General features: G+C 51.4%; 71 protein-coding genes and 3 pseudogenes. 58 read left to right on the top strand and 16 right to left on the bottom strand.

Going from position 1 to position 94,642, the window contains the following annotated elements; all coding sequences use genetic code 11:
* Nucleotides 1-32 precede the first annotated feature (32 nt).
* Nucleotides 33-521: an SMI1/KNR4 family protein gene (locus tag M6D81_RS21090; RefSeq protein WP_262679003.1), complete on the top strand. Its 489-nt coding sequence runs from the start codon at nucleotides 33-35 to the stop codon at nucleotides 519-521.
* 311 nt (nucleotides 522-832) lie between these two features.
* Here M6D81_RS21090 and M6D81_RS21085 read toward each other — a convergent pair.
* Nucleotides 833-1,444 (bottom strand): annotated as a pseudogene (locus M6D81_RS21085) (IS30 family transposase); the annotation flags it as partial.
* Between the two features lie 35 nt (nucleotides 1,445-1,479).
* Between M6D81_RS21085 and M6D81_RS21080 the strand changes: the two are divergent.
* Nucleotides 1,480-2,013, top strand: a complete 534-nt coding sequence (locus M6D81_RS21080; protein ID WP_262679002.1) for an ExeA family protein — start codon at nucleotides 1,480-1,482, stop codon at nucleotides 2,011-2,013.
* A gap of 176 nt (nucleotides 2,014-2,189) precedes the next feature.
* On the opposite strand, the pseudogene M6D81_RS21075 reads toward M6D81_RS21080, so the two are convergent.
* From M6D81_RS21075 to M6D81_RS21055, 5 genes and pseudogenes are all read right to left on the bottom strand, one after another.
* Nucleotides 2,190-2,486 (bottom strand): annotated as a pseudogene (locus M6D81_RS21075) (transposase); the annotation flags it as partial.
* Between the two features lie 156 nt (nucleotides 2,487-2,642).
* Complete coding sequence (locus M6D81_RS21070; RefSeq protein WP_262679000.1) at nucleotides 2,643-3,071, bottom strand: hypothetical protein; 429 nt, start codon at nucleotides 3,069-3,071, stop codon at nucleotides 2,643-2,645.
* A gap of 105 nt (nucleotides 3,072-3,176) precedes the next feature.
* Nucleotides 3,177-4,289 carry a C39 family peptidase gene (locus M6D81_RS21065; RefSeq protein WP_262678998.1) on the bottom strand — a complete coding sequence of 371 codons (1,113 nt, stop codon included), beginning with the start codon at nucleotides 4,287-4,289 and terminating at the stop codon, nucleotides 3,177-3,179.
* Nucleotides 4,290-4,825: 536 nt separating this feature from the next.
* The gene (locus M6D81_RS21060) at nucleotides 4,826-5,020 is read right to left on the bottom strand and encodes a hypothetical protein (protein WP_262678997.1); all 195 of its coding nucleotides are present in this window, start codon (nucleotides 5,018-5,020) and stop codon (nucleotides 4,826-4,828) included.
* Nucleotides 5,021-5,190: 170 nt separating this feature from the next.
* Nucleotides 5,191-5,403 (bottom strand): helix-turn-helix domain-containing protein, encoded by a 213-nt coding sequence (locus M6D81_RS21055; RefSeq protein WP_127588942.1) that lies wholly within the window; start codon nucleotides 5,401-5,403, stop codon nucleotides 5,191-5,193.
* Between the two features lie 164 nt (nucleotides 5,404-5,567).
* Between M6D81_RS21055 and M6D81_RS21050 the strand changes: the two genes are divergently transcribed.
* From M6D81_RS21050 to M6D81_RS21030, 5 genes are all read left to right on the top strand, one after another.
* Complete coding sequence (locus M6D81_RS21050; protein WP_262678996.1) at nucleotides 5,568-5,747, top strand: aspartyl-phosphate phosphatase Spo0E family protein; 180 nt, start codon at nucleotides 5,568-5,570, stop codon at nucleotides 5,745-5,747.
* Between the two features lie 132 nt (nucleotides 5,748-5,879).
* Nucleotides 5,880-6,287: a DUF6075 family protein gene (locus M6D81_RS21045; RefSeq protein ID WP_262678995.1), complete on the top strand. Its 408-nt coding sequence runs from the start codon at nucleotides 5,880-5,882 to the stop codon at nucleotides 6,285-6,287.
* Nucleotides 6,288-6,294: 7 nt separating this feature from the next.
* Entirely contained in the window at nucleotides 6,295-6,513 is a 219-nt protein-coding gene (locus tag M6D81_RS21040) for a hypothetical protein (RefSeq protein ID WP_262678994.1), read from the top strand.
* A 116-nt stretch (nucleotides 6,514-6,629) separates the two neighbouring features.
* Nucleotides 6,630-8,249 carry a recombinase family protein gene (locus M6D81_RS21035; RefSeq protein ID WP_262678993.1) on the top strand — a complete coding sequence of 540 codons (1,620 nt, stop codon included), beginning with the start codon at nucleotides 6,630-6,632 and terminating at the stop codon, nucleotides 8,247-8,249.
* 103 nt (nucleotides 8,250-8,352) lie between these two features.
* Entirely contained in the window at nucleotides 8,353-8,847 is a 495-nt protein-coding gene (locus M6D81_RS21030; protein WP_262678992.1) for a hypothetical protein, read from the top strand.
* 152 nt (nucleotides 8,848-8,999) lie between these two features.
* Here M6D81_RS21030 and M6D81_RS21025 read toward each other — a convergent pair whose 3' ends face one another.
* Complete coding sequence (locus M6D81_RS21025) at nucleotides 9,000-10,040, bottom strand: DUF6786 family protein (protein WP_262678991.1); 1,041 nt, start codon at nucleotides 10,038-10,040, stop codon at nucleotides 9,000-9,002.
* The gene (locus tag M6D81_RS21020; RefSeq protein WP_262678990.1) at nucleotides 10,040-10,726 is read right to left on the bottom strand and encodes a GntR family transcriptional regulator; all 687 of its coding nucleotides are present in this window, start codon (nucleotides 10,724-10,726) and stop codon (nucleotides 10,040-10,042) included. The genes M6D81_RS21025 and M6D81_RS21020 overlap by 1 nt, the downstream gene beginning before the upstream one ends.
* Before the next feature lie 175 nt (nucleotides 10,727-10,901).
* Between M6D81_RS21020 and M6D81_RS21015 the strand changes: the two genes are divergently transcribed.
* From M6D81_RS21015 to M6D81_RS20940, 16 genes are all read left to right on the top strand, one after another.
* On the top strand, nucleotides 10,902-11,609 hold the full coding sequence (locus M6D81_RS21015; protein WP_262678989.1) for a PIG-L deacetylase family protein: 708 nt from the start codon (nucleotides 10,902-10,904) through the stop codon (nucleotides 11,607-11,609).
* A gap of 27 nt (nucleotides 11,610-11,636) precedes the next feature.
* Complete coding sequence (locus M6D81_RS21010) at nucleotides 11,637-12,413, top strand: SDR family NAD(P)-dependent oxidoreductase (RefSeq protein WP_262678988.1); 777 nt, start codon at nucleotides 11,637-11,639, stop codon at nucleotides 12,411-12,413.
* A gap of 13 nt (nucleotides 12,414-12,426) precedes the next feature.
* A complete protein-coding gene (locus M6D81_RS21005; RefSeq protein WP_262678987.1) occupies nucleotides 12,427-12,777 on the top strand; it encodes a cupin domain-containing protein in 351 nt (116 codons plus the stop codon).
* Nucleotides 12,774-13,895, top strand: a complete 1,122-nt coding sequence (locus tag M6D81_RS21000; protein ID WP_262678986.1) for a mandelate racemase/muconate lactonizing enzyme family protein — start codon at nucleotides 12,774-12,776, stop codon at nucleotides 13,893-13,895. The genes M6D81_RS21005 and M6D81_RS21000 overlap by 4 nt, the downstream gene beginning before the upstream one ends.
* 13 nt (nucleotides 13,896-13,908) lie before the next feature.
* On the top strand, nucleotides 13,909-14,925 hold the full coding sequence (locus tag M6D81_RS20995) for a zinc-dependent alcohol dehydrogenase (protein WP_262678985.1): 1,017 nt from the start codon (nucleotides 13,909-13,911) through the stop codon (nucleotides 14,923-14,925).
* Nucleotides 14,926-15,097: 172 nt separating this feature from the next.
* Nucleotides 15,098-17,731, top strand: coding sequence for a glucosidase family protein (locus tag M6D81_RS20990; protein ID WP_262678984.1), 2,634 nt, complete (start codon nucleotides 15,098-15,100; stop codon nucleotides 17,729-17,731).
* A 141-nt stretch (nucleotides 17,732-17,872) separates the two neighbouring features.
* Nucleotides 17,873-19,579 carry a sensor histidine kinase gene (locus M6D81_RS20985; protein ID WP_262678983.1) on the top strand — a complete coding sequence of 569 codons (1,707 nt, stop codon included), beginning with the start codon at nucleotides 17,873-17,875 and terminating at the stop codon, nucleotides 19,577-19,579.
* An 11-nt stretch (nucleotides 19,580-19,590) separates the two neighbouring features.
* Nucleotides 19,591-21,213, top strand: a complete 1,623-nt coding sequence (locus tag M6D81_RS20980; RefSeq protein WP_262678982.1) for a response regulator — start codon at nucleotides 19,591-19,593, stop codon at nucleotides 21,211-21,213.
* Between the two features lie 199 nt (nucleotides 21,214-21,412).
* Nucleotides 21,413-22,318, top strand: coding sequence for an ABC transporter permease (locus M6D81_RS20975; protein WP_262678980.1), 906 nt, complete (start codon nucleotides 21,413-21,415; stop codon nucleotides 22,316-22,318).
* Nucleotides 22,319-22,333: 15 nt separating this feature from the next.
* The gene (locus M6D81_RS20970) at nucleotides 22,334-23,215 is read left to right on the top strand and encodes a carbohydrate ABC transporter permease (protein ID WP_262678979.1); all 882 of its coding nucleotides are present in this window, start codon (nucleotides 22,334-22,336) and stop codon (nucleotides 23,213-23,215) included.
* A 68-nt stretch (nucleotides 23,216-23,283) separates the two neighbouring features.
* Nucleotides 23,284-25,005 carry a type 2 periplasmic-binding domain-containing protein gene (locus M6D81_RS20965; protein WP_262678978.1) on the top strand — a complete coding sequence of 574 codons (1,722 nt, stop codon included), beginning with the start codon at nucleotides 23,284-23,286 and terminating at the stop codon, nucleotides 25,003-25,005.
* A 171-nt stretch (nucleotides 25,006-25,176) separates the two neighbouring features.
* Complete coding sequence (locus M6D81_RS20960) at nucleotides 25,177-27,300, top strand: beta-galactosidase (RefSeq protein WP_262678977.1); 2,124 nt, start codon at nucleotides 25,177-25,179, stop codon at nucleotides 27,298-27,300.
* Between the two features lie 380 nt (nucleotides 27,301-27,680).
* Nucleotides 27,681-29,999 carry a helix-turn-helix domain-containing protein gene (locus M6D81_RS20955; RefSeq protein ID WP_262678976.1) on the top strand — a complete coding sequence of 773 codons (2,319 nt, stop codon included), beginning with the start codon at nucleotides 27,681-27,683 and terminating at the stop codon, nucleotides 29,997-29,999.
* Between the two features lie 150 nt (nucleotides 30,000-30,149).
* Entirely contained in the window at nucleotides 30,150-31,823 is a 1,674-nt protein-coding gene (locus M6D81_RS20950) for a type 2 periplasmic-binding domain-containing protein (RefSeq protein WP_262678975.1), read from the top strand.
* A gap of 91 nt (nucleotides 31,824-31,914) precedes the next feature.
* Nucleotides 31,915-32,829 carry an ABC transporter permease gene (locus M6D81_RS20945; RefSeq protein WP_262678974.1) on the top strand — a complete coding sequence of 305 codons (915 nt, stop codon included), beginning with the start codon at nucleotides 31,915-31,917 and terminating at the stop codon, nucleotides 32,827-32,829.
* A gap of 17 nt (nucleotides 32,830-32,846) precedes the next feature.
* Complete coding sequence (locus tag M6D81_RS20940; RefSeq protein WP_262678973.1) at nucleotides 32,847-33,755, top strand: carbohydrate ABC transporter permease; 909 nt, start codon at nucleotides 32,847-32,849, stop codon at nucleotides 33,753-33,755.
* Nucleotides 33,756-34,174: 419 nt separating this feature from the next.
* Here M6D81_RS20940 and M6D81_RS20935 read toward each other — a convergent pair whose 3' ends face one another.
* Nucleotides 34,175-34,402, bottom strand: coding sequence for a hypothetical protein (locus tag M6D81_RS20935; protein WP_262678972.1), 228 nt, complete (start codon nucleotides 34,400-34,402; stop codon nucleotides 34,175-34,177).
* Between the two features lie 6 nt (nucleotides 34,403-34,408).
* Nucleotides 34,409-38,140, bottom strand: coding sequence for a glycosyl hydrolase family 18 protein (locus M6D81_RS20930; protein ID WP_262678971.1), 3,732 nt, complete (start codon nucleotides 38,138-38,140; stop codon nucleotides 34,409-34,411).
* Between the two features lie 438 nt (nucleotides 38,141-38,578).
* On the opposite strand from M6D81_RS20930, the gene M6D81_RS20925 reads away from it, so the two are divergent.
* The 8 genes from M6D81_RS20925 to M6D81_RS20890 all read left to right on the top strand — a co-directional run bounded on the left by M6D81_RS20925 (nucleotide 38,579) and on the right by M6D81_RS20890 (nucleotide 54,222).
* Nucleotides 38,579-38,803 (top strand): DUF1450 domain-containing protein, encoded by a 225-nt coding sequence (locus M6D81_RS20925; protein WP_262678970.1) that lies wholly within the window; start codon nucleotides 38,579-38,581, stop codon nucleotides 38,801-38,803.
* Nucleotides 38,804-38,899: 96 nt separating this feature from the next.
* On the top strand, nucleotides 38,900-39,403 hold the full coding sequence (locus M6D81_RS20920) for a ferritin (RefSeq protein ID WP_262678969.1): 504 nt from the start codon (nucleotides 38,900-38,902) through the stop codon (nucleotides 39,401-39,403).
* A 200-nt stretch (nucleotides 39,404-39,603) separates the two neighbouring features.
* Nucleotides 39,604-40,101, top strand: a complete 498-nt coding sequence (locus M6D81_RS20915; protein WP_262678968.1) for a TVP38/TMEM64 family protein — start codon at nucleotides 39,604-39,606, stop codon at nucleotides 40,099-40,101.
* 151 nt (nucleotides 40,102-40,252) lie between these two features.
* Complete coding sequence (locus M6D81_RS20910) at nucleotides 40,253-47,920, top strand: polysaccharide lyase family 8 super-sandwich domain-containing protein (protein ID WP_262678967.1); 7,668 nt, start codon at nucleotides 40,253-40,255, stop codon at nucleotides 47,918-47,920.
* 499 nt (nucleotides 47,921-48,419) lie between these two features.
* On the top strand, nucleotides 48,420-48,995 hold the full coding sequence (locus tag M6D81_RS20905) for a GNAT family N-acetyltransferase (protein ID WP_262678966.1): 576 nt from the start codon (nucleotides 48,420-48,422) through the stop codon (nucleotides 48,993-48,995).
* Nucleotides 48,996-49,099: 104 nt separating this feature from the next.
* On the top strand, nucleotides 49,100-50,671 hold the full coding sequence (locus M6D81_RS20900) for a glycosyltransferase family 39 protein (protein ID WP_262678964.1): 1,572 nt from the start codon (nucleotides 49,100-49,102) through the stop codon (nucleotides 50,669-50,671).
* Between the two features lie 92 nt (nucleotides 50,672-50,763).
* On the top strand, nucleotides 50,764-52,311 hold the full coding sequence (locus M6D81_RS20895; RefSeq protein WP_262678963.1) for a trypsin-like peptidase domain-containing protein: 1,548 nt from the start codon (nucleotides 50,764-50,766) through the stop codon (nucleotides 52,309-52,311).
* Between the two features lie 105 nt (nucleotides 52,312-52,416).
* The gene (locus M6D81_RS20890; RefSeq protein WP_262679008.1) at nucleotides 52,417-54,222 is read left to right on the top strand and encodes a B12-binding domain-containing radical SAM protein; all 1,806 of its coding nucleotides are present in this window, start codon (nucleotides 52,417-52,419) and stop codon (nucleotides 54,220-54,222) included.
* Between the two features lie 769 nt (nucleotides 54,223-54,991).
* Here the strand turns inward: M6D81_RS20890 and M6D81_RS20885 are convergent.
* From M6D81_RS20885 to mnmL, 4 genes and pseudogenes are all read right to left on the bottom strand, one after another.
* Complete coding sequence (locus M6D81_RS20885; RefSeq protein ID WP_410795772.1) at nucleotides 54,992-55,960, bottom strand: type I phosphomannose isomerase catalytic subunit; 969 nt, start codon at nucleotides 55,958-55,960, stop codon at nucleotides 54,992-54,994.
* Nucleotides 55,961-55,996: 36 nt separating this feature from the next.
* A pseudogene (locus M6D81_RS20880) lies at nucleotides 55,997-56,356 on the bottom strand (VOC family protein); the annotation flags it as partial.
* Nucleotides 56,357-56,496: 140 nt separating this feature from the next.
* Entirely contained in the window at nucleotides 56,497-57,090 is a 594-nt protein-coding gene (gene mnmM, locus M6D81_RS20875; protein WP_262678962.1) for a tRNA 5-(aminomethyl)-2-thiouridylate-methyltransferase MnmM, read from the bottom strand.
* A gap of 1 nt (nucleotide 57,091) precedes the next feature.
* The gene (gene mnmL, locus M6D81_RS20870; protein ID WP_262678961.1) at nucleotides 57,092-58,060 is read right to left on the bottom strand and encodes a tRNA modification radical SAM protein MnmL/YtqA; all 969 of its coding nucleotides are present in this window, start codon (nucleotides 58,058-58,060) and stop codon (nucleotides 57,092-57,094) included.
* 230 nt (nucleotides 58,061-58,290) lie between these two features.
* Here mnmL and M6D81_RS20865 point away from each other — a divergent pair, with 230 nt between their 5' ends.
* Together M6D81_RS20865 and trmB are read left to right on the top strand one after the other, a co-directional pair.
* The gene (locus M6D81_RS20865; RefSeq protein WP_262678960.1) at nucleotides 58,291-58,497 is read left to right on the top strand and encodes a hypothetical protein; all 207 of its coding nucleotides are present in this window, start codon (nucleotides 58,291-58,293) and stop codon (nucleotides 58,495-58,497) included.
* Nucleotides 58,498-58,875: 378 nt separating this feature from the next.
* Nucleotides 58,876-59,625 carry a tRNA (guanosine(46)-N7)-methyltransferase TrmB gene (trmB, locus tag M6D81_RS20860; RefSeq protein ID WP_262678959.1) on the top strand — a complete coding sequence of 250 codons (750 nt, stop codon included), beginning with the start codon at nucleotides 58,876-58,878 and terminating at the stop codon, nucleotides 59,623-59,625.
* Here the strand turns inward: trmB and M6D81_RS20855 are convergent.
* Nucleotides 59,595-60,155, bottom strand: a complete 561-nt coding sequence (locus M6D81_RS20855) for a phosphatase PAP2 family protein (protein WP_262679005.1) — start codon at nucleotides 60,153-60,155, stop codon at nucleotides 59,595-59,597. The genes trmB and M6D81_RS20855 overlap by 31 nt on opposite strands.
* Before the next feature lie 583 nt (nucleotides 60,156-60,738).
* Here M6D81_RS20855 and M6D81_RS20850 point away from each other — a divergent pair.
* From M6D81_RS20850 to M6D81_RS20740, 23 genes are all read left to right on the top strand, one after another.
* Complete coding sequence (locus M6D81_RS20850; RefSeq protein WP_262678958.1) at nucleotides 60,739-61,974, top strand: glycosyltransferase family 2 protein; 1,236 nt, start codon at nucleotides 60,739-60,741, stop codon at nucleotides 61,972-61,974.
* Between the two features lie 237 nt (nucleotides 61,975-62,211).
* Entirely contained in the window at nucleotides 62,212-62,760 is a 549-nt protein-coding gene (gene infC / locus M6D81_RS20845) for a translation initiation factor IF-3 (protein WP_262678957.1), read from the top strand.
* 35 nt (nucleotides 62,761-62,795) lie between these two features.
* A complete protein-coding gene (gene rpmI, locus M6D81_RS20840; protein ID WP_068682086.1) occupies nucleotides 62,796-62,996 on the top strand; it encodes a 50S ribosomal protein L35 in 201 nt (66 codons plus the stop codon).
* A gap of 47 nt (nucleotides 62,997-63,043) precedes the next feature.
* A complete protein-coding gene (gene rplT / locus M6D81_RS20835; RefSeq protein WP_262678956.1) occupies nucleotides 63,044-63,403 on the top strand; it encodes a 50S ribosomal protein L20 in 360 nt (119 codons plus the stop codon).
* Nucleotides 63,404-64,188: 785 nt separating this feature from the next.
* A complete protein-coding gene (ilvB, locus tag M6D81_RS20830; protein ID WP_262678955.1) occupies nucleotides 64,189-65,934 on the top strand; it encodes a biosynthetic-type acetolactate synthase large subunit in 1,746 nt (581 codons plus the stop codon).
* Nucleotides 65,931-66,419 carry an acetolactate synthase small subunit gene (gene ilvN, locus M6D81_RS20825; RefSeq protein ID WP_262678954.1) on the top strand — a complete coding sequence of 163 codons (489 nt, stop codon included), beginning with the start codon at nucleotides 65,931-65,933 and terminating at the stop codon, nucleotides 66,417-66,419. The genes ilvB and ilvN overlap by 4 nt, the downstream gene beginning before the upstream one ends.
* Before the next feature lie 143 nt (nucleotides 66,420-66,562).
* On the top strand, nucleotides 66,563-67,555 hold the full coding sequence (ilvC, locus tag M6D81_RS20820; protein WP_262678953.1) for a ketol-acid reductoisomerase: 993 nt from the start codon (nucleotides 66,563-66,565) through the stop codon (nucleotides 67,553-67,555).
* Nucleotides 67,556-67,905: 350 nt separating this feature from the next.
* Nucleotides 67,906-68,865 carry an MraY family glycosyltransferase gene (locus tag M6D81_RS20815; RefSeq protein WP_410795771.1) on the top strand — a complete coding sequence of 320 codons (960 nt, stop codon included), beginning with the start codon at nucleotides 67,906-67,908 and terminating at the stop codon, nucleotides 68,863-68,865.
* A 463-nt stretch (nucleotides 68,866-69,328) separates the two neighbouring features.
* Nucleotides 69,329-70,408 carry a 3-isopropylmalate dehydrogenase gene (gene leuB / locus M6D81_RS20810; RefSeq protein WP_262678952.1) on the top strand — a complete coding sequence of 360 codons (1,080 nt, stop codon included), beginning with the start codon at nucleotides 69,329-69,331 and terminating at the stop codon, nucleotides 70,406-70,408.
* Nucleotides 70,409-70,771: 363 nt separating this feature from the next.
* Nucleotides 70,772-70,909: a hypothetical protein gene (locus M6D81_RS20805; RefSeq protein ID WP_262678951.1), complete on the top strand. Its 138-nt coding sequence runs from the start codon at nucleotides 70,772-70,774 to the stop codon at nucleotides 70,907-70,909.
* A gap of 794 nt (nucleotides 70,910-71,703) precedes the next feature.
* On the top strand, nucleotides 71,704-73,143 hold the full coding sequence (locus tag M6D81_RS20800; protein ID WP_262678950.1) for a potassium/proton antiporter: 1,440 nt from the start codon (nucleotides 71,704-71,706) through the stop codon (nucleotides 73,141-73,143).
* Nucleotides 73,144-73,254: 111 nt separating this feature from the next.
* On the top strand, nucleotides 73,255-73,671 hold the full coding sequence (locus tag M6D81_RS20795) for a hypothetical protein (RefSeq protein ID WP_262678949.1): 417 nt from the start codon (nucleotides 73,255-73,257) through the stop codon (nucleotides 73,669-73,671).
* A 114-nt stretch (nucleotides 73,672-73,785) separates the two neighbouring features.
* Nucleotides 73,786-74,604, top strand: coding sequence for an RNA polymerase sigma factor SigI (gene sigI / locus M6D81_RS20790; RefSeq protein ID WP_410795770.1), 819 nt, complete (start codon nucleotides 73,786-73,788; stop codon nucleotides 74,602-74,604).
* Nucleotides 74,601-76,064 (top strand): anti-sigma-I factor RsgI family protein, encoded by a 1,464-nt coding sequence (locus tag M6D81_RS20785; RefSeq protein ID WP_262678947.1) that lies wholly within the window; start codon nucleotides 74,601-74,603, stop codon nucleotides 76,062-76,064. The genes sigI and M6D81_RS20785 overlap by 4 nt, the downstream gene beginning before the upstream one ends.
* 203 nt (nucleotides 76,065-76,267) lie before the next feature.
* The gene (locus M6D81_RS20780) at nucleotides 76,268-77,668 is read left to right on the top strand and encodes an ATP-binding protein (RefSeq protein ID WP_262678946.1); all 1,401 of its coding nucleotides are present in this window, start codon (nucleotides 76,268-76,270) and stop codon (nucleotides 77,666-77,668) included.
* A gap of 97 nt (nucleotides 77,669-77,765) precedes the next feature.
* Complete coding sequence (locus tag M6D81_RS20775) at nucleotides 77,766-79,277, top strand: leucyl aminopeptidase (protein ID WP_262678945.1); 1,512 nt, start codon at nucleotides 77,766-77,768, stop codon at nucleotides 79,275-79,277.
* Nucleotides 79,278-79,506: 229 nt separating this feature from the next.
* Nucleotides 79,507-82,416: a 2-oxoglutarate dehydrogenase E1 component gene (locus tag M6D81_RS20770; protein WP_262678944.1), complete on the top strand. Its 2,910-nt coding sequence runs from the start codon at nucleotides 79,507-79,509 to the stop codon at nucleotides 82,414-82,416.
* 6 nt (nucleotides 82,417-82,422) lie between these two features.
* The gene (gene odhB / locus M6D81_RS20765; RefSeq protein ID WP_262678943.1) at nucleotides 82,423-83,682 is read left to right on the top strand and encodes a 2-oxoglutarate dehydrogenase complex dihydrolipoyllysine-residue succinyltransferase; all 1,260 of its coding nucleotides are present in this window, start codon (nucleotides 82,423-82,425) and stop codon (nucleotides 83,680-83,682) included.
* A gap of 227 nt (nucleotides 83,683-83,909) precedes the next feature.
* Complete coding sequence (locus M6D81_RS20760) at nucleotides 83,910-84,836, top strand: carbohydrate ABC transporter permease (protein WP_262678942.1); 927 nt, start codon at nucleotides 83,910-83,912, stop codon at nucleotides 84,834-84,836.
* A 16-nt stretch (nucleotides 84,837-84,852) separates the two neighbouring features.
* Nucleotides 84,853-85,677, top strand: coding sequence for a carbohydrate ABC transporter permease (locus M6D81_RS20755; protein ID WP_262678941.1), 825 nt, complete (start codon nucleotides 84,853-84,855; stop codon nucleotides 85,675-85,677).
* 27 nt (nucleotides 85,678-85,704) lie between these two features.
* Nucleotides 85,705-87,081 carry an ABC transporter substrate-binding protein gene (locus M6D81_RS20750; RefSeq protein WP_262678940.1) on the top strand — a complete coding sequence of 459 codons (1,377 nt, stop codon included), beginning with the start codon at nucleotides 85,705-85,707 and terminating at the stop codon, nucleotides 87,079-87,081.
* 111 nt (nucleotides 87,082-87,192) lie between these two features.
* Nucleotides 87,193-88,962, top strand: coding sequence for a sensor histidine kinase (locus tag M6D81_RS20745; RefSeq protein WP_262678939.1), 1,770 nt, complete (start codon nucleotides 87,193-87,195; stop codon nucleotides 88,960-88,962).
* A complete protein-coding gene (locus M6D81_RS20740) occupies nucleotides 88,959-90,572 on the top strand; it encodes a helix-turn-helix domain-containing protein (protein ID WP_262678938.1) in 1,614 nt (537 codons plus the stop codon). Before M6D81_RS20745 ends, M6D81_RS20740 begins: the two co-directional genes overlap by 4 nt.
* Nucleotides 90,573-90,601: 29 nt before the next feature.
* On the opposite strand, the gene M6D81_RS20735 is transcribed toward M6D81_RS20740, so the two are convergent.
* Nucleotides 90,602-91,480 carry a helix-turn-helix transcriptional regulator gene (locus tag M6D81_RS20735; protein WP_262678937.1) on the bottom strand — a complete coding sequence of 293 codons (879 nt, stop codon included), beginning with the start codon at nucleotides 91,478-91,480 and terminating at the stop codon, nucleotides 90,602-90,604.
* 177 nt (nucleotides 91,481-91,657) lie between these two features.
* Here M6D81_RS20735 and M6D81_RS20730 point away from each other — a divergent pair, with 177 nt between their 5' ends.
* A complete protein-coding gene (locus M6D81_RS20730; protein WP_262678936.1) occupies nucleotides 91,658-92,803 on the top strand; it encodes a Gfo/Idh/MocA family protein in 1,146 nt (381 codons plus the stop codon).
* Nucleotides 92,800-93,876 carry a Gfo/Idh/MocA family protein gene (locus tag M6D81_RS20725; protein WP_262678935.1) on the top strand — a complete coding sequence of 359 codons (1,077 nt, stop codon included), beginning with the start codon at nucleotides 92,800-92,802 and terminating at the stop codon, nucleotides 93,874-93,876. Before M6D81_RS20730 ends, M6D81_RS20725 begins: the two co-directional genes overlap by 4 nt.
* Nucleotides 93,877-94,642: the final 766 nt, after the last annotated feature.

The following is a 94,642-nucleotide window of genomic DNA, read 5'->3' as shown; positions in this document are numbered from 1 at the left end:
ATTTGTGTCTACTATCTTGACAGAGGTCCAGTTTGATTGACGCGTTAGTTACAAAGGTGAAGAATACAAAGGATTGTATTGTGCTTCCTCCTGAAAAATTTCCAAACCTGTTGAATAAATATCATAAGCTTCCACCGGACCTTGAAAGGTTCTACAAGTTGTGTGGAGGATTGACATTATACACTAAATCAGACTACACCATTACAATCGTTCCTCCTAATGATTTCGCTTTAGCTAATCCAGTAATTGTCGGCGACCTCTGTGAAACAGATATTTCTTCGAATTGGTATATTGTTGGCACTGGGGGAAGCTCAGAGTTTATTACGATTGATTTATCTAGTGATAAGAACGGAAGGTGCTACGATAGCTTTGTTGATAGGCATGGAGTTGTTGGGGATAATCCGATCATTGCTAAATCGTTTAGTGACCTGCTTATAAGATTAATGGACAACAGAGGACAATATTGGTATTGGCTAGAGGATGACTTTGTTTCACTGGGCGATGCGTATGGTAGTAAGTGAAATTAATGCAAAAGTGAGGTCTGTAAAAATTCACTTATCGGGCGGTGATTGAACAAAATCAGTCACCGCTCATTTATCGAAGAATGTACGAGGATACGTATGAAGGGGATATTGCGAATCCGCTGAGTCATATTCGTATGTGCATAATAATCCGGTATTCTGTTTTTTACGAGGTAAATTTAAAACCATGGGAATCAACAATAAATCGGCATAAACTGTCAACATCCTTGTTACCGGGATGTGACAGTTTATTTGTTTTCTGAATGGTTGCATAACGCCTCAAAAAGGATGATTTTTCAAACGACGGATTGTCAAGCCAAGTGCGACAGTTCCTCCATGAAGGCTTCGTAAGCTGATTTCCAGTCCAGGCATTTACGGGGGCGGTGGTTGATGAGACGAACAGCCTCATCCAGTTCCTCATCAGTGACCCTAGCAAAATCGTGTCCTTTAGGGAAGAACTCCCGCAAGAGCCCATTTGCATTCTCATTGGAACCACGTTGCCAAGAAGAGTAGGGATCAGCAAAGAAGACGTTCACGTTGTGAAACTGCTCTAGTTCGGTATAGCAGGCAAACTCTTTGCCGCGATCTGTCGTAGCGGTTTTGAAGGCACCTTGCGGGTACTGACTTGCGGCTACATCAAAGGCGATTTCCATCGAGCGTGCAGTGCGGTCAGGCATCTTAACAGCGAAGTACAGCCTGGTCTTACGCTCGATAAAGGTGGCTGCACAGGCTTTGCTTTTCCCTCTGCTGGACACGACCGTATCCAGTTCACAATGACCAAAAGTCTTGCGCTTACGCACTTCTTTAGGGCGCTGACGGATCGGCGTGCCGACGAGAAAGCGTTCACGTGCCTCCATGGGTTTACGTCGCTTCCCTTTGTGGCGCAGCACCTGTGTCTCTGATACGGATAGCTTGCCATCATAGCGAGTTTTACGGCGGCCTGCTGGAAGCAGTCGGCATGGAGCCCGTGTACACGGGCTCCCGGGCGCGCAAGCTCTGGCAGGACATCGTCAAAAGCCGCTCCGCTCCCGGGGAGCGCACCATGGTCGTGGACATCGACGAGGCGCACGAGATGAGCGAGGCCATGCTGCTGGAGCTGCGATTCGCCCTGAATTACAACATTGATTCCGCCGCATTGTTTCCCTTGATTCTCGTCGGGCAGCCGGAGCTTCGCAAGCTGCTGCGGCTGCGAAAGTATGAAGCCACATTCCAGCGCATCGGGTTGCAGTACCACCTGAGCGGCATGAGCAAGGAGGAAACGAGCGCCTACATCCGCCACCACTTGACCGTAAGCCGGACCGAAAAACCGGTCTTCGCCGAAAGTGCGCTCAGCCGTATTTTTGCTGCCAGTCAAGGCCTCCCGCGCGTTGTGAACCAGATCTGTACACAGATTCTGCTGGATGCCGAAACTCGACATCTCGAAGTCATTGAAGAGACGGATGTCGTCCGCATGTTGGCCGACATGGACCGGCAGCGCGGCGTCACGACCTGAATGCGAACGATCCCCATCATCCCCAATGATTGGCGTGTGCTTCCGATCCTCGGAGAGCATACGCCTCTTCTTTTGATCGGCGGCACGTTCTCGGGGTTCTGGCGGATTGGCGCTACATTTCTACCGTCTTTGTCGCTATTTTCTACACCGTCATTTTACGTGAGCGGTAACACGTTTCGTCGTTTCTCTGCAATCTGTTCAGGTGACCAGGTCTGCTCAAGCTTTTCCTGCAGTTCTGTGGCGAGCCCTGCAGAGAACTTGCCTAATGGGGCACTTGAGGATCTCCGTCCTTGATAGGCGTCATGCGCGGCTCCGGCTTCGTACCGTTCTGCCCTCTGTCCTCTCTTGAGTTCACGGGCAATGGTGGAATGATGACGACCAAGCTTCTGGCCAATTTCTCTAGCTGTCCAGCCAAGCCCATGCAACGTCTCTAGTTGTCCGCGTTCGATTATGCTAAGATGGGAGTAGCTCATGTTGGGTTCTCCTGTATAAATGGTGTTGTGGTGACTTCCATTTTACACGAATCCATTCATGGGCTGCTTTGTTTTTAGCTGTCGCACTTCATATTACAATCCGTCAAACAAAAAAGCAGCCATACAAGGCTGCCGTAAAAGTGAACCGGTATTCTTTCACTCACTTTGTTCTTCCCACAATTCAGTCATACGGTCTGTCACGTCACGGTTCGAGACAATAACTGTGTGATTGATTGAGTGTGGAGTAATGCGAAACACTTCCTTATCTTTATCAAACAAGGTTATGATGTATAACACGCCACTTCGATCCTCAGGACTAGGATCAAGCGTCACATCTATTTCTCCAATTTTGTCGAGCCATTTGCTGATGATTTCTTTATCCGTTATACTTTTTCTGGTTCCCCCCGCCTTAAGTATCTCCATACGCTCAATAGTACCTTTATTCTCCGGATAAAAGGATTTGATCTTTTTTACGGTAGGTACAGTGGGCACTGTGTTGCTATCTTGATGATCCGGCTTACAACCCATTAATGTAATTACAGATAGAATCATCACCACCATAAACATTATCCATCGACATTTCATGCAATCCCCCCTTTTTTTATTTTCAGACGAAACCCAGGTGCTCTTGGTTGCAGTAGAAATGCAACTTAAAAAGACGTCGAATAGACCCGACGCCTTTTAATTATTCTAGTCACGCACTTTCCAAAGATCAGTCATGGTGCCGAACGATCCCATGAGAAGATAGACTGTTTTCCCGGTCGATTCCCAATTATCTTGTACAAGGGCATATTTGGGGTTCGACCAGTCACTTGTATCGGTATAACTTTCATATCCAACTAAAGTAACCATATGTCCACCATCTGCACCAGTAGGATCATTATAACTATATCCGATTAAACGGAGAAATGCAGGGCTATCAGCCCCCACTTCAGACTTAATATCGCTGAAACTTACACTTGTATCTCGGGTAACAGAGAAATTGCTGCTGTAGCCTTTTTCACTGATGTAGCTGTCAAAACCAGATTTAACGTCGCTGCTATACACGCCATAGGAATCATCGTGATCCATGAGTTCACCCAGGCGGTCAGCTACATTCAACCAATTATTTGACGAAGACATGTTCGGATAGCCGTTAGAATCCCAATACATAGCAATTGCAGCTCCAGTAGTTGGCACGCAATCGTTATCCATGCTTGAATTATCGTTTTGCTGATAATCAGGAACTCCAGAAATAAGATCATATTCATAGTTAATAATTGTGAAAGTACCTACGTCAATACTTTGTTCTGAGGGGATTGGTCTGACGATCAATTCATCTTGCTGCACAATTTTTTGTCGCTCGTCAATCAGGCTTTTAAATGTTTGATTGTCAAATGTAAGATTCGTTTTCACGTCGAGATATTTGTTATCGTCAATTTTATTTACATAAAAGAGAGCTCCCAAATAATAAAGATTTGCTGTGTCTTGCCCTTGGCCAGGGTAAGTATCGCCGGTTGCAAACTCAACAATCAGCCCTGTTGCATGATCAATAACAAAGTAACCGGCAACTCGATCAGAACGATTGAGAACGATGAGAGATTTCGTAACTTGGTCGTTTTCATCCTTCAAATCAATAATTTTTCCAGGTGCAACGTCTTCAAACTCTTTGAACCCAAGTTGAATACGTTCTTCGATTTTTTTATTTGCAATGGATACCATATTGGACTGGTTATTTTTCGAATCATCAGCAAAAGCGCCCGCAGGGAAAAGCATTGAAAACGCCAACACGCAAGTAGCAACTGTCTTCGTTATTTTTTTCATTGACTTACACCCTCCATTTTTAGTTTCTGTATCTACTTTTGTGATCCTTCTTTAATTTTTCCCAGCTCATTGTAGATGCATAAAACCAAGTGGTGGTCATATTGTCTACTATATTTAACGACAGAAACCACACACACATCTGACGCTGAGTGCAAATTTTTGATTTCCAATAGCGACCACAATAAGTGTGTGTTAATTCACTTCTTTAGGAAATTATCCTCTCCTTTACTGAATAGATTCTCATTGATTCTATTAGTATCGGAGTGAATATGAATGTAGTTTAAGTTGTGTCTCCATTAATCCTAATAGACAAATGAGTTGGTTCTAGCACATTCTCTACTTGAATGGACGATGGGCAGCCAAACGGTTATCCAGTCACATAAAGGATATCAACCATTTCATTTTAAGTCAATAACTTACTATTATGAAAATATAATATTTTTTTAAAAAAATATGGATGTGAAACGGGAAGCTGCGGCCTTCCGTTTTCTCATAATCGAAATCAAGATGCATTTTTGTGTGTCCCCGTTTTTGCATTACTCCGGTAAGGTCAGGGGCTGCACCCTCTTTTTCCCGGCAGATGCATTCAGGACAACGTGAAAAGTTGCAGCAAGCACTGAATTTGGATGGCCACCAAATTCGCTTGTTAGGGGCGAAGCCCTTAATACCCCTCTCGAGAGCAGAAATTCATTCATTCCCCGTCGCTTTTGAATCGGTTCGAAATCATTCATTCACACTCTCTCCAATACAGTGAAGTTCCAATAACGTCACATCGTACATCGCCAGGGCTTGGGGGCGCAGCCCTCAACAAGCGAATTTGGGAGACCAAATTCAGTGCTTGCTGCGCCGTTACACGGCGCCATAAAGCACCTTCCGGGAACAATAGGAAGGGCTGCCGGAGTCAAGAGCGTTTCTTCGCGCGGGGCGGGTAAGGCGTTTTTTGATCGGTGCGGCCAAGCAAATAATCGACACTGGTTTGATGGAAGTCGGCTAATGCGATTAAGAGCGCTGTCGGAATATCCAGCTTCCCTCGTTCGTAATCGCTGTACGTCCGCTGTTTGCAATTCAGATGCGCGCATAGCTGCTCCTGTGATAAATCCTTATCTTCACGCATGTTTCGTATTCGTTCGTAGACCACAAGCACTCACCTCAGGATGAGTATAGTTCAGTGGATAATCCGCTATTTACTTTCAGTGTGTTATACACTGGAATTTTCTATACACGCCTTTACTCATGCCGGGGCGAGCCAGAACGATGTGGTCCGCGAAGGGGGGCATCATGGCGAAAGGAGTCGAAGAACTGCTGGCGCGTATCGAAAGCGTTCGCCGGGACCTGAATGAGCAAGCTTTGTATGACAGTCTTCCAAGCCCGACGATGCTTGAAAAATCCAGGGAACTCGATCGTCTGTTGAATGTGTATCAAGCCGTCAAAACGGGAGCGCAGATCACGCAAGGCTGAGATCCCTGCTTTTTTTTATGATAATCGGCACAGAGGTGTCCGATTTAGGCGCGAAAATGAAACGGTTAGTAGAGGGCTGTATTTGAAGAAGCCCTCCGCTAACCGTTTTATTTTGGAGAGGAGAGCGAGAACATGAAGTCCCCCATCTTTCGTGACGACCGGCATGAAGCTTTTTACGACCGAATGTTAGCCGAAAGTCGTTGTACGGACAGCTACCATCGCGCCTTGTTTTACACGCTGGGACTGTCGAAGGATACACGCGCCCATATTCAGGAATTGTTCGACTTTTCCGATGGCGGCATCAAACCGGAAGGCCTGTCTGCTTCCTGGCAAACCGGAGGTTCTCTACGTATCTGTCGTTTGGCGTTTAATCTCTGGAACGGCTGGAGCCAGACGGGCGAGGAACGGTATTCAACTCTGTATGAGCTGTTTGATTGCGAAGCTGCTCCCTACTTTTTTGAAGCAATACGGCTGCGCTATCCGGAATATGCTCGCCAACTGACACCCGCCATCAAGCCTCATGCCGAACGCACGCGGTGAGCCGCGTTTGGGAGATTTACGGAAGGAAGAGATGCGGATGAACGAAGAGAAGCTTCCTTTGTCATCGACTCCGGCAGACCGCGACCGCGATCCGATGCACGAGATGCAGTTGGGGAAAAACTTGTATATCGTGAAATGTCACATTATCGGTAATGAAACGCTCGGTGATAAAATCGAACGGCTTGTTTTGAGAACGTGGGAGGAAGAAGCGTTCAGAAGCCGATGAAGCCGGAAGGGAATCCTCGCGATTCCCTTTTCTCATAGACGCGGGACACCCTACCTCAACCTTCCAAAATTCGGTATACTGAAATCAGCCGATTTGTTGCTGGGAAAGGACGGAGAATGAAGAAACAACAGCAAACCCGAACCGCAATTTACTGCCGTTTGAGCCGGGACGATGAACAGAGTGGCGAAAGCATGAGTATCGAAAATCAACGGATTCTGCTCCGGCGTTACGCGAAGGAGCAGGGCTTTGAAGTAGTTGAGGTGTACACGGACGATGGCTGGAGCGGCACCAATTTTGATCGCCCCGACTTCCAGCGAATGAAGCGGGAAATTGAAAACGGCGGCATTGATATTGTGCTGGTGAAGGATTTGAGCCGCTTGGGCTGCAACCAGATCGAAACGAGCCTGTGCATTCAGGTGTTTTTCCCGGAGCATCAGGTACGCTTTATTGCCGTCAGCGAGAACATTGACACCGCCAAGGGCGAGGACGATTTCATGGAGCTGCGGAATCTGTTCAATGAATGGTTCGTCCGCGACACAAGCCGGAAGGTCAAGAGCGGCTATCGCCAGCGGGCGTTAAATGGCGATTACACGGGAGCCTTTGCCCCCTACGGCTACTGCAAGGACGAGCAGAACAAGCATAAGCTGATTCCAGATGAAAAGACCGCCGCGATTGTGCGACGTATTTTCCGATTAGCGGTGGAAGGTCACAGTCCCTTTAAAATCGGTAGACTGCTGCGGGCAGATCGTGTTCTCACTCCTCGCGCTTACTTGGCGGAGCAGCATCAGCGTTACCTGAAAGTAGCCAATACCCGGCATCCGTACGATTGGGGCGCAACGACCGTCAAGGCTATTATCCAGAACAAGGCGCATCTGGGGCATATGGTGAGCCATAAGGCAACCAAGCCCTCCTTCAAGAAAAAGCGGGTCGTCGCCGTACCCGAGGACGAATGGATTGTGGTTCGGAATACGCATGAGCCGCTGATTGACGAGGAAACCTTTGCATTAGCACAAAAGGTCATTCGGGTGAGGAATCGCCCGACCAAAGAGGGAGAGCATCAAATCTTCGCGGGTTTGCTGAAATGCTCGACCTGCGGTCAAAGCCTGTCCTTTGCTCGCGGAGGCAGCAGCAAGACCAGCGGCGGTAAAGGCGGTCGCGGTAGCTTCGCCTGCAACCAGTCGCGGACGCGCGGCAAAGCGTATTGCAGCTTCCATTACATCAGCTATGTGGACATCTACGAGATTATGTTGGCGGACATCCGACGACATGCGCAGACCGCCAAGGAGAGGGAAAGCGCCTTTGCGGAGAAGCTTGCCGCGGTGAGTCAGAAACAGCAGAAAAAGCAATGGAGCGCCGCTGTGAAAGAACGCATCAGGTTAAACAGCCGGAAAAGCGAGTTGCAGACCATTCAGCGGAAGCTTTATGAAGACAATGCTTTAGGAAAAATCACGGATGAACAGTATGTGACGTTGTCACGAGATTTTACAGCAGAGCAAGCTCAACTGAAGAAGCGGCTCAAGCTGTTGGAGGAACAGCTTCACCAGGCAGAGAACAAGCAGGAAAACACGACTCGATTTTTGGAACGGGTACGCGAGTATACGGATATGAAGGAATTAACAAAAGCGGTATTGAATGAACTGATTGACAAGGTTGTTGTGTATGATGCCGAAAAGATAAACGGCAAGCGCGTGCAGCGCATTGATATTTATTACCGATTCGTCGGTCTAATTTCGTAAACAACAGAGGTTATTACCTCGTTAAAAATAGATTACTCCATTGTTATATACCGATCCCTCGAGGCACAGGGTTGAGTACAACATTGGCTAAGAAGTTTTATTTATGCGTGATAAAGCAATGGGCGGCAAGATGAAGATATACTGTGACGCAAGAAGTGATTTGGGGACAGTACAGAAAAACTATCATTTTAGTGTTCAAGGTAGACCTGTTGGGAATGTAATTAATGATCTGCAAAAGGCTGGACAAAAAGATATATTACAACAATATGATGGCAGATGGAGGCAACCATCAGAAAAGGAACCTGCAGAGTTTGCAGATACATTAAAAAAATCATGTAGGGTGGTAGTAATGGAACTTCTAAAGAAGGAAGAAATATCGAGTGTAATATTATTTGACTTGCAGTTGTCAGAAAGTGAACTAATGGCTTTTGAGGCATGTGTTCGTTTTGTATTCGAGCATCTTGATTCAGAAAAAATAGAGAAAATCAGTGACTGCACAAAAGAAGAATTGGGATGGATGCAAGAAGAGTTGGTTAGTTTGATTACTAGTAGCATGCTCCCGCAATACTTGCCATCCAGATATAAATCTCAAGAGTAACTATCGTTTTTGAAATAACAAAGTGAAACAAGGCGCAAAAGCCGCATGGCTTCCTGCACCTTGTTTTTTTGCTCCTATGGGCTGCGTAAGGCCTATGTCGCCGACGCAATACCGTGCGATGACCGGTCGCAACATCCGGAAGATGGCTTGCCCTACAGGACGGAACGCATGCCCAGCAAATCCTGCGAGATTTGCTCGATGTTATCATGAGGGCCGACAAAATAGTAAACCTTCGACACGTCCGATGATGCTCCGGGAACGTCGATGCTTAACGCAGGAGAGTGATATTCAAGCTCGGCAAAATGTCCCAACTGGCCGCCGTCGTAATAAAATTGCATGCACGATCCCTTGTAGTGGGAATCATCGGGAGGATAGTCCGGGTAGATGCCGGAAGGATGAACGGTAAATTGGCGAACGACGAGACTGCTCCTGTTGTCGTCCAATCGGCGCAAATAACCGAATCTCCCCGTTGAAGACAACGCATCGACCGACAGCTTAAAACTGTGAACGCCTTCGCACGGAATGCGGAAGCCATGGGGCGCAAGCTCCACATTTACCGTATCCGTCTGGGAAAACATCGTCCGAGGGCGAACAGGTCCGTAGCTCGGGACCAGGATACGGCCTCTGGGAGGAACCTGCATAATGCTCCACAGGTTGCAGAAGCCGGGAGCGGATTCGCATTCCGCAGCAGGCCGCGAATCGCCGGGGGATAAATGCATGCGAGTATGAACTTCGTATCCGATATAGGAGACGGATTCGCTCATCCCAGCCGCCGAACCCGAGTTCATGGCATAAGGATTAGGCGTTAAAGTGAACTGCTTCGTCAGTTGCAGGAGGACATTTCGACCGGAAGTCCGATGAAGCAGCTCGCAGTCCATGCTGGCGGCGACGAGGGAGTTGGAGGACAGATCGAGCTTCCAGTTACCCGGATCGAGCTGCGCAGGAACGTCATATTGTCCGGAAGCGTCCGTGTAGTAATCCAGTTCCGGACTGATCCAAGTACGGTCCCCGCCTACATTCCAAGGGAGATCCGGATGGGCGGCGCCGTCGGCGTGCCAGAAGGCGGAGTCCTCCTGTTCGTTAGCCCATAACGCCAGCGCCCGAGCGCCTTGCTCCCGAACCAGCAGTCGACCGCCTTGCCCGTCGGAGAGCGAGACGGGCGGATTGTTCCTTTGCGGCTCGTATTTCTTCATTATGATATATCCCCGTTCTCAGATTCGTCAGTAAAGCAAAGCAAGCAATCCTCATCCTGGATATGCTGCGTCCAGAGCGCCTCGATCTCCTCCTCGGAGCCGCTGCGAAGCGTGGATAGCAAAGCGGCATGATCGTCGACGACCCTCCGCATATCGTCGAAACGACTCGTGTTCTTGATAAAATGCAGGCGCAGCCGGTTGACGATCCCCGACCAGATTTGCAGCGTATAAGACGAATCGTCGAGAGAGAGGAGTTGCTCGTGAAATTGAATGTCCTCTTCGACCAGTGCGGGCAAGTCTCCGTCAGCCGCATATTTCTTCATCCGCTCGACGATCTGCTCAAGCTTGCCGTAGAACGCCTCGTCTCGTTTGGCGTGACTGTACTTCAAGGCGAACAGCTCCAGCTTCAGGCGGATCGGAATCAGCAATTCCGTGACTTCTTCCTTCCGAACGTCGGCTACCGTCGTTTCCCGATAGGGGGAACTGACGACGAGACCGAGCGCTTCCAAATCTCGCAACGCTTCGCGTATAGGCCCGCGGCTGATCGACATTTGCTTGGAAATGTCCAGCTCCTTCAGCTTTTCCCCCGGCTTCAAATGCCCGCCGATAATCGCGTTCCGAATATCGTTCAGAACCCGTTGGCGCAAGGAGAGGTTTTCTTGGCTCTTAAATTGAAATGTATCCATGGTTAATTAAACTCCTTAACGAATATTGGCTTCTTCATCCATATAAGCCGTCTATTACCGCTATTATAGTGGAATGTGAGTCGATCTTCAACAGACAATTGCTGAAGATTGATTGTTGACAATCGACTAATGCGGATTTATGATGGGTTCAAGCGAAAAAGGAGGAAGAGCCAATATGAATGTTCTAGCTATATGCGCCCACCCGGACGACGCTGAGATCTGGGCAGGCGGTACGTTGGCGAAATATGCCGCACGCGGCGACCGGGTCACGATCGCGGTCGTAACCAACGGGGAGGTGGGCTCGCCGACGCTTCCGAAGGAGGAGATCGCGGAAATCCGTCGCCAAGAAGCGATCGCAGCAGCCAAGCATATCGGAGCGGAGCTGATCTGGATGGGCTATCCGGACGAGTTTCTGTTCGATACGGAAGGGACGAGACTGGCATTCATTGAAGCGATGCGCTGCAGCGATGCGGAAGTCGTCCTGACGCATTGGCCGGACGATCTCTATAATCCCGACCATACAATTACCGGACGGATCGCCAACGATGTAGCGATCATGACGACCGTTCCCAATATCGTCACGGCCAGTCCAAAGCTGGATAAGATTCCGATTGTCTACTTCATGGACAGTGTGGCGGGATTAGGCTTCCAGCCGGAGGAGTATGTGGATATTACGGAGACGTTCGAGACGAAGAGGCGAATGCTGGCCGAGCATGTCAGCCAAGTTGGGGATTGGCTGCAGGATCAATACGGCTCCAATGCGATGGAGATGATCGAGGTGACCTCCCGTTTCCGTGGCATTCAAAGCGGAGTCCGCTATGCAGAGGGCTTCATTCGGGCGAAAGCGTACCCGCGCAACATTACCGGAAGCTTGCTTCCCTGAGCCAATACGAATAGGGGGGGACGGAACATGAGGAGATTCGAAGACCGGACGGTTATTGTCACGGGAGGAGCAACGGGAATCGGCCTTGCGACCGCCAAGCTGTTCGCGACCGAGGGGGCGAACGTTCTGATCGCTGGGCGCAGCGAGTCCAACGGATATCAGGCTGTCGAGCAATTGAAGACAATCGGTGGGCGGCCCTTATATGCGAAGACCGACGTTTCCGACGAAGAGGACGTTAAGCGTATGATCGAGGCGGCCATCGAACATACCGGCCGGATAGATGTTCTGATCAACAATGCGGCAATGTTCTACGAGAGCGATTTCCTGGAGGAAACGACGGAACGGTGGCGAGCGGTGTTCGACACGATCGTCAACGGCGCTTATTGGGGAACCAAGTACGCTGCGAAGGCGATGATCGAAGCGGGCATCCACGGAGCGATTGTGAACGTATCGTCGATTAACGGCTATCGCGCCTTGAATCAATCCAGTCATTACAACGCGGCCAAAGGGGCGCTCGATCAATTAACTCGCGGTACTGCGCTGGAACTGGCTCCGCATGGCATTCGCGTGAACGGGGTTGCGCCGGGGTTTATCGATACGGGGCTGTCGGTCGTCGGCGGCGTGAACGAGTTGGAGACGGACTGGTTCAAGGGTTATTACGTAGGAATGAGGAAAATTCCGCAGGCCAGAGCCGGAGAGGTCGACGAGGTGGCGAGCGTAATCGCCTTCCTGGCTTCCGAGGCGGCCTCTTATGTCCAAGGTGCGACGATTCCTGTCGACGGCGGACTGTCGGTCACTTTTTAAGGGGGAGAAAGCGGTGTCGAATCAAGGAGAATGGCAGCAGATTTCCCGGGAAATCCGTCGCAAAATACTGCCCCCGGGCCAATCGATGATGAGCATGCTGATCGAATTTAAGCAAGGCGGCTTCGGTCCAGAGCACGCTCATCCCCATGAGCAGTTGGGCTTTGTCGTGAAAGGCAAAATTCGCATGTACATCGACGGCGTGGAAGTCGAGGTGGAGGAGGGCGAGCAGGTCCGAGTTCCGAGCAACGTTTCCCATTCCGTATTGGCGCTTGAGGACTCTCTTGTTCTGGAGACGTTTACACCTCTGCGCGTCGACTTGCTCGCTACTTGGCAAGTATCAACCGAAACGGAGATGAATTTATGAAAATTACCGAAGTCGAAGCGATACATTTACGCTTGCCCGATCTGGATGCGGAGCAATGCGACGGCACGCAGGATACGTTAATTATCCGCATCAATACCGATGAAGGGATCGTAGGCGTGGGCGAGGTCGACTCTTCTCCGCTTGTTGCCAAAGCGGTCGTGGACGCGCGCGCTTCCCACTCGATCGCGACCGGCCTTAGGAGCTTGCTGATCGGGGAAAATCCGATCGAGATCGAACGGCTGTGGGACAAAATGTATCGGGGAACGCTTTATTTCGGCCGCACCGGCCCTGCTTTGCACGCGATCAGCGGCGTGGACATCGCGCTGTGGGATATATTCGGCAAGGTGATGAACCGTCCTGTGTGCGAGATGATGGGCGGCATTTTCCACCGCAAGCTGAAAGCCTATGCAAGCGCACTCATGCCGGAGACGATTGAGGAAGCGGCTCGCATGGCGGAGCAGTACGCTAAGCAGGGCTATAGGGCGATGAAGTTCGGCTGGGGACCGATCGGACGCGATCCGAAGTTCGACGAGGCGCAGGTCAAGGCAATCCGGGAAGCGATTGGCGACGACATCGACATCATGATTGATGCGGGACTCGCATGGGACTTGAAGGGCGCGCTGCGAATGGCCGAAGTCTACGAGAAATACGGCGTTTATTGGCTGGAGGAGCCGGTGCATTCCAATAATATTGCCGGATACCGCGAATTGGCGGACAGGACGAGAATTTCGATCGCCGGCGGCGAGCAGGAGAGCGGCCGAATGGCGTTCCAACGGCTGCTCGACGAAGGGCATCTGGACATCATTCAGCCTGATCTGGCGCGCGTTGGCGGATTGACCGAGGGCAAGAGAATTGCTTATTTGGCTTACGATCGCCACAAGAAGGTCGTCCCGCACGCCTTCAAAACCGGCATTTTGGTTGCGGCCAGCACGCATTTCGCGGCAGCGATTCCGAACGGCTTTATGATCGAATATACCGTATCGAGTTCCCCGCTGGCGCGGGACTTGGTCAGCCGCGAGGTGGAGTTCAAGGACGGCTACGTAACCGTTCCCGTCGAGCGTCCGGGATTGGGCGTGGAGATCGACGAAGCCGTATTGAACCGCTACCGGGTCGAGTGAGGAGGAGATACACATGTCATCGATGATGCGGGCGCTTGTATATGAAGGACCCCGACAAATGAATATCCGGAACATCCCGGTTCCCTCCCCCGGGGAGAAACAAGTGCTTATTCGGGTCGAGAGAGTCGGCATATGCGGCTCCGAGTTGGGCGGCTTCCTCGGCCATAACTCGCTGCGCGTGCCGCCTCTCGTTATGGGGCATGAATTTTCCGGCGTTGTGGCGGAAGCGGGATCAGGAGCGACGAAGTTCCGGCCGGGCGACCGAGTTACGGTCAACCCTCTGGGCACATGCGGCGAATGCGAGGATTGCCTTGGAAGCTCCGAGCAGCTGTGCCCCAGCCGCAGGCTGCTCGGAGCGCATGCTCCGGGAGCCTTCGCGGAATATGTCGCGGTACCTGAGCGCGACATTCACCTGATTCCTGATTCCGTCTCCTTCGATCAGGCGGCATTCGCGGAGCCGTTCGCCTGCGCGGTTCATCTGTGCCGGCTGATCGCTCTGAGACCGGAAGATCGTCTGCTCGTCCTGGGGGCCGGACCGATTGGTTTGTTCGCTCTGGCTGCTGCCAGAACTCTCGGGTTGGAGAACATCGTTGTAGCAGATCTGAACGCCGATCGGCTGCGCATCGCGGCGGAGCTGGGCAGCACACCGGCGCAGGGAGACGCGGAGATTGCGTCGCTTAAGCCTGCGGAAGGGTTTCATGCGGCGGTGGATGCGGTAGGAGCCGCTTCGACCCGCCTTCGCTGCGTGCAATCCGTGCGACGCGGCGGCAGAATCGGGCTGACCGGCCTTCATGAGGCCGATACGACATTGCCGATCAATTCGATGATCCGTGAAGAGCTTAAGCTGTTCGGCGCTTTTGCGTACTCGCGGAACGATTTCGAAACGGCTCTGCGCTGGATCGCGGAGGGCAGCATCGATTTGTTGCCCTGGACGGAGCATCGTTCCCTGGATGAAGGCCAGAGCAGCTTCGAGAAGCTGGTGTCCGGCCCGGGCGCCATCGCGAAGATTATGCTCTGTCCCTCCACATAGAAGTGATGGACATCATTCGCAATCGTACTCGGATTGCCGGTGGAGCGGCAGGTTTACCTGAAGCCCGGCGACGAAGTCAGCATTTGCATCGAGAAGATCGGAACGTTGAGAACTCGCTTTGTCCCGGAAGCTTAAAGCGATGTGGATTACGATATAAAGGAGACTGGATCGAATGGATGCGAAATTCGCGGTGGAGTGGAAGAAGGGACCGTCCCGAGGAAGCGTCTCGACGAATTACGGCACTGTTAGTACGGCAATTATACGTGGGATCGGTGAAGCTGAAGGATCGAGCTTCTTCACGGACGGAAGTTCGATACGACTGGAAGTGACCGTGCGATCGGAGGATTTGCAAGGTGCACAGGCGATTCTGGTGAACATCGATACGTCGGAGCACCCGTTCAGCTTTTTCTTGCGGGATGTGAACAAGGCTTATCCGATATATATTCCTGCCTACGGAATTGCGGTTACGCAGGCTGAGGACGATCGGACTTATGAGCAAATTCAGCACGACGTCAAATCGTTGAACTTGATTACCGATCTGCAGCGCATAGATGACGAGCCGGAGGAAACCTTCGCTAGCGCTGCAGCCCATACCCGGGAGCTTGCATCCCAGACATGGCTCGGTTTGTCGCGCGACGTTCGGATTTTCGGCGTCGGGTTTCGCGGTATCGGCGGAGAGGAAAGGCTGTGGGACTGGGTGCAGCCGAGATTTCACGGTTTCGAAGTAAGGCTGCCGGAGAACGAGGATAAGCCCGTCTGTTACCGGTACATGCTTGGCCGAGGCGTAGGCTGTGTGGACGGCGTTACCCGCAGGCTCGAGGACGGAACGCTCCCCATCCTGCACGCCTCCATCGCGGATAACGACGTAGTCTACGACACGGTATCCTTCGTCTCTTATGAAAGCAGCCCTTTGAATGCCGATACGTTAAGGGGCACGCATTATCTGGCCGCCGACGGCTTCGGCCACTTTCATATGCTGACGGAAGAACAGACGGCGCTTCGGGAAAGAATCCTTCCGCAGGAGATGAAGCGGGATGAGGAGACGGTGCTCTACTTCCGGGCGGTAGCCACGAACAAAGCCCAAGTGCCCAGATACGCTTGGTTCAAAAATGTCGTTCCCAACGCTTTCGTCTTAAACGATGACATGCAATACAAGTTCGACGGGGATAACGGGTTCGTCAGCTACTCGGAAGATCGGATTTGCTGCGTATCCAGGCTGGGCGGACAACCGCTTCGAACGGAAGAGACGGCGGTTCTCCTTCCTCCGGGAGAGTCGGTCACTTTCGAATTTTACTTGCCTCACCGTCCCATCTCCAGGGAACGCGCTGAAGGATTGAGTCGGCAGAGCTTCGAAGAGAGATGGACGGAGTGCCGCGCTTTCTGGCGGGAGAAGCTTTCCCGAGCGGCGTCGATCAAGCTTCCCGAGCCGCGGATCGAAGAGATGGTCAAGGCCGGATTGCTTCATCTCGATCTCGTCTCATACGGCCTGGAGCCCGGCGGAACGATCGTTCCGACGATCGGCGTGTATACGGCGATCGGCTCGGAGAGTTCGCCGATTATCCAATTCATGGAGTCCATGGGATGGAACGACGTTGCGGAGAGGGCATTGCGATTTTTCTTGGATAAGCAGCACGAGGACGGTCTGATGCAAAACTATGGCGGGTATATGCTGGAAACGGGCGCCGCGTTGTGGAGTCTCGGAGAGCATTACCGGTATACCCGGGACGAAGAATGGGTTATTAAGATAAAGGACCATCTGCTAAAGGCATTCGACTATCTGGCTAAGTGGAGGGACCGCAATAAAACGGAGGAGCTTCGGGGCAAAGGATACGGCATGCTGGAAGGGAAGACCGCAGATCCGGAAGACCCGTTCCGCTCCTTTATGTTAAACGGGTATGCGTATATGGGGATGAGCCGTCTGGCGGAGATGCTCAGGAACGTCGATCCCGGCAGTTCCGCACTAGTAGACACCGAAGCGCAAGCTCTGAAAGAGGATATCCGTCAAGGTTTGTTCGCCACGATGGCAAGTTCACCGGTCGTCCCGCTGGCCGACGGAAGCTGGGTGCCGACCGTCCCTCCTTGGGCAGAGCACAGAGGACCGCTTTCCGTGAACGGGGAAGGCGGCAAATGGCTGACGCACGGTTCGGTCACCGCTCGGGATTCCCTTCTGGGCCCGCTATACCTCGTTTTTCAAGAGGTCGTTCGTCCAGACGAAGCCGCAGCGGAATTCATGTTGAATTATCATCATGAATTGATGTGTACCCGCAATGTCGCTTTAAGTCAGCCCTACTACAGCATGCATCCTTGGGTGCATCTGAAGCGCGGCGAGGTCAAGCCGTTCCTGAAAGCCTATTATAATGGTTTCTCCGGATTGGCAGACCGGGAGACGTATACGTTCTGGGAGCACTTCTGGCACGCCAGCCCGCATAAGACGCACGAAGAAGGCTGGTTCCTCATGCAGACCCGTTGGATGCTTTACATGGAAGACGGGGAGGATCGGTTGAACTTGTTGCCGGGAATTCCGAGCAGATGGCTGGAGAACGGCAACGTCATCGAGTTGGACGGAATCGTGACTTATTTCGGAGAAGTCACGTTGCGCGTCGAATCGAATTTGGAGCGCAACGAGATCGTGGCGAAAGTCGTCTGCCGGTCGGACAGAAAGCCGAATACTGTAAGCATCCGGCTCCCGCATCCGGAAGGGGCGAATCCCGCAACGATCATTGGCGGATCATATTCCGCTTCGCGGCAAACCATCTTGGTCGAACAATTCGACGGGAACGCCGAAATTACGCTGCGATTCGATTAATTGATGCTATAATGGGAGCAACGTCCTACCTTCAAAGTTCCCACTTCCATGTCAGGGGGTTATCTTATACGAACGAATAACGTTCAATCTTTCCAAAAGAGGAGCAGACTCCTCTTTTTTGGTTTAAGAAATAAATTTATTTTGTTCAACACGATCATTGGCATCGTTTTTATTACCGTTTTAAGCGCTCTATTATCGCATTTCATGGAGAAGTATACGAAGGAAAACATCAATCAGTACGTTACGAGCCTAAACGCGCAGATCAGCAACAGCATCGACCGTTACGTCGACGACATGCAGAAGGTGCTTATGATCCTCTCCAAGGATGCCAACCTCCCCGTGATTGCGGACAAGAAGTTCGTCGGAACCTACGAGGGATATGTTGCCTACAATCGTTTTTACGATAACATCCGATCGCTGATTTTTTTCAAAGGCTACAAATCGCTATCGGTCATCCTCTTCGACAGGCAGGAAATTCTGACGACGGATTTAAATGACGGCCAGGATTTCAAATATATTCGCAATGCCTTGAATACGAACATGTACCGCGAGATCACTGATTCCGAGCAATCGATGGTGCTGCTGCCCGGGTTCTCCCTGTTATCTGGCAAGGACAACAATACGTTATTCACCCAAGCCATCAAGTTATGGGGCAACCTGCCCGGAGAAAAAGACTTTATGGTACTGAGCGCCGACAAAAACCTGTTCTCACAATTTCTCAATGGGGTCAATAACGAAGCGTTCGACGATACTCTCATTACGACGGAGGACGGGAAGGTGATTTTCAGTCTGAATTCCGACGTCTCGGCTTACGACGAATTCAGCGACAAGGACATCGGCCGACTAGCCGAATTCGACACGCTTCATCTCAATGGGGCAAGCTATTACGCCAATGTTAAAAATTCCGCGACAACGGGCTGGTACGTCGTCTCTTTGATTAATCAAAACAAGATCGACAAACAAATCAACGATTCGAAAATCATCATTATGATGACGGGAATCATCGTGATGACCATCTTGATTCTCGCCGTTCATCTCTTCGTGACGAGGAGCACGCGGGATCTCAAGCGGTTATCCAAGACGATGAAAAACATAGAGAAGTCGAACTACCAAATCCGAAGCAACATTAACCGCAACGACGAGATCGGCGATCTCAGCGATAGCTTTAATTCGATGGTCAAGAACGTGCTGGAGAACCAAGTGCTGCGCAACGAAGCCGAGATCAAGAGTTTGCAGGACCAGATCAACCCTCATTTCCTGTACAATACGCTTGACGCGATTAGTTCGCTGGCCATCAAACGGGATCATGTCAGAATTAATGAAATGGTGGAAAAGCTGGCCGATTTTTACCGCTACAATATGAACGTCGCGAGCAACAACGTCGTGGAGATCGGAACCGAAATCCAGCACGTGAAAAATTATCTTGAAATTATCCAGGTTCGCTACGGCAGCCGCTTAAGCGTGATCTATGAGATCGACGAAGGCATGTCGGAGTACCGGACGATTCGGTTCACGCTTCAACCCGTCGTCGAAAACGCGATCAAGCACGCATTTAACGAAATGTCCATGGACTGCGTCATTCGGATTAAGGCTTACGAAACGGAGGATACGATCGTTCTGGAAGTGTCGGACAACGGAATCGGAATCGAGGAACCCATACTTCGCAAGATCATGCAAGATATCGATGAAGAATCTTCCTTGCCGCATTCCGGGACTCGCAGGGGCGTAGGACTGAAGAACGTGAACATGCGGTTTAAGCTGTTATTCGGCGGCGATTACGGAGTTTCGATCGAAAGCGCCAAGGTGAAAGGGACAAGAGTCGTCATTATTGGTCGCAAATTGAAATGAGGTGCATCTAGATGAAGGTCATGGTCGTAGACGACGAAGAGCTGAGCAAGGACAAAATCGTTTATTTGCTTCACGACAGTTCCGTTTCGTTCGAAAGCGTTTTAACGGCGGGAAACGGCAGGGAAGCGCTGGATTTGATCGAAGGCGGCGAACTTCCGGACGTGATTCTGACCGATATCCGGATGCCCGTCATGAACGGATTAGAATTGATCGAGGCCGTAAAGGAAGCGTATCCGGACATCAGGTTTATCGTGACCAGCGGCTATGCTGAGTTCGATTACGCCGTCAAAGCGATGAAGCACGGGGTGACGGATTACGTGCTTAAGCCGGTAAAGGCCCAAGACCTTTTTCTCGTGGTGGAGGCGATGCGGGACGCGATCGCGGCATCCGGTCAAGCGAAGGTAGAGAGTGAACGGATCGAAGCGGTCACCCGGGAAAATCGCCGCATGGCGATGGAAAAGGAGATCTATCATCTCTTGACCGACCGGTGGGGGGATAAGGCCGAAAAGGGGGACGTGGAACGGGAAATTGAAATGCTGAGGCACGACTCTTACCTCGTTGCCTCGGTCAAGCTCCATACCGGCGAACGGCCAGTCGACGGCGAAGTCTATCGGGAATTGCGCGATCGATTCGACGATGAAATGGGAAACGGCTGGATGATGGGAAATTACTTCGGCAAGGATACCTTCATTCTCATATTCGGTGGCGAGGACGAAAATCAGCTCGCCCACGTGGCGGCTAAGGAAGCGAATCGGCTTCGCGCGTCGCTCGGCAATCAGCACGGCTTAGCGGTAACGATCGGCGTCAGTCGACCTTGCGGCGATCCGAGGACGGCTTACCGGCAAGCCGCGAAGGCGCTGAAGAACCGATTTTGCTTCGGAACGGACCGAATCTTCCTGTATGCCGCAAACGAGGTTCGCAACAATAGCGCTTCGCAATCGCTCGCGCTTAAATTCAAGCTGGCCGAGCAAAGTCTGGAAAACAAAAGCCTTGCAAAAGTGATCGCCCTTCTCCGTCATACCTCGGAGGATGTATTCGTCCGCTCTCTTGTCGAATGCCGGGAAGAAATTTCGATAGACTACCTGTTTAACGAGTACGTCAATCTGGTGATCCGGTTTTGTTTAAAGAACGGCTACGATTTCGTCGATCGGATCGATCCAGACGTTCTATCGGGAAGAGCTCTGGACGAACTCGAAGATCGCGGCGCGATCGTGAAGATGATTGAGGCGATGATCGAGAGATTGTTTCGTTCCGATCCCGGATCGGAGGAAGGTGTCCTGCGGAATCCCGCTCCGAATTCGTCGGTCATCGATCAAATCATCGCTTACGTGTCAAGAAATATTGAGGAAGAGATCACTCTGCAGACGGTATCTGATAAATTTGCCCTTAATCCCTCGTACCTATCGCGCGTCTTTAAGGCCGCCACGAATCAGGGCTTCGTCAAATACGTGACTGGGCTGAAGATCGACAAGGCGAAAGAGCTGCTCAAGAACGGGGCGCTGGAGATCGCGGACATCGCCCACGGACTAGGATTTTCCGATCAGCAATACTTCAATCGGGTATTCAAAAAAACGACGGGAACGACGCCGAACGAATGGCGGACGAAGAGTAAAAAAAGTCCAAAAAACGTGTAAAATTCGTACAAGATAAGCAGTTGCTCAGTACGATAAAGTAGAAGTACAAGCAAGGCGTAATCGGTGGTAGGTCGAGTCCATTCCGAGCGGCGTTTTGGAAAGCAAGGCTAATTCGGAAAGGGCGGTCCTGCTCATCTCGTTAAGAAAGCGCTTACATTTCTCTTGAGAGAACTATTTTACAGCTAAGCAGGTGAAAGGTATGAACAAGCTTTATCGTCAAAAATGGTTGATCGCGTTCGCATTACCCGGATTTCTGTTCTTTCTCGTGTTTTCCTATTTGCCGATGTACGGCGTCGTCATTTCTTTTCAGGACTTCGACGTCTTCAAAGGCGTGTTCCGAAGCGACTTCGTCGGATTCGATAATTTCAGAACGTTATTCGATATGCCCGATTTTAATAACGCGCTCCGGAACACGATCCTAATCAGTGTGATGAAAATGATTGTGCTCTTCCCGGCCACGGTCGTATTTGCCCTTTTGCTCAACGAAATCAACAAGGGATGGTTCAGGAAATTCGTTCAAACGACCTCCTATTTGCCGTATTTCGTCTCTTGGGTCATCGCGGCGGGGATCTGGTATAAGCTCTTGTCCATCGACGGTGGAGTTGTGAACGATCTGCTCGTCTCCCTTGGGGTCCTGAAAGAGCCGTTTTATTTCTTAGCGGATAAGAACGCTTTCTATCCGATCATTCTATTTACCGAGGCATGGAAAAACATGGGGTTCAGCGCAATTATCTTTATCGCGTCTTTGTCCGCGATCGACGTCCAGCAGTACGAGGCAGCCAAGGTGGATGGAGCCAGCCGGTTCAGGCAGATCTGGCACATCTCTCTCCCGGGGATCAAAAACACGATCGTGCTCATGTTTATTCTGAACGCCTCGAACCTGTTAAAGGCGGGTCAAGATCAAATGTGGACGATGTCGAACGTGACCGTTCAGCAGCAGGCCGAAATTCTGGACACGCTCGTTCTTCGATACTTGAAGGATATGGGCTTAATGGGGTATTCGATCGGAACGGCCATGGGTATCTTCCAAGCCATTATCGGTCTGGCCTTGTTCATCGTCTGCAATTATTTGGCGAAAGCCGCCAAGAGTGATTCCATCATTTGATTTCGGAGGTAAGCCATGAAGAAGACACGAAAATTCGACGCGTTCGCGGCGATCAATGGAATCCTTATGTTGATCTTCACGTTCGTCTGTATCTATCCGTTCTACTACGTCTTGATCGTATCCCTTAATGATCCGCTGGACGCGCAGCGGGGAGGGCTATACCTGTGGGTAAGATCCTTCTCCTTCGAAAATTATAAAGCGATCTTCAAGACATCGGAGCTGTTGAACGCTTACCAAATTACATTGTTTCGGGTCATAGCCGGGTCCGTTCTGCATTTGATCCTGACCGCGATGTTCGCATTCGCGTTAACGAAGAAGCACTTCGTTTTTGGCAAGTTTCTCACCTGGTGGATGCTGATTCCGATGTATTTCTCCGGCGGCATCATCCCGACTTACGTCGTCATGGACATGCTGGGCCTGGTCAACAACGTGATGGTTTATGTCTTGCCGCATTTGCTCGCCACTTTCCATATCTTGATCCTTCGTACCTTCTTGAACGAGTTACCGGCCGCTTTGGAAGAATCCGCTGTCATCGATGGAGCGAGCGATTTCTCTCTTTTCTGGCGTATCGTCATGCCACTAAGCACGCCGGTGCTGGCGACGGTTGCGCTGTTTATCGGCGTGTTTCATTGGAACGACTGGTTTTCCGGATTTACTTATATGACAAGCGAAGATCTCTGGACCGCCCAGAACGTACTTCTGAAAATCATTCAAACCAATGAGGCTTCCAACATCGCGTCCATTTCGAAGCTGGACTCGGGCTTCAAAGCGACCGTTACTGCGGAGTCGGTCAAAATGGCCATGCTGGTTATTACGACGGTTCCGGTTATCGTCGTCTATCCGTTTCTTCAAAAGTATTTCGTCAAAGGCATGATGCTAGGTTCGATCAAAGGTTAAACGGACAAACGGTATGAGTACCTAACGGTATTTATATATAATGAAATCATAGGGAGAGGTTAGCAGACATGAAAAAGAAAATGATAGTTTCACTGGCTACGCTAGCGCTGGCGACTTCCAGCGTTCTGGCCGGCTGCGTCAAGACGAACGACGGGGGGAAGGAATCCGCTCCTGCGGCATCCTCGCCGGCACAACAGGCAACCGCTTCGGTGGAAACCTCGATGGAAGCTCTTCCATCGGAACTCCTCGTTTCCTCGTTTAACTGGGGATGGCCTACCGTCGACGAAGCACGCGACAGAATTGGACCGGAGCTCGAGAAGGCGCTGGGGTTCAAAGTCAAGCTTAACGTCCTGAAGACGGGAAGCTCCGACGAAGCCGACAAGAAGCTTCAGCTGTGGGCGGCCACCAAAGCGACGGACATGCCGGATATCTTAATGACGACAAGCTCTACGCTGGCGGCGCAAACGATCGATTCGCTGGGACGGAACGACATTCTGTTGGACTGGAACGAAATCCTCGATCGGATGCCGAACTATAAGGCGCAAGTTAGCCAGCTTCTGCCGATCAGCACGGACGTAGAAACTGGGAAGCTGTTCCGAGCTCCCCAAAATTTCGAATCGCCGAGGGGAACCAAGCCGGCTACCGCGCCGCTCATTCGTAAGGATTGGCTGGATCAGCTTGGCCTTCCTATGCCCAAGACAACTGACGAATTGCGGGATACGTTGATCGCTTTCCGTGATAACATCAAATTGCCCGACGGGCAGAAGGTTATCCCTTCCATCGATTTCGGAGAGATGTTCTGGAACAATAAATACATGTTCGATAATCCGGAATATTCCTATGCGGGCTCCGGCAACGTGACGGTCGGATTAAACGATTGGTTTACGGATAAGAGCGACGGCAAGGTCAAACGGCACGATATGGTATTCACGGAAAATCTGTTCGAATTCCTAGCGTATTACAATTCGCTCTTTAAAGAGGGCTTGATTGACAAGGAAAGTTTGACGATGAAGTACGGACAATATATCGAGAAGGCGTCCAGCGGCCGAGTGGGATTGTTCGGAACTTGGGGCACCCACGTCATGACGGTCAACGATAGCTTGGCGAGCGTGAATCCGAAGGGGCTGTTCGTCGGAACGACCGTGTTCAGTAGCAAGACAAATCCATCGTTGAATACGGATTTCGTCAGAAAAGCCATGCTGGGAGTCAACTCTTACTGGATCATTAAGAAGAGCATCAGCGAGGAAAACTTGAATGCCTTCATCAAGTACATGGAATACACGATGGGGGAAGAAGGTTGGAAACTGACGACCTTCGGGCAGGAAGGCATCGACTGGGAGTACGACGCGGACAACAAGATCGTAGAGACGCAAGCAGCAGCGGATAAATTCAAAGGAAGTCTTACCGAAAAAATCCCCGAAGGGATCTGGTACTACAGCCCGACGCCGAACTACGATCTCCAGGCGAATTACTACGCTCCAACCGCTTACGACAAAAGGGCGGACGTCGTCGAAACCTTGAAAAACATGGGTTACGTACAGGGAGAGCCGGTCTATACCTATATTACGGATAAAGCCCCTTACGTCCTCCCCGGACCGATCGAATTGAAAAAGGGCGCAGGCTACGCGACCCGGTGGAAAGACATGGTCGTCTCTAGCGTGTTAGCGAAATCTGAGGAAGAAATCCGGGATATCATCGCCAAGTGGCAAGAAACAGAAAGGAAACTGGGCTACGACGAAATCTCTGAGGAAAGAACGAACAACTTGAAAACCATTCCGGATTTGGAATAGTCCTATATAGCTAGAACAGCTCCTTCTCGTCGTCCCACGGCTTGATCTGCAAAAAAGTCCAATGAATCCGGTAAAAATATTCCTATATCCGATGAAGCGGTTGCCCTATTCTTGTTAAAGAAGAGTGTGAGCCGGGTTTGGAAAGCGTTCTCAATAAAAGGAGGTCATTTTATGAGAAAAAAGTCACCTTTCCTTCTAGGCCTATTGGTGACGATTTTCGTTTTCTCTACCGTTTCTTCCGCCCAAGCAGTGATATCCGATCCGAAGGTCGCCCCGTTTCCCATCGGGATTTTCTGGTCGCCGAGTCCTCAGGACACGACGTTCGAAAATTACAAACAGATAAAGGACATGAATGCGACCTACGTTCTTTTGACGAACGGCGTTATCAATCAAACCTTTAACGACGCCGCATTGGCGCAGTGTGCCGCTAATGGCTTAAAGTGCGTCGTACAGGAAGAAAGGCTGGACTCGTATAAGTTTTACGAATTGCAAAATCGCGGCGACGGAGGAGATTTTCTCAACTACGGTCATTCGTTCGGGCAAACGTTCACGACTCCGAATACTCCGGATATCGCTATCGATACCATTGAGTTATTCATGGATGAAAATCTGCCGGCCGCCGGTCAGAAGATGACGTTAAAGCTCTACAATTCGCCAGGCAAGACGACTCTGATCGGAATTTCATCGATAACCGGACCCGCGGGTACGATCCACCCAACCTTTTATTTTTATAAATGGCTTGCACCGAATACCACGTATTACATGGAGTTGACCTCCGACGGGCCATTGGCTCAAAGTTATGTGATCTATCATACTTCCGATGCATATAGCGGAGGAACCGCTTATCGGGACGGCGTAGCCCAGGCGAGTCACGATTTGTGGTTTAATCTCCATTACGCCCGTAGCATGTTTATCGGAGGCGCCGAGCCGTATGCGGCCGATATCGCACAAATTACCAACCACTATAAAACGAACGGAGCTTTCTTAGGCTATCATCTTGTCGATGAACCTTCGGCCGCAAAGATGGTCGGTTTGCAAAGCACGATCGAGAAGATCAGGGCAGCGGATCCGAATCATTTAACGTACGTGAATTTGCTTCCGACCTATGCAGTCAACCTCGGCTTCGGCGGGCAAACAGGGGTATTCGTAAATCCTGCTCAGTCTGTAGGGCAATCCTTTAAAACCAATTCGAAGACGACAACAATATCGACGATTCAATTGTATATCGACAAGAATCAATGGGGGACGAACGAACCTTTAGCTCTGAAGCTGTGGAATTCTCCCGCCAAAACAACGTTGATCGCGCAGCAGACATTATCGGGAGCGAGCACGAATTATCCGCAGTTTACTTTGAATGCGGCCGTAAGCCCGAATACAACCTATTACTGGGAGCTTACCCATGGAGGAGGCGGGGACAATTCCGTCGGTTGGGTCGTGAAGTCGACGAGTGGAACGGAATGGGAGAAAGATGGTACGGCTTACGTGGCGGACAGTCCTTCGGACGGCGATTTCTGGTTTACCCTTAATCAAAACCTGACCGCTTTTTCCTATGAAGATTACGTCTACCGCTGGGCTAGCAAAGACCCCGATTTCCTTATGTACGATCATTATCCGTTCGGCGCAAGCGGCGGAATCAGCACCGATTATTATTCGAATATGGAAATTATTCGCAGGCAATCCCTGGAGGCATCGATCGATTTTTGGACCTATATTCAATCCGTTGGGATCACGGGGGTGCTTAGAGCGCCTACGGAAGGGGAAATGAGGTACCAAGTGTACACGAGCCTCGCCTACGGGGCCAAAGGCATCAATTACTTCACCTACGAGACTCCATCCGGGCAAGGAGAACCTTTCCATGACGGCATTCTGCTGCCGAACGGGACCAAGAACGCCTCGTATACGTACGCGCAAAATATTAACGCGGAGGTGTTGAAACTTGGACCTAAGCTATTGTCGCTGACATCCAAGGCCGTATATCATACCGGAACGCTGCCCGCGGGCACGACCGCGCTGCCTTCGAGCTTTTTCCTTCAGCCGTCTAATCCTTCGGATCCGTTAGTAATCGGATACTCGACGGATGCCGATGGACGCCAATTTGTCATGGTGACCAACCGGGATACCGTCAATTCGAGAACCATCTCGTTTACGCTTTCGCCTAAACCAAGCACGGTAACGGAAATCTCCAAAACGACGGGAGGCGAAGTGGCTACGAATTACAACCCGGCCACTGGAGCGATGTCGTCCGCCTTTGCTCCGGGAGAAGGCAGATTGTACGCTTTGCCGTCGTCCCCTTAGAATCTGGCCTTTAATGCCGCGGTCACGTATTAATATTGTTATTCATAATTGCACTTCTTCAGCAAATTTTAAAACAATATGGAATTGATCTGTCCCCTTTTATAGGTATCTAGAGATAATCGCAAAGAGAGTATCGTGCCTCATTCGAACAAAATGCTGCCACATGCGAGTGTAACTGCTCCATGTGGCTTTTTTTCTACGATAAATTTGTTAGGACAGAATCTCTCAAACACTTGATGTGCTGCTTCTTTTCCAACGCTTCCCATTACTAATTGCTTTCCACCAACTTTTTACTTATACTTCATAATTAGCGTCATCCTTTCACACTAGCAGTGTGTCATTCACTTTTACGGAAGCGCTTACAAATAAGGGGTGGGATCATGTTGAAAAAACGGGATACAGAAATACATAAGACCGTTCATATTTTTATGAAGAGATGCATGAAGTATTTTTCAATTATGTTCGTGCTTTCTCTAGTGATTGTGCCGCTTTACTATACATCCTATGCAATGGCTAAGCAATTAACGATTAACAATAGCGGCACTAAGCTGAAAGAAGGAATGGAGTCGCTGGAATCGCAAATCATGAAATCCTATGAAATAACCAGTCTTTTACGCGAGGAGAGAGAATTCAAACGGCTGTTCTTTTTGGATGGACCTCCGCCGAGCGAAAATTATGTGGATATCAATGTGATCCAGAAAAAACTGAGAAGCCTGTCTCTTACAAATGACCTGTTCTCCAATATATATATTACTTTCAAAGAAAATCCGGTTTTTATATCCAATTATTTCGCATCGGATAATTACGAGAATGTATACGGCCGCTTCCTTGGCTATTCGGGCCTCTCTGCGGAAGAATGGCGCAGTATGATGTATGAGGAGAAATACAGCGAAAAACTCATGCCCGCCAAGGGGATTACTTCAACTTATTATCGTCAAGGCGAGTTTCAAGGGATGACAGCGTTTATTAATAATTCCTACTTCAATGGGATCGATCAGGAGAGTGTTCTGGCGATTGTATTCAATCAAGAGGATATTATCGGCAAGATTCTTCATGAGGACCAACGGGAGAATTCCTTCGCTTATATTACCGATCAGAACCAACAGATTTTGATGTCATCCAACTACCCGGGCAGTGAAGCGCTCGGCGACGTTCGCAATCTGGATGAGGTGACGGTAGCCTCGGACAAGTACATCACGCTGACTCATAAGAGCGATATGCTTGGGTTAAGCACCGTCGTGGGCATTCCGCTGCATACCTTTCAGGATCAAGTAAATTCCTTACTGAATCTCGTTCTGTACTATGCAATCGGAGGTACGCTGGTGATTCTGCTCTTGTCCTTGCTTTATTCCATGAAGGAGACGCTTTGGTTGAAGAAGCTGGTCGATGCAGCATCCAAATCAATGAAGACCGCTTATTCTATCAGTAATGAGTATTCCTATATTAATCATGCTTTTTCGACGATCACTACGTTGAATGAAGAGCAGCTCAAGAAGCTTGATGCATTGAATCATTCCATGAAAAGCTCAATATTAAAGCATCTGATCATTCTCGGTGCTCACACGGAAAAAGAGATGCTAGAGGTGAGAAGCTACTTCGGGCAGCAGTTTGACCGCTTCTGTATCGTCAAGGTGGAATTTGAATTCGCGGAATCGCTGCACCTCGATCTATCGGTACAGCAAAATATAGGTTTGGAGTTTGCGGAAGCGCTTCGAGAATGGCTTCCATATGAGTTTATGACAATCAGCCAGCATGTACGCGAATATACTTTTGTCATTTTCTTGCATGAACCGGAGGAATGCGGGGCTCAGCACTTGAAAGAGCGATTCTCCCAGTTGATTCGGATGATGACGAACAATTCGCCTTTCCCGCTTAAGATTAATGCAGGGATTAGCTCTGTTGCCTCGGGAATCAAGACTGCGAAGAGTACTTACGGACAAGCTGTCCACGCTTTAAATACGAATGAAAATGAAGTCTCGAGCGGTGTGTATACGTTTGATTACAAACCGGGGGATGCCGCCGAAGATAAGATGATCTTTGAGCTGACCTTATTGCTAAAGCTTTATGATGCAATCATAGCCGGGGAGAGCAAACTTGTATCGCAGATGTTCCAAGACAGTATGAATGAGCTGGCTGCGTACGCGCCGTCGGAGCAAGAGAGGACTCAGGTGTATTACTTGTTCAGGCAGACCGTCTCGAATGCGAATGAAGCGATATTTAATGATAAGAAGAAGTCCGAGGAGGGTTCGGCTCTATCCATGCCGGAATTCCATCAAGCCAGTGATGTGAACAAATTAATGAATGAATTAATGCTTATTGCAATACGACTATGCGAGACTGTATCCAATCATCGAAAAAGCAACAATGAAAAGCTGAAAGAGGATATGCTGGCGTTTATTGATACGCATCTGGCCGATTCTGCCCTATCAGCCAGCGGCATCGCGGATCAGCTTATGATCTCCGAGAAATATGTCTATGCCTTTGTGAAGGAGCAAACCGGGAAGAGTCTGAGCAAATATATCGAAGAGAAGCGAGTGGCCAAAGCGGAGCGGTTGCTGCTTGAAACCGATGCTCCCAATAGCAGCGTCCTGAAGGAATGCGGATTTGGCAGTGAAAATACATTTTACCGCGCATTCTCCAAAAAACATGGGGTTTCCCCTGCGGTATGGCGAAAAAATCATGGCAATCTTACGGAATGACAGTGCCTGAGCAAAATGACAGAAGTCAATCATACGGTGAGGCGGGAGAATTTGAAAGTGGAGGTTTTCAAACCGCGCAGTCCCTTTATACAATCCAAGTGTATTCGAATACAGGCAAAGACCACAAAACAAAAGGGGAGGCAAACAAACTTGGAGCAAAAAACGCCATTTTCCATGAAGAAGGGGTTAAGTATTCTGATGGCTGTCAGTTTATTCGGGATGCTGCTAACCGCGTGCGTTTCCAATCAGGAGGACAATAACTCGGGGGCCCAATCTGTCGACAGCTCTTCGAGCAATACCGGGAGCGCGGAGCGTCCTACCATCAAGGTGGCTATTCAGGCGAATCCGAACGTAGAGGACTACGAGACCAATCATTTTACCAAGCTTATTGAAGAAGGCATGAATGTCAATTTGGATTTTATCGAGCTGCCCAGTAAGAAAGAGGAAGCATTGACCAAGTTGGCATTGATGGTTTCGTCCGGTGAGAAATTGCCCGATGTCATCGATATGAATTTATCGGATTCTATTATTTACGATTATGCGCGCAAAGGAGTCTTTCATAAGCTGGACGATTACTTGAATGATCCGACTGTAGCTGTTAATTACAACAAAGTAGAGGAAAGGGAATTTGTTTACAACATGAGCAAAATGGCGGACGGCAACGTATACGCATTGTCCGGATACAATCAATATGTATGGAACGAAGGTTCAAGTCGGGCCTGGATTCACTCCGAATGGCTCAATAAGCTGGGTTTGGAAGTCCCTACTACAACCGATGAGTTTTACAATGTATTGAAAGCCTTTACAGAACAGGACCCCAATCAGAACGGCAAGAAGGATGAGATAGGCATGGTGGGGGCTCTGGGCGGATGGGGGCAGGACCCGCTGGTGTTCCTGATGAACGCTTTCATCTATGCAGATCCCAGCAAATCCTATCTTATGGTGAAGGACGGAGAGCTAATCCCTTCCTTTATACAGCCGGAGTGGAAGCAAGGACTGGAATATATGCATAAGCTCGTGCAGGAAGGCTTGTTGTCACCGTTATCCTTCACGCAAGATCCTACCCAATTGAAGTCGCTGGTCAATGTGCAGGGCGGCATGGCAGGCATTGTGCCGGCTGGCAGTTATAGTACATTCGGAGCCGAGCTGGAGAACAAGATGAGCTTGCTCCCACCGATTGCAGGACCGGCAGGCCATGTATCCACGGCTTACAATCCGAGACTTCCGGTTCAGCTCTGGTTCGTCACGAAGGATGCCAAGGACCCGGAACTTGCTGTTAAGGTCGGCGACTTTATGCTGGATACTGAGATGTCGCTTGTGTCCCGATTTGGCGAGAAAGGAGTGGACTGGACGGATGATCCAACGGTGACTTCTCAATATGTGGGAGACTTTGAACAATCCGATGGCCTGACAGCGAAGATTGCGGTATTGAACCCCGACATCTGGAATAATCCGCAGAACAAGCATTGGGGCAATGTAAATCCTTATTATCAGTCACCGCTGATGGGCAAGTCCATCGGCAACAAGAGGAAAGATGATGCGGATCTGAATGCCAAGCCGAACTGGCACCCGGCGTTTGCGACAGGTTATGCATCCGTATTCCCGGATGAGTTCATAACCAAGCTCAGTTACACGCCGGACGAGACGATACAGATTGCGAACAGCAAGACAGCGATCGATAAGTATGTCATTGAAAGCGCTGTCGCCTTCATCACCGGCAATCTCTCCATGTCGCACTGGGATGATTATTTGAAAGAGCTTAACCAGATGGGGCTGGAGGAATATCTTAAGATATCCCAAGACGCTTTTGACAGAACGAAATAAAGGAGGAACGCTGGCGGCTTTGAATCGGTAAGCAGCTGCATGAGATTCAAAGCCGCTGTCCTTTAAGAAAGGTGCGTTTGGAGAGATGAATTTGAGTCGAATCAATAAACGATTTTTATCCAGTTGGCAGATGTATATTTTTTTGTTGCCTTCCATAGTTTTCATTATAATATTTGCTTACTTTCCTATGGCGGGAGTTCAAATTGCTTTCAAGGAGTATGATTTTACGAAAGGAGTTTGGGGCAGCGAGTGGATCGGCTGGGACAACTTTCAGCGTTTTTTTAACTCCTATCAATTCTCCAAGATTATATGGAATACACTCTCGTTGTCCTTTTACAGTCTGCTTATTGGCTTTCCGCTGCCTATTCTATTTGCGCTGGTTCTTAATTCGTTTACCGGCCATAGGTTCAAGAAGCTTGTGCAATCGGTTTCCTATATGCCTCATTTTATATCGACGGTAGTTATCGTAGGGATGCTCGTTCAGATCTTCAACCCGCGCACAGGGGCATTCGGCTCGCTTTACACGATGTTGACCGATAAAATCATGCCCGATATTCTTGCCAACCAGGATGCTTTTCAACATTTGTATGTATGGTCGGGCATCTGGCAGAGCATCGGATGGAGCAGCATCATCTACATTGCCGCATTGTCATCCGTGGATGAGCACCTGCATGAGGCCGCGCAGATAGATGGCGCTTCCAGACTGCAGCGAGTAAGGCATATAGACTTCCCGTCGATATTGCCTACGGCTACTATTATGCTCATCTTGGCAGCAGGCAATATTATGGATGTCGGCTTCGAGAAAGTTTTTCTGATGCAGAATAATCTGAATCTGGCCAAAAGCGAAGTCATCTCAACGTATGTGTACAAAGTGGGCTTGACGATTGGAACAGGGGATTTTTCGTTTGCCACAGCCATTGGCCTGTTTAACTCGGTCATTAATTTTATATTGCTGATTGGTGTTAACTTTGCGGCCAAGAGACTGAGTGACACGAGCTTATGGTGAGGAAAGGAGTGCCTATAGTGAACCATACTGTTAATCAGGGACGTACGCGATCGACTGCTTCGGATAAAGTTTATTATACCGTATCGGGTATACTGCTAACCTTTATCTTGATTGCTGTATCCTATCCGCTAATCTTTATTTTGTCAGCATCCCTTTCCTCAGGCGATGCGGTGTCGTCCGGCAAAGTCATGTTATGGCCTGTGGATTTAAGTTTGGAAGGATACCTTGCCGTTTTTAAAAATAAAGATATCGGGGGAGCCTATCTGAATACGCTTTTCTATACCGTTGTTGGCACGTTCATCAACGTTACCTTGGTGATGACCTGTGCTTATGCATTATCCAGGCCGAAGGTCATGGGCAGAAACTTCTTCATGTTTTTGTTTACGTTCACCATGTTTTTCAGCGGCGGGCTCATTCCATTTTATATTCTTCTGAAGGATCTGAGCGTACTGAATACCATTTGGGCGATGGTACTGCCTGGCGCGCTCTCCATTTACAACATGATTATCGCCCGCACGTTCATCCAGTCTACGTTGCCCGGCGAGCTGCTGGAAGCGTCCAAGATGGATGGGTGCAGCGATTTCCGCTTTTTCTTCTCTTTCGTCCTGCCGCTTTCCAAAGCGGTAATTGCGGTAATCGCCCTTTTCTCGGCAGTAGGGCATTGGAATGCCTATTTCAGCGCATTGATGTTTCTGAACGATCGGGAGTTGTATCCGCTGCAGATCATTCTGCGGGAGATCCTGATTATGAATCAAGTGGATATTTCGATGTTGATAGACCCCGAATTGCAACTGGCCAAAGCGAATACCGCCGCTGTATTGAAGTATTCCTTGATCGTCGTGGCTACGGTCCCGATCTTGTGCGTATATCCCTTTATTCAAAGATACTTCGTCAAAGGGGTTATGATCGGCTCGTTGAAGGGATAAGTTTTACCACTTTCATTGATGGTTGCAGCACAGCCGTCGATGAAGGTGGTATTTTGTTTTCAAGCTCGTATGGCTGAGAAGTTAAAGTAACGGAGTCCAGCCAATTAAGTGAAAGGGGAGAAGGCCAGTAGAAGACCTTATCCCCCTTTTTTGCATGTTCTTGACTTCGTTGCCTTGCGTAGACTGTTGTCTTAAGCTCTTGTCTTAAGCTCTTGTCTTAAGCTCTTGTCTTAAGCTCTTGTCTTAAGCTCGAACAAATTGCTTGAAATAGATGGATTTTGTCCATTTAAATATCCAGTTAATGTAATTATGAAGCACTTAAATGGATTTCTTGTAGTTGATTGCAGTGAATTGCTTGTGTGCAGCCGAATGGAGCGTATTTAACTGGACATTTTCCATTTGATTGCTTCTTGTTGCGCTCACTCCACCAATGTAACTGTACAAAATCCATTAAGATGCGAAGCTCCCACGTCGAACTGTACAAAATCCACTAAGATGCGAAGATTCTGGGTAGCTGTATGGGGGCGGATACCCGGGATAACCGGGATAACCGGGATAACCGGGATACCCGGGATACCCGGGATACCCAGGATAACCAGGATAACCAGAATAAGCAGAATAACCAGGATAACCAGGACCGGTCGCAATCCCGACTACGCCCTTTCCAGCACGGAAAGCGTTCTCATCAGCGCGACGGCGGCCTGCGCTCTCGTCACTTCCGCTTCAGGATTGTAGCGGCTTTCGGATACGCCGATCATAATCCCCTTTTCGAATAATAGGGATACCGCAGGCTTGGCGTAGGAAGCGATAGCGTCCATGTCGCTAAACCGATCAAGTACGGATTGGGCAGTCTCTTCCTCCATGCCGGCATTCATCAGAGCCTTGGCCAGAATGCCGGCCATCTCCTGCCGGGTGATGGTGCCGTCCGGATCGAAGCGGGTGTCGGTCTTGCCATTAATGAGGCCAGCGCTCTTGGCTGCTGCTATGTCTCCGGCATACATCGTTCCGGCCTGTACGTCGCTGAATGGCGAAGCCGAATAATCCGGCGCCAGGCCAAGACCCTTGACGAGCATGGAGGTGAATTCAGCACGTGTAATGCGGCTCATCACGCCGAAGTAGTTGTCGGATTCCCCTGCAAGCAGCAGCCTCGCTGCGACCTGTGACACACTGTCCCGAGCCCATGCCATCACTTCGCTGTCGGCATCCGCGTATCGGAAGCTGGACGAGACAACGGCATATATGCTATTGCCGCCGCTCAGCAGTTCCGCGATCAGCGAGCCGTCTTCATCGGTTGTGAAGCGGGTATGAACGGGGCGAAGCTCATCGCTGTCAGGCAAGTACAGAACACCGGTCATCCGATCCCGATTGATTCCGTCTCCATCAAGCTGGTAGGCTCGAATAAGCAGATGTCCTCCGAAATCCGATATTTCCTCATAACGATCTTTAGCCGTCTTCCTCTCCACTTTAAAATCCAGCGGGGAGGCCGCCAGCTGCAACCCGCGAGCTTCCGCCAATGCTTCGATCGCCGACATGATCTCCTCATCAGGAGGCGATAATGTAATACGCACATCAGCATTCACGCTCAGTGCGTCGGCAGGCAGCTTGTATATGACGTCGTTCCATATAACGAACAACCAGCTGTCATTATCCTTGGCAACCATCGCCTCGATCACCTCTTGCGGAATGCGAATGACGATGTCTTCGGCATTGTTGTCCGCCGTTACGGTAAAGATGTCGCTGTCCACACTTTCGATTTCCCGAATGGAAGACCTTCCGAGTATGTTGGCGATCCAAGTCCCCCCGCTCCTGGATATGCTGGCATTGAGCTCATTGTCGTTCACAGCGGGAGGAAGCGGAATTGCGGCAGGAGGAGCTGGAATCGATTGGGTCGTCGCAGTTATGGCTTCGCTCGCAGGCGAGACTTCCGATACAGATGCGCCTTCCATACGAATGGCGAGCACATGCATGCGATACGCTGTGCCGTCGTCCAGATTGGAGATAACAGCCGATGTCGCTTCTGTGCTAAGCGCATAGCGACCGTCGATGTATACCTCATACTTCGCCGCATCGTCCACTTCATCCCATTGGATATGCAGTTCGGATACAGTGGAAGAGGTTAATGCTACATTCATCGGTGCTTGTAAGGCATTCCCGTTCACAATCCCGTTAATCGGCAAATCATCGGAAAGCTGCTTCGTCAAGGTCAAGTTGCGGTCGGCGCTAATCTCCCAATTCATGACGCCTGCCAAGTTCATCGATTTGACGAAGGAAGCGATATACATCATCGAAGTCTCATTATTAAATGAGAGGAATATGCCGTTCTCTTCATTGTACAGGAAGGCTGACTTGGCGGCATCATTCCAATGGAAAGCATAGTCATCCCGAGTCATATAGTTATTCTCGATATCGGTGAAGTCGAACTTGCCGCTCTCCCATGAGCCGGGCGGTATGGATTCGCACGTCCGATATTCTCCGTCCGGCGGACAACCTGCCCAGCCTACGCCGTAATACGGTATGCCGAAGACCAGCTTATAGGACGGAACTCCGCCGTTCAGATGTCCGAGCGCACCGCCGCTGGCATGATTGCGCGGAGCGGACGGCTTGGGATTGTTCAGATCGTAATAGAGCGGCGCATTGTGATTGGCGATAGTCTCCCACGATCCGCCGTAATCGTAGGTCATAATGTTAATGAAGTCCATATGATGAACGGAGTTGGCCAGATCCGCATTTTGTACGAAATTGTCTCCTTGACCGGATGCAATCGTGAGCAAATAGTACTTTCCATCCTCAGCGCTGGCGGCATCCAGCGCTTCCCGCACGGTCTTCATCATGAGCGTGAAGTTGGCTTTATCCTCGGGACGGTGCGAATTATCCTCTTCTCCGCCCTCGACAGGGTATTCCCAGTCAATGTCCAATCCATCCAATTGGTATTCTCTCAAGTAGTCGACGACAGAATTGGCGAATGCGCGCCGTGTCCTTTCATCTGCCGCCATGTTGGAGAAGTTGTTGGACCATGACCATCCGCCGACGGATATGAGCAGCTTCAGGTGCGGATTGCTTTCTTTAATGGCAGCGAACGCATTGAAGTTGTCAATATCCGCTTCCGGATCACCGATAATCATCTCGCCGTCATGCACATAGCGATTCTGCAGCGGGATATCTCCATTCCGGCACTCTGTTCCATTCGTTGCGTACTTCCTCCAGCACAGATCTGCGAACGCATAGTTAATATGCGTAAAATGGGAAACCGCTACGTCCTCCGGATGATAATCCCTGTCGTAAATGGACCATTGCGTGTAGTAAGTGACATTCGTATATTGGCTGCCCGGTACGACAGTCGTCATCTCGCTCATAGCCGATTGCCATAAAGCGTTGCTTGCACGCACCTGGAAGGAGTAGGATTGGCCTTCCGCAAGTCCTTCGATCGTATAGCGATTGTCGTCCGTCGTGCCGATCATCGCTTCGTTCATGTAGACGTCATAGCCGGTTGCTCCGGGAACGGCAGCCCATCCAATCGCAGCGGTCGTCCGATTGGAAGTCACCACTTGCAGATCGACGGGAGCAGGAAGCATGCCCCATGTGATGGTGATCGCATTGCTGTTCGCAGACACATCCGAATTCTGCGAATTCTGCGCGCCTACTTCGAAGCGGTAAGTCGATCCCGCAACGGTCTGTTCCGGAACGGCGAAGGTGTAAGCGTTCGATCCATCCCATACGCCTCCCATCCAGTTGCCGTTCGCGTAGAAGTCGTAGCCGTCGGCTCCGGGACTGCCTGTCCAGCCGAAGGTGACGCTTTCATCTGAGATGGAGGTCACCTTCAGGTTATGTGGCGGCGCTAACGGAGGAGCTTCGTATTCGCTCGTATCCGGCAAGGTTGTAAACGTAACAACGTTGCTCTTCTGCTCCGGCTTGAGCTGCGGCGCTTGAACGCCATCGGGCCCCAGATAGAAGGAATATGTCGTCTCCGGCTTCAAGCCGCCGACCAGCTTATATCCGCTATTGGCCCATATGATGTAGGTGTTGTTGGAATCCCACACCCAATAGTCGTCGATACCCGGCGCAGGCGTCCAGGTAAGCTCTGCCGTATTGTGAGTCACTTCACCGACCTGCAGATTGCTAGCTCCTTGCGCGGGCGGATTCTTCGCTGCTTGGTCCGAAGCGATCGTTGCTTCCGTAGCTGTTACAGTGCCTTCGACCACTTGCGGATTTTGTGTACCTTCGGATTTGACCTCTTCAGTTGGTTCGTCGGGAGCGGCTTCTTCCCCGTATACGGGAGAGAGGTGGAGGAATGGGGAGAGAAGAAGAGCACAGCATAAAAACAGGACGAATACACGGAGATTCGTCTTGCGCGTGAATGGATTCACCTTATCACCTCGAATGGTCATAATTGTGCATCGTTTGGCAGTAACGCGTTTTGCTAGCTTTTTTGGCTGAACGTGGTGGTTGCGGCCATGATGATGAGGACTTCCGTGGGCTTGCAGCAATGACTGAACTAAGCGAGGGTAGTGAAGCTAATGGTGTTGGTTGCGCGTCTAGTATGTTGCTTGCCGTTACCTCCCTTCCGAGTTGTGAATTTCATTCCTATCATAGATCGGACGGAATGGGTTGAGAAGGGATAGATTTCAAGTTAAAGGGGTAAATTACTATTTAATCGCATTAATGACAATCTTCTTCGTTATGGGCGTCCATTTCAGATGGTTGGTCCGAATCACGTCCGAGATCAAATCAATCATGTCCGAAATCAAGCTTGACAAAGACCATGATAATCATTATCATCATACTGAGAATAGTAATCATGCTGAGTGCAGCGGGGTGGCCCATTGATGAAGATCAAGTACTGCAAGCGCAATATGAATCGTATGGACGGTCTGGAAGATGTCTACAAGAAGATGAAGGGCAAGTACCCGGATACGAAAGTAAAGAAGAGTGATTGTCTTGGCGAGTGCAGAACTTGCAAGTCGGAATGCTTCGTCGTGGTGAAGTCGAAGACGATCAGTGAACCAACGGCTGACAGCTTATACAAACGATTGAAGAAAATGATTGGTTAGCCTTACATATGGAACGAATGTTAGCGGCGTCCTTTGGACGCTTATTATTTTTATGTTAGAATGAATACAAATAAAAATAGTGAGGTGCACATCACGATGAATGATGCATTGGCTAAAGCTCTTAATGAGCAAATGAATTTCGAATTTTATTCTGCGCACGTCTATCTGGCGATGGCTGCTTATTGCTCCGGCGACAGCTTGGACGGATTCGCCAACTTCTTTATCGTTCAAGCGGAAGAAGAACGGTTTCATGCAATGAAAATATACAAATTCCTCAACGACCGCGGACGCCGCGCGACGATGGACGCACTTCCCGAGCCGAACAACGACTATAAATCCGTGTTGGATGCGTTCGAACAAGGCTACAAGCACGAACAGACGAATACGGAGCGCTTCTATCACTTATCCGATCTGGCTATGAACGATCGCGAGCATGCGACGATCAACTTCCTGAAGTGGTTCATTGACGAGCAGGTCGAAGAAGAGGCATTGTTCGACAGCATTATCAACAAGCTCAAGCGGATCGACAAGGACAGCAATGCTTTCTATATGCTGGACGCTGAGTTCGCCGGCCGCTCGTTCTCTCCTGATGCGGAGTAAGCGATCGGAATAGCTCTGATAGAGGGAGCCTTCTTCCCAAGAAGTGGGAAGGAGGCTTTTTTGTTCAGATATAGGAAAGTATAAGTTTCACTCTTATATTGACGCCTGTATCTCACCGCGAAACGTAAGCTAATGCCGCCAAAAGACGGCGATAGACGTTTACGCTTGGTCCAAGGTGTTATAGCAGGAGTATGGAGGAGATGAACTTGCGAAGTGTGGCGGAGACTGCGGAATGGCTTGGTCAATTGGGCGGATGGGCGATTGCTGCCAGTATACTGTTGAATGTCCTCATCAGTATCTCGGGTGTTATTCCGTCCGCTTTTTTGTCCGGGGCCAATGCCGTTGCTTTCGGACTGCCGCTGGGCTTTACCGTATCGCTTGCCGGCGAGGTTCTAGGTGCTTTTGTGTCCTATTGGCTATATCGCAAGGGACTACTTGTTATGCGACGGAAGGATGCAAGGTTAAGGAGATGGAGAGAGCGGATAGACAATGCCGGCAAAGTCAGGCAATTTCTGCTGATTCTTGTTGCAAGAATTATGCCGTTCATCCCTTCGGGCGCCGTCACCTTTTTCGCCGCATGGATCAATATGAATGTGCTTACATTTATGATCGCCACTCTAGTGGGCAAGGCTCCGTCCATAGCGGCGGAGGTTTGGCTTGGGCATAGTTTGTTTTCTTTGCTGAAGAGTATATGGTGATTGGTGATGCCGGAAGCTTCTCGAATGCACTTATGAGTAGAAGTCAAAATTTTGATTGTACAGGTAAAAATTATACCATCTCCATGTCATGAATCTATCTTATAATGAAGGCTGATAACTTCTTAGAAATGGACATGGAGGTGCATGAATTTTGAAAACGCTTTATAAAAGGGTGGCGCTCGTGCTTGCAATCTGCATGGTGCTGCAGCCCTTACTGAACAGTACGTACTCTATTGAGAAAGCGGTTGCACTACAAATGGAAATGAACCTGTTGGCCAACGGAGGCTTCGAGCAGACAACGGCTACCGGCGACCAGCGGTGGGTGAACGGGCAGCAGCCTGACGGCTGGGGGGCTTGGCTTGCCAGCGGTCAAGGACAAGCTTCCGTCACAGATGCAGTTTACCGCTCCGGTTCGCAAGGGGTGAAGATCCATCATCCGGCTGAAGCTCGTACTGGATTGAATTATAACGTGCCGGTTACAGGCGGGGAAACTTATAAGCTCAGCGCATGGGTGAAGACGGAGAATGTGGCGTCCAATAAAGGTGTCTTCGTCCGTACCCAATACTATAAAGAGATGTCGGGCGGCAGTACGAAAGTTAGCGACGGGGCGTCGACCGGATCGCTGAAGGGGACGAATGACTGGACATTGCTGGAGGCTATACTATCGCCTCCAGCAGAAGCCAACAGTATTCGCATCGAGCCTTTCTTCGAGACGGGAACAGGTACAGTCTGGTTCGACGACATCACATTGGCTGTGTCGAATGGCATTAAAGATATAAAGGTTGACCCCAAGCTGGTATCCATGAAAGCGGGCGACATGACTGTGTTGCAAGTCACTTATTCACCGCTGGACGCAGCAGATAAGACGCTGATCTGGTCTTCTTCCGATGAGAATATAGCTACGGTTGACAATGGCTTGGTATACGCGCACAATGCCGGGTTCGCAACGATCACTGTATCGACACCGGATGGATTGGTGAAGGATCAAGCGCTAGTGACAGTAGAAACGGATGCGACGTTGGCAGGGTATGATCAATTGAGACATCGTTGGTACGATAAACTGGTCGGCGGCTCTACGATCGATATGCAGGATTCCGATGTAGCTGCCTATATGGAAGCGTTGATCGAGGAAGTATCGAACAATAATCACGATGGCCTATGGGATACGTTGCAGAAGGAAGCGGACACCGAATTTCTGTGGGATGGGGTGATCGCTCAGAATAATACGAAATCCGCTCCCATTACGAAAGCGTACAGTCTGATAGGCAAGCTGGCGATCGCTTATTCCACCCCGGACACGCCTTATTATCAGAATGCTACATTGCGTGACGACATATTGGGTGCGCTTCAATGGATGCATACGTATCAATATAATGAAAACAAAACGATTGCTGACAACTGGTGGGATTGGGAGATCGGCTCGCCACAGTGGCTGATGAACATTCTCGTTCTGATGTACAACGATTTAAGCGAAGCTGAGCTGGATCAATATTTGCAGGTGATAGATACTTTCGTACCCGACCCGACGAAGCGCGTTTCTCTTTCCACAGTAACGGAGACGGGAGCCAACTTGCTGGACAAGGCTCTGGTAGTCGTGATTCGAGGCGTCGTCGGCAAGCAGGGAGCCAAAATAGAGCAAGGCAAGCAGGCGATGAGCAGCGAATTCAACTATGTATCGAGCGGAGAAGGCATCTATAAGGACGGCTCTCTTATTCAGCACAAAAATATTGCCTATACAGGCGCTTACGGGGCTGTATTAATTGGGAGAATGGCGGACTTGTTCTATTTGTTCAACGATTCTCCGTGGAATATTGAAGATCCTGATGGAGACAACGTCTATCGCTGGGTAGAGGAAGTGTTCGAGAGCCTTATTTACAAAGGCGCCATGATGGATATGGTGAAGGGGCGCAGCATTTCCAGGGAGAAGGATTCCGATCATCTGACGGGACGTGCGGTCATCCGCACATTGGCGAGATTGACGCAAGGGGCTCCTGAAGAGGAATCCGTCAAAATCAAAGCGATGATTAAAGAGTGGGTATCCTCGGATACGACATTCGAAAATTACTATGACGGCTTGCCGTTGTACGATATGAATATATTGAAATCCATTATGAACGACCCGTCGGTAGCGGCGAGAGGCGAGCTTGTCAAGCATCAGAACTTTGCCGCAATGGACCGTGTGGTTCACTTGCGCCCGGGTTACGGCTTCGGACTTAGCCTGTTCTCCGACCGTATATCCGCATTCGAATACGGCAATACGGAGAACAAGAAAGGCTGGTATACCGGTATGGGCATGACAAGCCTGTACAATAACGATCTGAAGCAATACAACAATCAGTATTGGCCGACTGTCGATATGTTCCGGCTTCCGGGCACGACTACAGACGGCTATGGACCGGTGCCGGCAGCATGGGCCAGTTATATGAATCCGAAAGCATGGGTCGGCGGTACTGTAATGGATGGCCTCTACGGCGTGAGCGGCATGGCATTCTCGCTGGCGAGCAGCACGAAGAGCTCGCTGGAAGGCAAGAAGTCCTGGTTCATGTTCGATAACGAAATTGTCGCTCTTGGCTCTGATATTACAGGCAGCGATAACCGCAAAGTCGAGACGATTGTGGAGAACCGCCAATTGAATGAGGACGGTACCAATGCGTTCACCGTGAACGGGGATGCGAAGCCGGATACGCCAGGATGGGAGGAAGCGATGCAGGGAGTGCAATGGGCTCATCTGGAGGGCAATGTTGCAGGCTCTGACATCGGTTACTACTTCCCGGAGACTGCTGCGATTGCCGGCAAACGGGAAGCGCGTACGGGGTCCTGGAACGAGATTAACGGCAACGGTTCTACCGATCCCATTACCCGTCATTACTTGAGCATGGCATTCGATCACGGGACGAACCCTTACGAACAGTCTTATGCGTACGTGCTGCTGCCGGGCAGCAGCAAGGAGCAGACGGAGGCGTACAGCCACAATCCGGGCATCTCCGTATGGAGCAATTCGGAGGAAGTGCACGCCGTACAGGAATCCGGTACAGGCATAGCGGGCTTCAACTTCTGGGAAGCGGCGGCTGTGAAGTATGCACGCGCTCCTCAGCCGGCTTCCGTTATGGTGAAGGAGTCCGGAGACGAGCTGACGATTGCGATATCCGATCCTACGCAGAAGCAAGACAAGGTTGTTATCGATCTGGGTAAAGTCGTGCTGGAGCAACTGGAGAAGGATGAGACGATTACGGTTGTTCAGACCGAGCCGTTCCTCCAGTTGGAGGTGAACACGGCTGGCTCGCTTGGCGCTGCGCATACCGTGAAGTTCCGTTACGATCCTGCTCAGTCGACAAATCTGGAGATCCCGACTGAAGAACCAAGCAATATCGTGAAGGTTGTGGCGAGCGACGACGTGTATGTCAATGCGGGTAAGCACGCCGACAAGAATTTTGCATCGGCGACTCAAATGGCCATTCGAACAGGCGGAGTCGATTATTTCCGCGAAATTTACTTGAAATTCGACCTGAACGAATGGATGGGCGATATCGCATCGGTGAAGCTTCACGTCAATGGCGTAACGAATGACAGCAATATGGCGCCGGCAACATATACAGCTGTACATGAAGTAGCTGACGACAACTGGACGGAGGAGACTCTGACGTGGAACACCAAGCCTGCCATCGGTAAAGAAATAATGCTGAATGGGGAACAACAACGGATTGCGCTTCCAAGGCAGGATACATGGCAGACGGTTGACGTGACAGCCTATGTACAGCAGCAGCTTGCGTCAGATGCCGGGAAGCAAGTCAGCTTCGGGCTTATTCCGCAGACCAACGCATCAGCCTCCATTTATAGTAAGGAGTATGAAGCCGGCGTGAAAGCTCCGTATTTGGAGATTACGTTGAAAGACGAGTTCGATGCACTGCGGGAGAAGTGGTACGATTACTTGACAGGCGGAGAGGATATCGATTCGGAGGATGCGGATATTGCTGCCCTTATCTCAGCCAATGCAGAGAAAGTGAAGAGCAGTGATCCGGAGACTCCAGGAATATGGATCACCATGAATAAGGCTGAGAATCGCACTTATCTGTGGGAGGATCTTGCCAGTACAACTGCTTCACGGGATGTGACGGAATCCTACAAGCGACTGAAGGATATGGCGGTTGCTTATGTGACGCCAGGCACCCGGTTGCACGGAGATCTGCAATTAAGGAATGATATTCTAAGCGGAATAGATTGGATGTTCGCGAATCGTTACAATCCTTCAAGAGCGATGTACAACAACTGGTGGGATTGGGAGATTGGATCGCCAATCGCGTATTCCGAAGTCGTTACCTTAATGTACAATGAGCTGTCGGAGGAGCAACTGGACAATTATTCAGCTGCGCTTACCCGATATGTACCGGACCCGACCAAGCGTCTGCACGGTTCAACCGGCTTGAAGGAAACGGGCGCCAATCTGCTGGACAAAGCCTTTATTGTTCTGCTGCATGGCGTGCTTGGCAAGGACGAGGCTCGAATTGAGGAGGCCCGCGGCTCCATCGGCTCTGTCTTCCCGTATGTGACAAGCGGAGACGGGTTCTACCGTGACGGATCGTTCATCCAGCACGTGAACTTGGCGTATACCGGGAGTTATGGCGGCGTTTTATTATCGAATATCGAGAAGCTGATGGTATTGCTTGGTGATTCGCCTTGGCCGATCGAAGATCCCAATCTTCAGAATGTATGGGAATGGATCGACAATTCATTCATTCCGGTTATTCATCAGGGGCATATGATGGAGATGGTGAGCGGCAGATCGGTATCGCGATACTTCCGCAATACACGCAAGCCGATGTGGACGATTCTCAGTCTGGCGAACTATGCGCCGGAAGGGAAGTCGGAATACTATAAACAGCTTGTGAAGAGATGGATAGTGGATGACGGGACGACAGTGGATACTTATGAGCGTATGAGCATTAACGAAATCGTGCAGTATAAGCAGCTGATGAGCGATGCGTCGATCGAACCGCTTGAGGCGGGCGAGTCGCACCATCAGTTCACGGCGATGGACCGCGTCGTGCACGAGCGCGAGCAGTATACATTCGGGCTCAGCATGTCCTCTTCGCGCATCGCCAACTTTGAAGGCGGCGTTAACGGCGAACATAAACGCGGCTGGTATACAGGTGACGGCATGACGTATCTGTACAATGCGGATTCCGATCAGTTCCATAACGAATTCTGGCCGACTGTGAACGCATCTCGTCTGCCAGGCACCACTTCGGACGGACTTATCCGCTCCAATTCGAAGACGACCGGCAAGAGCTGGGTAGGCGGCTCCGAGCTCGGGCTGTACGGCATCTCCGGCATGGATCTAGCTCCTCCGGGCAGCACATTGCGCGGCAAGAAGTCCTGGTTCATGTTCGACGATGAGATTGTTGCGCTCGGCGCCGGTATAAGCGTGGAGGATAAACGCAGCGACGGCGAGCAAGTGGAGACGATTGTGGAGAACCGCATGCTGAATGAGGAAGGCAGCAACGCACTGACGATTAACGGGGTTCAACAATCTGTCGATGCTGAATGGACGGAGCGCATCGACGATGTGCAATGGGCGCATCTGGCAGGTACGCACGAAGGAGCGGATATCGGCTACTATTTCCCCGGCGGTACGAAGCTCAAAGCTATGCGCGAGTTAAGAGAAGGGGCATGGAGTGAAATTCATCCGCAAGGCTTAACTGATCCGATTAACAAGTACTATGCAAGTCTTGCTGTCGAGCATGGCACAAAGCCTGAGGCTGAAGACTATGCATACGTCTTGCTCCCATCCAAAAATGTGGAAGATACAGCGGCTTATGCAAGCAATCCAGGCATTGAGGTTGTGAGCAACACAGATAGCATCCAGGCTGTTCAGGAGAAGGAACTGGGCATCACAGGCGTGAACTTCTGGGAAGCGGGACAATTGGATAAGCTGCGCGCTTACGGTCCGGCATCCGTCATGATGAAGAAGCAAGGCGATGAGGTAACGTTGTCTATCTCTGATCCTACGCAAGCGCAAGATACGCTTAAAGTGGAATTGGCTGCCGTAATGATAGATGTTGTAGAGAAGGATCAAGCCGTTAACGTGTTGAGAACTTCTCCTAGCATCGTAGTCGAAGTGAATACAAGAGGCTTGGCCGGTCAGAGCAAGAGCATCTCATTCAAGGTCAACCCGAATATTGATGTAGAGCTGCCAGACGAGACAGATTTCGAGCCTGACGAGGACGCGAAGCGCAGAATCGATGCAGCGGCCGATGCGGCAGGATTCGGCGGATCGGAAGCGGACAAGAATTTTGGCGGCAACAACTATCTCAACCTTCGCAATGGCAGTGGATATACGGATCGCAGAGTTTTTCTGAAATTCGATTTGTCCAGCTTTGCAGGTGAAATTGATCAAGTTAAGCTGTATACGTACGGATTGACGAATGATACCAACGGTAATCAATCCGACATCGGGGTATTCCAGGTTCAAGATGACAGTTGGCAGGAGAATGTGCTGACTTACAATAATATGCCTCAGATGCAAGGAGATGCGCTTGACGTGAAGACATTCACGGAACCAGGCTGGCGTCACTTCGATGTTACTTCTTATGTGAAGGAACAACTTGGAGCAGACGATGCCGTTGTTAGCTTTGGCTTGCGTCAAGTAAGTCTGCCGCATCTGCACGCATCCATCCATAGCCGTGAGAAGGATGGCGGTGTGAACGGGGCTTATCTGGAAATTGTTCTGAAGGAAGACACTGCGCCTGCAACATCGGTTGAGGTTGAAGGTGAGAGCGATGGAAGCGGCAATTATATTGAAGAGGCTGCGCTGAGCTTTACTGCAGAAGATAATCATCAGGGATGGGGACTGCTGCGGACAGAGTACCGGCTGGGAGAAGGCAAGTGGCAGGTACCGGCGGACAACGAGCTGCTGCTGACACAAGCTGGTGAACATGTCGTTCAATACCGTTCCATTGATAAGGCCGGTAATATTGAAGCGACTAAAGAAATCGTCGTTCATGTTGTGGAGCGGGATACAACGCCGACACCGGAACCGACACCAGAGCCAACACCGGAGCCGACACCGACACCGACGCCGGAACCGACACCGACACCGACGCCGGAACCGACACCGACACCGACGCCGGAACCGACACCGGAACCGACACCGGAACCGACACCAGAGCCGACACCAGAGCCGACACCAGAGCCGACGCCGACACCGGAATCGACACCAGAGCCGACACCAGAGCCGACGCCGACACCGGAATCGACAACGATACCAACTTCAGATGTTGTGCTGAACGATGTGCAGGGGCATTGGTCGCAGAAAGCTGTAGAGAAAGCAGTCAAGCTAGGATTTATTAAAGGATATCCAGGCGGAGAATTCCGTCCGGACCAGAAAATCAACCGGATGCAATTCACGGCTCTTCTCGTAAGAGGATTAGGGCTTATGGAGGAAGCGGAGCTGGCATTCGACGATGCGGATCAACTGCCGGAATGGGCAGCTGGCGACGTCGCGAAAGCGATTAGACATGGCTTCATCGGAGGCTATGAGGATAATACCTTCAAGGGAGACAAGCTTATTACAAGAGCGGAGCTGGCAGTTATGGCTGCCAAAGCGCTAGACTTGAAGGAAATAGATGACGGTGAGCTGCCATTCGCCGATAGCGGTGACATCCCCGTGTGGGCAAGAGGCTGGCTTGCTGCGGCGATTGAGGCTGGCTTGTTGAACGGACGCGGCGACAACATCATCGATCCGCTAGGTGAAGCGACAAGAGCCGAAGCGACCATCGTATTGCTGCGTGTAGTAGAAGCATTAGAGAAAAGAGAGAACTAATTCGATAGAGAAGAGGCCAGTTGACGTCATACGTCGGCTGGCTTTTTCATACTTTAAATTTGGGAGTGAGGTTGTCTTCCGCCTCGATTAATTTTTGGCAAGTTAAGCATATAGAGACGGACATTCTGAATTGTATCTTCTTCGATGAACATAAACAATGGGATAGCTTTGTAGACAAGCATAAAGTTAAGCTGCTGGAGGAATATGGTAGGATGATACCGTTATTACGGTGTTTATAGGCAATGTGACCTCGATTAGAGGCAGGAAAGTGGGCGAATGGCGGGTTGCAGGCGATGTGACCTCGGTTGGAGGCAGGAAAGTTTGCGAATAGTGAGCTGTAACCTAACCTCAGTTGGAATTCGGGAATAAGTGTGAAGGACGCCGTCAGGCGTTTTACAATGAAGTTACGCAATGAGGAGTCGAGAACTTGAGACTGCTCTCCGGATGAGCTATGTTATTGGAGGAAGGCATTCAGCATCATGCAGAAAGTAGGGACAACATGATTGAAGCAGCGAAGCAACAAGACGTAAATGAAGTATTGCCGCTTATATTGTCGGCGATCGGTACCATTGCATACACCCTGTCGGGAACGGAAGACGATGAGCTGACATGGGAGGTGCTGGCGAGCGACTACGCAAACGAGCATAATCGCATAAGCTATCGCAATATTATTGTCGATCGCAGAGACGGACGTATCGCAGGCATGCTTATCAGCTACCGAGGCGACGATGCCGATGAGCTGGACCAGCAATTCCGTGAACGGCTGGAGAGCATATACGGCCCAGGCGCAGGGGGCAAGCTGACGATGGAATGCCAGCCGGGCGACTACTACCTGGATGCTGTAGCTGTCGATGAACGCTTCAGAGGACAAGGAATTGCGAAGCGCTTAATTGCCGCCTTCGAAGGGCTGGGCGAGCAGAAGCGCTGCAGCAGATTATCACTTATTGTAGAGCCTGACAATACGGCGGCATACTCGCTTTATCAACGGTCTGGCTACAAGGATGACGGTGAGCTGACCGTGAGCGGCAGCCGCTACATCCGCATGATAAAGCTATTTGAATCGTCTGAGGCTTAAGCCTCAGACGATTATTTAAGTTTCTATGGAATATATAGGGACATTGGGGTAAGATGGAAGATAGCATTGTTTGTAATTGTCCTACAAGGGAGGGGTTAAGAGAGTTGAGGCAGTTGACCGGCTGCTGGCAATGGCTGCGAGCCAACCCGCTACTGGCTGCACTATTTGCTGCAGGGGTGCTCGTCAGGGTATTCGCATGGGGCAACGTTCCTCCGGGGCTGAATCAGGATGAAGCTTCAATTGGGTACGATACATACGCGCTGCTTCATTACGGCATTGACCGGAACGGCAGCTTTCTGCCGATGCATCTTATCGCGTGGGGGAGCGGACAGAACGCCCTGTACGCCTACTTCTCCATGCCCTTTATTTATCTCTTTGGCCTGCATGAAGGATCTATTCGAGCCGTCAGCCTAATCTTCGGATTGCTGGGCATGTGGGCGGTGTATTGGCTGGCGAAGGAGACCTTGGGTGGAGGGAAAGGTGCTATCATAGGCATTTTCCTGATTGTTATCTGTCCCTGGCATATTATGATGTCCAGGTGGGCGCTTGAGTCCAATCTGTTTCCGACGCTTGTTCTTCTTGCCATCGTATGCCTGCTGCAGGCTTTGAAGCAGGGCGGAGCAGGCTGGTGGATTGGCTTCAGCGTTCTCATCTCTCTGTCCATGTACGCTTATGGCACCTCCTATTTTGTTGTGCCGGTATTTTTATTGGGTGGCGCGATTTATCTTGGCGTGACTCGAACGGTGAAATTTTGTGTGCTTCTGGCGCAATGCGGAGCGATCCTGTTTCTGACGCTGCCTATTCTATTATTTCTATGGATTAACCGGGGCGGTCAAGCCGCCATCGACCTCGGTCTGATGACGATCCCGCGGCTTACGGTGCCAAGGGTTGAACAGGTTTCGTCTCTATTTGGGAGTGATGCTGTTCACAGGGCGGGAGAGCACTTGCAGCAGTTTCTGGATATTTACGTGACGGGGCATGACGGCTTGCTCTGGAACGCCATTCCGGCATTCGGTTATTTGTATCCGATATCGCTGCCATTTATTGCGATCGGCATCGGATACACAGGCAAGCTGGCCTTGAAGGAGAAGAATGTGGCTGCAGCTCTCATTTTATTGATGTTTCTATCCGCCTTGCTGATGACACTGGTAACGGATACGAACATTAATAGAATCAATATTATTTTCTATCCGACCGTCTTGCTTGCGGCGAGCGGGCTTTTTTGGACGTGGAAGAACGTGAAGCGGGCGGCTTACGTAGCGATCGCGGCATTTTGCCTTTTTTTCGCGGCGTTCAGTGTGAACTACTTCAAGGAATTCCCTGATAGAATCAGTCCAATGTTCTATGAATCTCTCGGAGACTCGATTCGGTATGCCAGTCAAGCGACGGAAGGAAAGATATATGTCACCAATAAGGTGAACATGCCCTACATATTTGTGTTGTTTTATGAGCGGATCAATCCGCATGATTTTTTGGCTACGGTGAACTACATGCATGAGGACGCCCCTTTTCGGCATGTGGAGTCATTCGGACGATATGCGTTCGAGCAAGTTCCCGAGCTTCGTCCGAACGAGGATGCTGCCTATATTTTATACAATTCCGATGCCTTGCAGCAGGCCCCGGAAGGTTATGCGGTTAGACGTTTCAAGCATTTTACGGTCATTAGCAAGCAATAGGCGATAGATTCATAGAGAAGGTACATATTCGATAGATATTGCCGATATAATGTAAAGAATATATTTACTAGGGGTAATTAGGAGGAACATACGTGAACAAAAAATGGTATAAAGCGATTGTGGTTCCCGCTCTTGCCGCCGGTCTTATACTGGCTCCCGTCGGGAACGGGGCTTCCGCCGTCCATGCGGCAGCAACTCCCGCTGTTCAGCAGGAAAAGGCGATTGGACTTATTTTAAACGGTGAAAATATGCCATTGAATACGCCAATATACAAAGTGAACGGCGTAACGATGGCTCCATTGCAGGAACTGGCGGAAGCGCTTGAAGCAACAGTCATTGCCGAAGCCAAGTCGGGTATTATCATCATCAGATCCGATTACACGACCATCTCGCTGGAGATCGGCAGCAAGGATGCGCTAGTGAACGGCAAAACGGTAAGCATGGGAGTGGAAGCGGCCTTGCAGCACGACGTTGCCTACGTTCCGATTCGGTTCCTGGCAGAGACGCTGGATGCAACCGTTGAGTGGAATGCTGAGCAGCATGCGGTCGAAGTCGAGACATGGGATTATGTCAGTGACGAAGAGTACGAGCAGTGGCTGGAAGAGCTAGAGGAACTGCCTCCGCTGGAGCAACTGACCCCTACGGATATCGTCGACCGATATGATGAGAGCGTAGTTATGATTACGACGAATAATGGGCTGGGAAGCGGAATTGTGATCGGGGAAGATCTTGTGCTGACCAACTATCATGTCATCGAGGATGCCACATCCGCTAACGTACATACCATTTATTACGACGATGTTGAAGTGAAAGGCGTCGTCACCTGGTCTGAGTATTCCGATCTGGCCATCATTCGGACGGAAGAGCCGTTGGATGTGACAATTGTAGAGATCAGCGACGATTATTACGCCAGCAAAGGCGATCCTGTCGTAGCGATCGGCAGCCCGCTTGGCGTGCAGAATACGGTGTCGGAAGGCATCATCAGCAACATTACCTATGAATTCGGAGTTCGTTACATTCAGATGAATGCACCGATTGACAGCGGCAGTTCTGGCGGTGCGCTGTTCAATGCCTACGGCCAACTCATCGGCATTAACAGCTTTGCTGTCATGGAGACGTCGGCGGATCTGAATTTTGCCGTCTCCGCCTATCATGCGGCAGATCTGATGGACAGTGTAACAGAGGAAGAGATCGAGAATGCAGCTTTCTTGCCTCCGAGCCTTCCGGATTCGCTTGTCGGTGTATCCATGAAGGAGATCGAGGATCTGCTGGAAGCGGAATTCGGCACGGTGATGACATCGGGAGGCGAGACGGAGCTTACGAAGTGGAAGGCAGAGAAGGACCATGAGGGCTGGCTTGTCATTACCGCGCAGATGGACCCTAGATTCTACATCTATTATGGCGTCTCGACTGCCGATGAATGGAGAATGTGGGCTGTCCAGCTAGGACACGAATTGCATCGCATGCTGCCGGATGACAAGATTCAGGTCCGTGTACAGTTCCAGCGCGATTATCCGTTCAAGCCGCGCGGGCTTGCGGCGGATGAAGTGAAGCCGAAGGGCGATGGCAAGTGGCGCGTACAATACGATATTATCGATATGCAACTGATGGATCAGATGTATATGGAGACAAGGTTCTAATTGAAGAGAGCTCTTGCAGCCAGGTGTTATGGCGGCGGGGCTCTTCTTTTCTTGTCCGAAGTCCGCTACAATAGAAGGCAGCCCCATTCAGAGAGGATATAGATGATGAAAGTTGTACTGTCTACGCTTAATGCCAAATTTATTCATACTTCGCTCGCGCTGCGTTGCCTGAAAGCATACAGCGGCGAGCAATTCGACATCGATATTGCAGAATATACGATTAAAGACCCCGCGATGAACATCGTGTCGGACCTGTACTCGCGGAAGCCGGATGTCGTAGGCTTCTCCTGCTACATTTGGAATATAGAAGAGACGATCACTGTGATCAATATGCTGCGTAAAATTATGCCGGAGCTGCGCATCGTGCTCGGCGGACCCGAGGTGAGCTACGATACGGAGTATTGGATGGAGCGGCTGCAGGAAGTCGACTTCATCGTCGTCGGCGAAGGGGAAGAGACGTTCCACCATCTGCTCACGGAGATTGAAGGAACGAATAAATTCCACATGGTATTCGGCATCGCCTACCGGAAGGAGACGGAGAATGGCCAGCAAATTATTGTCAATCCGCCGCGCCCGAAGCTGAATCTGGCCGAGCTGCCGTCGCCGCACCGATTCCAAGAGGATCTGCCGCATCTGGGCAGCCGGGTAGTCTACTTCGAGACGAGCAGAGGCTGTCCCTTCAGCTGCCAGTTCTGCTTGTCCAGCATCGAGGTCGGCGTCCGCTACTTCGATATGGATCGGACGAAGGCAGATATTCTGTACTTGATCGAGAATGGTGCGAAGCTGATCAAGTTCGTTGACCGTACCTTCAATATTAAGCGGGATTACGCGCTGGAGATGTTCCGCTTCCTCATCGAGAACCATAGCGGATGCGTCTTCCAATTCGAGATTACTGCGGATATTATGCGGCCGGAGGTGCTGGATTACTTGGCGGAGCATGCGCCGCCGGGCATATTCCGATTCGAGATCGGGGTGCAGTCGACGAACGATCCGACCAATCTGGCCGTTCAGCGGCGTCAGAATTGGTCCAAGCTGGTGCGTACCGTAACGAAAGTAAGAGATTCCGGCAAGATCGATCAGCATCTTGACTTGATCGCAGGGCTTCCGCTGGAGAATTACGATACATTCCGCGGCACCTTCAACGACGTATTCGCACTTCGGCCGGAGGAGCTGCAGCTCGGCTTCCTTAAGATGCTTCGTGGAACGGGACTGCGGCTGAATGCTGAGAAGTGGGGTTATGTATACATGGATCGGGCGCCGTACGAGATGCTCGGCAATGACTTGATGCCGTTCGGCGATATCGTACGGATCAAGCGGGTGGAGGATGTGTTGGAGAAGTATTGGAATGCGCACCGGATGGATCATGCGCTGCTATACCTGGTCGACCGGGTATTTCCATCTCCGTTCGACTTCTTTCAGATGTATGGGGATTACTGGGAGAGCCGGGGATGGGAGAAGATTGGCCATCAGCTGGAGGATCTGTTCTTCAGACTGTGGCAGTATTTGAATGCGCCGGATTCTTCCCATCTGGATATCGAGCACGATGTCGTGCAGGGGCTGATGAAATACGATTACTTCCTGAATCATAACTTCAAGCCTCGCAAAATGTGGTGGGAGTTCACGATGGACAAGGCGGAATGGTCGGGCTGGATGCGCCGCATTCTGGAGAGTCCGGAGCAGGTGACTGGCGGCTTCGCCGAATTGGGCTTGCAGGAACGGGAGCTGCACAAGCACGCCGTAATCGAAAAGCTGCCGTTCGACCTTGCTCTGTTCCTGCATAACGGGGACATTCGCAGAGAGCGGCATACGCTGCTCATTATGCTCTACATGCCGGAGGGCGGCAGCAGTAAGCCGAAGCCTCGGCCATATATGCTGACCTTGGATGGCTCCGCTCTGGGAGCGAACGTTTAGTGAAGTGATGGAGAGGGCGTCGTAGCCGGTTTGATCCGGTTATGGCGCTCTTTCATGTATTTGGGTTTGAGTTCAGTCGATTGTCGGTAAGGATGTTCTTGTTTGGGTGTTTTTGTACGATATTTCGTACAAACATAGCTTGTGAGTGGAGGGGGCGGTCGGATTTGTGTGAAATTTCGTACAAACGTGGCTTGTGGGGGGAGGGAACGGTCGAATTTGTGTGAAATTTCGTACAAACGTGGCTTGTGGGGGGAGGGAGCGGTCGGATTTGTGTGAAATTTCGTACAACTGTGGCTTGTGAGTGGAGGGAGCGGTCGGATTTGTGTGAAATTTCGTACAAACGTGGCTGGTGAGTGGAGATTGCTGACGGAGAAGTGTGTCAAATTGAATTGTGGCGTCAAGTAATCTCTTTGCGGGCATGAGGTAAGGGGAAGCAAGAGTTGTGAGGAACGCAGGATAGTGGATAGAGGAGGGATTGGGGGGAACAAGGAGGGTTCCCCCGTAAAGAAAGACACCTTGCGGCGCCTTTCAACCAACCTATATTTACTCCTGTACTGTACGCAAGCTGGTACAAACGTCGCAGCATGCTATTGCATAATACAACCTGCAGTGCAAGCCGAGTCACACCACAGCTTAAACTGCGAAACGAAGCTGCACATTACAATGCAATGGAGTTACGCGTTACCGCATCACGAAGCCGCGTTACCGCGTCACGAAGCTGCGCGTTACCGCGTCACGAAGCCGCGTTACCGCGTCACGAAGCTGTGCATTACTGAGGCACAACGCTGCGCAGTACGGTCAGGCTGCCCGTCAGTCTGCAGCCCCCCAGCGTAGCCGGAAGCAGGAAGCACTCGCCCGCTTTCACAGCTTGCTCGCCGCCGTCCCACTGCATCGTGCCTTCTCCGTCGGCGATGACGAGAATGACGAAGCTGTCTTCGGTCGCAGCCAGCGTCGAAGTGCCGTCGACGATCCCTTTCTCCACCAGGAAGTAAGGGGAAGAGGCAATCGTAAGCCACTCGCCTGCGCCAATGCCGTCGGTTTTCATCCGTGTTGCGCCCGCTCCCTCGTAAGCGATGACGTTCAGTGAATCTTCGATGTGAAGCTCCCGCAGCTTGCCGTCAAGGCCTGGGCGGTCGTAGTCATGCAAACGGTAAGTCGTGTCGGAGTTTTGCTGAATCTCGGCGACCACTACACCGGAGCACAAGGCATGTACAGTTCCGGCTGGAATGTAGAACGCATCGCCCGCTTCCACCGGCACTTCTTGCAGCGTCTCCATAATTCGTCCTTCCTTGATCGCCGCTTCCATGCCTGCGCGGTCAACGCCTTCCTTCAAGCCATAGATGATTTTAGCACCCGGCTTCGCAGACAAGATGTACCACATCTCGGTTTTGCCAAGCTCACCCTTGGGCAATCCTGCGTAGTTGTCCGTTGGATGCACCTGCACGGACAGATCGTCATTGCAATCCAACAGCTTGATCAACAGCGGGAACCGGCCGTTCGTCTCCGAGAAGCCGTTCTTGCCGAACCACGCCTTGCCGAACTGATTGCGAATCTGGTCAAGGCCGATCCCGGCAAGTGGACCGTTCGTCACCTTCGTCGTTCCGTTCGGATGATCGCCGATCATCCAGCCTTCCCCGATCGCGCCTTCGGGAAGCTCCAGTCCGAAGCTCTCCAGTGCGCGTCCGCCCCATACGCGTTCCTTCATCTCCGGCTTGAACTGCAGCGGGTATGGCTTGATGCTGTCCGCGCTGCTCTTCTGGAACAGCTCCAGCAGCTCGCCGTCCGGTCCATAGATGAAGAAGTAGCGGGAGCCGTCCGGCAGCCGTGTGATCTCCTCGTCTTTCAGCTCCACGCCCAGCTCCCTAACACGCTTCAGCTCGGCATCCAGATCGTCTACCGCGAACGCGGCATGATGCACTTTTCCTTCTGCTGGGAGGCTGTCGTTGTAGCCTTCAATCAATTCCAGTTCCGTCTCTTCGTGCCCCGGGAAGGTCAAGAAGGCCAGCTTGATAACGCCGTTCGTATGCAGCATCGTATGCTTGTGCTCCATGCCAAGCACTTTGGTGTAAAATGCAATTGATTTCTCGATGTCCTTCACCATAATGCCCAAATGCTCAATTTTTTTGACTGCCATCGTTGTCGTTCTCCTCTCTGTAATAAAAAGATAGCCATGTTGGGGAAAAGTGCTGCTGCATCTGACGATCAGCCCAATAAAGCCCTTAAGGTCGATCCACCCTGATTATCCCGAGTAGGGAAAAGAGTCCGTTGAGCTCATCAGCTTCCTTGGGAGCGCGAACGCTCTATCGCAATCAAGTAAGGGGCATGCGGACGCTGCAATTGCCGGTACTGCACGACTTGTGCTTCCCGCTGAGGCAGCTTCGACGCCCACTCCTCTACGATTGCCGCCTCGGAGTCTCCGCCAGGATGTCCGGGATAGAGCGCGCAAGTGACGATTCCTCCGGGACGCAGCAGCGAGAGTGCGGCTTGAAGCGCCGCGAGCGTGGAGCCTGGCTCCGTTATGACGGACTCATCGCTACCGGGCAGGTAGCCCAGATTGAACATGACTGCGGCAATCTCTCCGCGATGAGCCTCCTCTACGACCTCGGCCATAGCGGCGTGATCTTGCAGCAGCAGCACCAGTCTCGGCGCTGCGCCTTCCGTGCCAAGCGGCTTCAGACGACCCGATGTACGATCCAGTGCTTCCTGCTGAATATCAAACGCGTAGACGCAGCCGCGCCGCCCGACCAGCTTCGCCAGCTCGAGGGTGTCTACGCCTCCGCCGGCCGTGGCGTCGATGACGGTGTCACCAGGATGAACACGTTCAGCGATCCACTTGTGAGCCAGACTAAGAATAGATAAGAACCCCATATTAGCCGTCCCCCTCCGTACGCCACCACTTCCCTTGCCAAGTATCGCGGCGTCGCAGCTCGGCGTCGATGCCGTTGAGCACATCCCACTTTCGCTGGCTCCACATCGGCCCGATCAGCAACTCGCGGGGGGCGTCGCCCGTAACCCGATGTACGACCATCTCGGGAGGGAGCAGCTCCAGCGTGTCTACAACTAGCTTCGTGTACTCATCCTGCTCAAGGAATCGTAGCAGCCCCGCTTCGTATTGCTTGACCATCGGCGTCTTGCGCATGAGGTGAAGCAGATGGAGCTTGATGCCCTGCACATCCATACGTGCAACCGCACGGCCCGTATCCAGCATCATCTCGTGAGACTCTCCGGGCAGTCCGTAGATGATATGGGTGCATATGCGGATATTCCGCTCGCGAAGTCTGCGTACTGCCTCCTCATAACAAGCCGTATCATGTGCTCGATTAATGAGCGTCGAGGTGGACTCATGAACCGTCTGCAGCCCCATCTCCAGCCATAGATAAGTTCGCTCGTTCAGCTCGGTCAAGTAATCCAGCACGTCCTCTGGCAAGCAATCCGGCCGCGTAGCGATCGACAGACCGACAACGCCGGGTTGCTGCAGGATCACTTCGAAATATTCTCTTAGCGTATCCACCGGGGCATACGTATTCGTATAGGCCTGGAAATAGCCGATATAACGCGCATCGGGCCATTTCTTGTGCTGACGGTCCCGGATCGTATTGAACTGCGTAATCAGATCGTCCCGTCTTCTCCCGGCGAAGTCACCCGAGCCTCTGGCGCTGCAGAATGTGCAGCCGCCCGTCGCGATGGAGCCGTCACGATTGGGGCAGGTGAAGCCGGCATCCAGCATGACCTTGAACACTTTGCCGCCGAATTGCTGCCTCATCTCATAGTTCCAAGTATGAAATCGCTTGTCCCCCCATAGCATTGGCTGCGATGGCGGCGTAAGTTGCTGAACCATCCATTTCCCTTCTTTCAAAACATTCATCCCTCATTGTATCGGATTTAATGTGGAATTGCTATGTCGCTAAAATTTGTTCAAGGATTAGGCTTGCTTAACCTAACATGATATGTTATATTAAAATTGCGACAAACCAATAAAAAAACCTGACATAGCCAAAATGTAACCGCACACATGAATAGTCGATTTGATGGGCAAGCTAATATAATAAATCGATGAGGTGATGCAAAATGAATTTGACAAAAATTCCGCATGGCGATGAGAAAGTTACAGTAGAGCTTACAGTGAAGGAATTGTTGGTGCTATCGGGTATAAAGTTTCATGATAATCATGAAGTGAAGATTTCCGCACGCAAGAAGCTGAACCATGCGCTGGAGCATACTTGGGAGCAGGATCGGACCAATGACGGTCCAATCTCATACGAAATGCTCAGCTAGTATACAGGGATCGAATAATGATTAAGCCGTGATGCCTTCCTTGAGGCAGCGGCTTTTTTACATGTTTAGAAATTTTATAAGTTCCGGGGTCTCCGCAAAGTACCTGATTAAGCTTCGAAGCGGAACCGATTTTGAGGGGGGTTACCATATAAGCGTTATAAATATTCGAGCTACTCGAAATCCAAAATTCTTATGGACGATAAAACCCGCCTCAGGCTTCCGAAACGAGTTTGCTTTGCAAACTTTTAGGTCGCTCATCTTTGAAAGGCTACGATAGAGGTGTTTTCTCATGTGCAGGAATTGATGCAACTCTGGGACGGATTCGTTATAATAAACCATTGAGCAAACAACCAAGGAATTCGAAGGAGCTAACGAGCTATGCGTTTGAGAGGTAGAAAAGGGATACGGGAAAGTCTGGAGAGTCAACCGGAGCTTGTCGTGCTGGATGCGACTCCGCACAAGGGCAAATGGAAGACGTTTTTCGGCAACGACAATCCGATCTATGTGGAGCTGGGCATGGGCAAAGGGCGGTTTATTACCCAGATGAGCGTGCGCAACCCGCATATTAATTTTATTGGCGTGGACATGTATGACGAGTTGCTTCGGCGGGCCAGCGAGAAGGCGAGAGACGCCTGGGCGGAGAGCGGTGTGGACAGCCCCGGAAATCTGGCGTTGCTGCGGGCGAACATAGAACATATCGATACGATGTTCGAGCATCACGAGATTGAGCGCATTCATCTGAACTTCAGCGATCCATGGCCCAAGGGCAAGCATGCCAGAAGAAGATTGACGCACCCGCGCTTCGTGGAGAAGTACAGGGAGATATTGAATGAGAAAGGCGAAATCCATTTCAAGACGGACTCGCTCTCCTTGTTCGAATTTTCATTGAACAGCTTTGCCGATATGGAGCTTATTATGCGGAATATTTCGCTTGATCTACACAGGGACGGCCCGCGCGAGGACTTGGTCTTCACGGAATATGAGACGAAGTTCATGGAGAAGGGGCAAAATATATATCGTGTTGAAGCGGTGATTGGCGAAGAAGCGCTGCGCCGCCATCGTGAAGCAAAGGACGACTCGCAGCGCAGCGAAGATGATTATAGTAAGGCAAGCGAAGACCAGCAATAATGAACGGCGAACGCGGTTGCCGTTCCCAGCACGGCGCCTGCAGCGACATCTGACGGATAATGAAGGCCGAGATACATCCTTGACCATCCTACAGACACTCCTACGACTAGCGCAGCAGGCGCGATGACCGCTATCCACATGCCGCTCGCCAGCAAGAACGGCGTAAGCCAGGCGAATATGGCGGTTGTATGTCCCGAAGGGAACGAGGAGTCTTGGAGCGGCTTCGGCGTCGTATTCACGCCGGTCATGGCCTGGTATGGGCGCAGTCTCTTGAATTTGCGCTTGACGATGGCAACCGGGATGTGGCTGATGACGACGGCCGCGAGACTCTTCCAGCCGCCTGCGCTCCAGGGCCCTGCCGCGAGCAGCCCGCACAGCAGTGCAGAGAGCAGTGTGAATGTAGCGCCGCCCATATGGGTAATTGTGCTTAACCATCTGTCTATGAACCGGTACAGCATGCGATCTCCCCCGTGCCGCCTGTTCGCCCAAATGAGCATCCTCTGCTCGTTGTTTCTCAACCATCCCAGCATTCTCTCCACATGAGGTCATCCTTCCTTATAGAACTGCTTCATTTCCCTCGCAATTTGCCTCTTTATTGTAACATGTAAATATTCTCGCAGCGTTAACGACATGCATTTTCCCTCATCTAAATTTCCTAGGTGCGTTCAACGGATTGGCTGGCAAGGTGTCCGCGCCAATTGGCGCGCCGTTCCAAGCGCCTCATCTCGACATGTATCGCCATGTGAAATCAAGGCGCAATCGACTTCATTCGATGCCAGCGGCTTCATAAATGAATTATTATTAATGAATGGTAAAAAAATGAGGTATTTAGTGCTAAAAACAGAGCAAATAGTAGAGAATAAGAATGAGTCGAAGAAAATGGAGAAGAACAGCTTTTTATATAGGCATGCAAGCGTTTTTCTGTTCCGAGGCGGCCCTAAAATGCATTTTTCCAGTTTTGACAAAGGAGCCGATTGGGAGGAAAATCAGTACGCATAGCAGGCGAGAAAAAAATATAAAGCCTGCAAACCAAAAAAACCGCCGCCTCCAAAGCAGGGGCAGAAGCGGGGGAAAGACAAACAATGGGGTTTTTGAAAAAGGGGGCAGTACCGTATGTTTATTAGTGTTGCGTTTATTGTGCTTCAGGTTTTGCTTGCTCTAATCGCAGTGTACCAGTTCTCGCTGTCCATGTTCGGATTCATGAAGAACAAGAGCCGGAAGCGGCACGCTCCGACTAAGTCGTTCGCCGTGCTGGTGGCCGCACACAATGAAGAGAAGGTTGTAGGGGCGCTAATCGAGAATTTAAAACAACTGGATTATCCGGAAGAGTTGTATGATATCTTCGTCATCTGCGACAATTGCTCCGACGGTACGGCGGATATCGCCAGAGGCATGGGCGTACACGCTTGCGTCCGCAACAACTACCATCAGAAGGGCAAAGGTTATGCGATTGAATGGATGCTGAAAGAATTGTGGGCTATGCCGCGCCAGTATGATGCGGTGGTCATGTTCGATGCCGACAATCTGGTCAATCGTGATTTCCTGCAGTTGATGAACGACGATCTGTGCGAGGGACATAAAGTGATCCAAGGTTATCTGGATACGAAAAATCCGGGCGATTCATGGGTTACGGCGGCTTATGCCATTACTTACTGGTATTGCAATCGGCTGTGGCAGCTATCCAGAACGAATCTGGGGATGAGCAACTTTCTTGGCGGTACGGGCATGTGCTTCGAGTCCGGCTTGCTGAGGGAGATGGGCTGGGGCGCAACGAGTCTGGTAGAGGACCTGGAGTTCTCGATGCGCTGCGTGAAGCGCGGTGTCTATCCGACACTGAATTACGATGCGAAAGTGTACGACGAGAAGCCGGTAACGTTCCAGGCGTCTGCGAGACAGCGTTTGCGTTGGATGCAAGGGCACTTCAACGTGGCGCGCAATTATTTCTTCCCGCTGCTGTGGGCAAGCATTAAAGAACGCAATCTTGTCAAATTCGACGCTGCGATCTATACGATTTCCGTCTATGTGACGCTGATGGGCTTCGTGCTGACAGCGGCGTTATGGATCGATATGGCGCTGCCTGCGGCGGATGTGATTCATTCCATGTATAGCTACTTGCCGTGGTGGCTGCTGGTCGTTGCAATTGTGGCAACCGTATTGCAGTTCCCTGCCGCGATGATGCTGGAGAAGGTGAGAAGCTGGAAGATGTTCGCTCATCTGTTCACGCTGCCTTTGTTCCTCATATCCTGGTGGCCCATTACGTTCTATGCGTTCTTCACGCAGAATAACAAGACATGGAGCCATACGCAGCATACGCGGGTTGTACGCATTGAAGAAGTTCAGAGCAAATAAATGGATGCCGGTGGTTGACATCAAACCTTGGGCTATGATATAGTATGTTGGTATTGTTGATCTATGGCATTACGCACAAGCAGAAGCGCCCGCTTCTCACCTTCCGGCATAGCTGGCTGGTTCGCGTTAATGAAATAGCAGAGCTCCAGTTCCGTTACACGGGACGAGGCTGCTGAATCATTGAACGGTTATGAGATGCGGGTTCTCCACGAACTCGCATTTTTTTGTGGGTATACAATGAACTGGATTCCAATATGGAGGTGGCGAATTATTAGCAGAGAACATCAAATCAATACCGATATTCGAAGCAGAGAAGTGCGCCTTGTAGGGGCGAACGGAGAGCAAATCGGTATTAAGTCGACTCGTGAGGCATTGCAGATGGCTGCAGACGCTAATCTGGACTTGGTGAACGTGGCCCCGACGGCCAAGCCGCCGGTATGCCGAATTATGGACTACGGCAAGTTCCGCTACGAGCAGCAGAAGAAAGAGAAGGAAGCGCGCAAAAATCAGAAGATCGTCGATGTGAAGGAAGTTTGGTTCCGTGCCAACATCGAGGAGCACGATTATCAGGTCAAGTACCGCAATGTCGTGAAATTTCTGAAGGAAGGCGACAAGGTGAAGGCTTCCGTCCGTTTCCGCGGCCGGGAAATTACCCATGCGGATATTGGCAAGAGAATTCTTGACCGCCTTTCGAAAGAGGTTGAGGAATTGTGCAGCATTGAGCGCCATCCCAAGTTGGAAGGCCGCAGCATGATTATGATTCTCGCACCAAAAAACAACAGCTAACCGCTGGAGCACAACATTTAAGGAGGATAACTGACATGCCAAAGATGAAAACACATAGCAGTCTGAAGGATCGCTTTAAAATTACGGGTACAGGCAAGGTAAAGCGCTACAAGGCTTACCGCAACCACTTGCTCTCGCATAAATCCGGTCGCCAGAAGCGTGTGCTTGCTGGTCAACCGCTTATGGCAGCTGGCGATGTTCGCCGTCTGCAGCAAGGCCTTTCCAACCTGAAATAATGGTTCAAAAAAGATAAACTTATCACACCTACAGGAGGTTTCTTTCCATGGCAAGAGTTAAAGGCGGCTTTGTCCGCACACGTCGTCGCAAAAGAATTTTGAAGCTGGCTAAAGGCTATTTCGGTTCCAAACACCGTCTGTTCAAGACGGCTAAGGAGCAAGTATATAAATCCCTGATGTACGCATACCGCGACCGTCGTAACAAGAAGCGCGACATTCGCAGACTGTGGATCGTTCGTATCAATGCGGCTGCTCGCATGAACGGCCTGTCCTACAGCAAGTTCATGCATGGCTTGAAGCTTGCAGGCGTAGAAGTGAACCGCAAAATGCTGGCTGACCTGGCTGTGAACGACATCTCTTCGTTCAACTCGCTGGCCGGCGTTGCAAAGCAAAAGCTGAACGCTTAGTCGTTCGTCCGTCATTAAGATAAGCTCTTCTTGTCCCGTTAGTCGACGTTAGTCGGATCAAGCGGGGAAGAAGAGCTTTTTTTACCACAATAGAATTTATAAATTTCCGGCTTGCTGGATAAAAATTCTATTTGGCGAAAAATCCACCTCATGCTTCCGAAGCGAGTTTGCTTTGCAAACTATAGGTCGCTCATCTTCGAAAGGCCTCGATAGAGGTTTTATCATATGATGCTTACAGCCACACACTTGCGGTCCGTCACGACCCATGCATGGCTGTAATCGCACTTGTAAAAGAAAACATTATGGCGCATACTAAGCTATAAGCGTCAGGTGGCGTGAGCAAAGGAATCCAATATGCCAATATGTCAGCAAATTCGGAATTATGGTTCTTGACGAACGGTTCTGACTGGCATATAATAAGTGAAAGTATTTCAGAACATACTCTTATCAGCAGTGATGAGGACGAAGTGTTAAGGGCTCTTTTGCTCAGAGAGCGACGGAATAGCTGCAACCGCCGCCAAAATCCCTTTTCAACGAGCTCACCTCGGAGCTATTCTCCTGAAAGGCCATCTGACTTATTAGGGAGAATCGCAGGGCAAGCGTTACAGTGCCATGGTAGAACGTCGATATGTGCACAGCGTTCAACCAGTAGAGGTTGTCCCCGCAAGGGCGATAACGAATTTGGGTGGTACCACGGAAGATATACCTTTCGTCCCTGTCAGCTTTCCAATTGGAGGGCTGCAGGACGAAAGGTTTTTTGCTTTTCTAGAGAGGAGGACGACAAAATGGCACCGCAAAGTGCGACAATGAAGTCGAAAGAAGAATGGATGGAGAAATTCTCAAAGCCTGAAGTGATTTCCGGTTCGGAAATTTTGCTGCGCAGTTTGTTACTGGAAGGTGTGGATTGCGTATTCGGATATCCTGGCGGCGCGGTGTTATATATATATGATGCGATGCACGATAATCCGGATTTCAATCACTTGCTCACCCGGCATGAGCAAGGAGCCATACATGCGGCCGACGGTTATGCGCGCGCAAGCGGCAAGGTAGGCGTATGTATTGCCACTTCGGGACCGGGAGCGACCAATCTGGTGACGGGCATCGCGACCGCTTATATGGATTCCGTACCGCTCGTCGTCATTACGGGCAATGTCATGTCCACGTTGATCGGTACGGACGCATTCCAGGAAGCGGATATTACCGGCATTACAATGCCGATTACGAAGCACAGCTATCTGGTTCGCAATGTCGAAGATTTGCCGCGTGTGATCCACGAAGCCTTTCATATTGCGAATACAGGCCGGAAGGGTCCCGTATTGATCGACATTCCGAAGGATGTCTCGGCTGCGAAGACGCTGTTCAAGCCTGTGTCGGAAGTAAGCATCCGCGGCTATAATCCTACTGTAGCGCCTAACAAGCTGCAGGTGGAGAAGATGATCAAGGCCATCGGCGAAGCGAAGCGGCCGATCATTCTGGCCGGCGGAGGAGTCGTATATTCCGGCGCGCACGAGGAACTGTTGGAATTCGTCACCAAGACGCAAATTCCAATTACGACGACGCTGCTGGGACTCGGCGGCTTCCCGAGCGGCAACGAGCTGTGGCTGGGTATGCCGGGCATGCACGGAACCTACACAGCCAACAATTCTCTGCAGCAGGCGGATCTGCTGATCAATATTGGCGCACGCTTCGACGATCGGGTGACCGGCAAGCTGTCCGGCTTCGCTCCGCTTGCGAAGATCGTGCATATCGATATCGATCCCGCAGAGATCGGCAAGAATGTGCCGACGGATATTCCGATCGTGGGCGATGTGAAGACGGTATTGCAGGCTGCGAACAAGTTGGCTGAAAGAGCGGAAGGGGCGGACGAGTGGCGTGCTCAGCTGGCCGCATCGAAGAAGCAGTATCCGTTCAGCTACAAGGACTCCGAGCATGAGCTCAAGCCGCAATGGGTTGTAGAGATGATCCATGAGACGACGAACGGCGATGCAATCGTGACGACGGACGTAGGCCAGCATCAGATGTGGGCCGCGCAGTATTATCCGTTCAATCAGCCGCGTTCATGGGTAACATCGGGCGGCTTAGGCACGATGGGCTTCGGATTCCCTTCCGCGATCGGCGCCCAGATGGCGAACCCGGATCGTCTGGTCGTCTCCATCAACGGCGACGGCGGCATGCAGATGTGCGCGCAGGAGCTGGCGATATGTGCGATTAATAATATTCCGGTGAAGGTAGTCATTCTGAACAACCAGGTGCTGGGTATGGTTCGTCAGTGGCAGGAGCTCATTCATGAGAACCGCTTCAGCCATATCGATCTGGCCGGCAGCCCCGACTTCGTTAAGCTGGCTGAAGCCTACGGCGTACGCGGCTTCCGCGCTGCGAACAAGGAAGAGGCGCGCACGGCATGGGAGGAAGCGATGAATCATCCCGGACCAGCCGTTGTAGAGTTCGTCGTTCGCCGGGACGAGAATGTATATCCGATGGTCGCCCAAGGCAGCACCATCGATCAAATGATCATGGGGGATGCAGAATGAAGAAGCATACGATCGCAGTTATTGTCAACGATCAGCCAGGCGTTCTGCAGCGGGTAGCCGGTCTGTTCGGACGCCGCGGCTTCAATATCGAGAGTATTACGGTAGGGGCAAGCGAAGAGAAGGGTCTGTCCCGTATGGTCATCGTCACAACCGGCGATGATCATACGCTGGAGCAGATTACGAAGCAATTGTACAAGCTGATAGATGTCATTAAAGTTATCGATCTGAGTTCCAATGCGATGGTTGGCAGGGAGCTTGCGTTGATCAAGGTGCATGCGGAGCCCGCGATGCGCCCTGAGATTCTCGGCGTAGTGGAGACGTTCCGCGCTTCCGTCGTGGATATCGGCTCCAACACGCTGATGGTGCAAGTCGTCGGCGATACGGAGAAGATCGATGCCATGGCGGAGCTGCTGAAGCCATACGGCATTCGGGAGCTGTCGCGCACTGGCGTTACCGCGCTCAATCGCGGCAGCGTGAAGCAGTAATCGCAGTAATGGCAGTACTGACAGGCTGACAGGACACACCCCGATTTTGAGCGGGTGTTCGAGCGGAGAAGCGGCTTGCTTCAGTCGCTTCTCCCCTTCAGCACCCGTTCAAAAGGGTTAAATTAAAGGAGGCAATTATAATCATGGCAGTGACATTGTATTATGAAAAAGACGCCGATTTCGGCGCACTACAAGGCAAGACGATTGCAGTTATCGGTTATGGCAGCCAAGGCCATGCACAAGCGCAAAATCTTCGCGACAGCGGTCTGAAAGTTGTCATCGGCCTTCGTCCGGGCAAATCCGCTGAAGTTGCCAAAAAAGACGGCTTCGAGGTACTGACTGTTGCGGAAGCAACGAAAGTGGCGGACATCGTTCAAATCCTGCTTCCAGATGAAACGCAGGCGCAAGTATATAAGGAAGAAATCGAGCCGAACCTGAAGCATGGCGCAGCGATTATGTTCTCCCACGGCTTCAACGTGCACTTCGGTCAAATCGTGCCTAGCGCGGACAAGGACGTATTCCTGGTTGCTCCGAAGTCGCCTGGCCACATGGTTCGCCGTACTTATCAAGAGGGCTTCGGCGTTCCCGGCCTGATCGCCATTCATCAGGACGCAACAGGCAAGGCGAAGGAGATTGGCCTGGCGTATGCGAAGGGCATCGGCTGTACTCGTGCAGGCGTAATCGAGACATCCTTCAAGGAAGAGACAGAGACGGACCTGTTCGGCGAGCAGGCAGTTCTGTGTGGCGGCGCTTCCGCACTCGTGAAAGCCGGCTTCGAGACGCTGGTTGAAGCGGGTTATGCGCCTGAGATGGCTTACTTCGAATGTCTTCATGAGCTGAAACTGATCGTTGACCTGATGTACGAAGGCGGGTTGGCTGGCATGCGCGACTCCATCTCCAACACTGCGGAGTACGGCGACTATGTAACAGGTCCTCGCATCGTAACGGAAGAGACAAAGAAAGAAATGAAGCGTGTGCTTGAGGATATTCAAGCTGGCCGCTTCGCGCGCGATTTCATTCTGGAGAACCAATCCGGCCGCGCAATGCTGACGGCGACACGCCGCAACGAGTCCGAGCATCAACTGGAGCAGACAGGCAAGCAGTTGCGCGAGCTGATGCACTGGATCAAGAAGTAATAGAAGCTAATAGCAATAATAGCAACATAGAGCGCCTTGCCCGGACTGAAGAGCTTCAGACTGGGCAAGGCGCTTTTTTATTTACCGCAATAGCGTATATGGAAGACCCGTCAATGGATCTCCGAAGCATCCATGTTATTCCGTTGGAGAGCTCCGATCCATTTTTGAAGAGAATGAGTAAATATTAATCCACCACACTCTTCATTTAACGCTGCCAAAAGTCGACAATAGAACGGAGCGGTTGTATAATAATTCATAGATTTTAGAGGGGATTCAGCAACCTAATGTCGATCCGGCACGTTTAATGTGTTGAACGCAACAATTCTATTATTTTGTGGTGGTGAATTCGTATTTTATACATTCTAGCATTGGCATTGTCGTTTTTAATTGTATACGCGTTAATTCCGCCTTTCAGCCGGCTGGGCTTTAAGCTTGATTTTGTGGACAAGCCACGCAAGAACGAGGAGCGTAAGCTGCACCGGGAGCCGATTCCGCTTACGGCCAGCTACGCGATTTTTATTGGTTTTTTTGTGGCTTATCTAGCCACCGCCAGAGAGTTCAACTGGGAGACGGGTGCGCTGTTCCTGGGCGGCATCCTGCTGCTTACGATCGGAACCGTTGACGATTGGTACAAAACAAAAGGCAAGGATTTTCCCGCGCTGCCGAAGCTGATCGTGCAAGTGTCCGCAGCGGTGCTCGTCTATTTGTCAGGCAATGTGTTTACAGGGTTCGTTAACCCGTTCTCGGGAGAGTATGTGGTGTTTCCGGAATTATTGCAATTTGTGCTGACGATATTATGGATTTTCGGCGTCACAACGGTCATTAACTTCTCAGACGGTCTGGACGGGCTGGCAGGCGGCTTGTCGGCAATTTCCGGCATGACGCTGTTTATCGTAGCGCTGGCTATGGGACAATCCAACTCTGCGATAATGGCGATTATTCTGGTCGGCGTAACGCTTGCCTACCTGCGCTTCAACAAGCCTCCGGCCAAGGTATTTATGGGGGATGCGGGCGCAACCTTCCTAGGTTTCCTGCTGGCGGTAATCGCGCTGGACGGCGCGTTTAAGCAAGCGACGATATTGTCGCTGTTCATCCCGATTTTGGCGCTTGGCGTGCCGATCTTCGACAACATCTTTGTGGTGATTAAGCGATTTATGCAAGGCAAAGCGATCTACCAGGCTGACGCCAGTCAGGTGCATTACCGGCTGCTGCGCGCGGGGCTCAACCATAAGCAAGCTTTGATGGTTTTATGTCTCGTCAGCACCTGCTTCGGATTGTCTTCAATCATTCTATTGCTTGTACAAATCTAGCATTTCTTGCCGCCCCGGTATGCTCTATCTCCAGACCATCTGTAAGCTTACCGATGGTGGCGAAGGCGCTGAGGGCGGTTTTCTTACCACAATTGAATTTATAAATTTCCGGCTTACCGGAAAAAAATTCTATTTGGCGATAAAACCTACCTTTAAACGCGGTCGCTCATCTTCGAGAGGCCTCGATAGAGGTTTTCTCATTCTCTGTATTCGCAATTAATGTTGCAAATTAACGAAATAGTTGGATTCGACCATTATTATGGAATAAAGTAGATATGCTGAACGATCAGCGATTGATCTGTATCCCGGATATCAAACGAAAATGTCATTGGCAAAAGTTCTACGAAAGTAGCTTTATAGTCAGCAGCTATAAAGCTAATAGATTTTATATCTTTGTCTTCTTCTAGCATTTGTGGTACAAATGATAATAGAGTGAGAATGACAAAGAGGAGTGTATAGATACATGGCAGACGTGAAGAAAATTGCGGTATTGGGCGGAGACGGCATCGGTCCCGAAGTGGTAGGGGAAGCATTGAAGGTATTGAAAAAAACCGAGGAGCTGTTCGGCTACCAATTCGAGACGGAGCAAGGCTTGTTCGGCGGAATCGCGATCGATGAGAAAGGTACGCCGCTGCCGCAGGAGACGCTGGAGCTGTGCCAAGGCGCGGATGCGGTATTGCTCGGAGCGGTAGGTGGTCCGAAGTGGGACAACAATTCGAAGGAGCTTCGTCCGGAGACAGGTCTGCTCGGTATCCGCAAGGCGCTGGGGCTGTTCTCCAACATTCGTCCTGCGAACGTATTCGACTGCTTGAAGGAAGCGTCGACGCTGAAGCCTGAAGTGTTGGAAGGTACGGATCTGATCGTCGTCCGCGAGCTGACAGGCGGCATCTACTTCGGCGAGAAGTTCCGCCGCGAGGGAGAGAACGGTCAAGAGGCTGTAGACACTTGCGTATATAATGTTACTGAGGTGGAGCGCATCGTTCGCCAGGCGTTCGATATTGCCATGACGCGCGGCAAGCGCCTCGCTTCCGTTGACAAGGCGAATGTGCTGGAAACTTCCCGTCTGTGGAGGGAAGTCGTAATCCGAATTGCGGAGGAATATCCGGAGGTGGAGCTGGAGCACGTGCTGGTCGACAATTGCGCGATGCAGTTGCTGCGTCGTCCGTCCAGCTTCGACGTCATCGTGACGGAGAACATGTTCGGCGACATTCTGAGTGACGAAGCGGCTATGCTTACTGGCTCTATCGGCATGCTGTCATCCGCATCGCTCGGCGAAGGCAGCTTTGGCCTGTACGAGCCGGTACACGGCTCGGCTCCTGACATTGCCGGCCAAGGCATCTCCAATCCGATCGCGACGATTCTGTCCGTAGCGCTCATGTTCCGCCTGACATTCGGCTATCACGATGCGGCGCAAGCTATTGAAGACGCGGTGAAGGAAGTACTGGATGCGGGACACCGCACAGGCGACATCGCCACAGACAAGAGCAAGGCGATCGGCACGACTATGATGGGCGATCTGATCGTAGCTGCGATGAAGAAGTAAGCTGGCGAACCTCCGAACTGCGAACTACAGAACTGCGAGCTACGGAACTGCGAACTACAGAACTGCGAGCTACAGAACCATGAACTGCAGAACCACGAACTACAGAATCGGATAATCGTTACTAGCGCGGCTGATAGTCGGGCTGGCAAACATAAGTTTGAACTTATTACATTATCAGAAGCATGTCCTTCCCCAAGTGGCGAAGGGCATGCTTTTTTTAGTATGAAAGCCCTTTACATTTCGAGATGTTCGAAAACGCATAAAAATTACTGGATATAAAAAAACCTTTGAACGCTGTCATTCATCTATGAAAGTCCTGCACTTGAGCGCCGAAAAGGGGTGTGCGGGACGGAGTTGGTGTATGTGACCAACACTGGAGCTGCGGAGATGCGGGTTTTAGTGGATGTAGTGTATGTGACCGACACTGGAGCGGCGGAGATGCGGGGTTTAGTAGATGTAGTGTATGTGACCAACACTGGAGCTGCGGAGATACGGGGTTGAGTAGATGGAGTGTATGTGACCGACACTGGAGCGGCGGAGATGCGGGTTTGAGTAGATGTAGTGTATGTGACCGACACTGGAGCTGCGGAGATGCGGGTTTTAGTAGATGTAGTGTATGTGACCGACACTGGAGCTGCGGAGATACGGGGTTGAGTAGATGTAGTGTATGTGACCGACACTGGAGCTGCGGAGATGCGGGGTTGAGTAGATGTAGTGTATGTGACCGACACTGGAGCTGCGGAGATGCGGGTTTTAGTGGATGTAGTGTATGTGACCGACACTGGAGCGGTGGAGAATGCGGGTTTGAGTAGATGTAGTGTATGTAACCAACACTGGAGCGGCGGAGATGCGGGTTTGAGTAGATGTAGTGTATGTGACCGACACTGGAGCGGTGGAGATGCGGGTTTGAGTAGATGTAGTGTATGTGACCGACACTGGAGCGGCGGAGATGCGGGTTTGAGTAGATGTAGTGTATGTGACCGACACTGGAGCGGCGGAGATACGGGTTTGAGTAGATGTAGTGTATGTGACCGACACTGGAGCGGCGGAAATACGGGTTTGAGTAGATGTAGTGTATGTGACCGACACTGGAGCGGCGGAGATACGGGGTTGAGTAGATGTAGTGTATGTGACCGACACTGGAGCGGCGGAGATGCGGGGTTGAGTAGATGTAGTGTATGTGACCAACGCTGGAGCGGCGGAGATACGGGTTTTCTCACGAAATAAATTGGATATAGGCCCTCTAATTTCATATAATAGAGATAGCTATTTTTCTGGAATAAGGGGGAACGCGTTTGACATTTACTGTAGACAGCTCCATACTTCTTCTCTCCATACTGCTCATCGTAGGTGTCATGATGACCAAGTTCTCCGCTCGATTAGGGGTACCCTCCCTTGTCTTCTTCATCGCGGTAGGCCTGCTGCTCAGCAGATTCATCTATTATGACGATGCGTACTTGACGCAATTGTTCGGCATATTGGCTCTTATTGTCATCCTGTTCGAAGGCGGACTGCAGACCAAGTGGAAAAATGTGAAGCCGGTTATCGTACCATCCACCATATTGGCGACGGTAGGCGTATTGATTACGGCCGGCATCATTGGCGTGTTGGCCAAGATTATTCTGGATTTGACGTGGCTGGAAGGCCTGCTGTTCGGAGCGATTGTCGGCTCTACGGACGCCGCTGCGATCTTCGCAGTGCTGGGTACCAAGAATATCAAGACGAAGCTGACGGCTACGCTGGAAGCGGAGTCGGGCACCAACGATCCCATGGCGATCTTCCTGACGATATCGCTGATCGAGCTTATCCAGTATCCCGACACCAGCTTCATCAGCTTAATACTGGGCTTCCTGTGGCAGATGGGCCTGGGTCTTCTGATGGGTGTACTGCTGGGCAAGGCATCCGTCTGGATTATTAATAAAATCAATCTGGACTCCTCGGGGCTATACCCCGTGCTGTCCATGGCGCTGGCCATATTGACGTACAGCGGAACGGCGATGCTGAATGGAAGCGGATTGCTGGCCGTCTATGTCATGGCCGTCTTGGTCGGCAATTCGGACTTGACCTACCGTCATTCCATCTTCCGCTTCAATGAAGGCTTCGCCTGGATGATGCAGATATCCATGTTTATATTGCTCGGTCTGCTTGTTTTTCCGGATCAGCTTGTGTCGATCGTATGGCAAGGACTAGGACTTTCGATCCTGTTGATGTTCGTCGCTAGACCTATTGGCGTATTTATCAGCATGTTTTTCTTAAAGTATAATATAAAGGAGATGACGTTCATCTCATGGGCGGGACTGCGCGGAGCCGTTCCGATCGTATTGGCGACCTATCCGCTGATTGCAGGACTGGAGAACAGCCAGCTCATATTCAACGTCGTGTTCTTCGTCGTCCTGACTTCGGCGCTCGTCCAAGGCTCTACCGTCTCCTTCGTCGCAGGCAAGCTTGGCTTGCTGGGGAAGCAGAAGGCAGTAGCTCCCCATACGCTGGAGCTGGTCTCCATCGGGAAGACGAATTCGGAAATTATCGAGATCGATGTCGAGGAGCAGTCGCCAGTGGTCGGCAAGGAAATTCAGCATACGGATCTGCCCGAGGATGCGCTAATTACAGCCATTGTACGGCAGGACAAGATTATTACTCCGCGAGGGCAGACGGTTATTGAGCCGGGCGACGTTCTGTATGTCTTGCTTCCGAAGAGCAGCCGGGAACAGATCAAGCAGCAGCTCAAATCGTAGGCGGTAGCAGGAAAAATAGATCACTGCAGCGAATAGATATTCATTTAAGCGGCAACGTTGCCGTAACAATAGATAACGACCTACTTCATCATTGGCAGGGAGGTATCGTGAATGAGCTTTTGCTGCGGCGCCAGCATGATTGGAACAAGGGGCACCCTGAAGCATTATCGCACGCATATCCATAACGTACCTATTCTGTTCTGTCCGGTATGCCACGGAATAGATATTCATTACCTTGCACAGCAGGAATATGATATACTGGCTGAATATGCTCATGGAGATGGAGCTTCTGAGGTAGACTTCGCGGATTACGTGGAGCACCACGAAGCGGAATTGCTGGAGAACTGCGTGAATCATGAGCAGGAGGAGCCGCTGGAGGTTGTTCTTAATCAGATTGATATGGCTCTTGATTTGCTCAGCTTTGCCAAGCAGCTTGGAGACAAGGAATGGCAGCTGATTCTGAAGAAGCGGCTTCAAGTATTGAACAGCAGACGCAATAAGCTAATGCAGCGGCGATCATCCGTTTAGCTTGACGTTACTTGCCTCCGTGTACGGGGGCTTTTCTTTTTGGCGAAAAATGAATAAATTCTCATCTATACCCCCGCAAAGGGGGCAGACACCAACGAATCTATTAGTAGCGAGGTGGGGCGGTTGTTACTGATCCTCTTCAAGCGATTTCTCAAGAGATCGGTTGATACGCAAGAGAAGTCTACCCGGCACCAAGTGGAACCCGAGCAATACATAAGCATGATACGACAAGGCGATGAAGAGGCAAGAGGACAGTTCATTGCCGAGTATTATCCATATATAGCGAAAGTGGCAAGCAGATTCTGCAAGAGGTATGTGGATCCGGAGAGGGATGATGAGTTCAGCGTAGCGCTGCTCGCATTCAATGAGGCGATTGACCGCTATGACAGCTCGGCGGGTGCATCGTTCCTCGGCTTCTCGGCTACCGTTATTCAGCGTCGGCTTATTGATCATGTCCGGAAAGAAGAGCGGCATATGCGCACCGTTCCGTACAGCTCCTTCGATACGGAGAAGGATGAAGGAACGTTCAACATGCTGGAGTTGAACGAGGCCATGACCGCGCATGACAAAAGCCGGGTCGTGGAAGAGCGAAGGCATGAGATTATCGAGCTTGGCAAGGAGCTGCATGCGTACGGCATCGCATTCAGCGAGCTTCCGGAGCAATCCCCGAAGCATGCCGATTCCAGAGAGCTGCTTATCGGGATCGCCAGGCTGCTGGCTTCGGATGATGGGCTGATGACGCTGCTCAAGGAGAAGAAGCGGCTGCCCGTCAAGGAGCTGACGGAGGCCGGCGGCGTATCCCGCAAAACAATTGAACGAAATCGAAAGTATCTGATTACCATTGCCCTGGTCTTGTCGGGAACGTATCCATACATGAACGACTATCTAAAAATATCGGAGCAGCAAGCAGAGAGAAAGGAGGCGAGCAAGTGAAGCGCGGAGTTGTCATAAGCATAGATAAGAAGGTTACGACAGTGATGACGGCAGACGGTCAGTTCGTACGCGTTCCGCTCCAAGGCTCGCCAGACATCGGTGAAGAGATCTTGTTCGAGGAGGAGTTCAGAAGACCGGCTTCCTCCAGAACGGTATATCGCTATGCCGCTGCGGCGGCATTGACGGGCATCTTGCTAACGGCTTGCTTGCTGTATGCCCTGTCGCAATTGAATCCGGTCGTTGCTTATCTGACGATGGATATTAATCCAAGCATAGAGATGGGTGTGGATGAGGATTCCAATGTGCGCACGCTTCGGGCATTGAATGCGGATGGCGAGCGCCTTATAGACGGATTCCACTATAAGGGCATGGACGTTGATGCAGCGGCACTCTATATGCTGCAGCGGGCGGCAGATGAGCACTATCTGGACGAACCGCACAGGGACATTCTCATTACCAGCGTCTTGATGAGAGAGCGGCGCACGACAGCCGAGCTGGAGAGCAGGGTGGCAGACGGGCTTAGAGAACGGTTGAACGATATGATGAAGCAGCAGTTGCCGGATAAAGAGGTGACGATCACGACATTGTCCGCGCCGAAGGAACTGCGTGACGAGGCGGCTGCCAACGGTATCTCCACCGGCAAGATGGCCGTCTATCTGATGGCGAAGGATGAGGGCTATCAGTTGCAGATGGACGAGGTGAAGACGCAATCCATCGATAAAGTGACGGAGCCGATGGGCGGACTCCAACAAGTCGTAGCGACGGAGCAGGAGCGCTCAAGCAATGCGAAGGAGAAGCTGCGCCAGCTTCTGGATGAGGAGAGGGAGAAGGCGGGGAAGGGGAAGTCGAAGTCAGCCCTTCAAGAGACGATTGAACCGACCAAGAAGCCACGCGAACCGCAGAGTACTCCAAAACCGGAAAACACAAAAAAACCGACGGTAAAACCGACAGTAAATCCGACCAAAGTCCCGACGGCCAAGCCGCCCAAGAAGCCACAGGAGGAGGGCAAGGGTAAGCCGTCCTCAAGACCTATTACAACTCCTGACGGCAGAGGCAACGGCAAAGGGCAAAATGCCGACGATGATCGAAAACAAGGCAATAACGGGTGGCGCGACAAAGGAAACAATAAAGATGACGATCTCGACGATGACGATGCCGATGACGATGCCGATGACGATGATGATCGAGATGATGACGATCGGAATGATAAAGGTGATTGGGATGACCGAGACGATGGGGATGATCGTGACGACGATGTTGGGAAGTGGCGCGACGATCGGAATGACCGGGCTGATAAGAATAATCGGAACGACCGAAAGGGTCAAGGGAAAGACGGCCGGGATAGCGATGTAAGAAGGGACGATCGGGAAGAGCGAGTGAAGCGCGGCAACAGCCGTGAAGCCGATGATTGGCATGATCGTGACGACGATGAAGACGATGACGACCGGCGTAAACGATAGGATCGGGACGATCGCCGAGCGTGGCAAATGAAGATGACGACGATAACGACGAATAGGAGAACAATATTGGCTGGTAAATATTAGGTGTATACCAAAATTCGACAGTATTTCCGATTGACAGGATTTGTGAAGTGAACCTATCATTATGAGTAGAGGCAATAAGTCGACCATTATCCATAGTAGCAGCCGGGGAGGAGTAGATTATGCAGGCGATTCGAAAGCGTTATTTCCCGGCGCTTGCCGAGTATATCAGAGGGGGCAAGGATGCTTCGCTCTCTCAAGCCAAAGAGCTGGGGCGCCAGCTTTATGGTTTTAACCCGGAGGAAATAATTTCACTTCATGAGGAATGTATCCAATCGCTAGCAGCCAATGTTGACTATAAGGAAGCCATTCAGCTTTATCATCGGTCTTTTATTTTTTTGATGGAGCTGATGGTTACCTGTCGTTTCAAGATGGAGATTGCTGCAGATCGTTCTTTTCCTGAGCAGACGATGGATCAGAAGTTTTCTGAGATGCGAGAGATGCTGTTTCTTTCCAACCGTTCCTTTGAGAAAGTGAAAAACAAGTATGAAAATGTGCTGCAGCATATGGATAGTGGTATCGCCTTATTCGACAGCGACGGAATATTATCATTCATTAATGTCCAGATGGCCAAGCTGCTTGATATCCCCCGCAAGACGTTGATCGGCTGCAACGTAAGGGAGATATTGTTGCATCCCAAGCTGAGCAAGGGGACGAAGAGAACCATTCTTCGGCTGTACAGGGAGATGATTTTGAAGCGCAACAGGTATTTCGAATTTCAACAGAAAGATGGCAAGCATCTGTTGGCAACGGTTACATATGGCGATCAGCTGGACGGGGATTTCCTCTTCAGCGTGAAAGATGTGTCGGAATACAAGCAAATCGAGCAAAGCGCCTTGCAGAACGACAAGCTGGCGATGCTGGGAAAAATCGCTGCGGCGATTGCCCATGAAATCCGAAATCCGCTGACCAGCATAAGAGGCTTCATTCAACTGCTGCGTCCATATTTGCTGGAAGTGGGCAAGGAGGAGTATGCGCGCATCATTCTGACCGAGATTGACAGGGCGAACGACATTATATATGAGTTCCTGAATTCATCCAAGCCGTCGGCGCCGATGAAGCAGGCGATTTCCATCAATCATTTGCTTAAGGAAGTGGCCATGCTGACGGAGAGCGAAGCCTTGCTGCGCAATTGCGAGATATTGGTAGAGCCGGTCGTAGGAGGCGAAGAATCCATCGTATCGATCGATGTGAAGCAAGTGAAGCAGGTCATTCTCAATTTGCTCAAAAATTCGCTGGATGCGGTAGAAGAAGTGCAAACAGATCGCCGCGGACGAATCGACATCCGCTTGAACAGCGACGGGCAATATGTGGCTATTACGATTAAGGATAACGGCAAAGGCATGGACAAGTCGACGATGAGCCGGCTGTTCGACCCCTTCTTCACGACGAAACAGGCGGGAACGGGGCTTGGACTGTCCGTCAGCTACCGCATTATCCGCAATCATGGCGGCAATATTTCTGTGGACAGCCAGGTGGGATGCGGGACCGAATTTACAATTTATTTGCCATTGGCGGCTTAAAGGATTAGAATTCAAATCGGAGACCTATTCTCCGGTTTTTTTTCTGTCCATAATAGGTAATGATGAAAGTAGGGATGCAGGAATGGAGGAGAAGGGAATGACCATATTTACATACGGCAAAGAACATCGGAGCGGCGTGTCGCCTGACGTGTTCGTCCGATTCATTCATGCTGCCGAATTAAACGGGGAAGCGGCTATTGTAGGACCTGAGATTGATCGCAGTCTAAGGAGCAGCTATAAGAAGAAAAGGTTTCTGGCGGGTCACGGTCAAGTGGAAATCGTGCCTACGCTTGGCTTGCACGAGGCGGAGCATATCGCATTCGTCGGCTATGAGCCGGGACAAGGGGCAAGAGGGATCAGACTTGCTGGAGCAGCTGCAGCGAAAGCGATGAAGAGCGTAGGAGCGGAGCACGGGGAAGTGTATCTCGATCCGGCATCCTTCGGAGAGGATTGCTCGGCTTGCGGTGCGGAGCCGGCGGCTCAGGCGCTGGTGGAGGGCATACTGCTCGCGCTGCATGACAGGCGCCCGCTGCTGAAGGAGCCGAATGAGAGATTCAGGCTTCAGACGGTCGCATTGCTGGCGGATGAGGCTTCTAATATGCCGGGAGGCAAGGAAGCGTGGGAACGGGGCATGGAGCGGGGCAGGACGATTGCGGAAGCCGTATGCTTCGCGCGGGACTTGACCAATCTGCCCGGCAACGATCTGACACCGGAGCGACTGGCGTTCCAAGCGGAGGAGCTGGCTCGGGAGCTGGAGCTCGATATTGAAGTCATCGACGAGTGGACGGCGGAGGAGCAAGGCATGGGAGGTCTGCTCGGCGTAGGACACGGCAGCGTCAATCCGCCGCGGATGATTGTCATCCATTATAACGGAGCGTCGGATTCCGATGAGGTGTGGGGCTTGATCGGCAAGGGAATCACGTTCGATACGGGCGGCATTTCCTTGAAGAAGGCGCCCGGCATGGAGGAGATGATCTCCGATATGGGAGGAGCTGCCGCAGTTCTTGGGGCGATGCGCGCCATTGCGGAGCTGAAGGCTCCGGTCAATGTGCTGGCCGTGATCCCTGCCGCGGAGAATATGCCGTCCGATCGGGCATACAAGCCCGGCGACGTGCTGCGGATGATGAACGGTACGACGGTGGAGATCGTCAACACGGATGCGGAGGGCAGGCTTGTCCTGGCGGACGGCTTGACGACTGCGATCAGAAGAGGCGCCACGAAGCTCGTAGATGTAGCAACATTAACCGGCGCAGTCATGGTCGCTCTCGGTTATGAAGCGACAGGCGCGATCGGCAACAACGACGAGCTGATGGGCGAGGTGCTGGCGGCTTCGGAACGGTCGGGCGAGCGGGTATGGCAGCTTCCCGCCTATGATGAATACAGGAAGCTGCTTCGCAGCGACGCCGCAGATATGAAGAATGGAGGCGGCCGCTATGCGGGTACGATAACGGGAGGACTGTTCATCGGCCATTTTGCAGAAGGACTGCCCTGGGTGCATCTGGATATCGGCGGAACAGCGTGGCTGGAGAGAGATAGAGGCTGGGAGCCGAAGGGCGGAACGGGAGCGATGGCGCGCACGCTGGTGGAACTTGTGACGCATACGACTTAAGCCCGGCACCTTGAGGATATATTTGCGATGCCGTAGCGGAAGCTGCGGCCGGCGCAATGGGCAAGGCCGGCAAGAAGCGGAAAACCTGCATTTGCTGACGATCGATGCTAGAAATCGATGAAACCGATGCCATAAAGGTTATGGTTGACGAGCATGTAATGTACTAAAATATGAAGAAGTTAAGCAAAATAATGTGATGGTAACAATAGAGAGGGTGGAATTATCTGCAATGAGCATCCATGATGAGCGCACTCCTTCGCCTTGGAAGAGCTATTTTGGTCCCAATCTTGGTTATGTGCAGGAGCAATATGAATTGTATTTGAGCGATCCCGATGCGGTCGAGCCTTCGGTTCGCGATATGTTCGTGCAATGGGGGGCACCGCCTGCCGTGGCTCCGTCTGTACCGTCAGCAGCCGTCAGCAGCAATGTCTCGGCGGCATCAATCGCCCCAACGAGCGGCGGTCCGATGGATATTCATAAGATGAGAAAGGTCGTTGCCGCGCATCAGCTCATGCTGAACATCCGCCGGTACGGCCATCTTGCTGCGGATATTGATCCTATGGGAATAAGCGCTCCTGCCGACACCGCCTTGCTGGAGCCGGAGACGTTCGGATTGACAAGAGAGGATCTGGAAGCACTGCCTGCTTCGCTAATTTGGGACAACGCTCCTGAATCCTTGGCCAGCGGATGGGATGCGATCGTGCGGCTGAAGGAAATCTATGCACGCTCAGCAGCTTATGAATTCACCCATATCCATGATGAGAATGAGCGGAAATGGTTGATCAAGCAGGCGGAATCGGGTTCTTTCCCCGCGCCGTTGACGAACAGGGAGAAAGAAGACCTGCTTGAAAGACTGATGCAAGTGGAGATGTTCGAGAATTTCCTGCACCGTACGTTCGTGGGGCAGAAGCGCTTCTCCATCGAAGGAGTGGATATGCTCGTTCCTGTCCTGGACGAGATCGTACGTGCGGTCGCGCACGACGGCGCGGAGCATATTCTGATGGGTATGGCTCACCGTGGTCGTCTGAACGTGCTGACACATGTGCTGGGCAAGCCTTATGATAAAATTTTTGCTGAGTTCCATCATTCCCCGAACAAGGAGCTTATTCCGTCGGAAGGCTCCATGGGCATTAACTATGGCTGGACCGGTGACGTAAAGTACCATCTGGGTGCGGACCGCGCCGTGCGAGAAGGAGAGACAGTGCGCGCCATGATCTCCCTGGCGAACAATCCGAGCCATCTGGAATTCGTCAATCCCGTCGTGGAAGGCTTCACCCGCGCCGCGCAAGAAGATCGCGGACAGAAGGGCTTCCCGAAGCAGGATCAGCATAGCGCCGTTACAGTATGCATTCATGGCGACGCCGCTTTCATCGGCGAAGGCATTGTAGCGGAGACATTGAACTTCAACAATCTGGAAGGCTATCGCAATGGGGGAACGCTTCATATCATTGCGAACAACCGTCTCGGATTTACGACGAATAGCGTCGACTCCCGTTCCACGCACTACGCCAGCGACTTGGCGAAGGGCTTCGACATTCCGATCGTGCATGTCAATGCGGACGATCCGGAAGCTTGCCTGTCGGCAGTGCGCCTGGCTTGCGAGTATCGCCTCCGCTTCAACAAGGGCTTCGTCATCGATCTGGTGGGGTATCGCCGTTATGGACATAATGAGATGGATGATCCGGAAGTGACTCAGCCGCTTATGTACGCGAAGATTCGCAAGCACCCGACCGTCAGCAGGCTGTATGAGAAGCAGCTGATCGGCGAGAAGGCCGTGACGGAAGATGCGGCCCAGCAGCTGCGCAGCAAGACGGCTTCGGCGCTTCAGACCGCATACGAGTCGATGAAAACTGTAGAAGGCTCGCCGCAATGCCAGGAGCCGGTGGAATCGGGCGTCATCGTGCCTGAGGACGTCAAGACAGCCGTGCCGCTGGAAGAGCTGCGAGAGATTAATCTGGAGCTGCTCAACCGGCCGGAAGAATTCACGGAATACGGCAAGCTTCAGCGCATCCTGCAGCGCCGCGCAACGGCGTTGAACGATGGCGAGAAGGTGGATTGGGCGCATGCGGAGACGCTGGCTTTCGCCACCATACTGGCTGACGGTACGCCGATTCGGATGAGCGGCCAGGATTCCGAGCGCGGAACGTTCGCGCATCGCCACATTATGCTCAATGACAATGAGACGGGACAGAAGTTCTCCCCGCTCCATATGCTGCCGCAAGCGAAGGCCTCCTTCGCCGTTCACAACAGCCCGCTGTCGGAGACGGCCGTGCTTGGCTTCGAATACGGCTACAATGTATTCGCACCTGAGACGTTCGTCATCTGGGAAGCGCAATACGGCGACTTTGCCAACGTGGCGCAGGTCATATTCGATCAGTTCATCTCCGCAGGCCGGGCCAAGTGGTCGCAGAAGTCGGGTATCGTCATTCTTCTGCCGCACGGTTACGAAGGTCAAGGACCGGAGCATTCCAGCGCAAGGCTGGAGCGGTTCCTGCAGCTGTCCGCCGACAATAACTGGACAGTGGCGAACCTGACTTCGTCGGCTCAGTACTTCCACTTGCTGCGCAAGCAAGCGGCGATGCTGGGCGGCGACAATGTTCGTCCGCTCGTGCTGATGGCTCCGAAGAGTCTGATCCGCAATCCGCGGGTCGCATCGCACGGCGTGGAATTCAGTGAAGGCTCCTTCAAGCCGGTTCTTCCGAAGTTCGATCTGACGGAGAGCAAGGCGAAGCGAGAGAAAGTGAAGCGTCTTGTTCTTGGCACAGGGAAAGTGATGGTCGATCTGGAGGAAGCGATGTCTTCTGGAGATGCGAGCGAGCATGATTGGCTTCGCGTTGCTCGGGTCGAGCAGCTGTATCCGCTGCCGAAGACTGAGATTGAACGCATTGTCAAGCTGTTCCCTAAGCTTGAAGAGATTGTATGGATTCAAGAGGAACCTAAGAACATGGGCTCCTGGTTCTATATGGAACCGCGCCTGCGCGCCATTGCACCGGAAGGCGTCAAGGTAAGCTATATCGGCCGTCCGGATCGTTCCAGCACAGCCAGCGGTCATCAGGAAGTTCACGCAGCAGAGCAACATTCTATTATTTCTTCCGCTTTGAATGGTCAGCCATTCGAATCGAGTCTCGTTAGGGGGTAGCAACAAATGGCAGAAATTATTGTACCAGAACTGGGAGAATCGATCTCAGAAGCAACGATTACGAAGTGGTTCGTGAAGGAAGGCGACGCAGTCAATCAGGGCGACGTGCTTCTGGAGCTTGAAACGGATAAAGTAAACGTGGAAATTAGCGCGGAAAGCAGCGGCACTGTAGCCAGCATTGCCAAGCAAGAAGGAGACGTCGTTCTCGTAGGCGAAGCAATCGGCTCCATCGGCGAGGGAGCCGCAGGAGCTCCTGCGGCGACGGCTGCTCCGGCGCCTGAAGCGCCGAAGGCTGAAGCTCCTGCTGCTGTATCAGCACCGGCGGCTGTAGCAACAGCTCCTGCACCGGCACCGTCCGTTGCACCGTCATCGGTGAACGCTTCGCCGGCAGCGCGCAAGCTCGCTCGCGAGCAAGGCGTAGACTTGTCGCAGGTACAGGGCAAGGACGGCATGGGCCGCGTCTACGCTGACGATGTGCGTACTGCTGCTGCGCCAGCGCCGCAAGCTCCGAAAGCTGCGCCGGCACCGGCAGCTCCTGCAGCAAGCCAGTCCGACAATAGCGGCAAGCCGGTCGATCGCAAGCGGATGTCTCGCCGCCGGGCGACAATCGCTAACCGTCTGGTAGAGGCGCAGCGTACAGCAGCTATGCTGACGACGTTCAACGAAGTGGATATGACGGCAATTCTGGATCTGCGCAAGCGCCGCAAGCAAGCCTTCTTCGACAAGAACGAAGTCAATCTCGGCTTCATGTCCTTCTTCACGAAGGCGGTAGTCGGCGCACTGAAGCAATTCCCTCTGCTGAATGCGGAGATCGATGGTGAAGATATCGTCGTGAAGAAGTTCTACGATATTGGCATTGCGGTAGCAGCGAAGGAAGGTCTCGTCGTACCGGTCGTACGCGATGCGGATCGCCTTAGCTTCGCGGAGATTGAGCGCAATATCGGCGAGCTGGCGAAGAAAGCTCGTTCCAACACGCTTGCAATTAACGAACTGCAGGGCGGCAGCTTCACGATTACCAATGGCGGCGTATTCGGCTCCTTGCTGTCGACGCCTATCCTGAATACGCCTCAAGTCGGCATTCTGGGCATGCACAAGATTCAAGTGCGTCCGGTTGCGATCGACGACGAGCGTATGGAGAACCGTCCTATGATGTACCTTGCTTTATCTTACGACCATCGTATCGTAGACGGCAGCGAAGCTGTGCGTTTCCTGGTTACGGTGAAGGAACTGCTGGAAGATCCGGAGCAGCTTCTGCTTCAAGGTTAATCCAATATTTTATAGATGTATTCGAAACCGCTCTGCCGCTTGCCGGCAGAGCGGTTTTTGCACTGTATAGAGTTTATAAATTTCGAGTTGATTACCTAAATGACCTCGGTTGGAGAGATTATTCTCAATTGAGCAAAATAATTCGAAATATGCAAAATCTGTTTCATGCCGTCCGCTCTGAAAAACTTTATGATGATAGAAGTTCATAAAGAGAGGGGAGAGCGGATATGGCAGCTGCAAGAGGAAATGTAATCGGTATCAAAAAACGGGCAAGCTGGACTTCCGTCGACGAAGCGCTTGCCGGCTATCTGTTCGTCCTTCCGATGCTGATTGGCATTACGGTTCTGACAATTATACCTATCTTAGCAGCGATAGCAATCAGCTTTACCGACTGGAATTTCATAAGCGGCTTTTCCAATGTGAATTTTGTAGGCATAGAGCACTTCGCACGCTTGCTCGAAGACGAGAAGTTCATGAAGTCGCTGTTGAACAATTTGCTGCTTCTGATCGCTGTTCCCGTCACGATGGCCTTATCGCTGCTTATCGCGGTCGTCATCAACAAGCAGGTATATTTCAAGGATTTATTCAAGGTTATTTATTTCATGCCTTATATCTCCAGCGTAGTGGCGATCTCCATCGTGTGGCAGCTGTTGTTCCATCCATCGCACGGACCGATCAATTCGTTTCTGATGGGCATAGGCATTCACAATCCGCCGCGTTGGATGGCTGATCCCGACTTTGCATTAATCTCTATCATGCTCATTATGATCTGGATCTCGATCGGGTTCAATCTGGTCATCTATATGGCCGGACTGCAGAACATCCCGAGAGACCTCTATGAAGCAGCCAGTATTGACGGAGCGAATGCACTCGTTCAGTTCCGCAAAATAACGCTGCCGATGCTGTCGCCGACCTCCTTCTTCCTGCTAGTGACTGGAGTAATAGCGACGTTCAAAGTATTCGATCTCATTATGGTGCTGACCGGCGGTGGACCAGCATATTCCACTTCTGTCATCAATTATTATATTTATGAGGTCGCGTTCGAAGATTTGAAATCCGGCTATGCTTCTGCGATGTCCCTCGTCTTGCTGCTGTGCGTGCTTGCTGTGACGCTGCTGCAATGGATCGGTCAGAAGCGTTGGGTGAATTACTGACGGGAGGTGCGCGCATATGCCGATAACTATAAAGAAAACAATAATGACGGTAATAATGGCTGTATTCGGCCTCGTGTTTCTGCTTCCGTTCGTGTGGATGCTGTCCGCATCGCTCAAGTCGGAACTGGAAGTATTCCAGTATCCCATCCAATGGATTCCGGAAGCGTTCCGCTGGAGCAATTATAGTGAAGTGTGGAACGGCGATCATCCCTTCACCCAATATTATTGGAATTCCATTAAAGTGTCCGCAGCGACTACCGTGCTGTCGGTAACGATCTCGTGCCTGGCTGCCTACGGCTTCACGAAGATGCGGTTTCCTGGCCGGGATCTTCTGTTCATAATCGTGCTTGTGACGTACATGATACCGCCTCAAGCGATTTTGGTGCCGCAGTTTATAATGTACAAGTTTCTGGGCTTGTTCGACAGCCACCTGGGCCTTGTGCTGTTGAACAGCTTTAGCGTACTCGGCACATTTTTATTGCGGCAGTTTTTTCTGAGCGTGCATAACGAGTTCATGGAGTCAGCCAAGATGGACGGCGCCGGACACTTTCGCATCTTTCGGAGCATCGCGCTTCCGCTCGTCTTGCCGGCAATTGCGACATACGGAATATTAAGGTTCATCTGGACGTGGAACGATTATCAAGGTCCGCTGATCTTCCTTCGATCGGATCTGTTATTTACGATCCAATTGGGCATTCGCAAATTTGCGGATGTGAACGGGGAATTCTACAGCTTGATTATGGCCGGGGCGGTATCCGCCATCCTTCCGCTGCTTCTTATCTTCATCGTGGGCCAGAGGTTCATTATGGAAGGGATTGCGGCAGGCGGAGTGAAAGGGTAATAAAAGAATAAGGGGAGGCAGATGAAGATGAAAAAGTGGTTCATTGGCGTATTGGCAATGGTGATGCTTGTTAGCGTGGCGGCAGGCTGCAGCTCGGTGACGGGCAACGGTAGTGATGATGTTAACGGCAACGGAGGCAAAGAGGGACAGTCATCCACAGGCAAGGAAAGCGAGAAGGGGCAGGTCACGATTAAACTTCATCATTGGTATAACGACAAGCAGGATCATTGGGATGAGGTGATCGCCGCATTCGAAGAGGAGTTCCCGCATATTCGGGTGGAGTCCGTCACAGCGGGGGACAACAATTCCAACGAAATGCTGAAGAAGGTAGATCTTGCGGCCGCATCCGGCGACGGAATGGATATAATCATGGTCAACAATCACGAGAACTATGCGCAGCGTGTCGGGCTTGGCATGTTCGAGCCGCTCAACGCCTACATGGAGAAGGAATCGCTGAATTACGAGGAAGTATACAAGGTAGGAACAGACATTGAAGGCCAGTACTATGCATTGCCCGGGAAATTCAATCAATTTTTCATCATGATCAACAAGGATAAGCTGGATAAGGCCAATCTGCCTATTCCGACGGATTGGACATGGGATGACTACCTGGCTTATGCCAAAGCAATGACGGAAGGAGAGGGCGCCTCCAAGCAATACGGAACGTACTTCCATTCCTGGAGCGATTATGTGAAGCTGGCATTGTTCAGCCAGCCGCAGAACAGCAATCTTGTGAAGGATGACGGAGAGTCGTCCAATGGCGACAATCCTCTGCTGCGCAAGTCACTGGAGATCAGGCATCAGGCTCAGGAGGTTGACGGATCGGCGACGCCATATATGGATGTCATTACCCAGAAGCTTAATTACCGGACGCAATACTTCGGCCAATCGGCCGCTATGATTATGACGGGCAGCTGGATGGTTCCGGAAGCGGGCGGCACGGACAAAATTCCGGCCGAATTCCAAACGGTGTTCGCTCCCTATCCGAAAAACAATGAGAGCGATAAGCTATACACGCGAGTCAGCTCCGACCTGATGGCCATATACGCCAAGTCGAAGCATAAAGATGAGGCATACCAGTTCATACGCTGGTACACGACCGAAGGCATTACCATGCAAGGCAAGTATCTTCCATCGTGGAAACAAGCCGACATGAAACAGGTGGTGGACACCTTGGTGAACAGCAGCAAAAATCCGGAGATGGTTCACAAGGAGTCGCTCATTAGTGTGCTTGAAAACGCCATCCCAGCGCCAATATCCGCCCCGGTGCCCTTCATTGGGGAAGTAGAGAAGGCTTATCTGGAGGAGACCGATAAATTCCTGCTTGGTGAGCAGGATATCGATACGACGCTTGAGCAAGCGCAGGAAAAAATAGAAAAAATTATAAAAGCCAATACGAATTGAATGGATTGGTGTTGGCGGCGGCTGGATGAGGTCTTCTAAATGAAGACCTCTCTTGTGCATTCCCGACATCTGCGTATAAGATGAGAGCAGGATGTGAAAAGAGGGATCACCATGAATCGAAGCAAGATGGTCTGGCCAGCTTTATCGTTCAGGCAGAAGCTTGTCGTCATTTGGATTGCCGGCTTTATTGCGAGCTCGGCTTTCAACCTGATATATACAAGCTATTCCACCCACCGCATGATGAAGGAGCAAGCTCTGGCAGGTGCAGAGGATACACTTCAAATCGCAGATGCCTTCCTCTCCAGCCTAATGCACGAAATGATAGGCGCAATGAACAGCATGCAATTCGACCCGGGAGTCATCACGTCGCTTAATCAGAGCAGGCTTGATGCGATGACAGCTGACGCTGTCCTGTATTTGAACAATAAATTCGACGGCATGTCTCGCACGATAACGAATATGCACATCGAGCTGCTGTTCCGTGACGAAAGCTACTACTTCTCCACGAACAGCTCCAAGGAAATGGATACAGCCTATCTCAATCGTCAGTTATGGATGGACGAGTTGGATAAGCTGTCCGTGTTCGAGACGTTATGGGTCGGAATGATTCCTAGTTATTACAAAAATGATGATGATATGCTGTTGTCGCTAGCCCGCAGACTGACGGATTATAACGGCAATACGACGGGCTATCTGGTCGTGAGCGTTCAGGAGCGAATCATAGCTGGTATACTGGCGGGAGAGGATTCGAGCCGCAACATGATGCTGATCGATAGCGGCGGGACGCTTATCTTCCATCCCGATTTTTCTCTTATCGGCTCGGTGCTGCCGGAATATGAGCTGCTGTCGTCAGCGGGGGATGCATCCGTTGCGGACGTAAACGGCAAGGAATTGCTCGTTGTGAAGCGGAAGCTGGAATATGCGGACTGGAGCCTGATCAGTCTAATGTCCTATCGGGAAGCGATTAGCGGGATGAATCGGGTGTATACGATTAACATTTTGATTCAATCTGCATTTTTGACCGCTTTCATTATGCTCATGGTCTATTTTGTGGCACAATTTACGAAGCCGTTGAAGAGGCTTGCCAGTATTGTCGCTTCCATTAAGACGGGGAATCTGTCGGTCCGTACCAACATCCGCCGCGACGACGAGATCGGCCAGCTGAGCTTGTCCATGGATTTGATGCTGGACCGGATTCAAGGCATGATCGGGCAGATCACCTACGAGCAGGCGATGAAGCGGAAGGCGGAGCTGGAGGCGCTGCAATCGCAGATCAAGCCGCATTTTTTGTTCAACATATTGAATGCCATACGGGTGAAGGTGCTGCAACGCGGCGATGGAGGCAATGCGGAATTAGTTGGAGCGCTCTCCTTGCTGCTTAGAAATATATATCGCAACAATGAATGGATTACACTGCATGAGGAAGTCGAATTGGTAAGCGAATATGTGAAGCTGATGAATGCGATGCGCAAGCATGCGGTCAAGCTCCGTATTGAGCTGCCATCGGATACGATGCTGACGGAGGTGCCGAGATTCGTGCTGCAGCCGTTCATTGAGAACGCCTGCATTCATGGCTTGCCTCATAAGCACGGAGAGGTGAAGGTTGCAGCCAGACTGAATGGCAATCGCATTACCATCACAGTGGAAGATACCGGCAAGGGCATGGCTGAGAGCGCCCTTCTGGAACTGCGGCAGCGTATCGGCAGCGGACCGTCGTTGTCTTCTTCCGGAGGGATGTTCGGCATCGGCATGAGCAATGTGCGCGACCGGATGACATTAATGTATGGGGACGACTTCCATATGGACATTGCTAGCGGGAAGGACCTGGGTATGACGGTGAACTTGACATTTCCGGTGGAAGCGAAGGAGGCAGCGGGATGAAGGTGATGCTTGTAGACGACAATTATTCCATGCTGGAGTTCATGCAGGCAAGCGTGCCTTGGGAAGAGATGGGGCTTCAACTGACAGGACTTTGCGAGAGTTCGCAAGAAGCGATCGAGCTGTCACGGCATCGCGCACCGGATATTCTGATTACCGACATCGGCATGCCGCATATGAACGGACTGGAACTTATCGCCCATCTGAAGGGGATCAATCCGGCGCTGAAGTCGATTATCGTGTCGTGCCACGATGAGTTCGAATTCGCGCAACAGGCGGTGCGCTTGTATGTATCGGAGTATCTGCTGAAGGAGACGCTGCAGCCTGAGGCGCTGATGCAAGCGGTATCCAGGCTGATGGCCGAGGTCCGGGAGGAGGAGCGGGAGAAGAGCAAGACTGTGCAATTCCAGTTCATGATCGATCAGAACAAGGCGGCATTAAAGAAACGCTGGCTGGAGACGACACTGCACAACCCGGTTGTGAACGAATGGGAATGGGAAGAGACGGCGGTCATGTTCGGACTCCACTTCGGGGATCAGTCCTATATGCCTGTACTGGGTTATGTGCTGGATGCGGAGATGACGCTTGATCGCTTCAAGTCGACGGATACACTCATGTATGCGATTGAGAATGTCGCAAGCGAGCTGTTCGAAGCAGCAGCAGGAGCAGGTGTGACTTGCATCTGCTGCCATGACAGCGAGCTGCTATTGCTGTTCTCCTGCAGGAAGTCCTTAAAGGTGAATGTGTATGACAATGTGCGAAGCGGGCTGCAGAAGCTGATGGGGGCAATAGCATCTGTGCTGAAAGTGGACATATCCTTCATCATGACAGAGCCTGTGCGGGGGAGGGAGGCGTTCCGAAGCGCAGCCACTGCTTGTATAAAGACGAGACTGCATCGCTTCTATACGCCGGAAGCAGGGATCTACGCTCTGAATGATTTCCGCTATAGCTTCTCCGGGAGAGACTTGTTCGCGCATTATGGCGAAGCGCTTCACGCCTGCAAGGGAGCCATTGCCGCAGAATCAGAGGCGGAGTTGCAGGCGTGCGTAGCAGAGTGGAGCGGTTATATCAAGCGTGAGAAGTTCCATCCGGATAGTGTCAGAAGCTGGATGCACCAGCTCTCGCTGGATATTGAGCTGAAGTACAAGTCCATCCATCAGTTTCAAGCGAAATATGCGTTGGAGCTTGTCCATCAAGAGCTGCACAGCTTACAGCATATCGGACAGCTTGAAGCTTATTGGCTCAGGTTCCTGCAGCACAAATCCGCCTTGATGGGCCAGATCCGCCATACCTCGCAGAAGAGAGAGGTACTGGCCGCTCAGCAATATGTAGAGTGTAACATGCATCGAAAAATCGGGATGGAGGAAGCTGCGAAGCATCTTTCCTTAAGTCCCAGCCACTTCAGCCGCATATTCAAGAAGGAGACGGACGAGACATTTATCGAATTCGTCATTCGCATGAAGATGGAGCGGGCCGCGGAATATTTGTTGAAGACGGATAAGACGGTCGATGCGATTGCCGACTCGCTCGGTTACGACAATGTCAGCTATTTCATCAAGCTGTTCAAAGGCTACAGTGGCATGCCACCACTGGCCTATCGCAATACGCAATAGAAAAAGGGACAACCTCCGAGGGTTGTCCCTTATTCAATCACGGATTTATGGCCGGCTGACGGCTCGCTTGGAATTTGATGCTCTCTTCGGTATTGCTCAGGAGTATTGCCGGTATGAGTCTTGAAGGCTCGGCTGAAGTGGGATGGGTGCTTGAAGCCAACCTCATAGCCGATGTCTGTAATGGATTGTCCGCTTTCGATCAGCGCCAGCTTCGCCTGATACACTCTGCGGTGCATCAAGTATTGGAAGATGGTCGTGCCCGTCACTTCCTTGAATGTTTTGGCCAAGTAAAACTTGCTCAAGTGCAGCTCTCTCCCGATATGGTCCAGCGACAAATCGTACTTGTAGCGGCTCTCCACATAGGAGATGATGGACTGTACATGCTGTTCCTTGGAGGATGGAAAGGTGACGGCCTCCTGCATCGGCTTCTGGCACAGCTCGTGGATGAAGATGACCAAATCCAGCAGTCTTGCCTGAAAGCGTTGTCGCGAAACGGGAGATTGTTGCTTATATAGAGCAATAAGCTTGGCGAACGCCTCTTCTATTTCCTGCCGATCCTCCGCGCACAGATGAAGTCTTACGTTCTGGAGCTTCTTGAACGGCGCCAGCAGGTCCGGTGCGTAGCTGGGCTGGATGAACTGCTGGAAGTAATAGGGATCGAAATGCAGTATCGTCCGATGATACGCGACGCTGGGGTCCACATGCGCCTTATGAAGCGTCATTCCATGCATGAGCACCAGATTGCCGGGCTCCAGCACATGAATGCGGTCGTTAATCAGGTAATTGGCTTTGCCGCCATGGAAATAGTAGATTTCATAATGGAAATGCGTATGGTAATTAATTTGGGCATTGTAGTCAGAAGTGGTGCTAATTGTGAATGGTTCGGGAATTTGGTACTCGACACTCATCGTTTCCCCTCCTTGCTTCTACTCCCATTATACAACAACCTCAGTCAAATAAAAGATGAATTAAGATAACACTGATGAAGCCGCCCCTGTCATCCCATGTTACGATACTTCTAAGTGAAAGTGCTTACTGGGATAATCAGAATGAGGAATAGAAGGGTATAAAAAGGAGCGATCACGATGACGAAGGTTGTACGATTGGGCATTATCGGACTGGGCAATATGGGCAAGGGGCATCTGCGCTATCTATTGAATCAAGAAGTGAAAGGCGTTGAGGTGACGGCGGTCAGCGACAATGCGGAGGCCGGACGGGAATGGGCGAAGGAAAATCTGAGCGATGCTGTGCGGATCTTCAACGACCCTATCGCGCTGATGGATTCCGGCACGGTAGACGGCATATTGATCGCCACACCGCATTACTCCCATCCGGAGCTTGCAATTGCCGGCTTCGAGAGAGGGCTTCATGTGCTTCTGGAGAAGCCGGCAGGCGTGCATACGAAGCATGTGCGCGAGATGAACGACGCCGCAGCCAGAGCCGGACAAGACTTGAAGTTCAGCATGATGTACAACCAGCGGACCAATCCGCTCTACCGGAAGCTGAAGGATCTGATCCAGAGCGGCGAGCTGGGCGAGGTGAAGCGGACGAACTGGATTATTACGAACTGGTATCGTTCGCAAAGCTATTACGACTCCGGCACATGGCGCGCTACATGGGGGGGAGAAGGCGGCGGCGTACTCATTAATCAGGACCCCCACCAGCTTGACCTGTGGCAGTGGACGATCGGCATGATGCCTACACGCGTGCGAGCATTCTGCTATTTCGGCAAACATCGGAACATTGAGGTGGAAGACGATGTAACAGCGTTCGTGGAGTACGAGAACGGGGCGACCGGCGTATTCGTGACGACGACGGGAGAAGCGCCGGGGACGAACAGGCTGGAGATTAGCGGCGACCGCGGCAAGATTGTCATTGAAGACGGCAAGCTGACATTCTGGCGGCTGCGCGTATCGGAGTCGGAGTTCAACGCAACGTTCGAGGGCAGCTTCGGCGCTCCGGAATGCTGGAAGTGCGACATTCCGATCAACGGCGATTACCCTGACCATAAGGGCATCACTCAGAACTGGGTCAATGCGATTTTGAATGGGGAGGAACTGATCGCTCCAGGAGAAGAAGGCATTAAAGGGCTGATGCTGTCGAACGCTATGCTGCTGTCCACCTGGACGGACAATTGGGTGGATCTGCCGATTGACGAGGAGTTGTTCTATACGCATCTGCAGAAGCAAATCGAGCTGTCGGAAGCGAAGAAGGGAGTGGCGCAGTCATGAGCAAGGGAGATGGAATGAACTACGCTCCTAAGGGAAAGCCCAGCGCAGTTGTGGCACCGGGCGAATTCGCCTTTGCGGCGACGAATCTGGACCACGGTCATATCTACGGTATGTGCAACGGCTTGATTGAAGCTGGCGCGGAGCTGAAATGGGTCTATGATGCCAATCCGGCGCAAGTGGACGCATTCCTGAAGCATTTCCCCGACGTTCCGGTAGCAGAGTCTCTGGAGCAAATTCTGGATGATGCGGAAGTGCAGCTCGTTGCGGCGGCAGCTGTGCCGAACCTGCGCGGACCGTTGGGCGTTAAGGTTATGCGGAGCGGGAAGCATTACTTCACGGACAAGACGCCGTTCACGACGCTGGAGCAGCTGGAGGAAGCGCAGACAGCCGCCAGGGAGACGGGCAAGAAGTACGCCGTGTACTACAGCGAGCGGCTTCACGTGGAGAGCGCGGTCTTCGCAGGCGAGCTTATCGAGCAAGGGGCGATCGGCCGCGTCGTGCAAGTGATCGGGCTGGGACCGCACCGATTGAATGCGCCCGCTCGTCCAGCGTGGTTTTTCGAGAAGGAGAAGTATGGGGGCATTCTGTGCGACATCGGCTCTCACCAAATAGAGCAATTCCTCCACTTCACGGGCAATAAGAATGCGACGGTTGTCAGCAGCAAGGTGGCGAACTATGCGAACAAGGATTACCCGGAGCTTGAGGACTTCGGCGATATGACGCTGATTGGTGAGAATGGCGCGACGGGCTACTTCCGCGTCGACTGGCTGACTCCGAACGGACTTGGCACTTGGGGCGATGGCCGGACAATCATTATGGGGACGGAAGGTTATATCGAGCTGCGCAAGTATATTGACGTAGCCAGAGGCAAGGAGGGCGACCAGCTGTTCCTGGTGAACGGGGAGAAGGAGCAGCATATGTCGCTGCACGGCAAGGTTGGTTATCCGTTCTTCGGCCAGCTCATATTGGACTGCCTGAACGATACGGAGCTTGCGATGACGCAGGAGCATGCGTTCAAGGCGGCGGAGCTGTGCATGGTCGCTCAGCGTGACGCGGTGCGAGTGGAAGGCTAGGACAGAGGCACATATACGCAATAGTGAAGGAAGTAAAGTACGTCCCGACAAGGGTGGCCAAGCCATTCGTTGTCGGGACGTTTGTTTTACTACATAAAATAATACCAAACATGGAATGCGTTCTCTCATCCTACACTGGAGCATCGAATAGCTTCGCTTGCGAATGAAGCAGAAGGAGGTACTGGGGCTGCAGGCGATGTGACCTCGGTTGGGGTTGGAGGTAGGAAAGTAGGTGAACGACGGGCTTCAGGCGATGTGACCTTGGTTGGTTGTTTGTGGCATACGCACGAAGGCGGGAAAGGCTGGTTTGAGCAGCTGTAGTGTATGTGGCATACGCACGAAGGCGGGAAAGGCTGGTTTGAGCAGCTGTAGTGTATGTGGCATACGCTCGAGGGCGGGAAGGTTAGTTTGAGCAGCTGTAGTGTATGTGGCATACGCACGAAGGCGGGAAAGGCTAGTTTGAGCAGCTGTAGTGTATGTGGCATACGCACGAAGGCGGGAAAGGCTAGTTTGAGCAGCTGTAGTGTATGTGGCATACGCACGAAGGCGGGAAAGGCTGGTTTGAGCAGCTATAGTGTATGTGGCATACGCACGAAGGCGGGAAAGGCTGGTTTGAGCAGCTGTAGTGTATGTGGCATACGCACGAAGGCGGGAAAGGCTAGTTTGAGCAGCTGTAGTGTATGTGGCATACGCACGAAGGCGGGAAAGGCTGGTTTGAGTAACTATAGTGTATGTGGCATACGCACGAAGGCGGGAAAGGCTGGTT

It is taken from the genome of Paenibacillus sp. J5C2022, from assembly GCF_025567625.1.
Lineage (GTDB): Bacteria > Bacillota > Bacilli > Paenibacillales > Paenibacillaceae > Pristimantibacillus.
This window is presented reverse-complemented; position numbering and strand designations above follow the sequence as displayed.

Excerpts from the sequence above, each read along its gene's own strand:
- M6D81_RS21080 (WP_262679002.1), top strand. The coding sequence starts at position 1,480 with ATGGAGCCCGTGTACACGGGCTCCCGGGCGCGCAAGCTCTGGCAGGAC.
- M6D81_RS21070 (WP_262679000.1), bottom strand. The coding sequence starts at position 3,071 with ATGAAATGTCGATGGATAATGTTTATGGTGGTGATGATTCTATCTGTA.
- M6D81_RS21065 (WP_262678998.1), bottom strand. The coding sequence starts at position 4,289 with ATGAAAAAAATAACGAAGACAGTTGCTACTTGCGTGTTGGCGTTTTCA.
- M6D81_RS21060 (WP_262678997.1), bottom strand. The coding sequence starts at position 5,020 with ATGAATGATTTCGAACCGATTCAAAAGCGACGGGGAATGAATGAATTT.
- M6D81_RS21055 (WP_127588942.1), bottom strand. The coding sequence starts at position 5,403 with ATGCGTGAAGATAAGGATTTATCACAGGAGCAGCTATGCGCGCATCTG.
- M6D81_RS21050 (WP_262678996.1), top strand. The coding sequence starts at position 5,568 with ATGGCGAAAGGAGTCGAAGAACTGCTGGCGCGTATCGAAAGCGTTCGC.
- M6D81_RS21045 (WP_262678995.1), top strand. The coding sequence starts at position 5,880 with ATGAAGTCCCCCATCTTTCGTGACGACCGGCATGAAGCTTTTTACGAC.
- M6D81_RS21035 (WP_262678993.1), top strand. The coding sequence starts at position 6,630 with ATGAAGAAACAACAGCAAACCCGAACCGCAATTTACTGCCGTTTGAGC.
- M6D81_RS21030 (WP_262678992.1), top strand. The coding sequence starts at position 8,353 with ATGCGTGATAAAGCAATGGGCGGCAAGATGAAGATATACTGTGACGCA.
- M6D81_RS21025 (WP_262678991.1), bottom strand. The coding sequence starts at position 10,040 with ATGAAGAAATACGAGCCGCAAAGGAACAATCCGCCCGTCTCGCTCTCC.
- M6D81_RS21020 (WP_262678990.1), bottom strand. The coding sequence starts at position 10,726 with ATGGATACATTTCAATTTAAGAGCCAAGAAAACCTCTCCTTGCGCCAA.
- M6D81_RS21015 (WP_262678989.1), top strand. The coding sequence starts at position 10,902 with ATGAATGTTCTAGCTATATGCGCCCACCCGGACGACGCTGAGATCTGG.
- M6D81_RS21010 (WP_262678988.1), top strand. The coding sequence starts at position 11,637 with ATGAGGAGATTCGAAGACCGGACGGTTATTGTCACGGGAGGAGCAACG.
- M6D81_RS21000 (WP_262678986.1), top strand. The coding sequence starts at position 12,774 with ATGAAAATTACCGAAGTCGAAGCGATACATTTACGCTTGCCCGATCTG.
- M6D81_RS20995 (WP_262678985.1), top strand. The coding sequence starts at position 13,909 with ATGTCATCGATGATGCGGGCGCTTGTATATGAAGGACCCCGACAAATG.
- M6D81_RS20990 (WP_262678984.1), top strand. The coding sequence starts at position 15,098 with ATGGATGCGAAATTCGCGGTGGAGTGGAAGAAGGGACCGTCCCGAGGA.
- M6D81_RS20980 (WP_262678982.1), top strand. The coding sequence starts at position 19,591 with ATGAAGGTCATGGTCGTAGACGACGAAGAGCTGAGCAAGGACAAAATC.
- M6D81_RS20975 (WP_262678980.1), top strand. The coding sequence starts at position 21,413 with ATGAACAAGCTTTATCGTCAAAAATGGTTGATCGCGTTCGCATTACCC.
- M6D81_RS20970 (WP_262678979.1), top strand. The coding sequence starts at position 22,334 with ATGAAGAAGACACGAAAATTCGACGCGTTCGCGGCGATCAATGGAATC.
- M6D81_RS20965 (WP_262678978.1), top strand. The coding sequence starts at position 23,284 with ATGAAAAAGAAAATGATAGTTTCACTGGCTACGCTAGCGCTGGCGACT.
- M6D81_RS20960 (WP_262678977.1), top strand. The coding sequence starts at position 25,177 with ATGAGAAAAAAGTCACCTTTCCTTCTAGGCCTATTGGTGACGATTTTC.
- M6D81_RS20955 (WP_262678976.1), top strand. The coding sequence starts at position 27,681 with ATGTTGAAAAAACGGGATACAGAAATACATAAGACCGTTCATATTTTT.
- M6D81_RS20930 (WP_262678971.1), bottom strand. The coding sequence starts at position 38,140 with ATGACCATTCGAGGTGATAAGGTGAATCCATTCACGCGCAAGACGAAT.
- M6D81_RS20925 (WP_262678970.1), top strand. The coding sequence starts at position 38,579 with ATGAAGATCAAGTACTGCAAGCGCAATATGAATCGTATGGACGGTCTG.
- M6D81_RS20920 (WP_262678969.1), top strand. The coding sequence starts at position 38,900 with ATGAATGATGCATTGGCTAAAGCTCTTAATGAGCAAATGAATTTCGAA.
- M6D81_RS20915 (WP_262678968.1), top strand. The coding sequence starts at position 39,604 with ATGAACTTGCGAAGTGTGGCGGAGACTGCGGAATGGCTTGGTCAATTG.
- M6D81_RS20905 (WP_262678966.1), top strand. The coding sequence starts at position 48,420 with ATGATTGAAGCAGCGAAGCAACAAGACGTAAATGAAGTATTGCCGCTT.
- M6D81_RS20890 (WP_262679008.1), top strand. The coding sequence starts at position 52,417 with ATGAAAGTTGTACTGTCTACGCTTAATGCCAAATTTATTCATACTTCG.
- mnmM (WP_262678962.1), bottom strand. The coding sequence starts at position 57,090 with ATGGGGTTCTTATCTATTCTTAGTCTGGCTCACAAGTGGATCGCTGAA.
- mnmL (WP_262678961.1), bottom strand. The coding sequence starts at position 58,060 with ATGGTTCAGCAACTTACGCCGCCATCGCAGCCAATGCTATGGGGGGAC.
- M6D81_RS20865 (WP_262678960.1), top strand. The coding sequence starts at position 58,291 with ATGAATTTGACAAAAATTCCGCATGGCGATGAGAAAGTTACAGTAGAG.
- trmB (WP_262678959.1), top strand. The coding sequence starts at position 58,876 with ATGCGTTTGAGAGGTAGAAAAGGGATACGGGAAAGTCTGGAGAGTCAA.
- M6D81_RS20855 (WP_262679005.1), bottom strand. The coding sequence starts at position 60,155 with ATGCTGGGATGGTTGAGAAACAACGAGCAGAGGATGCTCATTTGGGCG.
- M6D81_RS20850 (WP_262678958.1), top strand. The coding sequence starts at position 60,739 with ATGTTTATTAGTGTTGCGTTTATTGTGCTTCAGGTTTTGCTTGCTCTA.
- infC (WP_262678957.1), top strand. The coding sequence starts at position 62,212 with ATGAACTGGATTCCAATATGGAGGTGGCGAATTATTAGCAGAGAACAT.
- rpmI (WP_068682086.1), top strand. The coding sequence starts at position 62,796 with ATGCCAAAGATGAAAACACATAGCAGTCTGAAGGATCGCTTTAAAATT.
- rplT (WP_262678956.1), top strand. The coding sequence starts at position 63,044 with ATGGCAAGAGTTAAAGGCGGCTTTGTCCGCACACGTCGTCGCAAAAGA.
- ilvB (WP_262678955.1), top strand. The coding sequence starts at position 64,189 with ATGGCACCGCAAAGTGCGACAATGAAGTCGAAAGAAGAATGGATGGAG.
- ilvN (WP_262678954.1), top strand. The coding sequence starts at position 65,931 with ATGAAGAAGCATACGATCGCAGTTATTGTCAACGATCAGCCAGGCGTT.
- ilvC (WP_262678953.1), top strand. The coding sequence starts at position 66,563 with ATGGCAGTGACATTGTATTATGAAAAAGACGCCGATTTCGGCGCACTA.
- leuB (WP_262678952.1), top strand. The coding sequence starts at position 69,329 with ATGGCAGACGTGAAGAAAATTGCGGTATTGGGCGGAGACGGCATCGGT.
- M6D81_RS20795 (WP_262678949.1), top strand. The coding sequence starts at position 73,255 with ATGAGCTTTTGCTGCGGCGCCAGCATGATTGGAACAAGGGGCACCCTG.
- M6D81_RS20780 (WP_262678946.1), top strand. The coding sequence starts at position 76,268 with ATGCAGGCGATTCGAAAGCGTTATTTCCCGGCGCTTGCCGAGTATATC.
- M6D81_RS20775 (WP_262678945.1), top strand. The coding sequence starts at position 77,766 with ATGACCATATTTACATACGGCAAAGAACATCGGAGCGGCGTGTCGCCT.
- M6D81_RS20770 (WP_262678944.1), top strand. The coding sequence starts at position 79,507 with ATGAGCATCCATGATGAGCGCACTCCTTCGCCTTGGAAGAGCTATTTT.
- odhB (WP_262678943.1), top strand. The coding sequence starts at position 82,423 with ATGGCAGAAATTATTGTACCAGAACTGGGAGAATCGATCTCAGAAGCA.
- M6D81_RS20760 (WP_262678942.1), top strand. The coding sequence starts at position 83,910 with ATGGCAGCTGCAAGAGGAAATGTAATCGGTATCAAAAAACGGGCAAGC.
- M6D81_RS20755 (WP_262678941.1), top strand. The coding sequence starts at position 84,853 with ATGCCGATAACTATAAAGAAAACAATAATGACGGTAATAATGGCTGTA.
- M6D81_RS20750 (WP_262678940.1), top strand. The coding sequence starts at position 85,705 with ATGAAAAAGTGGTTCATTGGCGTATTGGCAATGGTGATGCTTGTTAGC.
- M6D81_RS20745 (WP_262678939.1), top strand. The coding sequence starts at position 87,193 with ATGAATCGAAGCAAGATGGTCTGGCCAGCTTTATCGTTCAGGCAGAAG.
- M6D81_RS20740 (WP_262678938.1), top strand. The coding sequence starts at position 88,959 with ATGAAGGTGATGCTTGTAGACGACAATTATTCCATGCTGGAGTTCATG.
- M6D81_RS20735 (WP_262678937.1), bottom strand. The coding sequence starts at position 91,480 with ATGAGTGTCGAGTACCAAATTCCCGAACCATTCACAATTAGCACCACT.
- M6D81_RS20730 (WP_262678936.1), top strand. The coding sequence starts at position 91,658 with ATGACGAAGGTTGTACGATTGGGCATTATCGGACTGGGCAATATGGGC.
- M6D81_RS20725 (WP_262678935.1), top strand. The coding sequence starts at position 92,800 with ATGAGCAAGGGAGATGGAATGAACTACGCTCCTAAGGGAAAGCCCAGC.